The organism is Actinocatenispora rupis, assembly GCF_016861975.1.
GTDB lineage: Bacteria > Actinomycetota > Actinomycetes > Mycobacteriales > Micromonosporaceae > Actinocatenispora > Actinocatenispora rupis.
This window is the reverse complement of record NZ_BOMB01000010.1, coordinates 339,105-433,166: the sequence shown is the minus strand read 5'-3', so window position 1 is coordinate 433,166 and position 94,062 is coordinate 339,105. Positions and strand designations below refer to the sequence as shown.

Genomic DNA, 94,062 nt, shown 5'->3' with positions numbered 1-94,062 from the left:
CGACTTTGGCTGCTAAGCCAACCGCCTCCGGGGCAACTGCTCTAACTTACCCGCGTCATCTCGAAGTGTCAACCTGCGACCTTCGGGAAGGTTTTGGGTCTCCCCATGCTACGCAACCCGTAACCGGGCTTCGTACCTGGGGGTTGCAGACCGGCCTCGGGCCGCGCAGCAAGATCTTCGATCTCGCGCTGCGGCCGCCTTGTCCGGCGTCCTGCGGTGCTCCAGACTACCTGGTCGGTGTCGCGATGACAAATCCGGGTCAACTCTTCAGAGTCTCGCCTGCCTGTCTCGCACCGCCCTGACGATCTCCACGTCTCCGTGTCGATCCCCTACCTGCGAGCCGGCCACCGGGGCTTTCGCTCCCGGCCCTGTCCGGTTCCCCGCGGGCAAGGAGAAACTTACGCGATGATCATCGGGGGCGTCAAACCGGGGTGCCGTGTCCGCGCTCACAGCGTGAACGACACCGGCCCGCGGTACGCACCATCCTCAGTGGACGGAGCGCCCCACGGGCCGGGATCCGTTGGTACGTCAGGGAATCAGGTGGTGAGGGCGACGCCGGCGATGGTGCGCTTGCCGCGGCGGAGTACCAGGAATCGGTTGTGTAGCAGGAGATCCGGGCTCGGCGGAGCGTCGGCGTCGGTGACGCGCTCGTTGTTCACGTACGCGCCGCCCTCGGCGACGGCGCGGCGGGCCTCGGACAGGCTGGCGCAGAGCCCGCTCTCCTTGAAGAGCGTCGCCACGCTCGGCAGCTCCGGTACGGAGAGGAGACCGGCCTCGGACAGCGCGGCGTCCACAGTGGACGGATCGAGTTCGGTGAGGTCGCCACGGCCGAACAGGGCACGGCTGGCAGCCGTCACCTGCGCGGTCTCGCGTTCGCCGTGCACCAGGGTGGTCAGTTCCTCGGCGAGGGCGCGCTGGGCGGCACGGGCCGCGGGACGCTCGGCGGTGGCCTTCTCCAGCTCCTCGATCTCCTCGCGGGGACGGAAGCTGAAGTACCGGAGGTAGCGGCCGACGTCGGCGTCGCCGGAGTTGAACCAGAACTGGTAGAAGGCGTACGGACTGGTCATGTCGGGGTCGAGCCAGACGGACTGGCCGTCGGCGGTCTTGCCGAACTTCGTACCGTCGGCGCGGGTGACCAGGGGGGTGGTGAACGCCTGCACGTGCGCGCCGCGGCGGCGGCAGAAGTCCACCCCGGCGGTGATGTTGCCCCACTGGTCGGAGCCGCCGAACTGGACCGTGCAGCCGTACCGGCGGTGCAGCTCGTGGAAGTCGTTGGCCTGGAGTACCTGGTAGCTGAACTCGGTGAAGCTGATGCCGGCGCCGGAGAGCCGCGTCTTGACGATCTCGCGGTTGAGCATCTGGCTGACCGGGAAGTGCTTGCCGATGTCGCGGAGGAACTCGATCGCGCTCAGCGCACCCGTCCAGTCGAGGTTGTCGACCGCGGTGGCCGCCCGCTCCCCCTCGAACGACACGAACGGGGTGAGCTGCGACTGGAGCTTCTTGACCCAGCCGGCGACCACCTCGGGCGGGTTCAGCGTGCGTTCGCCGGTGTCCTTGGGGTCACCGATCAGGCCGGTGGCGCCGCCCACCAGGATCAACGGGCGCAGGCCGGCCCGTTGCAGCCGGCGCGCGGTGAGGATCTGGGTGAGGTGGCCGATGTGCAGGCTGGGGCCGCTCGCGTCGAAGCCGACATAGAACGTGACCGTCCCGTCGGCCAGGGTTCTGGCCAGTTCGTCCGGGTCGGTGCTGTCCTTGATGAGGCCTCGCCACTGGAGGTCCTGGAAGATGTCGGTCACGCCGGTGATTGTCCCGCACGTACGCGGGGCGTCGACACCCGATTCCCTCAGCGGCGGCGCGGTACGGCCGGGCGGTACCGGCTGACGGTGGGTTCGGCGCGACCGTCCGGGGTGGCCAGCCAGTACCGCCAGGTGGTGTCGGCGCCGCCGGTGACGCCGACGCGCGGGCCGGCCTGGACGGCGGACGGATCGGGCGGGGTGCCCGGGACGAGCCGGAGCGGGGCGTCCTCGGCGAGCAGATCCACGCCGTTCGCGGCCCGGTCGACGGCGAGGGCGCGGGTCAGCCGGGCGGGGCCACGGGCCAGGTCCCGGTCCGGTACGCCGGGGCGGCGACCGCGCGCGGCCGGGAGACCGGCGACCACCTCACCGGCGCGCAGGAGTACGGCGGAAGCGGTGTCGGGTGGGCCGCAGACGACGTTGAGGCACCAGTGCATGCCGTACGTGAAGTAGACGTACGCGTGGCCGGGTGGACCGAACATGACCGTGTTGCGGGCGGTACGTCCGCGGTGGGCGTGGGAGGCGGGATCGGCGCCGACCCCGGCGTACGCCTCGGTCTCGGTGAGGCGCAGCGTGACGGGGCCGGCGACCAGCTGGCAGCCCAGCAGACCGGCCGCGGCGCGGTCCACCGGCCCGGCGAGCAGGTCGGCCAGCTCGCCGGGATCCGTTGGGCCACAAGGGAACCCGCTCAGCGTGGGACCACCTGCGTGTCGGCCCACGCGCGCCAGCCGCCGATCTTCTCGGCCAACGCGGTGAGCTGGTCGGCGACCGGACCGGGGCCGGTCGAACCGGGCGTGGTGCGCGCGGCGAGGGCGCCCGACACCGACAGCACCTCGCGTACCTCGGGGGTCAGGTGCGGGCTGACCGCGGCGAGGTCGGCGTCCGACACGTCGTCCAGCGCACAGTCCCGCGACAGGCACAGCGCCACCAGCGAACCGGAGATCTCGTGCGCGTCGCGGAACGGGACGTTGCGGCGTACCAGCCAGTCGGCGACCTCGGTGGCCAGCGTGAAGCCCTTCGGCGCGGCGGCGGCGAGCACGTCCGCGCGTACCGTCATGGTGGCGACGAGGCCGGTGACGGCGGGCAGCAGGACCTCCAGGGTGTCGATCGCGTCGAACACCGGCTCCTTGTCCTCCTGCAGGTCCCGGTCGTACGCCAGGGGCAGGCCCTTGAGCATCGCGAGTACGCCGGTGAGGTTGCCGATCAGCCGGCCGGACTTGCCGCGGGCCAGCTCCCCCACGTCCGGGTTCTTCTTCTGCGGCATGATCGACGAGCCGGTCGCGAACGCGTCGTCCAGCTCCACCCAGCCGAACTCCTGGCTGGTCCAGAGCACGACTTCCTCGCCCAGCCGGGACAGGTGCACCCCGACCATCGCTGCCACGAACAGGAACTCCGCCGCGAAGTCGCGGTCGGACACCGCGTCGATCGAGTTCGCCACCGGGGCGTCGAAGCCCAGCTCGGTGGCGACCGCCGTCGGGTCCAGCGGCAGCGACGAGCCGGCGAGCGCACCCGCACCGAGCGGGCTGTACGCGGTGCGGCGGTCCCAGTCGGCCAGCCGGTCCAGGTCCCGGCCGAACGCGTGCACGTGCGCCAGCAGCTGGTGCCCGAACGAGATCGGCTGCGCGTGCTGCAGGTGCGTCATGCCCGGCGCCGGCGTGTCGATGTTGCGCTGCGCCTGCTCGGTCAGCGCCTCCACCAGGTCGACCAGCCGGCCGGCGAGCCCGCGGACGTGGTCCCGCAGGTACAGCCGGAGGTCGGTGGCGACCTGGTCGTTGCGGCTGCGGCCGGCGCGCAGCTTGCCGCCCAGCGCGCCGAGCCGCTCCAGCAGGCCGCGTTCGAGGGCGGTGTGCACGTCCTCGTCCTCGACCGTCGGGGTGAACTCGCCCGCGGCGCACGCGGCGGCCAGATCGTCCAGCGCGGCGAGCATCCGGCCCAGCTCGTCCGCGTCGAGCAGGCCGGCGCGCGCCAGTACGCGGGCGTGCGCGCGGGAGCCGGCGATGTCGTACGGCGCGAGGCGCCAGTCGAACTGGACGGAGAGGCTGAGCCGGGCCAGGGCCTCCGCGGGGCCACCGGCGAACCGGCCGCCCCACAACCGGGTCGGGGTCTGCTGCTGTTCGCTCACGCCGTCATTCTTCCTGCGTACGGGTGGTGGCCCGGAACGGGCCCGGTCGGGTCGGTGGCGACCACCGTCGCACACCGGGATCGTGCTGTGCCGCGCCGGTTCGCCGTCGGCCCCGGTGGCGCTCGTCCCGGGCCGGTCGCACCGGTCCGTCCGGAACGCCCGGGTCACGCCGGTCGGACCGGGACGGGCCCGGCTCACCGGAACGCCGATGGTCAGTCCGTGGGCTGGTCGGGACCGGACCAGCGCAGCAGCCGGGCCGCGAGTTCGCCGCCGGTCATCGGTTCGCGGGCGATCACCGCGATGGTGTCGTCGCCGGCGATCGTGCCCACCACCTCGGGCAGCCCGGACCGGTCCAGCGCGCTGGCCAGGAACTGCGCCGCGCCGGGCGGAGTACGCAGGACGGCCAGGTTGCCGCTGGCGTCCGCGCCGGTCAGCAGCTCGCGCAGGAGCCGCTGGAGCCGGGCGGGCGCCTGCTCGGCGGGGCGCATCGGCGGGCCGCCCTCCTCGGGCAGTACGTAGCTGCCGGCGCCGCCGTCGGTGCCGCGTACCTTGACCGCGCCGAGTTCCTCCAGGTCGCGGGAGAGCGTCGCCTGGGTGACGGTGGTACCGGCCTCGGCGAGCAGCTCGACCAGCTCGGTCTGCGACCGTACGGGACGGGTGCGGATGATCTCGGCGATCTGCGCGTGCCGGGCGGTCTTGCTCACCGGGCGCGGACCGGACTCGGTGTGGTGCGTACCGGTGGTCATCGGGACGCCTCCTGTCGTGCCGGGTCGAGCAGCCAGGCGAGCAGCGCCTTCTGCGCGTGCAGGCGGTTCTCGGCCTCATCGAACACCGCGCTGGCCGGTCCGTCCATCACCTCGTCGGTGATCTCCTCGCCGCGGTGCGCGGGCAGGCAGTGCAGCACCATCGCGTCGGTGGCGGCGCGCGCCAGCAGCGCCCCGTTCACCTGGTACGGGAGGAAGGGGGTGACGCGGTCGAGTCCGTCGCCCTCCTGGTCCATCGAGGTCCAGGTGTCGGTGACGAGGACGTCGGCGCCGTCGGCGGCCCGCGCCGGGTCGGTCAGGACGGCGACGGAGCCGCCGCTGTCCACGGCGATCGTCTCGGCCGCGGCGACGACGGCGGGTGACGGCTGGTGCGCCTCCGGCCCCGCGATCCGTACGTGCATGCCGGCGGTGGTGCCGGCGAGCAGGAACGACTGCGCCATGTTGTTCGCCCCGTCCCCCAGGTACGTGACGGTCGCGCCGCGCAGCGCGCCCCGGCGTTCCCGGATGGTCTGGAGGTCGGCGAGCAGTTGGCAGGGGTGGAAGCCGTCGGTCAGCGCGTTCACCACCGGTACCGAGGAGGTGCTGGCCAGTTCGGCGATCCGGTCGTCGCCGAAGGTACGGATGACGATGGCGTCGACGTACCGGGAGAGGACGCGGGCGGCGTCGGACAGCGTCTCGCCGCGGCCGAAGTGCGTACTGCGCGCGTCGATCAGCACCGGCTGGCCGCCGAGCTGCGCGATGCCCACCTCGAACGAGGTGCGCGTGCGCAATGACGGCTTCTCGAAGATGACCGCGACGGCCCGGTCGGCGAGCGGCCGGAACGCGTACCGGTCCTGCTTGTACCGGACGGCGAGGTCGAGCACGTCGGCCTGTTCGGTACCGGTGAGGTCGTCGTCGCGCAGGAAGTGGCGGGTCATTCGGCTGCTCCGGCGGTGTCGAGGGCGGCCGGCAGGGCGGCCAGGAAGCTGTCCGCCTGGTCGGCGGTGAGGATCAGCGGCGGGGCGAGCCGCAGGACGTCGGGCTGGCAGGGGTTGACCAGGAAACCGTTGTCGCGCAACGCAACCGCGGTGGCCGCCGCGACCGGCTGGTGGAGGGTGACGCCGAGCAGCAGCCCGGCCCCGCGTACGCCGGAGACGAGCGGGTGGTCGACGCCGGCGCGGATCCGCTCGCCGATCGACTTGACGTGGTCGAGCAGGTGCTCGTCGGCGATGGTGGTCAGTACGGCGAGGCCGGCGGCGCAGCACACCGGGTTGCCGCCGAACGTACTGCCGTGCGAGCCGGGGCCGAGCAGTGCGGCGACGTCGCCGTACGCGGTGTCGGTGAACGCGACGCACGCGCCGATCGGCAGCCCACCGCCGAGCCCCTTGGCCAGCGTCACCACGTCCGGGCGTACGCCGTCGGCCTGGTGGGCGAACCAGTGCCCGGTACGCCCGATGCCGGTCTGTACCTCGTCGAGGCAGAGCAGCGCGCCGTGCTCCGCGGTGATCGCGCGGGCCGCGGCCAGGTAGCCGGGCGGCGGGACGAGGACGCCGGCCTCGCCCTGGATCGGCTCCAGGATCACCATCGCGGTCTCGTCGGTGACCGCGGCGGCGAGCGCGTCGACGTCGCCGTACGGCACGTGGGTGACGTCGCCGGGCAGCGGCTCGAACGCCGCGGACTTCGCCGGCTGACCGGTCAGCGCGAGCGCGCCCATGGTACGGCCGTGGAAACCGTCCACAGTGGACACGATGTGCGTCCGCCCGGTACGCCGGGACAGCTTGAACGCCGCCTCGTTGGCCTCCGTACCGGAGTTGGCGAAGTAGACCTGGCCGGGTCGGTCGAACAGGGCGAGCAGCCGCTCCGCCAGCGCCACCTGCGGCGGGTTGGCGAAGAAGTTGCCGACGTGGCCCAGCGTGCCGATCTGCCCGGTCACCGCCGCCACCACCGCCGGGTGCGCGTGCCCGAGCGCGTTCACCGCCAGCCCCGTGAACAGATCCAGGTACTCGCGGCCCTGCTCGTCGACCACCACCGCGCCCGACCCGCGTACCAGCCCCAGCGCCGGCGTGCCGTAGTTGTGCAGGACCGACCGGTCCCAGCGCCCCACCAGATCGTCGGTCATCCGTCACTCCCACCGTCGGGCACGACCATCGTGCCGAACCCCTCCGAGGTGAACACTTCCAGCAGGATCGAGTGCGCGACCCGGCCGTCGATCACGTGCGCCTGCGGTACTCCACCGCGTACGGCGCGCAGGCACGCCTCCATCTTCGGCACCATCCCCGCCTCCAACGTCGGCAGCAGCTCGGCGAGTTCCGCGGCGGGCAGCCGGGACACCAGGCTGTCGCGCTCCGGCCAGTTCGCGTACAGCCCGGGCACGTCGGTGAGCACCACGAACTTCTGCGCGCCCAGCGCCACGGCCAGCGCCGAGGCGGCGGTGTCCGCGTTCAGGTTGTGCACCACGCCGTCGGCGTCCGGGGCGACCGTGGACACCACCGGGATCCGCCCGCCGTCCAGCAGGTCCGTGATGACGCCGGGGTCGACCGCGGCGACGTCGCCGACGAGTCCCACGTCGACCGGTTCGCCGTCCACGACCGCGTGCCGGCGTACGGCGGTGACCAGGTTGGCGTCCTCGCCGGACATCCCGACCGCGAGCGGACCGTGCTCGTTGATCAGCCCGACCAGCTCGCGCCCGACCTGACCGACCAGCACCATCCGTACGACGTCGATCGACTCGGGCGTGGTGACCCGCAGGCCGCCGCGGAACTCCGAGGCGATGTCCAGCCGGGACAGCATCGCCGAGATCTGCGGGCCGCCGCCGTGCACCACGACCGGCCGCAGCCCGGTCCGCCGCAGGAACACCATGTCCTCGGCGAACGCCTTGCGCAGCAACGGATCCGCCATCGCGTGCCCGCCGTACTTCACGACCACGATCGCGCCCTGGAACTCCGCCAGCCACGGCAGCGCCTCGGTCAGTACGGCCGCCTTCGCCGCCGCCTCCGCCAGATCCCGCCGTACGTGCGGCGCGTAGCCGGCGTCCGCCACCGCCGGCGGTACGGGGGTGCTCACGTCGAGTACGCCGAGTTCTCGTGCACGTACGCGTGGGACAGGTCGTTGGTCCACACGGTCGCGGACTCCGACCCGGCGTGCAGCTCGGCCGTGATCGTCACGGCCCGGCCGGACAGGTCCACGCCCGACCGGTCGGCCGCCGCGCAGCCGTTCCGGCAGATCCACACCCCGTTGACCGCCACGTCCAGGCGCTCCGGCGCGAACTCCGCCGACGTCGTACCGATGGCGGCGAGGATGCGGCCCCAGTTCGGGTCGTTGCCGAACAGCGCGGTCTTGACCAGGTTGTTGCGGGCGATGGCGCGCCCCACCTCGACCGCGTCGTCCTCGCTGGCCGCGCCGGTCACCTCGATCGCGACCTCCTTCGTCGCGCCCTCGGCGTCCGCGAGCAGCTGCCCGGCGAGATCCGCGCACGCGGCCGTGACCAGGTCGGTCAGGTCCTGCTCGGTGGCGCTGACCCCCGACGCGCCGGACGCCAGCAGCAGCACCGTGTCGTTCGTCGACAGGCAGCCGTCCGAGTCGATCCGCTCGAACGTGACCGCGACCGCCCTGCGCAGCGCGGTGTTCAGCAGGTCGGTGTCGGCGACCGCGTCGGTCGTCAGTACGCACAGCATCGTTGCGAGCGCCGGCGCGAGCATCCCCGCGCCCTTCGCCATGCCGCCCACCACGTACCCGTCGCCGTCCAGGCGTACCTGCTTGGCCCGGGTGTCCGTGGTACGGATCGCCTCGGCCGCGTCACCCCCACCCGTACGGCTCAGTGCCTTGGCGGCACCGTCCACACCGGACAGCAGCGCGTCGACCGGCAGCCGCTCGCCGATCAGACCGGTCGAGCAGACCGCCACGTCCGCCGGACCGATGCCCAGCCGTATGGCGACGCGTTCCGCGGTGGCGTGCGTGTCCCCGAACCCGTCCGGACCGGTGCAGGCGTTGGCGTTGCCCGCGTTCAGCACCACCGCCTTGACGATGCCCGCGGCGAGCACCCGCTCGCTCCACAGCACCGGCGCCGCCTTCACCCGGTTGCGGGTGAACACGCCCGCGGCGGTGGCGTCCGGGCCGTCGTTGACGACCAGCGCCACGTCCGGCGCGCCGGACTGCTTGATGCCCGCGGCGACCCCGGCGGCCCGGAACCCGGCCGGCGCGGTCACCCCTGTCTCCCCGGTACTCACGGCGCCACTCCGTTCGCGGTCAGGCCGGCGGTCTCCGGCAGTCCGAGCATGAGGTTGGCGCACTGCACGGCCTGGCCGGCGGCGCCCTTGCCCAGGTTGTCGATCGCGCTCGTGGCCACGATCCGGCCCGAGTCGCCGTCCACCGTCACCTGCAGGTGACAGGCGTTGCTGCCGTACGTCGCGCTGGTGTGCGGCCACGCGCCGGCCGGCAGCAGCGTCACGAACGGCTCCCCCGCGTACGCCTCGGCGAGGACCTGGCGCACCTCGTCCGCGCTCGTCGTACCGGTGGGGCGGGCGGTGACGGTGGCCAGGATGCCGCGTGGCATCGGCGCGAGCAGCGGCGTGAACGACAGCGTCCGCGCACCCGCGGCCTGCTTGATCTCCGGCGCGTGCCGGTGCGTCCCCACCTTGTACGCCGAGACGTCGTTCATCACCTCGCTGCCGAGCAGGTGCGGCGCCGCCGACCGACCGGCCCCGGACGTACCGGAGGCGGCGACGACGACCACGTCGTCGGGTGCCGCGACACCGGCGGCGATCAGCGGGGCGAGCGGCAGCGTACTGGCGACCACGTAGCAGCCGGTGGCGGCAACCCGGTCGGAGTCGGCGATCCTTGCGCGCTGCCCCGGCAGCTCGGGCAGCCCGTACGTCCACGCGCCCGGGTACGGCCCGCCGTAGTGCTTCGCCCACACCGCGGGGTCGGTGAGCCGGTGGTCGGCGCCGAGGTCGACGATCCGCGTACCGGCGGGCAGGCTCGCCGACAGTGCGGCGGACGCGCCGTGCGGCAGGGCCAGGAACACCAGCTCGGCGTCGGCCAGCTCGGCCACGTCGGTCGGCCGCAGCGTGACGTCCGCGTACGCCGGCAGGTGGGGGTGCACGTCGGTGACGGCCCGTCCGGCGCTGCTGTCCCCGGTGGCCGCGACGAGGTCGAGCCCGGGGTGCCCGGCGATCAGGCGCAGCAGCTCACCCCCGGCGTATCCGCTCGCTCCGGCCACGGCCACCCGTACGCCCACATCGACCTCCCGCATGTCTATGCATCGGACTGTATCACGATGCGCACGCACCTGCGGTTTCCCGCACCGCCGGGTCCGGTTGTCCGCACCACAGCCGGCGACCAGGCAAGGCACCCGTAAAGAGGTAGCCAAGATGTCCGCTACTCCGGCCTGCCGAACCGGAAGCTTGGCTACGATCAAACTCTGCGGCTGAGCACACAGAGTGCCGGGGAGATCACCTCACGGCGTGCAGGACGGCCGTTCGTGTCCGGCCGGACACCGCGCGGGGGGCGCGGACCGGCGAACCAACAGTTGGGGTGTGTTTCCAGTGCGCCTGTCGATCCTGATGCCCGTGTACAACGAAGAGGACCGGGTCATCACCGCGATCAAACAGACCCTTGAGGTCAGCTACCCGTGCGAGGTCGAACTCGTCGTCGTCGACGACGGCAGCCGCGACCGCACCGGCGAGCTGCTCGACCACCTCGACGACTCGCGCGTCCGCGTCGTCCGGCACCCGCGCAACCAGGGCAAGGGCGCCGCCATCCAGACCGGCGTACGCGAGGCCACCGGTGACTACATGGTCGTCCTCGACGCCGACCTGGAGTACGACCCGCGGGACATCCCGCGGCTGCTCAAGCCCGTACAGGACGGGCGCGGACAGGTCATCTACGGCAACCGCAGCTTCGGCGGACACGCCGCCTTCTCCTTCTGGTACGTGATGGGCAACAAGGCCATCACCACCGCCGCGAACATCCTCTACAACTGCTACCTGTCCGACCTGGAGACCTGCTTCAAGCTGATGCCCACCAAGCTGTACCGGGACCTGGACATCAAGTCCCGCGACTTCGGCATGGAGGCCGAGGTCACCGGCAAGCTGCTGCGCCGCCGCATCCGGCCGTACGAGGTGCCGATCAACTACTCGGCCCGCAGCCGCGAGGAGGGCAAGAAGATCACCTGGGTGGACGGGGTGAAGGCGCTCGGCATCCTGGCCCGGCAGCGTCTCGCACCGGCGCCGCGACCGAACTGATCCGGCGGCCATGACCCGCACCGACCCGCTGCCCGACACGACCGCCGAACCGGCCGAACCGGGCCGGAACCGGTGGCGGGCATGGCCGCACGTGCTGGTCCTGGCCTGCTACGTCGGGCTCGCGGTCTGGGTCACGTCCGGGCTGTGGGCCGCGCCCGACACCCGGGTCCTCACCGACAACCCGAACGACCAGCCGCTGATGGAGTGGATGCTGGCGTACGGGGCGCACGCGGTGACGCACCTGACCAACCCGTTCTTCACCACGCAGGTCAACGCCCCCGACGGCGCGAACCTGATGGCGAACTCGTCGGTCATCCTGCCCGCCGCCGTCCTCACCCCGGTCACGGTCACGTTCGGCCCCGCCGTGTCCTTCGTCGTACTGGAGGGCGTGGCGCTCGCCGGTACGGCGGCCGGCTGGTACCTGGTGTTCTGCCGGCGGCTGGTGTGGTCCCGGGCCGCGGCGGCGATCGGCGCCGGGTTCATCGGCTTCGCGCCCGGCATGATCTCCATGTCGAACGCGCACGTGCACATCACCGGCCAGTTCCTCGTACCGTTCGTGGTGCTGTGCGTCCTGCCGTCGCCGGGACGGCCGCGACCCGCCCGGCGCGGCGTCGTACTCGGGGCGCTGCTCGCCGCGCAGTTCCTGACCGGTACCGAGGTGCTGCTGTTCACGGTGCTCGGCGTCGCGGTGTTCGTCGTCGCGTGGGCGCTGCTGAACCGCGCCGCGGCGCGCCGCGAACTGCGCGGCTTCCTGATCCGGATCGGCGTCGCCGCACCGGTCTTCCTGGTCCTCGCCGGCTATCCACTGTGGATGCTGCTGGCCGGTCCGCAGAGCTACCACGGCAGTCCGTGGAACATCGGCAAGTACGGCACCGACGTCCTGTCCTGGGTCTGGTACGGCACCTACTCGCCGTTCGGCGGGCACCGGCAGGCCGCCCGGGTGTACGCGGGCAACGTCACCGAGGAGGCCACGTACCTCGGGGTCGGGCTGGTCGTGCTGGCCGTCGCGCTCGTGTGGTGGCTGCGGCGCAGCCGGACCGTCCTCGCACTGACCTGCACCGGCGTCCTGTTCGCCCTACTCAGCCTCGGTACCGAGGTGGTGTTCCTGCGGCGGCACACCGGCATCCCCGGGCCGTGGGCGCTGGTCGCCGGGCTTCCGCTGGTCGACCAGGCGATCCCGGACCGGCTCGCGCTCGTCACCACCACCACCCTCGGCGCGGTACTCGCGCTCGGCGCCGAGCGCGCCCTGCGTACCCGGGTGCCGCGGCCGGTGTGGATCGGCGTGTTCGTGGCGGCGCTGCTGCCACTCGTACCGCTGGCGCTGCCCACCACGTCGCGGCCCGCCGTACCGGCGTTCTTCACCGACGGGTACTGGCGGGCGCACGTCGCACCGGGCCGCACCGTACTGGCCGTGCCGCAGTTCAGCTACTCGTCCCGGCTCGGCATGCGGTTCGCCGCGTACACCCGGGCGGACATGGCGATCCCCGGCGGGCCGGTCATGCACCCCGGTCCCGACGGCAGGGCGCAGTGGGCGACACCGCGGTCCCCGTTCGCGGTCACCGTCGCGAACGTGTCGGTCACCGGCCGGATCCCGCCGGTCGACGCCGCGGACCGGGCCCGCGCCCGCCGCGACCTCGCCGCCGGGCACACCGACCTGGTCGTCCTCGACCCGTCCGCGCGGCACCAGACGCAGGTCCGTACCGCCGTCGACCGGCTCCTCGCCGTACCGGGACGGCACCAGGGCGGCGTCTGGTACTGGTCGGTCCCGGGCTGACACCCGGCGCGCCGGTCGTGGCACGCCGGGCGTCGGAATCTCAGGCGCCGCGCAGCGTCGCGCCGACCCGTCGGGCCGCCTCGGCGACCGCGGCGTCCCGGGCACCCACCGCGTCATCCGCGGTCAGCGTCCGGTCCGCGGCCCGGAAACTCAGCTTGTACGCCAGCGACTTGCGCCCCGCGCCGAGCTGCTCCCCGCGGAAGACGTCGAACAGCCGGATCGACTCCAGCAGCTCACCCGCGCCCGCGGCCAGCGCCGACTCCACGTCCCCGGCCGGGGTCGCGTCGTCCACCAGCAGCGCCACGTCGATCAACGCCGGCGGGTACGTCGAGATGACCGGTGCGGGGACCGGCTCGCGGTCCGGCAGCGCGGACAGCTCCATCTCCAGCGCCGCCGTACCGCGGGGCAGCTCCAGCGCCTGGCACACCTCGGGGTGCAGTTCCCCCGCGTGCCCGACGAGGACACCGTCGACGGTCAGCTCGGCGCAGCGGCCCGGATGCCACGGCGCGTGCCGGTCCGCCCGGACCGTCAGCGTCACGCCCGCGGTACGCGCGACCAGCCGCGCCGCCTCCAGCGCGTCGGTCCAGTCCGCGGCGCGGCCCGTACCCCACCAGCCGGCGCGCTCGGCCTCGCCGGTGATCACCGCGGCCACCCGGTACGGCTGGCGCGGGACGACGGCGAGCGCGGCGACCAGGTCGGCGTCGCTGGGGCGGTGGTCCACCGGCAGTACGGGCGGCGGCGCGACCGGCTCCGCCGACGGCCGGAACACCAGGCCCACCTCGAACAGCGCCACGTCGCGCTGCCCCCGCGCCAGGTTCCGCCGTACGGTCGCGAGCAGCGGCGGCAGCAGCGTCGTACGCAGCAGCGGCTCGCGCTCGGACAGCGGGTTCGCCAACCGCACCGCCGTACGCCGCGGGTCGTCCGCCGGCAGTCCCAGCGCGTCGAACGACTCCGGGCTGACGAACGGGTAGCTCAGCACCTCGACGTACCCGGCCTCGGCGAGCGCGCGGGCCACCGAACGCCGCCGCCGCTGCGCCACCGTCAGCCCGTTGCCGGCGACGACGGGCGGCAGCACCGACGGCACGTTGCCGTACCCGTCGAGGCGGACGACCTCCTCGACCACGTCGGCCGGGTCGGTGAGGTCCGGGCGCCACGACGGCGGGGTCACCGCGAGCACGTCGCCGTCCACGGCCACCGTCGCGCCGACCGCCTCGACCAGCTCCACCACGCGCGCCACCGGGTAGTCCACCCCCGCGACGCGCGACGGCAGGTCCGCCGGCAGCAGCACCGTCTCCGCCGGTACGACGTGGTCGACGTCGACGACCGCCGCGCCCGCCGTCCCCCCGCCGTACTCGACGAGCAGGTCGACGGCGCGCTGCAACGCCACGAGCGTCAGCGCCGGGTCGACACCGCGCTCGTACCGCTTGGACGCCTCGGACAGCATCCGGTGCCGGCGCGCGGTCCGGCTGATGCTGGCCGGATCCCAGTGCGCCGCCTCGAACAGCACGTCGGTCGTACCGTCGCCGACCTCGGTCGTCTCGCCGCCCATCACCGCGGCCAGCGACACCACGCCGGTGTCGTCGCAGATCACCAGGTCCTCTGTGGACAGTGCGCGCTCGACGTGGTCGATGGCGGTCAGCCGCTCACCCTCGCGCGCCCGCCGTACGACGAGGTCGCCGGTGAGCCGGGCCGCGTCGAACGCGTGCATCGGCTGCCCCAGCTCCAGCATCACGTAGTTGGTCACGTCCACCGGCAGCGAGATCGGCCGTACGCCGGCGTGCGTCAACCGCCGCACCATCCACTGTGGACTTGGCGCGGCCGGGTCGACGCCCGTCACCAGCCTGGCCGAGAACCGGTCGCAGCCGGCCGTGTCCTCCACCAGGATCCGGCGCCCCGCCGACGCGTCCGGCGTGCCCGCCGTCGCCGGCCGGTCCGCCGGATCGTGGTACGCCACGCCCAGCGCCCGCGCCAGCTCGCGCCCCAGCCCGCGTACGGACAGCTGGTAGCCGCGGTCCGGCGTCACGGACAGGTCGAACACCACGTCGTCCAGCCCGACCACCGGCCGCGCGTCGTCGCCCGGCGCCGCGGCCACGTCCGCCGGCAGCACGATGATCCCGCTGTGGTCCTCGCCCAGCCCCAGCTCGCGGGCCGAGCAGATCATCCCCGCCGACATCCGCCCGTACGTCTTGCGCGCGCCGATCGTGAACTCGCCCGGCAGTACGCCGCCCGGCAGGATCACCACGACCAGGTCGTCGACCGCGAAGTTGCGCGCGCCGCACACGATGCTCTGCGGCTCACCCGTACCGTTCGCGGCGCCCACGTCGACCGTGCAGTACCGGATGGGCTTCTTGAAGCCGGTCAGCTCCTCGATGGTGAGCACCCGGCCCACCACCAGCGGACCCCGGACCGACGCGGCCAGGTCGGTGACCGACTCGACCTCGACGCCGAGGTTCGTGAACGCCTCGTCCAGCTCGGCGGGCGAGATCCCGGCCGGCAGGTCCACGGCCTCGCGCAGCCATGACAGCGGAACCAGCACGGCTCAGACCTCCATCCCGTACGCGCGGCTGAACCGCACGTCGCCCTCGACGATGTCGTGAAAATCGCTGATCCCCTGCTGGAACATCAGGGACCGGTCGATGCCCATCCCGAACGCGAAGCCGGAGTAGCGCCGCGGATCGATGCCGCAGGCCGTCAACACCCGCGGGTTGACCATGCCGCAGCCGCCCCACTCCACCCAGCGCGCACCGTCCCGGTGCTCCGGGAACCAGATGTCGAACTCCGCGGACGGCTCCGTGAACGGGAAGTAGTGCGGCCGGAACCGCGTCTTCGCGTCCGGGCCGAAGATCGCCCGCGCGAAGTGGTCGAGCGTGCCGCGCAGGTGCGCCATCGTGATGCCCTCGGCCACCACCAGCCCCTCGACCTGGTGGAACACCGGGCTGTGCGTCGCGTCCAGCTCGTCGGTCCGGTACACGCGGCCCGGGCAGATGATCGCGATCGGCGGCGTACGGTTCAGCATCGTGCGCACCTGCCCCGGCGAGGTGTGCGTCCGCAGTACCAGATCCGGCGTCTCGGTGTAGAACGTGTCCATCTCGCCGCGCACCGGGTTGTCCGGCCCGATGTTGAGCGCGTCGAAGTTGAACCAGCTCGACTCCGCCTCCGGCCCGTCGACCACCTCGTACCCCATGCCGACGAACAGGTCGCAGATGCGCTCGATCAGCGCCGGCAACGGGTGCCGGGCACCGAGCGGCCGGCGGTCGGTCGGCAGCGTGACGTCGACGCTCTCCTCGTCCAGTACGCGCTGGCGCTCGGCCGCCTCCAACGCCACGTGCCGCGCGTCGTACGCGGACTGGATGGCGGTGCGGGCGGCGTTCACCCGCTTGCCGGCGTCGGACTTCGCGTGCGGCGGCAGGGCGCCGATCTCGCGCCGCGCCAGCAACACCGGGGCACGGTCACCCAGGTGCGCGACGCGCGCGGCAGCCAGCTCGTCCGGACTGCTCGCGGCGGTGAACGCCTTCTCGGCGGCCGTCACCGCCTCGTCGAGGGAGGCCGGGTCGAGCAGCGTGGCCTCCTTCGGATCGTACGGATCGTTGCGATACGACATGACTCTCCCGGTACTGCCCCATCCATGGGGTTGCGGTCACCCTGCGCCGACGGCCCGCACGTACGAAGGACGTGCGCCAGCGCAAGAGTCTACGGACAGTGCCGGAGCCGTGATCCGCATGGTGGCGCGGCGGCCACACCGACGGTGCGCCAGACCGCCGAACTGCGGTCACGGGCCCGGCCACGCGGCATCGCCGCAGCCCACCGGGGAGAGAACCGGCCTGGTATCAGCCGGACAGCCCGCCACCGGCGGGCCGGATAAACGAACGCACCGGGAGCCGGCCGTCGATGTCGATCATCGCCGCCTCCCCCGCTCGTCGGCGCCCCTGGACGGGCGCTGCGCACGAGCCGAAGTGTACAGGCAGACCGCGGCGGCAGCAGCCAGGTTCAGGCTCTCCGCACGGCCGTGGATCGGCACCTTCACCCGCGCGTCGGCCGCCGCGGACAGCTCCGCCGACAACCCGTGCGCCTCGCTGCCGAACAGCCATGCCGTCGGCCGGTCCAGCACCCCGTCGTCGGCGAGCGCGTCCAGATCGTCGGCGCCGCGCAGGTCCGTCGCCGCCACCCACAACCCCGCCGCGCGCAGCTCCTCGACCACCGCGGCCGGATCGCCACCGCGCACCACGTCCAGATGGAACAGGCTGCCCGCCGACGACCGGACACACTTGCCGTTGTAGACATCCACGCTGTTGTCGGTGAACACCACGGCCCCCGCACCGGCCGCGTCCGCGGTCCGCAGCACCGTGCCGGCATTACCCGGATCGGCGATGTTCGCCAACACCACGACCAGCCGCGGCCGCCGCGCCAACGCCGCCGCCAGCGGTACGTCGGAGTAGCGGCACACCGCCACCAACCCCTGCGGACGCTGCGTGTCGGCCAACCCGGCCAACGCCTTCTCCGTCACCACCGACACGCGCACACCGGCGTCCCGCGCCGCGTCGGCGATCTCCGGGTACCGCGCCAGCGCCTCGTCCGTACCGAACAGCTCGGTCGCGGCGGGCACGGCCTCGCGCACCGCCTGCGGCCCCTCCGCCAGGAACAGCCGCTCGTCGTCCCGGCGCGCCCGGCGCAACAGACCCCGGGCACGCACGACCCGGGGCGTCCGTTCAGTGAACACCCCGGGTCGGTCGAGCATCGTCAGTACGCGGTCAGGCGGCGTCGCTGGCCGGCACGTTCTTGTGCGCGATCGCGACGAGCGCGGCGAACGCCTTCGCGTCGCTCACGGCCAGCTCGGCCAGCACCTTGCGGTCCACCTCGACACCGGCGGCCTTCAGGCCCTGCACGAACCGGTTGTACGTCATGCCGTTCGCGCGGGCAGCCGCGTTGATGCGGGTGATCCACAGGCGACGGAAGTCGCCCTTACGCGCCCGGCGGTCCCGGTACGCGTAGTTCATCGAGTGGAGGACCTGCTCCTTGGCCTTGCGGTACAGCCGGGAACGCTGGCCGCGGTAGCCGCTGGCGGTCTCCAGGATGGTCCTGCGCTTCTTCTGGGCATTCACTGCCCGCTTGACGCGTGCCACGGGTCTTCTCTCCTGATCACGTGCTCTCGGGACCGCCGACGAACACAGCCGGCGGTACGGGGGCGTCCGGTCTCGTCAGCGCGCCAGCAGGCGCTTGACCCGGTTCACGTCGGCCTTCGCGACCTCCACGGTGCCGGCCAGGCGGCGGGTCAGCCTCGTGGACTTGCGCTCCATGAGGTGACGGCGGCCGGCGCGCTCCGTGACGAACTTTCCGGAGCCGGTCACCTTGACCCGCTTGCGGGTGCCCGAGTGGCTCTTCATCTTCGGCATCGAGGTATGTCTCCTTGACGTCGTCCCCGCCGGGGTTGGCGGGGACGGATTACTGATCGACCACAGCCGGGGCGTCGCCGGACTCGCCGTCCGGCCGGCCACCCTGACGTGCGGCCTCCTTGGTCGCCCGGTGCGGAGCGACCACCATGATCATGTTTCGGCCGTCCTGCTTGGGGGCGGACTCCACGTACCCCAGCTCACCGATCTCCTCGGCGAGCTTGCGGAGCAGTCGGAACCCGAGCTCGGGCCGGCTCTGCTCACGACCGCGGAACATGATCGTGATCTTGACCTTGTCCCCGGCCTTCAGGAACCGCACGACGTGACCCTTCTTGGTCTCGTAGTCGTGCGAGTCGATCTTCGGCCGGAGCTTCATCTCCTTGATGACGGTCTGCTGCTGGTTGCGCCGCGCCTCGCGCGCCTTCAGTGCGCTCTCATACTTGAACTTGCCGTAGTCCATGAGCTTGCACACCGGAGGGCGTGCCATCGGCGCGACCTCGACCAAGTCCATGTCCACGTCCTGGGCCAGCTTGATCGCCTGGTCGAGCGGGACGATTCCGACCTGCTCGCCCTCAGGGCCGACCAACCGGACCTCGCGCGCGCGGATCTGGTCGTTGATGCGTGGCTCGGCGCTGATGTGGCCTCCTCAAATCGGTGCCGTGCCGGGCCACCGGAGGGCTCCGGCGACCCGTGGTCCGCAATCTCCGGCGAACCCACCGAGTGGCACCCGACCACACGAAAAGGCCCCGGCGCACGCCGGGGCCCGCTCGAACCGATCCCTGTGCCGGCCAACGCCGACACGACCATCGCGTACGCCACCCACGGCGGGGTGGTCCGCGACGGTCCGACCGGACCCGGCCACCGGTACGGCGACTCGGGTGGGAGCGGGGCTCCACTTGGTGTCCATCCATCGTACTGCGACTCTGCGGCACCGCGTGGCGGCGGTGCGCAGAGAACCGCGGGCAAGTGTACAGGCGCGTGAGCCGGGCGCGGCGGGTGGGTCAGGCCCCTGGCTGCTGGCCCGTCGCGCCGCCGTGCGCGGCGAGCAACCGGCGCAACGCCCGCACCGCGTCCAGCGCGTACTCCTTGTCGGCGGCCTGGATCGCCATCAGCGTGACCTCGTCGTCGTCGGCCAACTCCAGGCTGGCCCACGGCGAGTGCCGGCTGAACCGCACCGCCCGGACCACCTCCCAGGGCAGCTCGTACCCGCCGATGATGTTGCGGACCCTGATGCCGTGCTCGTCGGCGCGCACCCGCGGCCGGGCGAACGCCATGATGCCCGCCGCGATCAGGGCGCCGAGAATGATCATCGCGACCTGGTCGCTGCGGTGGAACACCCCGCCGCCCTCGGTCTTGCCGGTCAGCGCGGTCGACACCGCCGCGAACACGACGAAGATCGCGGCCGCGGCGATCCCGCACACCCAGCGCACCTTCCGCGGGCGTACGTCCACCGTCGCCGATCGACCGTCCACGTCCTGCTCCGTCGTCACCGCGGTCCCCGCCTCCGAGGTTTCAGCGCTCACGACTACGAGTCTGCTCCCCCGGCCGGAGCCGTGCGGCGGCGGGGCCGACCACCGGTGGCCAGCCCGGACAGCAGCACCGCCGCGACCGTCAGCGCGGCGCCCACCACCACCGCCGGCGTCGGCCGGTGCTGCCCCGGTACGAACGTGTCGAGCAGCAACCCGCCCACCAGCTGGCCGGCGATCACGGCCAACCCGGTACGCAGCACGCCGAGCGTGCGTACCGCGGCGAGGTTGGCGCCGGTGACGACCAGGGACAGCACGCCGCCCAGGTACAGCCACCACGGGCCACCGGCGGCGTGCGGGTGCAGGTGCCCGGCGGCCGCGAACGCACCCGCCGCGAGGCTCAGGGCGGACGTGCCGACCAGCGCGTTCACCAGCGAGGCCGAGCCGACGTTGCGGGCCGTCTGGGTGACCCGGCCGTTCAGCGCGGACTGCACCGACAGCCCCAGCCCCAGCAGCAGCACGAACCCCAGCAGGCCCACCGCGACGTCGCCCACCGGCCGGCCCAGCTGGGCGATCCCGACCGCCACGACCGCCAGTACGGCGCTGCCGAGGCGTACCGGACTGATGGGCAGGCGGCCGGTCGGACCGAGACCGAGCCGGTCGGTGACCACGCCACCCACCGACGTGCCGCACACCTGGACAACCGTGACCAGCGCGACGCCCAGTACCGGCACCGTCAGCGCCGAACCCGCCACGAACAGCGCCCCGCAGACACCACCCAGGTACTGCCACCAGCGCAGGCCACTGCCGCGTAACCGCCCCAGACCCACCCGTACCGGGCGGAAGGCGAGCGCGGCGGCCAGCAACAGCACCGTGGCCAGGCCGTTCGAGACGAGGGCTGCGACCACCGGGGTGCCGACCCGTTCGGCCAGCCCACCGTTGACCACGCCCTGCACCGCCGAACACGCGCCGCCCACCAGAGCAACCGGTACCGCCACCGCGACGGGAAGCAGCCGGTCCGCCGCCGCCCCGGTACGCCCGGCGGTGGTGGCTCTGCCGGCCGTCACAGCCGGCAGGCGCTCAGCTCGGTGGCGAGGATCGCGCGGGCGCCCACCTCGTACAGCTCGTCCATGATGCGGTGCAGGTCGGCGCGGGCGATCATGGCCTGCACCGCGACCCACCCTTCCCGGTGCAGCGGCGACACCGTCGGCGCCTCGATGCCCGGGGTCAGCGCCGACGCCCGGTCCAGGTGCTCCACCCGCACGTCGTACGCCAGCATGACGTAGCGCTGGGCGACCAGGACGCCCTGCAGTCGGCGGGTGAGCTGGGTGACAGCGCCGTCGCCGTCCATCCCGGACCGGCGGATCAGCACCGCCTCCGACTCCAGCAACGGCTCACCGAACGGCTCCAGCCCCGCCTGCCGCAACGTCGCCCCGGTCGACACCACGTCCGCCACCACGTCGGCGACACCCAGCGCCACCGCGTTCTCCACCGCGCCGTCCAGCCGGATCACGTGCGCCGACACGCCCCGCTCGGCCAGCTGCCGGTGCACCACCCCCGGGTACGACGTGGCGATACGGCGGCCGGCCAGCTCGGCCACGTCGGCGACCGCACCCGGCCGCGCCGCGTACCGGAAGATGGAACCGCCGAAGCCGAGCGCCATCAGCTCCTCGGCCGGCGCGCCCGAATCGATCAGCAGGTCGCGGCCGGTGACGCCAAGGTCCAGGTCACCGGACCCGACGTACGTGGCGATGTCGCGCGGGCGCAGGTAGAAGAACTGCACCTGGTTCTGCTCGTCGGTGCAGGTCAGGTCCTTGTCGATGCGACGCTGCCGGTAGCCGGCCTCGCGCAGCATCTCGGTGGCGGGCCCGGACAGCGACCCCTTGTTCGGTACGGCGATGCGCAGCACGGTGTGACTCCTCGCTTCGTGGGGTGACGAGCTCTCGACGGACCGCTCAGAGATGTCGGTACACGTCGTCGAGCGTCAGACCCTTCGCGAGCATCAGCACCTGCGCGTGGTACAGCAGCTGGGAGATCTCCTCCGCGGCGCGGTCGGCGGACTCGTACTCCGCCGCCATCCACGACTCGGCCGCCTCCTCCACGACCTTCTTACCGATCGCATGGACGCCGGCCGACAGGGCCGCCACCGTGCCCGAACCGGGCTCGTTGGCCGCCGCCTTGGCCGACAGTTCCGCGAACAGCTCCTCGAAGGTCTTCACGGGGGCCCATTCTGGCAGCCCGGTACTCCGCCACGGTGGCCGGTCCCACGAAGCGGGCCGGTGGGCGACGCAGGTCACCCACCGGCCGCGCGGTCAGTTCCCCGGCAGGCCGGGCATCGTGCCGTCGCCCCCGCCGTTCGACCCGGTGCCGTTGCCGCCGTTGTTGTTGCCGTTGGTGCCGCTGCCGTTATTGCCGTTGTTGTTGTTGCCGTTGTTGTTGTTGCCGTTGGTGCCGTTGCCGGGTGCGCCGTTCGGCGCTCCGGACGTCGACGGGCTCGGCGCGCCGCCCGGACCGCCCGGAGCCTGGCTCCCGCACGGCCGCCCCTGCTGCCCGGCACCGTTCTGGTTACCGGTCCCGTTCTGGCCCGTGCCCTTCTGACCGCCGTTCTGGCCGCCGTTCTGGCCGGTGCCGTTCTGGTTGTCGGAACCGTTCTGGCCGCCGTTCAGGCCGTTGCCACCGTTCGAGCCGGTGCCACCGTTCGAACCGCCGTTCAGGCCGTTGCCGTTGGTGCCACCGCCGTTGGTGCCGCCGCCGTTGGTGCCGTTGCCGCTGGTGCCGTTGCCGCTGGTGCCGTTGCCCGTACCGTTGCGGTTGGTGCCGCCGTTGAGGCCGTTGCCGTTGTCGGTGCCGGACCCGCCGTTCATGCCGTTGCCACCGTTGGGCGCGTTGCCGTTCGCGCCGCCGTTCCGGCCGCCCGTGTCGGGGCCGCCGATGCCGTTGCCGCCGCCCGCCCGCGTACCGCCGGCGGGGTTGCCGCTCGCGCTCGGCGACGGCGCGCAGGTCTGCGCCGACGGGCTCGGCTTCGGCGCCTTCGCCTCGGACTTCTTGTCGTTGCAGCCGGCGAGCCCCACCACGCCGACCACACCAATGGCCACAGCGCCGACCAGTCGTACCTTAAGCACGGAAACCCTTCCAATCCCCCAAGAAAACATCGCCCCCGGGAGGGTAGGGTGCCGCCGCAAGGCGACCGTACGTACGCGCCACCGGCCACCGCGCCGCCGCACCGTACGGGTCGCCGCGGCGGGCGTACGGCTATCGGCGCAGGTCGCGCAGGGTGGCCGCGGCGTCGAGTACGGCGCGGGTCGCGTCCCAGCCCTTGTCCTCCGCCGAGTCCGGCAGGCCGGCGCGGGCGCGCGCGTGGGCCAGCTCGTACACGGTGAGGACGCCGTGGCCGACGGGGATCCCGGCGTCCAGCGCGACGCGGGTGAGGCCGTCGGTGACGGAGCGGCAGACGTAGTCGAAGTGCGCGGTCTCGCCGCGGATCACCACGCCCAACGCGACGACCGCGTCGCAGCGGTGCGCCAGCGCCTGGGCGACGACGGGCAGCTCGACCGATCCGGCGACGCGTACCGCGGTCACCTCGGTGACGCCGCTGGACTTGGCGGCCGCCTCGGCGCGGGCGAGCATCTGGTCGGTCAGCTCGTGGTGCCAGCGCGCGGCGACGATGCCCAGCCGCAGGCCGGCACCGTCCACAGTGGACATTTCCGGTACGGCGTGTCCGGCCATCAGGCGTGTCCCTCCGTCAGTTCGTCGAAGTCGGGCAGGTCGTCGAGCAGGTGGCCGAGCCGGTCCCGCTTGGTCTTCAGGTAACCGATGTTCTCCGGGTGGGCGCGGACCGGCAGCGGCACCCGGTCCACCACGCGCAGCCCGTACCCGGCGAGGCCGGCGCGCTTGTCCGGGTTGTTGGTCAGCAGCCGCATGCTGCGGACGCCCAGGTCGCAGAGGATCTGCGCGCCCGTGCCGTAGTCGCGGGCGTCGGCCGGGAGCCCCAGGTCGAGGTTGGCGTCGACGGTGTCCCGCCCACCGTCCTGCAACTGGTACGCCTGGAGCTTGTGCAGCAGGCCGATGCCGCGACCCTCGTGGCCCCGCACGTACAGCACGACGCCGCGGCCCTCGGCGGCCACCGCCCGCATCGCCGCGTGCAGCTGCGGCCCGCAGTCGCAGCGCACCGACCCGAACACGTCGCCCGTCAGGCACTCCGAATGCACCCGGACCAGCACGTCCTCGCCGTCGCCCAGATCGCCGGCGACCAGCGCGATCTGCTCCGAGTCGTCCACCAGCGACCGGTACCCGACCGCCTGGAACTCCCCGTACTCGGTGGGCACCCGAGCGGTCACCACCCGCTCCACCTGCCGCTCGTGCCGCCGCCGGTACGCGATGAGGTCGGCGATCGTGATCAGCGTCAGCTCGTGCTCGTCGGCGAAGACCTCCAGCTCGGGCAGCCGGGCCATGTCCTCGTCCTTCTGGCTGACGATCTCGCACAGCACCCCGGCCGGCGGCAACCCGGCCAGCCGCGCCAGATCCACCGCGGCCTCGGTGTGCCCCGGCCGGCGCAGTACGCCACCGTCCTTGGCGCGCAACGGAACCACGTGACCCGGCCGGCGGAAGTCGACCGCGCTCGACGACGGGTCGGCCAGCAGCCGCATCGTCGTCGCCCGGTCCGCCGCCGAGATCCCGGTCCCCACCCCGTCCGCCGCGTCCACCGTCACCGTGTACGCGGTGCCCCGCCGGTCCTGGTTCACGTGGTACATCGGCGGCAGGTTGAGCCGGTCGCAGTCCTCGCCGGTCAGCGGCACGCAGATGTACCCCGACGTGTACCGCACCATGAACGACACCAGCTCCGGCGTGGCCTTCGCCGCCGCGAAGATCAGGTCGCCCTCGTTCTCCCGGTCCGGGTCGTCCACCACGACCACCGGCCGGCCGGCCGCGATGTCCGCGATGGCCCGCTCGACCGTCCCGTACGCCGGGGCGGCGTCGGCGGCGACCGCACCGTCCGGCGCGCTCACGACGCACGCTCCGGCGCGCCCACCAGCTTCTCCAGGTGCTTGCCGATCACGTCGACCTCCAGGTTCACCAGGTCGCCGACCGGACGGTGGCCGAGCGTGGTGACCCGCATCGTCGTCGGGATCAGGCTCACCGAGAACGACGCCTCGTCGACCGCGGTGACGGTCAGCGAGACACCGTCGACGGCGATCGACCCCTTCTCCACCACGTACCGGTTGAGGTCCGGCGGCAGCGCGACCCGGACGTCCTCCCAGCGGTCCCCGGGATGCCGGGACAGGATCGTGCCGACCCCGTCGACGTGCCCCTGCACGAGATGCCCGCCGAGCCGGGTGGCGAGGGTCGCGGCACGCTCCAGGTTCACCGGGTCGCCCACGCGTACCGAGTCGACCGTGGAGCGCTCCAGCGTCTCGCGCATCACGTCGGCGACGAACGTGCCCGTCGCCGGATCCGTCGACACCACCGTCAGGCACACGCCGTTGACGGCGATCGAGTCACCGTCGCGGGCGTCGCCGGCCACCAGCGGCCCCCGTACGGTGATCAGGGCGGAATCGGCGGACCGCTCGATCGCGGTCACCTCGCCCAGCTCTTCGATGATCCCGGTGAACATCCTGCCCGCGCTCCTTCGTCTGAGGCGCGAGGCGGGCAGGGCACCACGCGGGTACGCGTCAGCGCACGCCGACGCTCACACCGGCGTACGGACACACCGGTGCACCCACGCGCTCGCTCCCTTCCGGACTGTCACCGTCGGCTCCGGACTCCCACCGGATCAACCGCCACCGCGACGTGAGTCGCCGTGTCGGGTCGCGGGCTTCACGGCTCGCACCGTGTCACCGCCGGTTCGGAATTGCACCGAACCCCGCCAGCGCGCGTGCTGGTTTCGCACCGCCCAGTCTGGCACGCCGGACGGCCCGCGCCGACGTCAACCTGCCCGCACGACCCGTCTGGTACGTCACGCACCGGGACGGTTGCGCCGCCGGTCGACCGCCACGTACGAACCCGGGTGGGACTTCGCGACACCCTTCATCTCGGTCGCCACGGCCACCACCTCGCGCGGGTCACCGAACCGCCGGTACCGGCTGCTCGCCACCCCCACCGACAGCGTGACCAACCCGTACGTGTGGACCTGGCCGCGGCGGTCCGGCAGCCGCAGATGCCCCTTCGCCGCGTCCGCCGGGTCGTACAACTCGGGCACCCGCGACTCGAACGCCGCGATCGTCCGCGCCGTGACCGGGTCGACCTGGTCCGGCTCGCACAGCACCAGGAAGTCGTCGCCACCCACGTGCCCGAGGAACGGCACCGGTGGCCCCGCCGCCGTGACCGCCTCGTACAGCACGTGGGCCAGCAGGCTGATGAACTCGTCCCCACGGACGAACCCGTACGCGTCGTTGACGCTCTTGAACCGGTCGATGTCCACGTAGCAGAGGGCGAACCGGCCGTCGTGGCGGACCCGCTCGCCGATCTCGCGGAGGATCCGCGCGTTGCCCGGCAGCCCCGTCAGCGGCGACGACTCGCGCATCTCCCGGTTGCGCCGCAACGTCGAACGGACCCGTGCCAACAGTTCGAGGGTGTCGAACGGCTTGATGATGTAGTCGTCGGCGCCCGCGGTCAGCCCCGCCACCCGGTCCGCGCCGAGCCCCTTCGCCGTCAACATGATCACCGGTACGCCCGCGGTCAGCGGATCGGCCCGGATCCGCCGCGTCACCTCGACCCCGTCCAGGTCCGGCATCATCACGTCGAGCAGCACCAGATCCGGCCGCTGCCGGGCGATCTCGGCCAGGGCCTCCGCCCCGTCGGCGGCGACCGCCACGTCGAACCCCTCGAACCGCAGGTTCATCTCGACGAACCGGACGATGTCGGGATCGTCGTCGACGACCAGCACGCGACCGGGGGCGTCGGGCCGGCGGTCGGTCACGACGCCGCCGCGCCCGCCCCGGCCAACCGGCGCAGCGCGCGGGCCGCCTCCGCCGGATCGTCCGCGCCGTAGATCGCCGTGCCCGCGACGAACGCGTCCGCGCCCGCCTCCGCGGCCCGCCCGATCGTGTCGGCGTTGATCCCGCCGTCCACCTCGATCCGCACCGCCAGGTCACCGCGCGCCCGCTTCACCGCACGTACCTTGTCCAGCAGCTCCGGCAGGAACGCCTGCCCGCCGAACCCGGCCTTGATCGTCATGATCAGCACGGTGTCGAACTCCGGCAACAGCTCCAGGTACGGCTCGACGGCGGTGTCCCGGTCGATCGCCAGCCCCGCCAGGCTGCCCGCCGCGCGCAGCCGCCGCGCCAGCGCCACCGGCTCGTCCGTCGCCTCGGCATGGAACGTCACGTTGTGCGCGCCGGCCTCCGCGTACCCGACGGCCCAGCGGTCCGGGTCGGTGATCATGAGGTGGCAGTCGAGCGGCACGTCGGTCGCCTTGCGCAGGCTCTGCACCACCGGCAACCCGATCGTCAGGTTGGGTACGAAATGGTTGTCCATCACGTCCACGTGCAGCCAGTCGACCGCGTCGGCCACGGCGGCGGCCTCGTCGGCCAGTCGGGCGAAGTCGGCGGACAGGATGCTCGGCGCGATCAGCAGTTCCCCCACGGTCGGCCATCCTAAGCCGTGCCGTCACCGTCACCGCCGGGACGCCCACCCCGCGTGAGACGGGCGTCGGCCCGAACTACAGCCCGGTACGGCCGTCGATGCGCTCGCGCAGCAGGTCGGCGTGCCCGAGATGCCGCGCGTACTCACCGATCACGTGGTGCAGCATCCAGCGCAGCGACATCGTCCCCACACCGTCCCACTCGAACGTGTCGGTCAGCACCGCGCCGTCCAGCGCCTTGCGGGACAGCTCCCACTCCGCCGTCAGCCGCTCCAGGTCACGTTCGGCATGCTCCGGGTCGGCAGCCTCGAAGCACTCGTCCCGCCCCGGGTACAGCTTGTCGACGTCCTCCCCCCGGTACCGCACGCGGAACCAGGTCCGCTCCATGTCGGTGATGTGCCGGACCAGGCCGAGCAGCGACAGGTTCGACGGGGGAACGGCCCACTGCGCCAGCTGCTCCCCGGTCAGCCCGGCGCACTTGTGCAGCAGGGCGGTCCGGTTCGTGTCGAGCCAGCCGACGAACATGTCCAACTCGCCGGCGACGGCCGGTTCATCGATGCGCTCGATCTCGGGTGCGGTCCACGACATCCGGCCATGATGCCCGAAGTCGGGCCCCGATGGGGGGCGGCAAAGGGATCGACACGCCGTGTCGGCGCGCCGACTGGGGGTACCGGACAGGCAACCCTTCACCGTACGATCCGGACATGTTGCGCGACGACATCGGGTCCGTCGCCAACGCCCTCCGGGACCTCGGTGCGGCGGAGACCTCCGCTGCCGCCACCGCCCGCGCCACCGCCGCGGCCCTCACCACCCTCGCCGTGGGCAGCAACCGCCCCGAACTACCCAAGGCCGGGAAAGCCGCCGCGGCGGCGTTCGACACCCACCGTCGTACCGGCGACCTGCTGGTCGGTACCGCGGACCTGCTGCACTGGTTCGCGGCGAGAGTGTGAGCCGATGGGCTGGCCGGAAATCCGCTCCGCGCTCGACGCCCAGCTCATCGCGTTGCGCCACGCCGGCCTCGACTGGACCGCCCGGCGTACCAAGCTGAGCGAGACCACCACCCGCGCCCACCACGTACTCGACGGGGCCGTCAGCGCGGCGCCCCGGGAGGCGCTCGCGCACCTCCACGCCGCGAAGGACACCGGCGCCCCGGCCGGCCCCAAGCTGGCGGAGGCCGCCACCGCCATCGAGAAGTACCTGAAGGCGGTCGACCCCGACAACGCCGCCGGCAGCGCCGCGGGCGTCCCCGCGCCGACGGAGATCGGCGACGAGCACGGCGGCCACGGCGGTCCGGGCGTACCAGGGGCGCGGAGGGCCCTGACCGGTGGCTGGCGGAAGCGGAGCCATGTCTTCACCGAGCAGGGCGGCCCGGGGGGATTCGCCGACTTCGTCGCACGCGGCGGCGCGCTGTTGGCGTTCCAACTCCAGTGGCTGCTCGCCGCCGGCCACGTCCTCGACCGGCACGGCCCCGCGTTGACCGACCACCAACTGCAGGCCCGGGCCCGCAACGGCATCGACCCGATCACGGGAACGAGAACCGACTGGGAGCGGGGCAGCAAGCACAAGTACGGCAGGCACGCGACCGCGTTCACGAGTGCCCAGTCCCTCGCGTACGCGGAGATGCGGGTGCACGACAGCCGGGCGAACCAGGAGCGTCGCAACAAGGCGGACGCCGACGACGAGCTGCAGTACCAGATCGCGGTGCCGGCGGAGTGGGTCTTCGGCGCGGACTTCCGCACCCACCTGCGTGGCTGGGGCCGCGTCGGTTCGAAGGAACACCCGCAGGGTACGCAGCCCACGATCTTCCCAGACTCCACGCACATTCTGGTCGTATACGCGCGAAGCGACACAGCCAGCGAATGGGTGGCGTACACGTGTTACCCGATGCTCTCGCCCCCCGGCGACGGGTGAAGGGGTTGGACTCAGTGGATCAGATCAGCCCACGGATTCGCACCACGCTTCAGGACTACGCCCTGGAAGGAGATCCGGCCGGCATCGCCCGGCTCGGCACGGTCGTCGCGGCCGGAAACAAGCCGTGGTTCGCGGACGAATTCGCGCAGACGTTGCGGGCCGGACTCTTCACCGCGCAATGGTGGGGCACCACGCTCTACGACGACGACTGGACCGAGGCTCAGGCCGACGACCTGGACGAGGACCTGCGGGAGATCTGGGGGGCGGTGGCGCCGGGGCGGGCGTACCCGTTGGACGCGCCGGGCGGCTGAGCGCCGCCCGGCGTCCCGGTCAGCCGACGGAGGTGTAGGCGACGACGCCGCGGCGCAGCGCGTCGACGGCCTGCCGGCAGGTGGAGCGCAGGTCGGCGTCGGCGGCGACGGCGATCTGTTCGAGCAGGTCGATGACCTGCCGGGTCCACCGTACGAAGTCGCCGGCGGGCATCTCGCCGTCGACGCCCTGCGCGCTGGCGAGCACCTTGGCGAGCGGTTCGCCGCGGGCCCACCGGTACGTGGGCCAGACGAAGCCGAGGTCGGGTTCGCGGGTGAGGCGCAGGCCGTGGCGCTGTTCCTCGGCGAACAGTTCGCCGAAGAGTTCGAGCCCGGCGGCGACGGCGGACGCGACGGGACCGCCCGGTACGGCGACGCGGTCCTCGACTTCGCGGCGCGCCTCGTACACGAGCATGGAGACGGCGGCGGCGAGTTCGGGGGCGGAGAGGCCGGCCCAGATGTTCTCGCGCAGGCATTCGGCGACGAGCAGGTCGGTCTCGGCCCAGATCCGCGACAGCGTACGCCCGGCGTCGGTCACCGCGTACCCGGTGTCCTCGCTGGCCAGGTAGCCGCGGGAGGCGAGCATCGCGCACACGTCGTCGAACGTGCGGACCAGCGAACCGGTCCGGCCGGCGACCTTGTCGCGCAGCGCCTGCGTCTCCTGTTCGAGTCGCGCCCAGCGGGCCGCCCAGCGGGCGTGGTCCTCCCGGTCGGCGCAGCCGTGGCAGGGGTGTGCCCGCATCCGGCGCCGCAGGTCGAGCAGTTGCTCGTCGTCGGCGGCGGCCGACCGGGACCGCCGGGTACGCCGGGTGTCGGGCGCGGCCGCCACTTCGGCACGGGACAGGGCGACGGCGAGGTCGCGGCGGGCCTGCGGGGAGCGGTGGTTGAAGTGCCGCGGCACGCGGATGCGGCCCAGCGACTCGCCGCCGCCGACCTCGGCTGCCTGGATCCGCCCGGCCCACCGGTCCTCGGTCAGTACGAGGGGGCGGGGGTCGTCGTGGCCGGTGTCGCCCGGGTCGAGTACCACGGCGAGGCCGGCGCGACGGCCGGCCGGGATCCGGATGATGTCGCCGATCTTCAGCCGGGACAACGCCTGCGCTGCCTGCGCCCGCCGGTTGACCGCCCCGGCGCGGCCGAGTTCCTTCTCCCGCTGGGAGATCGCGGTACGCAGCGACTGGTACTCGGCGAAGTCGCCGAGGTGGCAGGCCATCCGTTCGGCGAGCTGCTCGGCGTTGTGCTCGTTGCGGCGTACCTGGTGGGCGAGGCCGACGACGGACCGGTCCGCCTGGAACTGCGCGAAGCTGCGTTCGAGCAGTTCCCGCGAGCGCGCCGCGCCCAGCATGTCGATCACGTTGACCGCCATGTTGTACGAGGGCCGGAAGCTCGACCGCAGCGGGTACGTCCGGGTCGAGGCGAGGCCGGCGACGTGCCGCGGGTCGGTCTCCGGGGACCACAGCACGACGGCGTGCCCCTCGATGTCGATCCCGCGCCGCCCGGCCCGCCCGGTCAGCTGCGTGTACTCCCCCGGCGTGATGTCGACGTGCGCCTCGCCGTTGTACTTGACCAGCCGCTCCAGCACCACGCAGCGGGCCGGCATGTTGATGCCCAGCGCCAGCGTCTCGGTGGCGAACACCGCCTTCACCAGGCCGCGGACGAACAGCTCCTCCACGACCTCCTTGAACGCCGGCAGCATGCCAGCGTGGTGTGCGGCGAGCCCGCGCTCCAGCCCGTCCAGCCACTCCCAGTACCCGAGGACGGTGAGGTCCTCGCCGGCCAGCGCCGACGTACGGGTCTCGACGATGGCGCGGATCTCGTCCCGTTCGGCCGGGGTGGTCAGGCGCAGCCCGGCGCGCAGGCACTGGGCGACCGCCGCGTCGCAGCCCGCGCGGCTGAACACGAACAGGATCGCCGGCAGCAGTCCGGCGCCGTCCAGCCGGTCCACCACCTCGGGCCGGGCCGGCGGCTGCCAGCGCCGCGGCCGACCGCGCCGGCCACCGTTGAACTCCAGCCGCCGCAACTGCTCCCGGGAGTACCGGAGGAGCTCGGGGTGGACCTCGTGCTTCTCGGCGGCGGCCCGGTCGTGGAACAGGTCGAACATGCGGCGGCCGACGAGCATGTGCTGCCACAGCGGTACGGGTCGGTGCTCGCTGACGACGACCTCGGTGGTGCCGCGGACGGTGATCAGCCAGTCGGCGAACTCCTCCGCGTTCGACACCGTGGCGGACAACGACACCAGCGTCACCGATGCGGGCAGGTGGATGATGACCTCCTCCCACACCGCGCCGCGGAACCGGTCGGCGAGGTAGTGCACCTCGTCCATCACCACGTACCCCAGACCCTCCAATGTGGACGATCCGGCGTACAGCATGTTGCGGAGGACCTCGGTGGTCATCACCACGACCGGTGCCTCGGGGTTGATGGCGTTGTCGCCGGTGAGCAGCCCGACACGGTCGGCACCGTAGCGCGCGACGAGGTCGTTGAACTTCTGGTTGGACAGCGCCTTGATCGGCGTGGTGTAGAAGCACTTGCGCCCCAGCCGCAGCGCCAGGTGCACCGCGAACTCCCCGACCACCGTCTTGCCCGCCCCGGTCGGCGCGCAGACCAGCACGCCGCTGCCGCCCTCCAGCGCGCGGCAGGCGTCGATCTGGAACCGGTCGGGCTGGAAGCCGAGGTCCGCCGCGAACTCGGTGAAGGCGGGGAACCTCGTCCGGTCCTGCGCGGCGGCGTACCGCTCCGAAGGGGTGCTCATACCGCAAGGCTATGCGGCCGGCGCCGATCCGCGTCGCGGCCACGCTGTCCCACCCGGGCGAACCGGCGCAACCGGTCGTTCGGGGCGCAACCACCACCGGCGCGAACACCGGTGCGGGACGGTCAGGACCCCTCGGTATCGTGCACGCGTGCCGGATGCCACGAGTAGTGACCGTTCCGCCGCCACCCGCGGCCCGTCCGTTCCGACCGGGGGTACCGACGGGCGGCGCCGGCCCAGCGCCGTGCTGTTCGACTTCCACGGGACCATCGCGCAGGTCGAGCCCGCCGACCGGTGGGTACGGCTCGCCGCCCGCGCCTGCGGCACCGACCTCGACCCGGCCCGCTGCGCCGGGCTCGCCGACGCGCTCGTCACCGCCGGCCGGGCCGGTGGACCCCGACCCGGCCGCATCCCGCCCGAACTCGCCGAGGCGTACGCCGAGCGCGACCTGTCCGAGCACGCCCACCGCACCGCGTACGCCGGGCTCGCGGCCACCGTCGACGCCGGCATCCCCGGCTTCGCCGACGCGCTGTACGAGCGGCTCCTCGACCCGGACGGCTGGTCGCTCTACCCGGACACCGTGCCGACGCTGACCGCGCTGCGCGCCGCGGGCGTACCGGTGGCGGTGGTCAGCAACATCGGCTTCGACATCCTGCCGCTGGTCACCACGCTCGGCATCGCCGACCTCGTCGACAGCTGGCTGCTGTCGTACCAGCTCGGTACGTGCAAGCCGGACCCGGCGATCTTCCTCCGTGGCTGCGCCGCGGTCCGGCACGAACCCGAGCACACCCTGATGGTCGGCGACACCGCGGCCGACGCCGCCGCCGCGACCGTCGGCTGCCCGACGCTCATCCTGCCGATCTCCGAGCCCGGCGAGGTGCACGGCCTGTCCGCGGTCCTCGACCTGGTCGGCGCCCACCACTGACCCGACGCGCCGGATCCCTTGCGTACCAACGGATCCGGCGCGCACACGCGGGCGGCGCTCAGGCCAGCAGGGTCAGCGCCCCCGGTACGCACTCGACGGTGACCGGCAGCGCCAGGCCGCGCTCGCCGTCGGCGTACGTCGGGCGGGGCTCGCCGTGGATCTCCACGACCCGCGCCCGGTGGTGGCTGACCGCCGGATGGTCGAGGTGGCGCGCCTTGCGCATCAGCGACTTCATCCGCACCGCGGTGGCGCGGCCGATCGGGCTGATCACGGTCAGGTCGAGCAGCCCGTCGGTGGGGTCGGCGTTCGGGCAGACGGGCAGGCCGCCGCCGTACCGCGCGGTGTTGCCCAGCGCGATGATCATCGCGCTCAGTTCCCTCGTCTCCCCGTCGAGCACCAGCTTGTAGTCGTGCGGCGCGAGCTGGAGGATCTCGGCGAGGATCGACACGTCGTACCGGCGGGGGCCCTTGGGCCAGGTCAGCCGGTTGGCGCGCTCGTTGATCGAGGCGTCGAGCCCGGCGGACAGGACCGTGCCGTACCAGACGTCGTCGGCGCCCGGCTGGCTCGACCGGCCCAGGTCGATGACCCGCCGGTGCCCCTCGCGCAGCGCCGCGACCAGCGCCTTGATCGCCGGCTCCGGCGCCACCGGCATGCCCAGCGCCCCGACGAAGTCGTTTCCGGTACCGATCGGCACCACACCCAGCGGTACGCCGGTGCCGGCAACCGCCTGTACGGCCAGGTGCACCGTCCCGTCGCCGCCGACCGCGACCAGCGCGGCCGGCCGCTCCGCCACGGCCTCCCGGCACACCGCGAGCGCGGCGTCCCGGTCCGGCGCGGGCAGCAGCTTCGGCGTCAGCCGGGCCGCCCGCAGCCGGCCGATCACGTCGGCCACCACGCCGGCCCGCCGACCCCGGCCGGCGCTCGGGTTGACCAGGACGGCCACCTCAGACGCATCGATCACGGCATGACCGTACCGGTACCTCCGGGGCGTGATCCACGCCGGTCGATCAGGTGCTGTCGTCGAACCGCCGGCGGCGGTCCCGTGGCGACTCCTCGACCTCCGCGATGGGCTCCGGCGCGCCGATCGGCTCCAGATCGTCCACCGGATCCGCCGTGTACTCCAGCTCGGACGCCTCGTCGTCGTCGACCTCGCCGTACTCGGCGGCCAGCTTGCGGGCCTTGCGCCGGTCGTTGAGGAACGAGAACCCGACGGCCCCGAAGTACAGGATGACCATGGGGATCGCCAGCGCCGTCATGCCGAACGGGTCCGGCGTCGGGGTCACGACCGCGGAGATCACGAACATCAGGAAGACGGCGATGCGCCACCAGCCGAGCAGCCGCTTCGCGCTGAGGATCCCGGCCGCGTTGAGCAGCGCCAGGATGAGCGGGAACTCCAGCGCCAGCCCGAACACGACCATCAGCTTCGTCATGAAGTCGATGTAGCCCGACACGTCGAGCATCGCCTTGACCTGGCTGGCGATGCTCGGCAGCAGGAACTCCAGCCCCCGCGCGACCACCAGGTACGCCAGGGTGACGCCGCCGGCGAACAGCGGCACCGCCACACCGACGAACCCGTACGCCCAGCGGCGCTCGTTCGCGTGCAGGCCGGGCGCGATGAACGCCCACAGCTGGTACAGCCAGACCGGGCAGGCGAGCACCAGCCCGATGTACAGCGCGAGCTTCAGGCCGACCACGAAGTACGACGTCACGGCGGTGGTGACGATGTCGCAGCCCTGTTTGCCGCGGTTGGCGATCGCGAGATCGCAGTAGGGCTGGACGAGGAAGTCGAGAACCTTCGTGTGGACGGCGTAGCCGATGATGAAGCCGACCAGGATCGCCAGCGCAGCCTTGAACAGCCGGCTACGGAGCTCCCGCAGGTGCTCCATCAGTGGCATGGAGCCGTCGGCCGCCCGCTCGAACTGCTCGGCGCGGCGGCGGCGCAGGACCGGACTCACGTCGAGGCGGTTCTACAGATCCGTGGTGGACTTCTTGGCCGACCGGGTCTCCGAGATCGGCGACGCCTGGTCGTCCTCCAGCGGCTTCCGGCTGGTCTGTGCCTCGGCCTTCTCGGCGACGTCGCGCTCGTCGTCGTCGCGGAGGGTCTTGGTCTCGGCCTTGATGATGCGCAGCGACCGGCCCAGGCCACGCGCGGCGTCCGGGAGCTTCTTCGCCCCGAACAGCAGGATCAGCACCACCACGAGAATCGCGATGTGCCACGGCCTGATGGCGCCCATATCTGTTCCACCTCCGGGTGCGAAGACCCACCCATCCTACGTTCCGCGGCTGGGAACGTCTCCGACCGCCGGCCACTCGACATGCTCCGGCGGCGCAAGTCTTGCCGTCGGATGAGGCTACGTCAACCTCTTCCCACGGCAGATCGACCGCGCTGTCCGGTCGACGGTACCGTTCGCCGGATCGGTGCCCTACGGGCGGTTGGCGGTACTTCCGTCGCCGTGGCCCGGCGCCCCGCCGCGCCCCGTCGGCAGCCCGCGAGCAACCCAGCCGTCCGCGGTCTCCGTGGCCCGCTCGCGTACGACGGCCAGGTCGGCGTCCAGCGCCCGGACCCGCCGCGCGAGCGCCGTGAACTCGCCCTGCCGGGACCGGAACGCCGCGGCCGCCGCCAGCAGCGGACGACGCCGCCGCAGCAGCCCCACCGCCGACAACGCCAGCGCGAGCAGGCCGACCACGACGATCGCGAGTACCAGGATCCAGACGGGCCGCATGGCATCCGACCATACCGACCGGGCCGCCGGGCGGACGAACGGCGCGCGGTCAGTCGTCCGGCGCGATCCCGTACGCCGCGAGCGCCGCGCGGGCGTCCTCGGCCACCGCGGACACCAGCTCGGGCGGGCCGACGACCTCCACGTCCGGGCCGAGGCCGAGCACCAGCCGGCGGGCCCAGGACAGGTCCGAGGCGCGCAGGCTGACCCGCCACCGACCGTCCGGCTCGTGCCGTACGGCCTCGCACGGGTAGTACTCGGTGATCCAGCGGGCACCGCGGTCGATCCGCAGCGTCACCAGCGGTTGGTCCGGCGTCGGCCGGAACGGCCCCGAACGCAGGTCGGCCGGGCGGGCCTGGGGCGGCGGCGCGGCCGGTTCGGCCAGCTCGGTCAGCTCGTCGATGCGGTCCAGGCGGAACAGCCGCACCGCGTCGGCGTGCCGGCACCACGCCTCCAGGTACGTCCAGGCGCCGGCGGTCAACAGCCGCATCGGGTCGACGACCCGGTCGGTCGTGGCGTCCCGGCCGGCCGTGTAGTAGCGGATGCGCAGGGCACGGCCGCGGTCCAGGGCGCCGCGGATCTCCGCCGCCCGGTCCCCCGCGTACGGCCCGCGGACGGCGACGCGGCCCACGCTGTCGGCCGCCTCGCCCGTCGCCGCCTCGATCTTCGCCAGCGCCCGCTCCACCGCGTCGCGCTGCGCCAGGCCGGGCGTCTCCGCCAGCGTCCGCAGCGCCACCATCAGCGCCAGCCCCTCGTCCGGCGTCAGCCGCAGCGGTCGGTCGATGCCCGCGTCGTACGTGATGGTGACGGTGTCGCCGTCCAGCGACATGTCGATCAGGTCGCCCGGACCGTACCCGGGCAGGCCGCACACCCAGAGCAGTTGCAGGTCGTCGCGCAGTTCGGCGGGGCTGACACCCAGGTCGGCCGCGGCGTCGTCGATCCGGATGCCGGGCCGGGCCAGCAGGTACGGCACCAGGTTGAGGACGCGGCCCAGCCGGTCCGCCGCCGCGCTCACGTCGACGCCCCCGTCCGTTCCGGTGCGGCCGGCGCCGCGCGGTGCCGCGCCGCGATCGGGCGCAACCGCCGGACCACCGCGTCGCGTACCTCGGGCGGGTCGAGTACGAGGGCGCCGGGGCCGTATCCGACGAGGCGGGCGGCGAGCGACTCGGGGTCGGAGTACCGCAGGCGGACGATGTCGCCGTCGACGGCGAACGCCTGCCGGCGGATCCCGGTGCCGCAGCCGGGCCGCAACCGCACCGTCGCGGTACGCGTCGCCTCGGCCGGGCCGGACGTGCTCGCCACGTGACCGATCAGGTCGACGTGTTCGGGCGGCCGGTACGCGTCCGGCTCACCGACCGCGCGCACCGGGCCGACGAACCGGGACAGCCGGAAGCAGCGGGTGGCGTCGCGGTCCAGGTCGTGCCCCACCACGTACCACCGGCCGCGCCAGGACACCACGCCCCACGGCTGCAGCCGCCGCGTCGCCGGCTCGTCCGCCTCCGGGGTGCGGTAGTCGAACGTGACCGCGCGCCGCTCCCGGGACGCCCGGGTCAGCGGCTCGAACGCCGGCTCGGCGGTCACCACCGGCTCCACCCCGAGCGTCGCCTGCGGATCGACCTCGACCCCCGCCGCGCGCAGCTTGCGCAGCCCGGACGACGCCGCCTGGGCCAGCCCGGCGTGCCGCCACAGCCGCGCGGCGAGACCGACCGCCGCCGCCTCGTCCGGCGCCAGGCGTACCTCGGGGAGGGCGTAGTCGCGGCGGGCGATCCGGTAGCCGGGCTCGGCGTCGAAGATGCTGGCCGTCCCGGTCTCCAGCGGTACGCCCAGCTCACGCAGGTCGGCCTTGTCCCGCTCGAACTTGCGCTGGAACGCCTCGTGCTCGCGCGCGTCGGCCGGGTCGTGGGCGTATCCGGGCACGGTCGCGGCGATCTGCGCGGCGGTCAGGAACCGCCGCGTGGACAACAGACAGATGACCAGGTTGACCAGGCGTTCGGTCCGGATGCGCGACACTCTGGCCAGGCTATCCCATCGCGGTACGCCGACCGCCGCGTATCCGCCCCGGCGCGCCCGGCGTGCCGTCTACGACCCCCCGGGTCGGGTGTCCGCACCCCGGCGCACCACGTGGCGCCCCCGGTACGACGTCGGCTGCCGCTACCGTGTCCGCGTGGTGAGGTGGCGGAGCGGGCGGGTCCGGGCGGTACGGCGACGGTGGACCGGCGCGGTGGAGTACGAGGTGGTGCTGGACCGCCGCACACCGGACGATCCGGAGACGGTACGCGCGCTGGCGTACCCGGTGCTCGTCGGGGAGCCGGCGGTGGGCGACCGGGTCCTGCTCAACACCACGGCGCTCGCGCTCGGCCTCGGCACCGGCGGGTACGCGCTGGTCGTGGCGGTGCCGGACCGGTTGCCGCCGGACCCGACGGGCCCCGGCCACGTCGTCAAGGCGCGGTACACGCCCTTGCAGGCGGTCGTGCAGGCCGCCGACGAGGAGGGCGCGCCGTACCGGTCGGTGCTGGCGGACGCCGACGACCTGGGCGGCATGCCCGTCGTACTCGCCGATCTGCACTCGGCGCTGCCCGCGGTCCTCGCCGGCGTCCCCGCCGACGTGCCCGTGGCGTACCTGATGACCGACGGTGGGGCGCTGCCGGCGTGGTTCAGCCGCAGCCTCGCCGAGCTCGGCGGACGGCTGGCCGGCACGGTCACCGTGGGGCAGGCGTTCGGCGGGGACCTGGAGGCGACCAACACGCACGCCGGGCTGCTCGCCTGCCGGCACGCGCTCGGCGCCGCCGTCACCGTCGTCGCGCAGGGCCCCGGCAACCTCGGCACCGGCACCCGCTGGGGCTACTCCGGCGTCGCGGTCGGCGAGGCGGTCAACGCGGTCGCCGCGCTCGGCGGGCGCCCCGTCGGTTCACTGCGCATCTCCGACGCCGACCCGCGGCCGCGCCACCAGGGGGTCAGTCACCACTCCCTCACCGCGTACGGGCGGGTGGCACTGGCGCCGGCCGACCTCGTCGTACCGGCGGGGTTGGCCGCCGGGCTCGCCGCCCGCGTCGCCGCCGACCTTCGTACGTTGCCGGACCGGCACCGGGTGGTCACCGTCGCCACCGACGGCCTGCTCGACGCGCTCGCCGCCAGCCCGGTCCGGCTGTCCACGATGGGCCGCGGCCTCACCGAGGACACCGCGTACTTCCTCGCCGCGGCCGCGGCGGGCCGGCACGCCGCGGCCCTCGCCGCGACCTGACGGCTCAGCTGTGCGCGGCGACCGGCGCGGGGGCCGGGGTGGGCGCCGGGTTGGAGCGGGCCACCGTACGGCGGGCGGCGAAGACGGCCGCGGCGAGGAGTACGCCGGCGCCGGCCGCGACGAGGAACGCCAGCCGCGGGCCGGACAGCGTGACGAGCTGCCCGCTGACCGACTGCCCGCCGGCCATGCCCAGCGTGACCGCCGTGATCACCCAGCCGAACGCCTCGGTCGCCGCGCCCGCCGGCGCCACCTGGTCGATCGCCGCCGAGTGCGTCGTCGACTGCGGCGTGATCAGGCAGCCCACCACCAGCAGCGCGACGGCCAGCCCGGCCAGCCCGGACGGTACGGCCAGCAGCGCGGTGAGCACCGCGAACCCGCCGAGCAGCGCCGGCAGCCGCAGGTGCATCGGGCGCGGCCACGGACGCACCCCGTACAGGACGCCGAAGACGACCGAGGTGACCGAGAACAGGCTCAGCAGCAGGCCGCCGGCGGCGCTGTGCCCGGCCGCGGTGGCCGCCGCCGGTACCGCCACCTCGATGAACCCGACGACCACGCCGAACCCGAGCGCCGCGAGCGCGACCGTACGCAGGCCGGGGCTGGCCAGTGCGCCGAGCAGCCCGGGGCCGGACGCGCCGTCCCGGATCGGCCGGTGCCCGCGGATCGTCGGGTTGAGCACGAACGTCACCGTGCCGGTGATCATCAGTACCGCGCCGACGACGAGGCCGGTGCCGGCCCACGGCGCCGCGGCCAGTACGCCGGCGAGGCCCGGGCCGAGGATGAAGAACACCTCCAGGCTGATCGCCTCGTACGCCAGCGCGGCCTCGCGGCGCGGTCCGGCCGGCAGCAGCCGCGGCCACATCGCCCGCGACGCCGAACCGATCTGCGGCTCGCACATCCCGATCCCGACCGCGAGCAGTACGAGCAGCGGCACCGGCGCGTGCGCCTGGACGGCGGCGATGCCGGACGCCACGAACCCCGCGTACAGCGCGACGACGACCAGCATCGGCCGGGTCGCCCCGAACCTGTCCATCAGCCGGCCCTGCACGACCGAGCCCACCGCGACGCCCACCAGCGCACCCGCGGACACCAGCCCGGCCGGCCCGTACGACCCGGTCTCGCGCTGCACGTACAGCAGCAGGGCGAGGCCGATCATGGCGATCGGCAGGCGCGCGAACAGGGAGGCCACGACGGGGCCGCGGGCGCCGGGCGTACTCAACGCGCGACGGTACTCGGACAGGGACATGCCTTGAAGTCTGCGGCCCGCGGGCCGTCGACCGCCCCGGGTTTTCCGGTAAGTTTCGTCACCCCTCGCGGGCCGTTACATCCCGGCGCGGCCGGGTGACCGCCAGCAGTACCAGCGGGAGCACCGCGCCGAGGGCCAGCCAGGCCAGCAGTTCGGCGAACTCCGCGGCGCCCAGCGCCTCCCGGTGCGTCGCGTGCACCGCCAGATGCCCCACCGCGTACGTCAGGAACGCCAGCAGCGCCACCCGGACCAGCCGCCGCTGCCCGTACCCGGCGGCCAGTGCCAGCAGCAGCGCCATCGCCAGGCTGTACACGCCCACGTCGAGCAGCAGGTGCGGGTTGTACGTCTCGCCCAGCGACACGAACCGCAGCCCGAAGAACGAGCGCGGCGCCAGCACCGTCCAGGCGCCGACCGCCGCCTCCGCCAGGGCCAGCAGCCCCACCACCACCCGCACCCACCGCGCCACGGGCTCCGCGCCGCTGCGGCGTTCGACCACCGGTTCCACCGTCGTACCTCCTCGGCGGACGCGCCGTTCGCGCCCACCGCTACGAACCGGCGAGCCCCCCGGAACGTGACACCGCCGCGGCCTGCCGCCCCGGAAAGCCGAGCTTGTCCGGGTTGCCGATGATGCGCACCGCGGTGATCCGCTCCGGCTCCCCCGCGTACTCCGGGACCGCCGCGGTCACCAGCACCGGCGTACGCACCGGCGCCAGCGGAGTACCCAGCCACGGCAGCCGGCCCGGCGGCGTGGCGTCCACAGTGGACCGATCGGCGAACACCAGCAGCCCCGGTACACCGTTGAGCTGCGCCCGCCGCACCAGCAGCCCACCGCCGAACCGGGCGGTCGCCCCGAGCAGGTACCGCGCCACCTCGGCCCGGCCGTACACCGGTCGGCGGGCCAGACCCGCCCGACCGCCGCCGTCCGCCCAGGACGCGACGTCGTCGGCGAGCAGGCGCTCCAGCCCGGCCAGGTCACCGTCCCGCGCCGCGGCCAGGAACCGGTCCAGCAACGCACCCGGATCGGCCACCGGCCGGCGCGCCACGCCACCCGCCGCGCGCAGCCGGCGCCGGGCCCGCGCGTACACCTGGCGGCAGTTGGTCTCGGTGTATCCCAGCACCTCGGCGACGTCGCGGTGGCTGTAGCCGAACGCCTCGTGCAGCACCACCGCGGCCCGCTCCGCCGGGCTCAGCGCCTCCATCAGTACCAGCAGCGCCATCGACACCGAGTCGCGCTGCTCCACGGTCTCCACCGGGCCGAGCGCGCCGTCGGTGGTCAACACCGGCTCCGGCAGCCACGGCCCCACGTACCGCTCGCGGACGGCGCGGGCGGCGGTCAGCCGGTTCAGGCACAGGTTCGTCACCACCCGCACCAGCCACCCGCCGGCCTCCCGCACCGCGCCCGCCTCGGTACCGTGCCAGCGCAGGTACGCGTCCTGCACCACGTCCTCGGCCTCGCTCGCCGACCCCAGCATCCGGTACGCCAGCCCGAACAGCCGCCGCCGGTGCGTCTCGAACAGCGCGACGTCCGGCGTCACGCCAGCACGATCAGCAGCACCCAGCCGGTCACGAACGCCACCAGCACCGCCGCCAGCACCCACGTCGGCACCTTGAACTCGCCGCGCCTGTTCCGCTCGATCTCGGCCCGGATCTTCTCCCGGCGCCGCGCCGCCCACCGCCCGGCGATCCCGTACTGCGCGGCGGTGCGGATCTCGTCGCGCAACGACGGGATCTCGGCGTCCTCGTCCGGCTCCTCGGGCTTCTGCTGCTCGGTCATCGCCGCCACGTCACATGCTCGCGATCAGCTTGTCGACCCGCTCGTCGGAGAACCGGAACGGGTCCTTGCACAGCACCGTGCGCTGGGCCTGGTCGTTCAGCTTCAGGTGCACCCAGTCGACGGTGAAGTCGCGGCGCTTCTCCTGCGCCCGCTTGATGAACTCGCCGCGCAGCTTCGCCCGCGTGGTCTGCGGCGGGGTCTCCTTCGCCTCGAAGATCTCCACGTCGCTGGCCACCCGGTCCACCTCGCCGCGCCGCTCCATCAGCTGGTACAGCCCGCGACCCCGGCGCAGATCGTGGTACGCCAGGTCGAGCTGCGCGACCCGCGGATGCGACAGCGCCAGGTCGTGCCGCGACCGGTACCGCTCGATCAGGTCGAGCTTGCTGACCCAGTCGATCTCGCGCTTCACCTTCGACAGGTCGTCGGACTCGACCGCGCCCAGTACCCGGCCCCACAGCTCCAGGATCCGCTTGGTCGTCTCGTCCGAGCCGCGCTGCGCGACGAAGTCCACCGCCTTCGTGTAGTACTCCTGCTGGATGTCCAGCGCGCTCGCCTCGCGGCCGGACGCCAGCCGGATCTTGCGCCGCCCGGTCACGTCGTGACTGACCTCGCGGATCGCCCGGATCGGGTTCTCCAGGGTCAGGTCGCGCATCACGACCCCGGCCTCGATCATGCGCAGCACCAGGTCGGCGGTGCCCACCTTGAGCAGGGTGGTCACCTCGTTCATGTTCGAGTCGCCGACGATCACGTGCAGCCGCCGGTACCGCTCGGCGTCGGCGTGCGGCTCGTCGCGGGTGTTGATGATCGGCCGGGACCGGGTTGTCGCGCTCGACACGCCCTCCCAGATGTGCTCGGCGCGCTGGGACAGGCAGTAGACCGCGCCGCGCGGGGTCTGCAGCACCTTGCCCGCGCCGCAGATCAGCTGCCGCGTCACCAGGAACGGGATCAGGATGTCCGCCAGCCGCCCGAACTCGCCGTGCCGCGAGACCAGATAGTTCTCATGGCACCCGTACGAATTGCCGGCGGAGTCGGTGTTGTTCTTGAACAGGTAGATCTCGCCGGCGATGCCCTCGTCGTGCAGCCGCCGCTCGGCGTCGATCAGCAGCCCCTCCAGGGTCCGCTCACCGGCCCGGTCGTGCGCCACGAGATCACGCACCGAGTCGCACTCGGGCGTCGCATACTCCGGGTGGGAGCCGACGTCCAGGTAGAGCCGGGCACCGTTGCGCAGGAAGACGTTCGACGAACGGCCCCACGACACGACCCGACGGAACAGGTAGCGCGCCACCTCGTCCGGAGACAGCCGCCGCTGCCCGCGGAAGGTGCACGTCACGCCGTACTCGGTCTCAAGCCCGAAGATGCGCCGATCCATGCTCCGACATTAGCCGCACTTGATGCCTCCGCGCTGCCGTCGCGCGGTCACGATCCGGGTAGGCTCGCGAGCCTGATGCGCATCCTGGTCACCGGCGGCGCCGGGTTCATCGGATCCACCCTGGTCCGCATGCTGCTCACCGGGGCACTCCCCGACCATCCGGACACCCTGGTCACCGTCCTCGACGCCCTCACGTACGCCGGGCGCCGCGACAACCTGGACCCGGTCGCCGACTCGCCCCGGCTGCGGTTCGTGCACGGCGACGTCCGCGACGAGGCGCTCGTCGACTCGGTCGTACCGGGCCACGACGCGATCGTCCACCTCGCCGCCGAGAGCCACGTCGACCGGTCCATCGCCGCCGCCGCACCGTTCGTGTCCACCAACGTGCTCGGTACCCAGGTGATCCTCGACGCCGCGCTCCGGCACCGGATCCGCCGCGTCCTCTGCGTCTCCACCGACGAGGTGTACGGCAGCCTCGCGCACGGCGCGTGGACCGAGGACGCGCCGCTCGCCCCGCGCTCGCCGTACTCCGCCAGCAAGGCCGGCGCCGACCTCCTCGCCCTCGCGTACCACGCGACGCACGGGCTCCGGGTGACCGTCACCCGCGGCGCCAACACGTACGGGCCGCGGCAACACGGGGAGAAGATCGTCCCGCGGTTCACCACCCGGCTGCTCGCCGGCCGCACCGCCCCGCTGTACGGCGACGGCCACCACGTCCGCGACTGGTTCCACGTCACCGACCACTGCCGCGGCCTCGACCTCGCGCTGCGCCACGGCCGCCCCGGCCGCGTGTACCACCTCGCCGGCGGCACCGAACTCACCAACGCCGAGCTCGCCGCCCGACTGGTCCGCCTCACCGGCGCCGACCCCGCGCTCGTCACCCCCGTCGCCGACCGCAAGGGCCACGACCGGCGGTACGCCCTGGACACCACCCGCGCCCGCACCGAACTCGGCTTCACCCCGACCGTCGCGTTCGACGAGGGGTTGGCCGAGACCGTCGCCTGGTACCGCGCGCATCCCGACCGCGCCACCGACTAGGGCGGTCTGCGCAGGTTCGGTCGAGCGAGCCGGGCCCGGCGCAGCCGGCAAGCAACCTGTGCAGACACGCCTGGGGCCCGCCCCCATCCGGGAACGGGCCCCACGAGCCTGACGACAGAACTACTCGGTGCCCTCGTCGTCGCCGTCCGCCGGGGTTTCCTTCCCCTCCGCGGCCGGCTCCTCCTTCGGCTCGGCCGGCGCGTCCTTCGGCGTGGCCGGTGTGGCCGGCTCCGCCGGTGCGGCCGTCGCCAGCAGGTCCGACAGCGCCGCGCCGACGATCCGCCGGAACGTCCGCCCCGACCGCCGCCGGTCCAGTACGGCGACCTCCAGTTGCGCGGCGGTCAGCTCGCGGCGCTCGGCACCCGTACCGCTCAACGCGTCCACGGCCAGCCGCAGCGCGTCGGCCAGCGTCAGGTCGTCCCGGTGCCGCTCCTTGACCACCGCGGAGATCGCCTCCGCCTGGCCGCCCATCGCGACGTACCCCGGCTCGTCACCCACCGACCCGTCGTACGTCAGGCGGTAGAGCTGGTCGTGCGCCGGGCTGTCGCCGACCTCGGCGACGCACACCTCCACCTCGAACGGCTTCGGCTGCTCGGTGAACAGCGTGCCCAGCGCCTGCGCGTACACGTTCGCCAGGCCCAGACCGCGCACGTCGGTCCGGTTGTTCGCGTACCCCTGCACGTCGGCGTACCGCACGCCGGCCTTGCGCAGGTTCTCGAACTCGTTGTACCGACCGACCGCGGCGAACCCGATCCGGTCGTAGATCTCGGCCACCTTGTGCAGCGCGGTCGAGACGTTCTCCGCGACGAACAACACCCCGTCGGCGTACGTCATGACCACCACGCTGCGGCCCCGCGCGATGCCCTTCCGCGCGTACTCCGACTTGTCGCGCATCAACTGCTCGGGCGAGGCGTAGAACGGCATCGTCACGGCTGCGGCTCTCCGGTTCTCTCGTTGCGATCCTCGGCCGCCCGGTCCGGACGGCCGCCACGCTCCACGGACTCCAACACTGCTTCGACGCCCCGCTCAGCCGCCGGGCTGGTCGAGCCGCTCGTCCACGATCGACCGCACCACCGCGGCCACCTCGTCCTCCGGCAGCTGACGGAAGCCGTCGGCGTCCACCACCGACACGATCGGGAAGATGCCCCGGGCCAGGTCCGGCCCGCCGGTCGCGGTGTCGTCCTCGGCCGCGTCGTACAGCGCGGAGACGGCCAGGCGCACCGCGCCCGCCTCGTCCACGTCGCGCCGGTACCGCTTCTTCAGCGCCGACTTCGCGAACAGCGAACCCGAGCCGACCGCCTGGAAGTCCTGCTCCTCGTACGGCCCACCCGTCACGTCGTACGAGTAGAGCCGGCCTGCGGTCGCCGGGTCCGGAGCGGCCGGATCGTACCCGGCGAAGATCGGCACCACGGCAAGACCCTGGATCGCGGCGCCGAGGTTGTCGCGCACCATCGCGGCCAACCGGTTCGCCTTCGCCGGCAGCGACAGCGACGTGCCCTCGATCTTCTCGTAGTGCTCCAGCTCCACCCGGAACAGCCGCACCAGCTCAAGACCGATCCCGGCCGTGCCGGCGATGCCGATCACCGAGTACGTGTCCGCGGGGAACACCTTCTCCATGTCCCGCTGCGCGATCAGGTTGCCCATCGTCGCGCGCCGGTCACCGGCCAGCAGCACACCGCCCGCGTAGCTCATCGCGATGATCGTCGTACCGTGCGGGGCCACGTCACCGAGCGCGCCCGGCGGCAGCGGCCGGCGGCCCGGCAGCATCTCGGGCGCGGCCGCGCGCAGGTAGTCGGTGAACGACGAGCCGCCCGTGTAGGCGAACTCGACCGGCAGACGCCCGGGGAGATCTCGACCCACTTAAGTGGTTCCTCTCAGGTAGGTGATCGCCATCGTCAAACATCCGACGTTGTCGGAGGAAGTGCCCGAGCCCGCCGTTGCAGTCGAAGCACAGGATGCCACGGACGCAGACCACGCCCATGATCGCGGTACGCGTGCCCGCCGGGTACGCTCGCCCGACCGGCACGGTGCACCGCGGGCGACGCGGACCCGACCCGACGGACCAGGGCGCGAGCCCTATTCGCCGCCCTTCTGGACATAGCCCTTGACGAACTCCTCGGCGTTCTCCTCAAGGACACCGTCGATCTCGTCGAGGAGGTCGTCGACGTCCTCGGTGAGCTTCTCCTGGCGCTCGGCGGCCTCCGGGTCGACGGCAGGGGCGTCGTCGACGTCCTCGTCCTGACGGCTGCGGTTGGACTGGGACTGCCCGCCGGTGTCTCGCGTGGCCATCGGTCTCTCCCCTCGCTGGCAACCCACACACGCACCGGTCCGGCCTGGGCGACCGGACCGGACGGTTGCTTGAAACTTACCTCGATGATCGCGCGGAACGCGTCGGGAAAACGGACTTCGCGCGCCTAATCGGCGGTGAGTTCGGCGAGCAGGTCCTTGGCGCTGGCGCACCGGTCGAACAGCGCGCCCACGTGCCGCTGGGTACCGCGCAGCGGCTCCATCATCGGCACCCGTACGAGCGACTCGCGGCCCACGTCGAAGATCACCGAATCCCAGCTCGCCGCGACCACCTCGGCCGGGTAGCTGCGCAGGCACCGGCCCCGGAAGTACGCCCGGGTGTCGGTGGGCGGCTCGCCGACGGCGCGCACGATCTCCTCCGGCGTGAACAGCGTCTGCATCGCACCGCGCGCGACGAGCCGGTGGTACAGCCCCTTGCCGGGCCGCACGTCCGAGTACTGCAGGTCGACCAGGGCGAGCTTCGGCGACGACCAGTCCAGGTGCTCGCGCTCGCGGTATCCGTTGAGCAGCCGCAGTTTCGCCACCCAGTCGAGCTGGTCGGCGCAGCTCATCGGGTCGTCGCCGAGCTTCGTCAGCACCGACTCCCAGCGGTCCAACACGTCGGCGGTGATCTCGTCGAGATCGGCGCCGAACTCGCGCTCGCAGTACGCCCGCGCGCGCTCCAGGTACGCCCACTGGAGGTCCAGCGCGGTCATCCGGCGCCCGTCGCGCAGCCGGATCCGGTGCGTCAGGGTCGGGTCGTGGCTGACGTCGCGCAGCTCGGCGACCGGGTCGGCGATGCCCAGGTCCAGCGGCAGCACCTTCGCCTCGACCATCGCCAGCACGATCGCCGTCGTCCCGACCTTCAGGTACGTCGCGATCTCGGACAGGTTCGCATCCCCGATGATCACGTGCAGCCGCCGGTACTTGTCGGCGTCGGAGTGCGGTTCGTCCCGCGTGTTGATGATCGGGCGCTTCAGCGTGGTCTCCAGCCCGACCTCGACCTCGAAGAAGTCCGCGCGCTGGGTGATCTGGAAGCCGGTGCCCGAACCGTCCTGGCCGATGCCGACCCGGCCGGCGCCGCACACGATCTGCCGGCTCACGAAGAACGGGGTCAGATGCGCGACGATGTCCGCGAACGGCGTGTCCCGGCGCATCAGGTAGTTCTCGTGCGTGCCGTAGCTGGCGCCCTTGTTGTCCGTGTTGTTCTTGTACAGGTTGATCGGCTGGGCGCCGGGCACCGCCGACGCACGGCGCGCCGCCTCCGCCATCACCAGCTCGCCGGCCTTGTCCCACAGCACGATGTCGCGCGGGTTCGTGCACTCGGGCGTCGAGTACTCCGGGTGGGCGTGGTCCACGTACAGCCGGGCGCCGTTGGTGAGGATCACGTTGGCCAGGCCCAGGTCCTCGTCGGCGAGCGCCTCGGCCGGGTCGTACAGCGCGCCGGAGTACGTGAAGCCGCGGGCGTCGCGCAGCGGCGACTCCTCCTCGTAGTCCCACCGGGTACGTCCACCGCGATCCAGCTCGGGACGCGCCCCGTACGCGTTGACGATCTGGGACGAGGTGACCATCGGGTTGGCACCCGGCCGCCCCGGCACGGAGATCCCGTACTCCACCTCGGTGCCCATGACACGCCAGGCACTGCGCCCGGTACGGCCGTCGTCGGCGGGCCGCGGATCGGGGCGGGTGGGTACCGATTCGGTGCGGCGCTCGCCCACCGTCGCCCCCGGTGTGGTCCGCCGCCTCGGGTCCGCTGTCATGGGATTTCCTCGATTCGCTGGCCGGATGGTGCGCCCTGCCGTATCGGTGCGGCGTGCTCTGGTCGAGCCTATCCCGGTACGCCCCGCCGGGCGGCCGGCCCGGCCCCACCGGACCGGTATTCGGCGCGCCCATCCCGACACGCCGCGGAAAGCCCCGCGCAAGCACGGACCGCCCGACACGCCGCGGGGCGGCCCCCTGGTACGGAGGCCGCCCCACGGGCGGAACGAAAACCGGCGGCTACAGGTACTGGCCGGTGTTGCTGACCGTGTCGATCGAACGACCGGCCTCGGCGCCCTTGCCGGAGACGAGCGTGCGGATGTACACGATCCGCTCGCCCTTCTTGCCGGAGATGCGCGCCCAGTCGTCCGGGTTGGTGGTGTTGGGCAGGTCCTCGTTCTCCTGGAACTCGTCGACGGTGGCGTCGAGCAGGTGCGTGAGCCGGAGACCCTTCGTACCGGTGTTGAGGAAGTCCTTGATGGCCATCTTCTTCGCCCGGTCGACGATGTTCTGGATCATCGCGCCGGAGTTGAAGTCCTTGAAGTACAGGACTTCCTTGTCGCCGTTGGCGTACGTCACCTCAAGGAAGCGGTTCTCCTCCGTCTCCGCGTACATCCGCTCGACGGCGGCCTGCACCATGGCGGCGATGCAGGCGTCGCGCGAGCCACCGTGCTCGGCGAGGTCGTCCGGGTGCAACGGCAGACCGGACGTGACGTACTTGGTGAAGATGTCCTTCGCGGACTCGGCGTCCGGCCGCTCGATCTTGATCTTCACGTCGAGCCGGCCGGGGCGCAGGATCGCCGGGTCGATCATGTCCTCGCGGTTGGACGCCCCGATGACGATGACGTTCTCCAGGCCCTCGACGCCGTCGATCTCGCTGAGGAGCTGGGGAACGATCGTGTTCTCCACGTCGGAGGAGACCCCGGAACCGCGGGTGCGGAAGATGGAGTCCATCTCGTCGAAGAACACGATGACCGGCACACCCTCGCCGGCCTTCTCGCGGGCCCGCTGGAAGATCAGGCGGATGTGCCGCTCCGTCTCCCCCACGTACTTGTTCAGCAGCTCGGGGCCCTTGATGTTGAGGAAGAAGCTGCGCGCCTTCTCCCCCTCCCGGTGCTCCTTGACCTGCTTGGCCAGCGAGTTCGCCACCGCCTTGGCGATGAGCGTCTTGCCGCAGCCGGGCGGACCGTACAGCAGGACGCCCTTCGGTGGACGCAGCTCGTGCTCACGGAACAGGTCGGCATGCAGGAACGGCAGCTCCACGGCGTCGCGGATCAGCTCGATCTGCGAGTCGAGACCACCGATGTCGTGGTAGTTGATGTCGGGGACTTCTTCGAGGACGAGCTCCTCGACCTCGCTGCGCGGGATGCGCTCGAACGCGTACGCACTGCGGGGCTCGATCATGAGCGCGTCGCCGGCACGCAGCGGCTGGTCCGCCAGCGTCTCGGCGAGGTGCACCACGCGCTCCTCGTCGGCGTGCGAGATGACCAGCGCCCGGTCGACCACACCGTCGACGGACTCCAGCAGCTCCTTGATCATGACGACCTCGCCGGCCCGCTCGAAGCCGAGGCCCTCGACCACGTTGAGCGCGTCGTTGAGCAGGACCTCCTGGCCGCGGCTCAGGTCGTCGAGCTCGACGGTCGGCGAGACGGCGACACGCAGCTTGCGCCCGCCGGTGAACACGTCGACCGTGCCGTCCTCGTACCTGCCGAGGAAGACGCCGTAGCCGCTGGGCGGCTGGGCAAGTCGGTCGATCTCTTCCTTGAGGGTGACGATCTGCTCGCGAGCGTCCTTGAGCGTGGCGACCAGTCTTTCGTTCTGGTCGCCGAGTCGCTGCACCTGGGCCTGCGCGGCCGCGAGGCGCTCCTCCAACATCCGGACCTGTCGCGGACTCTCGGTCAGCTTCCGCCTGACCAGGGCCAGCTCCTCCTGCAGGAATGCCACCTGCGTGGAGAGGTCGTGGGCCTCCTTTTCCCAGCGCGCGGCGCGGCTCTCGGCATCTTCGCTGCGTGCCACGTCCCCACCTCCCCTGGCTCGAGGTTTCCGTCTTAAACCCTAACCGGTGATGCCCGGTTCGGGCTCGTCCCGACGCCCCCGGGTTGATGTGAAGATCACGTCCACCCTGGGTGCTCGTACGGTAGCGCGTCGGTGTGACATTCCCCCACACCCGGATGTTTCGGCTTCGGTATCCGAAGGATCGGTGGCCTGCTCGCGGCTGCGGCGCGCGCGGGTCAGGATCCGGTCGGCCCGGGCGTGTCGGCCTGCTTCCGGCGCGCCGCGTACGCCTCGGCGCCCTTGCTGGGCTTGCGCCGCCGCACCGGCGCCACCACGCCGTCCGCCAGCCGGCGGCTCGTCACCAGGAACGCGGTGTGCGCGATCATCCGGTGGTCCGGGCGTACCGCCAGGCCGTCGACGTGCCAGTCCCGGACCAGCGACTCCCACGAGTGCGGCTCGGTGAACGAACCCCGCTCGCGCAGCGCCTCGACCAGCTCCGACAGCTGCGGCGTGGTCGCCACGTACCCGACGAGGACGCCGCCGGGGATCAGCGCGCGCTCGACCGTGTCCAGCACCTCCCACGGCGCCAGCATGTCCAGCACGATCCGGTCCACGTCACCGTCCGTGGCGTCCGCGACGTCGCCGACCGTCAGCTCCCACGCCGGGTGCGGCCCACCGAAGAACGTCTCCACGTTGCGCCGCGCGATCTCCGCGAACTCCGGCCGCTGCTCGTACGAGTGGACGTGGCCGGTGGGGCCGACCGCGCGCAGCAGCGAACAGGTCAGCGCGCCGGAACCGGCGCCCGCCTCCACCACCCGCGCACCGGGGAACACGTCGCCCTGCGCGACGATCTGCGCCGCGTCCTTCGGGTAGATGACCTGCGCGCCGCGCGGCATCGACAGCACGTAGTCGGTGAGCAGCGGGCGCAGCGCCAGGTACGTGGTGCCGCCGGTGGAGGTGACCACGGAGCCCTCGGGCAGGCCGATCAGGTCGTCGTGCGGCAGCCCGCCGCGGTGCGTGTGGAACACCTTGCCCGCGACCAGCTCGATCGTGTGCATCCGCCCCTTCGGGTCGGTGAGCTGGACCCGGTCACCCGCCCGGAACGGGCCGCGGCGGGCGGCGCCGGGCACGGCGGGTGCGTCGGTGGTGGGGGCAGGCAGGGTCAACGGATCGTCCTCTTCGGGTCCAGCAGGTTGGCCAGGTCGTCGGCCACGAGTACACCGACGATATGTGCCGCGGCGGGACGCGCCCCGACGGGGCCGTCGACCACCAGGTACTCGCTGGCCGGGTGCGTCTGGACGGCGCGCATCACGTCCTCGCGGGCCAGCGCGGCGGGCAGTACCAGGTGCGGCACCAGCGTGCGCGCGACGGTGTCCACGGTCACCCACGGCGCCCGCTCCGCCGGTACGGCCGCGGCGGCGTGCTCGCTGACCAGCGCGACCGGCGTGCCGCCGCCGTCGAGGACGACGACCGCACCGGCGCCGGTCTCGGCGACCCGCCGGCCGACCTCGGCGAGCGGGGTACCGGAGGGGACCTGGAGGGCGGGGCGGGCCAGGCGGCCGGCGTGCACCAGGTCGAAGCGGGCGGCCAGCCGGCCACCGCGGATCGCCTGCCCGGCACCGGCCCACAGGAACACCGCCAGCACCGCGCCGACGATCACCACGATGAAGCCGCCCGCGCCGCCCGGGGACCGCACGTACAGCCAGAGGCAGCCGAGCAGGGTGGCCGCGGCGACGACACGCCCGGCGTACCCGGCGAGGCGGGTGCCGAGGTAGCGGTCGCCGGTGGCGGCCCAGATCAGCGCCCGCAGCGCCCGGCCACCGTCCAGCGGCAGGCCGGGCAGCACGTTGAACACGGCCACGATCAGGTTGCTCGCGGTGATCTGGAACGCCAGCTCGTGCGCCACCGAACCGGGCGGTACGACGAGCAGCACGCCCCAGCCGGCGAGCCCCAGCACCGCCGACACGGCCGGGCCGACCAGCGACACCGCCAGCTCCACCCGCGGCGTCGGCGACTCGCGCTCCATCTCGGTGAACCCGCCGAGCATCTCCAGGCTGATCGCCCGGACCCCGATGCCGTGCAGCCGGCTGGTCACCGCATGCCCCAACTCGTGCAGGAACACCGAGACCATCAGACACAGCACGAACCCGAAACCCACCGCGTACGCCGCGGGGACGGCCAGCTCGGGCAGGTTGCCCTGCACGACCTCGCCGTACCGGAAGGTGATGAGGGCGGCGAGCACCAGCCAGGACAGGGACACGTGCACCGGGATGCCCAGGACCCGACCGAGCCGGACGCCGGGTGGCCCACCGGCCGCGGAACGGGTGCTGTCGTCCATTGCACCCATGCTACTGAAGCGCCCGGCGCCGCCCGCGCCACGCGACCACCGTCCGGTGTACCGGGTACGGCGCGCCCGGGGGACGCGGCGCCGCGGAAGCGTCGTACCCCTCCCCTAGGCTTCCGGGCATGACGGTCGAGACCTCCCCCACCGGACGGACCGCGAGCGACCTGCCCACCGGCGGCGCCGGCGATGCGGCCAGCGACGGTGCCACCGGGTCCGCGGACGGCGACACCGCGGCCGGGCGCGGATCCGACCATCCGCTCCGCCGGCACCGCGAGACCAGCCTGACCGCCGAGGAGCTGGCCGCGGTGCGCGGTTCGCTGTCGCCGTCCCGGGCGTCGGACTTCAAGACCTGCCCCCTGCTCTACCGGTTCCGGACGATCGACCGGCTGCCGGAGACGCCGACCACCGACCAGGTTCGCGGCACGCTGGTGCACGCGGTGCTGGAGAAGCTGTTCGAGCTGCCGGCCGCGGAGCGCACCCGGCGGGCGGCGCTGGCGTTGCTGGAGCCGGAGTGGGCCCGGCTGACCGAGGCGGAGCCGGCGCTGGCGGAGCTGTTCACCGGGGACACGGCCGACCAGCTGGGCGGGTGGCTGGAGTCGGCGCGCGGCCTCGTCGACGGATACTTCACGGTCGAGGACCCGCAGCGGCTGGAGCCGGCCGAGCGGGAGAGCCTGATCGAGGTCGTACTCGACTCGGGGCTGCGGCTGCGCGGCTTCGTCGACCGGCTCGACGTGTCGCCGGCCGGCGACCTGCGGGTGGTGGACTACAAGACCGGCGGCGCGCCGCGCGAGGCGTTCGAGGCGCAGGCGCTGTTCCAGCTGAAGTTCTACGCGCTGGTGCTGTGGCGCACCCGCGGCGTCGTACCGCGCGCGCTTCGCCTGCTGTACCTGAAGGATCGGGAGGCGTGCGACTACAGTCCGGACGCCGACGAGCTGGCCCGGTTCGAGCGCAACGTGGTGGCGTTGTGGTCGGCGATCGAGCGGGCCACGCAGTCGGCGGAGTTCCCACCGAAGCGCAGCCGGCTGTGCGACTGGTGCGCGCACCAGTCGCGGTGCCCGGAGTTCGGTGGCACCCCGCCGCCGTTCCCGGAGCTGCCGTCTCCTCCGCGCGGAGGAGATCAGGATCGGCCTGCGTGAGGACCCGCGCCGCGGCGTACTGGATACGGTCGGAACGTGACGGCGTTCGGTGCGATGGTCCGGCGGCTGCGCGGGGACGTGCTCGCCGGCGACGCCGTGCTCGCGGCGGCGATCCTGCTGGCGTACGTGGCGCTGCTGGCGGCGGGTCCGGCCCGGTTCCGGCCGGTCGAGCCGTGGGTGGCGACGCTGTGGGCGGTCCTCGGCGTACTGCCGGTGCTGGCCCGGCGACAGTGGCTGTGGCCGGCGGTCGGCGCGACCGCGGCGCTGATCCTGGCGGCGCTGATCGACCCGGACTTCTGGCAGACGCAGGAGCTGACCGCGGTCGTGCTGGCGTACACGGCGGCGAGCCGGCACCGGTTGCCGCCCGCGCTGGCGGCGACGGCGGCGCTGTGGGTGCCGGCGTTCGTGGTGGGGTGGCTGCGCGCCGGGCACGACCCTCGCGACCAGACCCTGGTCATCCTGGTGGACGTCGTGGTGGCGGCGGTGTGCGTGGTGACCGGGCAGTTCAACCGCACGCGCCGGGCGTACACGGGGGCGTTGGAGGCGCGGGCGGTCGAGGCGGAGCGCAACCAGCAGGCGTTGGCGGGGCAGGCGGTGGCCGAGGAGCGCCGGCGGATCGCCCGGGAGCTGCACGACGTGGTCGCGCACCACGTCAGCGTGATGGGGGTGCTGGCGACCGGCGCCCGGCGCAGCCTGACCCGCGACCCAGACGCCGCGGCCGAGGCGCTGACCAGTATCGAGGCGACCGGACGGACGACGCTGCGGGAGCTGCGCCGGCTGCTGGACGTGCTGCGTACCGACGACGAGCCGGCGACGCCGCCCGAGGCGGGCCTGGCCCCGGCACCCGGCCTGACCGCCGTCGGTGACCTGGTCGCCCGGGTACGCCGGGCCGGGCTGCCGGTCGACGTCCGGGTCGAGGGCGAGCCGTACCCGGTGGACGCGGGGATCGGGCTGGCCGTGTACCGGCTGGTGCAGGAGGCGCTGACGAACGCGGTGAAGCATGCCGGTCCGGCGCGCGCGGTGGTCCGGTTGGGGTTCGGGCCGTCGGCGTTGACGGTGGAGGTGTTCGACACCGGCCGCGGCCCGTCCGGGGACGCGACCGGCGGGCACGGCCTGGTCGGTATGCGCGAGCGCGTCGCCCTGTACGGCGGGGAGATCACCACCGGACCCCGCCCCGGCGGGGGCTTCCGCGTGTACGCGAGGATTCCCATGGACAATCTGGAGGGACTGTCGCGCCTGCCGGCAGCCGAACCACGGGGGTACGTGTGAGCACGGCCGACGTCTTTCCCTCCGCGGAGGGCACGGGCACCGGGTCGACCGGGCCGGGGCCGCAGCGCCCGGTCCGGGTGCTGCTGGTCGACGACCAGCCGCTGCTGCGGACCGGGTTCCGCATGGTGCTCGGCGCCGAGGAGGACGTGGACGTCGTCGGCGAGGCCGGCGACGGCGTCGAGGGCGTGGAGCTGGCCCGCCGGCTGCTGCCGGACGTGGTGCTGATGGACATCCGGATGCCGCGGATGGACGGGGTCGCCGCCACGCGCGCCATCGTGCAGGCCCGGCTGCCGGTCCGGGTGCTCATCCTGACCACCTTCGACCTCGACGAGTACGTGGTGGGGGCGCTGCGCGCGGGGGCGAGCGGCTTCCTGGCCAAGGACGTACCGGCGGAGGATCTGGTGCAGGCGATCCGCACGGTGGCGGCCGGCGAGGCGGTGGTGGCGCCGCGGATCCTGCGCCGGCTGCTGGACCAGTTCGGCACGTTCCTGCCGGATCCGGATGCGCGCACCTCCGACCGCATCGACGTACTGACCGAGCGGGAACGCGAGGTGCTCGTCCTGGTGGCGCGCGGGCTGTCGAACGCGGAGATCGCCGCCGAGCTGTCGGTGTCCGAGACGACCGTCAAGACGCACGTCGGGCACCTGCTGACGAAACTGGACCTGCGCGACCGTGTCCAGGCCGTCGTCCTCGCGTACGAGACGGGTCTGGTCCGGCCGGGCGGCTGACCGGTCGGGCCGCGCGCCGGGGCCGATCCGGGCCGGCGGCGCCGGAAGCGCCACGCACCGGACGGCGCGCGCACCGCGGACCCCGGCGTACCGGTGGGAGACGGTCCTCCTGCTCAGGTCGGAGTCGGGGTCATCCCGGAGCATCGGCTGCGGGTCGATCCGGATGACCGGTTCCGGCCCGCTTCGCCCTCGCGGCGTACCCACCAACCCTCCCCGTGTACGACGCATCGCGCGGTCACGGCCCGTAGCGTCAGGGCACGACGACGTCGCGCGGGACCGCCCGCCGGCGGTACCGGATGGGGGAGGAACGTGGCCACATCGCTCACCACGGCGACGGGCATCGCGGCCCGCGCGGTGGACGTGTGGAAGGTGTACGGCACGGGGGAGGCGCAGCTCGCCGCGCTGCGCACCGTGAACGTCGAGTTCGAGCGGGGCAGGTTCACGGCGATCATGGGCCCGTCGGGGTCCGGCAAGTCGACGCTGATGCACTGCCTGGCGGGGCTGGACACGACGAGCCGCGGCGAGGTGTACATCGGCGAGACCAGGGTGACGGGGCTCGGCGACAAGGGGCTGACGGAGCTGCGCCGCGACAAGGTGGGCTTCATCTTCCAGCAGTTCAACCTGCTGCCGACGTTGACCGCGCAGGAGAACATCCTGCTGCCGCTGTCGATCGCGGGCCGCAAACCGGACCGGGACTGGTTCGACACGGTGGTCGACACGGTCGGGCTGCGGGACCGGCTGGGGCACCGGCCGACGCAGCTGTCCGGCGGTCAGCAGCAGCGGGTGGCGTGCGCCCGCGCGCTGGTGTCGCGGCCCGAGGTGGTCTTCGCCGACGAGCCGACCGGCAACCTGGACTCCCGCTCCGGCCAGGAGGTACTGGGTTTCCTGCGCGACTCGGTGCGCCAGTTCGGGCAGACGATCGTGATGGTCACCCACGACCCCAACGCCGCCTCGTACGCGGACCGGGTGGTGTTCCTGGCGGACGGCGCGATCGTCGACGAGCTGCACGACCCGACTGCCGACGCCGTACTGGAGAAGATGAAGACGCTGGACAAGGTCGGCGAGCACCCCCGGGGTGAGGGCTGATGTTCCGAGCGGTACTCAAGAACCTGCTCGCCCGCAAGCTGCGGCTGGTGCTGTCCGGCCTGGCCGTCGTCCTGGGCGTCATGTTCGTCGCCGGCGCGCTGGTGCTCACCACGTCGCTGGGCAACTCGTTCCAGGGCCTGTTCGCCACCGTGTACCAGAACGTGGACGTGCAGGTGTCGCCGAAACCGGCGCCCGGCCAGGGTCGGCAGACCGGACCGGCGGAGGCGGGCGCGACGCTGCCGGCGAGCCTGGTCGACAAGGTGGCGCGCGTCGACGGCGTCAGGACCGCGCACGGCGAGGTGATGACCAACGGCGTCATCCCGCTGGACAAGCGCGGCAAGGCGATCCCGTCGACCACCGGCCAGCAGTACGGGACGAACTGGCGCGGCACCAACGACGTCGTGCAGCTGCGTACCGGGCACGGCCCGACGTCGGCCGGCGAGGTGGTCGTCAACGGCGGCCTGGCGAAGACCGGGGGGTTCAAGGCCGGCGACCCGATCACGGTGATCATCGACGGCAAGACCCGACACTTCACCGTGGCCGGCACGTACGGCTACTCGGGCAACCGGGACTCGCTCGGCGGCGAGACCAGCGTCGCGTTCACCACGCCCGTGGCGCAGCACCTCCTGCTCGGCCGCACCGGCGTGTACTCGACGGTCTCGGTGACCGCCGACAAGGGCGTGTCGCAGTCGACGCTCAAGGACCGGGTGTCGGCCGCGACCGGCGGCTCGTACCAGGTGCAGACCGGGGCGGCGCTGGCCAAGAAGTCGACCGACTCGATCAAGGAGGGGCTGAAGTTCCTCAACTACGTGCTGCTCGGCTTCGCCGGGGTGGCACTGTTCGTCGGGGCGTTCCTGATCCTGAACACGTTCTCGATCATCGTGGCGCAGCGGACCCGGGAACTCGCCCTGATGCGCGCCATCGGCGCCAGCCGCAGGCAGATGATCGGCTCCGTACTCCTGGAGGCGGTGGTGATCGGCGTCTTCGCCGGCGCCCTCGGCCTGCTCGCCGGCATCGGCGTCGGCGCCCTCCTCGGGTACGTGTTCACGCACGTCGGCGGCGGCAACCTGGAACTGTCCATCGGCGTACCGGCAAGCGCGGTGATCGCGTCGTTCGCGGTCGGCATCGTCATCACGGTGGTGGCGGCGCTGTTCCCGTCGCTGCGCGCCTCGCGGATCCCGCCGGTGGCGGCGATGCGCGACGCGGCCACCCCGGACCGGCCGCTGACCCGGGTCACCGTACTCGGCGCGGTCGTGTTCGTCCTCGGCGGCGGCGTACTCGGGCTGGGCCTGTTCGGGTCGCTGTCCGGTACGGCGACGCTCTGGGCGATCCTCGGCGGCGTCCTGGTCGCCTTCATCGGCGTGGCACTGCTGACGCCGGTGATCTCCCGGCCGGTGGTCGGCGTCATCGGCCGCCTGCTGTCGTTCAGTACGGCCGGGAAGCTGGGGCGGCGCAACTCGGCGCGCAACCCGCGGCGTACCGCGATCACGGCGGCGGCGCTGATGGTCGGCATCGCGCTGATCACCGGCGTGTCCACCGTGCTGTCGTCGGTGCAGACCAGCATCGACAAGGTCGCCAACCAGCAGATCAAGGCCGACCTCATCGTCTCCGGTACGCAGACCTCGGCGGTGCCGCCCACGTTCGACCCGGCGCTGCTGCCGAAGATGCGGTCGGTGTCCGGGGTGTCGTCGGTGGCCGGGGTGTTCTACGACCGCGGCCAGGTCGACGGCAGGACCGTCGGCGTCACCGCCACCGACGACGTACCGGCGCTGGCGACCGCGGTCAGCATGACCCGCTCCGCCGGTACGGTCACCGCGCTGTCCAGGCACCAGGCGCTGCTCGACGCCAAGACGGCGAAGGCCGACCACCTGTCGGTCGGCGACACCGTCCGCGTCCGGCTCACGCACGGCTCCGGCACGTACACGCTGTCCGGGATCTACACGTCCGGCGAGGGCGGCATGTCCGGCTGGGTCCTGCCCCACTCGGCCGTGTCGGACTTCGCGCTGACGAGCCCGACCTCGGCGTTCGTCACGGTGTCGGACGGCGCGTCGACCGGCGCGGCGAAGAGGCAGATCGACGACCTGCTGGCGAGCAACCCGCTGGTCACCGTCGCCGACCGCAGCGACTTCGTCCACCAGCAGACGTCCACGTTCGACACCGTGCAGACCATGATCCAGGTACTGCTGACGCTGGCGATCATCATCGCCGCGCTCGGCGTGGTCAACACGCTGGCCCTGTCGGTCATCGAACGCACCCGCGAACTGGGACTGCTGCGCGCCATCGGCATGAAGCGCCGGCAGGTGATGAGCATGATCACCGTCGAGTCCGTGACCATCTCGGTGTTCGGCGCCGTACTCGGCCTCGCGGTCGGTGCCGGCCTCGGCGCCGCGGTCGTCCGGGCCCTCCACGACCAGGGCATCAAGTACCTGAGCTTCTCGTGGGGGCTGATGATCGCGTACCTGGTGCTGGCGGCGGTGATCGGCGTCGTCGCGGCGATCCTGCCCTCGGTACGCGCCGCCCGGCTCAACGTGCTCGGCGCCATCGCGTACGAGTGAGCGGGCACCGAACGCCGGGCCGGGTCTCCCCCGACCCGGCGTTCGCCCGCCCCTGGCCCGTTCGCCGTCAGGCGACCAGGCTGCGCAGGTACGACACGTCGACGGCGGTGAGGCTGTCGACGAGCGTGACGCCCGGCGTACCGGTGAGGTCGACCTCGCTGGGGATGCCGACGACGACGCAGCCGGCGGCGCGGGCGCTGGCCAGCCCGGTCGGCGAGTCCTCGATGGCGACGCAGCGCGCCGGCGGGACGCCCAGCAGCGTCGCCGCCGTCCGGTACGGAGCCGGGTGCGGCTTGGTCTCGTCCAGGTCGTCGCCGCACACCACGGCGGCGAAGTAGCGCCGGCCGATGGTCTCCAGCGCGGTCTCGACCAGCCGGCGGCGGGTGGCGGTGACCAGCGCGGCGGGGATGTCCGCGGCGGCGACCGCGGCGAGCAGTTCCTGCGCGCCCGGCTTCCAGACCAGACCGTCGGCGAACAGCTCGCCCATCCGGTCCTCCAGCCAGGCCACGCTGTCGGCGGTGTCCCGGTCGGCCGGCAGCCCCAGGTCGTCGTGCAGGATCGCCATCGACCGCGACATGTTGGTACCGACCATTGCGGCACGCGCCGCGTCGGAGAGCCGGCCGCCGAGCTTCTCGGCCAGCTCGTACAGCGCGACGGTCCAGACCTTCTCGCTGTCCACGAGGGTTCCGTCCATGTCGAACAGTACGGCGGCGAGGCCGGTGGTGGTCTGCATGCCCCGATCCTGCCGGTGCCGCGGCCGGCCCACCGCGTACCGGGAGCGTCTCGTGGCCCAGGTCACCGCGCCGCCGCCATGATCCATCAGCGCGTGACCGTACCGGCGGTGCCGGGTGACGATCCGGACGTGTCGTCGACGTACAGGCAGAACGGGTGGCCGGCCGGGTCGAGCAGGACCCGTACCGACTCCTGGGGTTGGAGGGTGGCGGGCCGAGCACCCAGCCGGCGGGCGTGGGCGAGCGCCGCGGCCAGGTCCGACACCTCGAAGTCGAGGTGCATCATCATCTGCTGCGCGGCCCCGCCGTCGGCCGGCCACACCGGCGGCCGGTACTCCCGCGACGTCTGGAACCCGAGGTACGCCACCCCGTCCGGCGGGCCGACCGTCGCGAAACCCGGCTCCGCGGAAGCGATCCGCCACCCCAGCAGCTCGGCGTAGAACCGGGCGAGCGCCGGGGCGTCCGGCGCCTCCAGGACCACACCCCAGTAGTCGTGCCGCGACCCGCGCGGCCCGGTGCCCTCGATCCGACCGTCCATGCCGACCATCGTGCCCGCCGCGCTCCCGGCGGGCCGGGCCGAACGGGTCACGCCGGGTACGCGGCCGGCCCGGCCGCATCACGCGGGCCGGGCCGGACGGTCCGGATCCGGGTCAGCGGGCGTTGAAGTAGCTCGCCTCCGGGTGGTGCACGACCAGCGCGTCGGTCGACTGCTCCGGCGTCAGCTGGAACTCCTCCGACAGCGACACGTTGATCCGCTCCGAGTCGAGCAGCGACACCACCTTCGCGCGCTCCTCCAGGTCCGGGCAGGCCGAGTAGCCGAACGCGTAGCGGCAACCGCGGTAGTCGACCTTGAGCATGCCGGCCAGGTCGCCCGGGTCGGAGTCGGCCACGCTGGTCCCGCCCGGCAGCACCAGCTCGGTACGGATCCGGCGGTGCCAGTACTCCGCGAGCGCCTCGGCCAGCTGCACCGACAGCCCGTGCACCTCCAGGTAGTCCCGGTAGGCGTTGTCCGCGAACAGCTTCGCCGTGTACTCGCTGATCGCCGAACCCACCGTGACCAGCTGGAACGCCACCACGTCCAGCTCACCCGACTCCTTCGGACGGAAGAAGTCGGAGATGCACAGCCGCCGCTCGCGACGCTGCCGCGGCAGGGTGAACCGGGCCCGCTCGGCGTGCGCGTTCTCGTCGAGGACGACCAGGTCGTTGCCCTCCGAGTAGCACGGGAAGTAGCCGTAGACGACGGCCGCCTCCAGCACCTTCTCCGCCGCCAACCGGTCCAGCCAGTACCGCAGGCGCGGGCGGCCCTCGGTCTCCGCCAGCTCCTCGTACGACGGGCCGCCGCCACCGCGGGTCGGCTTCAGCCCCCACTGCCCGAGGAACGTGGCCCGCTCGTCCAGCATCGCCGCGTACTCCGCGAGCTGGATGCCCTTCGCCACCCGCGTCCCGAAGAACGGCGGGCGCGGCACGTCCACGTCGGTCGCCACGTCGGACCGGACGGACGCGTCGTACAGGTCGGGGGCGGTGTCGGCGACCAGGGTGCGCTGCCGCTCCCGGCGGGCCCGCCGCTCCGCCAGCTTCGCCTCCCGCTCCGCGTCGACGACCGGCGCGCCGCCGCGGCGGGCGGCCATCACCCGGTCCATCAACGCCAGGCCCTCGAACGCGTCCTTCGCGTAGTGCACCTCGCCGTCGAACTGCCCGCGCAGGTCGTCCTCCACGTACGCCCGGGTCAGCGCGGCGCCGCCGAGCATCACCGGGAACCGGGAGTGCATCCCGCGGGCCATCATCTCGGCCAGGTTGTCCTTCATCACCACGGTCGACTTGACCAGCAGCCCGGACATGCCGATCACGTCGGCGTTGTGCTCCTCGGCCGCGTCCAGGATCGCCGCGATCGGCTGCTTGATGCCGATGTTCACGACCGTGTACCCGTTGTTCGACAGGATGATGTCGACCAGGTTCTTGCCGATGTCGTGCACGTCGCCCTTGACCGTGGCCAGCACGATCGTGCCCTTGCCCGAGTCGTCGGTCGCCTCCATGTGCGGCTCCAGGTACGCCACGGCCGCCTTCATCACCTCGGCCGACTGGAGTACGAACGGCAGCTGCATCTGGCCCGACCCGAACAGGTCGCCGACCACCTTCATCCCGTCCAGCAGGATGTCGTTGACGATCTCCAGCGCCTTGCGGCCGCTCGCCAGCGCCGCCGCCAGGTCCTCGTCGAGACCGTTGCGCTCGCCGTCGACGATGCGTTGCTTGAGCCGCTCCTCCAGCGGCAGCGCCGCCAGCTCCTCGGCCCGGCTCGCCCGCGCGCTCGCCGCGTCCACACCCTCGAACAGCTCGATCAGCCGCTGCAACGGGTCGTACCCCTCGCGGCGCCGGTCGTACACCAGGTCGAGGGCGACCTCGCGGTGCTCGTCGGGGATCTTCGACATCGGCAGGATCTTGCTGGCGTGCACGATCGCCGAGGTCAGCCCCGCCTGTACGCACTCGTGCAGGAACACCGAGTTCAGCACCTGGCGGGCCGCCGCGTTCAACCCGAACGACACGTTCGACACGCCGAGGGTGAAGTTGACCTCCGGGTACCGCTCGTGGATGCGGCGGATCGCCTCGATCGTCTCCAGCGCGTCGCGCCGCGTCTCCTCCTGCCCCGTCGACACCGGGAACGTCAGGCAGTCGAGCAGGATGTCCGACTGTGCCATGCCCCAGTTGCCGGTCAGGTCCTCGACCAGCCGGACCGCGACCCGTTCCTTCCAGTCCGCCGTACGGGCCTGGCCGTCCTCGTCGATGCACAGCGCCACGACCGCCGCGCCGTGCTCCTTGATCAACGGCATCGCCCGCTGGAACCGGGAACCCGGGCCGTCGCCGTCCTCGTAGTTCACCGAGTTGATCACGCAGCGGCCGCCGAGCATCTCCAGGCCCGCTTCCAGCACCTGCGGCTCGGTCGAGTCCAGCATGATCGGCAGCGTGCTCGCCGTGGCGAACCGGCCGGCGATCTCCCGCATGTCCGCGGTGCCGTCCCGGCCCACGTAGTCGACGCACAGGTCCAGCAGGTGCGAGCCGGACCGCGTCTGGTCCCGCGCGATCTCCACACAGCCGGCGAAGTCACCGGCCAGCATCTTCTCCCGGAACGCCTTCGACCCGTTCGCGTTCGTCCGCTCCGCCACCATCAGTACGCCGGCGTCCTGCCGGAACGGCACGTGGTGGTACACGGAGGCGACGCCCGCCTCGCTCTCCGGCGCGCGTGTGGCCGGAGTGACGCCGGCGACGCGCTCGGCGACCTTCGCGATGTGCTCCGGCGTCGAGCCGCAGCACCCGCCCACCAGACCCGCCCCGTACGAGGTGACGAACTCGTGCAGCGCGTCGGCCAGCTCGTCCGGCGTCAGTGGGTAGCGGGCGCCGTCCGGGGTCAGCTCCGGCAGGCCGGCGTTCGGCATCACCGACAGCCGGGTACGCGCGTGCTGCGACAGGTACCGCAGGTGCTCGGCCATCTCGGCCGGGCCGGTCGCGCAGTTGAGCCCGATGAAGTCGACGCCCAGCGGCTCCAGCGCCGTCAGCGCCGCGCCGATCTCGCTGCCGACCAGCATCGTGCCGGTCGTCTCCACGGTGACGTGGCAGATCAGCGGCAGTTTCCGGCCGGCGGCGGACATCGCGCGGTGCGCGCCGACGATCGCCGACTTGGCCTGCAACAGGTCCTGGCAGGTCTCCACGATCAGCGCGTCCGCACCGCCCGTGATCAACCCCGCCGCACAACTCTGGTACGCGTCGCGCAACGTCGCGTACGGCGCGTGGCCGAGCGTCGGCAGCTTGGTACCGGGGCCGATCGAGCCCAGGACGAACCGCGGCCGGTCCGGCGTGGACCAGCCGTCGGCCACCTCCCGGGCCAGCCGGGCGCCCGCCGCGGCGAGCTCCTCGGTGCGCTCGACGATCCCGTACTCACCCAGATTGGCGAAATTGGCGCCGAACGTGTTCGTCTCCACGCAGTCCGACCCGGCCGCGAAATAGGCCTCGTGGATGCCGCGGACGACGTCCGGCCGGGTGACGTTGAGGATCTCGTTGCAGCCCTCATGGCCCTCGAAGTCGTCCAGTGACGGGTCGGCCGCCTGCAGCATGGTGCCCATGCCGCCGTCGGCGATCAGGACGCGGTCACGGACGATGTCCAGTAGGTTCGCGAAGCTTGCCACGGGCTAAGGCTATCCGTGCGGCTCCGGGACCGCTCGCCGGCCGTCGGTCGACCGTACCGGACACCACCAACGTACGAGGTCGAACAGGTGAACAACCCGACGTTCGGCAGATGCCGCGGTAGCCGGGCGCCGGGGTTGTCGGTGGCTCGACGTAGGCTTGCGCGGTGACCGAGTTCGACGGACTTCCGGTGCTCCGCTCCCCCGTGCTCGTCGCCTCCTTCGAGGGGTGGAACGATGCGGCCGACGCTGCCACCGCGGCGGTGGACCACCTGCGCAGCGCCTGGAACGCCAGCCCGGTCGAGGAGCTCGACCCGGAGACGTACTACGACTTCCAGGTCACCCGGCCGACCGTGTCCATGGGCGACGGCGGCCCCGACGAGATCGAGTGGCCCACCAGCCGGTTCTACCGCTGCGACGTGCCCGGCGCCGAGCGTGACGTCGTCCTGCTCCGCGGCATCGAGCCCAACATGCGGTGGAAGAGCTTCTGCGACGAGATCCTCGACGTCTGCCACCGGCTGGAGATCGACCAGGTGGTGCTGCTCGGCGCGCTGCTCGCCGACGTGCCGTTCAGCCAGCCGCTGCCGATCACCGGCACCGCCACCGACTCGGCGCTGCTGTCCCGCCTCGCCCTCGCCCCCACCAAGTACGAGGGGCCGACCGGGGTGGTCGGGGTGCTGCACGAGGCCGCCGCGCGCGCCGAGCTGGACGTGGTGTCGTTCTGGGCGCACGTGCCGCACTACGCCAGCCAGCCGCCCTGCCCGAAGGCCACCCTCGGCCTGCTGCACCGGGTCGAGGAGGTGCTCGACCTGCCCGTCCCGACCGGTGACCTGGAGGTCGACACCGCCGACTGGGAGGAGCAGGTCCGCGAGCTGATCGAGGCCGACTCCGAGATCGCCGACTACGTGCGGTCGCTGGAGCAGCGCGACGGCGAGCCGGGGCTGGAGGCGCTGTCCGGCGACGAGATCGCCAAGGAGTTCGAGAAGTACCTGCGGCGGCGCGGCGGCGGCCCCGCCCCGCGCTGACCGTGACCCCGGAGGCGGCACCCGCCGTCGCCGCGGCGTTCGGGCTGGGCCGGCCGACCGGGCCACTCGTGCCCGTCGTGTACACGAGCCAGCCGACGTGGCGGCTCGACACCACCGCCGGTCGGGTCTTCGTCAAGCGCGTCGACCACACCGGCTGGCGCGACGAGCTGGCCGCCGCGATGGACCTCGAACGCCGGGCCCGCGCCGCCGGCATCGCCCTTCCCCGCCCCGTCCCGCCCGTCACCCCCACCTTCGGGTACGTCACCGACGTGGCCGGGTGGGGCACCGCGCGGGCGTACGAGTGGGTCGACGGGCGCGCGGCGACCGCGGACGACGACCTCGCCGGATGGCTCGGCAGCACCCTCGCCCGGCTGCACGCCGTCGCCCGCTGCACCACCGTCCCCGCCCCCTACTGGTACGGCCTCCACGACGAGCGCGAGTGGCGCGGCTGGCTCACCGCCGGCCACGACCGGGGCCTGCCCTGGGCGCCCGCGCTGCGCCGGCACCTCCCCCACCTCCTGCACGCGTCCGTACGGATCCGCGCCGCGTTCCGCGACGCCGCCGACCACGTACTCACCCACCGCGACGTCGAACCGTGGAACGTGCTCGTCACGCCGTCCGGGCCGCTGCTCGTCGACTGGGACACCGCCGGCCCCGACAGCGCCGGCCTCGAACTCGCGCACGCCGCGTACGACCTCGCCCGGCACCAGCGCACGACACCCGACGCCACCACCTTCCACGCCGTACTCGCCGCGTACCGGGAGGCGGGTGGTGGACCGGTGCCGACCGGACGCGACGCGCTCGCCCGACGGCTCGGCCTGCATCTCGGCCGGATCGCCGAACGCCTCCGCAGCAGCCTCGGCCAGCAGCCGCCCGGCTCCACCGACCCGGCCGCCGCGGCCACCCGCGCCACCGAGCAGCTCGCCCGGCTGCCGTCGTTCACCGCCACCCTCACCGCCTGGGCCAGCCGGATCCACTGACCCCGCGGCCTGACCCCTCGGGTACCGGACGAGCCGTTGACGGGCCGGCGTTCGCGCGCATCCGGCCGTTCGCCCTCGGCGTGCCCGCCGACGCGTCCGCACCGACCGATTCCGGCAGGGGTGGTGTGCGGCGCGGCGGGCAGATCATCCTAGGTAGCTGGGGTACGGTAGGGCGGTCCGAGGCCGAGGAGGCTGCCGTGGAGATCAATCCGGGTGTCGCCGAGTCACCGAGCCGGCAGATCGCCGACCAGCTGCGGTCCGCGATCCGCGCCGGGACGTACCCGCCGGGCGAGCGGCTGCCGTCGATCCCGTCCCTGGCCGAGGGGTACGGGGTGGCGCGGCAGACGGTGCAGCGCGCGATCGACCAGTTGCGGGTGGAGGGGCTGGTGTTGACGCGACCGGGGTCGGGCACGTTCGTGCGCGGCAGCCGGCGGCAGATGCACCGGCTGTCCCGCGCCCGGTACGGCCGGGCCCGCGGGTACCACCGGGACATGCCGGTGCGGTACCGCCAGCACGTGATCTCGGTGGGGCGGCAGGGGGCGCCGGAGGACGTGGCGCACGCGTTCGGGGTGGAGGCGGGCACGGAACTGGTCGTGCGGCGGCACGTGCTCCACCTCGGCGACCAGCCCGCGGAGGTCGGTACGACGTGGCTGCTGCCCACCGAGGTCGCCGGCAGCGGGCTGGAGACGCTCGACACCGTGCGCGGCCCGCTGTACCTGGCGGTCGAGGAGGCCACCGGCCGGCGGTACGCCCGCGCCCGCGACCACATCACCGCCCGCCAACCCACCCGGCAGGAGGCCGAACTCCTGCGCGTCCGCCCAGACACGCCGGTACTGGTGCTGCTGCACGTGGCGAGCGACCAGAAGGGCGACCCGATCGAGGTCACGCAGGCGACGTGGCCGGGGCCGGGCACGATGCTCGTCGACGAGTACCCGGTGCCGCAGGGGCCGGAGCGGCCGGACCCGCGCGAGGACGACGGCGGCTTCGACATCGTGCTGGCATGACGGCGCACCGGTGGATCCAGACGTGCCTGAACGGGGCACGTACCAGCGCGGACGGCGTGCCGGTCACCCCGGCGGAACTCGCGGCCGCGGCGGCCGGCGCGGTCGCCGCCGGCGCCACGGACATCCACCTGCATCCGAAGGACGACGCCGGCCGCGACACGCTGGACCCGACCGCCGTCGCCGGCTGCGTCACGGCGGTGCGTGCCGCTGCCCCGGGCGTACCGGTGGGGGTGACGACCGGTGCGTGGACGGAGCAGGATCCGAACCGGCGCGCCGCACTCGTCCGCGCCTGGCCCGTACTCCCCGACCACGCCTCGGTCAACTGGCACGAGGACGGCGCGGACGACGTCGCGGACGCGCTGACCGAACGGGGTGTCGGCATCGAGGCCGGGCTGTGGTCCGGCACCGACGGCGCACGCCGGTTCCGGCGGTGGCCCGGACACGCCTCGGTACTGCGGATCCTCGCCGAGGTCACCGACACCGACCCGGCCACCGCCCCGGACACCGCGGTACGCCTGCTCGACGAGCTCGCCGACGTGGCCGTACCGGTGCTGCTGCACGGGGAGGACGGCGGGGCGTGGCCGGTCCTGCGACTCGCCGTCGCCCGCGGCCTCGCCACCCGCGTCGGCCTGGAAGACACCCTGACCTGCCCGGACGGTACGCCCGCGGCCGACAACGCCACCCTCGTCCGCGCCGCCCTGACCTACCCCTGGCCCGCCTGACCGACCGACCCGGTCTGCCCTGACCGTGCCCGACCTGACGCGGCCATGACCCGCCCAACCCGACCTTGCCCGCCCGCCTCTCCTGGCCCGACGTGGCTTGTCGCAGCGGTACGGGCGGGTGCGGTGGGGTGGGTGGGCACGGTGGACCTCCGGCGGAGACGATACGGAGTGGGCACTCCGATTCCCTTCCAGGAAGATACGGAGTGCCCACTCCGGATGTCAACGCGGCCCGGGACCGTCAGAGGCGGACGCCGAGGAGGGCGTCGACGGCGTCGGCCACCGTATGGCCGGCGGTCGGGTCGGCGCCCTCGCCCGTACACCAGGCGTCGACGACGGCGAGCGCGCCCGGGGTGTCCAGGTCGTCGGCGAGCCGGGCGCGCAGTGACGCCAGCAGCTCCGCACCGTCCGGCCCGGCCGGCCGGGCCACCGCGGTACGCCAGCGGGCGAGCCGCTCGCGGGCCTCGTCGAGCTGCGCCTCGGTCCACTCGCGGTCGGCGCGGTAGTGGCCGGCGAGCAGGCTGAGCCGTACGGCGGCCGGGTCCTCGCCGCGCTCCCGGAGCGCCGACACGAGCACGAGGTTGCCCTTGGACTTGGACATCTTCTCGCCCTGCCAGCCGATCATGCCGGCGTGCACGTAGTGCTCGGCGAACGGCCACTCGCCGGTCAGCGTCTCGGCGTGCGCGGCGGACATCTCGTGGTGCGGGAAGATCAGGTCGTTGCCGCCGCCCTGCACGTCGATGCGTCGGCCGAGGGTGCCCATCGCGATCGCGGCGCACTCGATGTGCCAGCCCGGTCGCCCGTCCCCGAGCGGCGACGGCCAGCTCGGCTCGCCCTCCCGCGCCGTACGCCACAGCAGCGGGTCGAGCGGGTCGCGCTTGCCGGGCCGCTCGGGGTCACCGCCGCGCTCGGCGGACAGCGCGGTCATCGTGGCCCGGTCGTAGTTCGACTCGTACCCGAAGCGCTTGGCGGCGGCGACGTCGAAGTAGACGTCACCGGTCCCGTCGGCCACCCGGTACGCCGCGTCGACCGCGAGCAGCCGCTCCACCAGCGACGCGATCTGCGGGATCGTCTCCACCGCGCCGACGTAGTGCTCCGGCGGGAGTACCCCGAGCGCGGCCATGTCCGTACGGAAGAGCTCCGTCTCGCGCTCGGCCAGCGTCACCCAGTCGATGCCGTCCCGTTCGGCCCGCTCCAGCAGCGGATCGTCCACGTCCGTCACGTTCTGCGCGTACCGCACGGCGTGGCCGGCGTCCCGCCACATGCGGTTGATCAGGTCGAACGTGATCATCGTGGCGGCGTGCCCGAGGTGGGTCGCGTCGTACGGCGTGATGCCGCAGACGTAGAGCAGGGCGGTGTCGCCGGGGGTCGCCGGGCGCACCGAACCGCTTGCCGTGTCGTACAGGGCGAGGGGGGTTCCGGCGCCGGGGAGGGTGGGGAGCGCAGGCGCCGACCAGGTATCCATGACCGCCAGCGTAACGAGGAGGTGGGACGGTCGGCCCCTACCGCCGGTCCGTGAGGGCGGGCACACCCGCATGGCCCCCGCCGGCCCGGTAGGACAGAATCTCCCCCGGCGTCGATCTTTCGAGGAGTACGGATGTCGCAACCCGTCGGTGAGCTGGCCCGGCGACTCGGTCTGGGCGCGGACGCGGAGCCCTGGCTGGCCGAGCTGGCCGCGGTGACCGGCCCGGACGTACCGCTGCCGGACGAGGCCGAGGCGACCCGGCTGATGAAGATCATGGGCATCCCGGCGGCCGACGCCGCCGAGGCGCTGACCGCGGCGCCCGACCCGGACCGCCAGCCCGAACTGTGGTGGCTGCTGCAACGCAGCCGGCTGCTGCTGGCGTCCCGGCTCGGCGACCAGACGCCGCTCGCGTCGTGGCCCGACCTCCCCCGCGAACTCGACCGGTACGCGCGCTACTTCTACCTGTGGGTGTTCCTCGCCGCGTCGCCCGCGCTCGTCGCGTACCACGAGGGGCACGGGGTGCCGGCGGACATCACCGCGGACACCTTCGCCGACCTGGGGTCGAAGGCCGCGCTGCACCGGCGTACCCACGGCACCGGCGGGCTCGACAAGCAGGCGTGGTTCACCCTGCACTTCCGCGGCCTGCTGTACGCGCTGGGACGGCTGCAGTTCAACGTGGACACCGCCCGGGACCGCGCCGGCGGACCCCCGCCCGAGACGCCGACGCTCGACGCGCACATCCCGGAGAGCGGCCCGATGACGCCGGCCGCCTGCGACGCGTCGTTCGCCGCCGCCCCCGGGTTCTTCCTCCGTCACTTCGGCACCCGGTACGACGTGGCCGCGTGCACGTCGTGGCTGATGGACGACCAGCTCACCGAGTACCTGCCGGCGGAGTCGAACATCGTGCGGTTCCAGCGCCGGTTCCGGCTCGCGCCCGGCGGGTACGAGGGAGACCGGAACATCATCGAGTTCGTGTTCCGGCGGATCGACCCGGACCTCGACGACCTGCCGCAGGACACGTCGCTGCAACGCGCGGTCGTCTCCCACCTGCGGGCCGGCCGGCACTGGCAGGTCCGTACCGGCTGGGTCGACCTGGCCTGACGCCGCGCCGCGGTGATGCGGCGCCACCGCGGCTCACCCAGGGCTAGATCGGCGGCCAGGGCAGGGCGGGCCAGTCCTCGCCGGGCATCGGGTAGCGGCCGGCCGCCAACAGCCGGTCGGTACGGGCCAGCGTGGCGCGGACCTCGGTCAGCGTCAGGTGCTCGGCCAGCTCCTCGCCGAGGCCACCGGCGAGGTCGGCGCGCAGCGCGCGCAACGTCTCCGCGGTCTCGGCGGGCAGCTCGTCGCCGGCCCAGCCCCACAGCACGGTACGCAGCTTGTCCTCGGCGTGGAACGAGATGCCGTGGTCCACCCCGTACAGCCTGCCGTCGGCGCCGGGCAGCACGTGGCCGCCCTTCCGGTCGGCGTTGTTGAGTACGGCGTCGAGGGCGGCCATCCGGGCGAGCCGCTCGTCCGGCGCGTGGGCCAGCACGTACGGTTCGCCGTGCTCGCCGCGGGCCGCGGCCACCGGATGCCAGCCCGCCGGCACGTCGTCGGCCGGGACGAAGCCGACGAGTTCGGTGTCGTCGGTGTCGATCCAGAGCTGGCAGGCGCCCGGCCCGACCGGACCGTCCCGCAGTACGGTCGGCGGCACCAGGTCCCAGCCCGTCGCCGCCGACACCAGGAACGCCGACACCTCACGGCCGGCGAGCGTACCGTCCGGGAAGTCCCACAGCGGACGCTCGCCCCGCACCGGCTTGTACACGCAGCGGGCGCGCAGGCCGTCCAGCGTGATGACGGCGCGCAGGGTCGCATTGGACGACTCGGCGAGCAGCCCCTCCGGCTCGATCGTCCCGTGCCGCAACAGGTCCAGAGCCACCTCGGCCGGTACCTGCGGGGTACCGACGGGCTCCGCCACCGGCTCGGTCATGGCGCCGCCTCGGGGTCGGTCACGCGTCGGGGGTCATGCGGTGGTAGCCGTTCTGCCGGGGGCAGAGGTGGCCGTCGGGGTCGAGCGGGAGGCCGCAGAGCGGGCACGGCGGGCGGCCGGCGGACACGACCCGCCGGGCGCGCTCGATGAACGCCCGGGTCTCGCGCGGCCCCAGCCGGACCCGCAGCAGGTCGAGGTCGGGGTTGTCCAGCTCGGGGATGCCGTCCGGATCGGGGTCCGGCTCGGGGTCGTCGTCCTCGTCCTCGTCGGTGGTCAGCGCCTCGGCGCCGTCGCCCGCGGCGACCGCCTCGATCAGGACGGTGTTGTTCTCCGAATCCCAGGCGAGGCCGAGGGTGCCGACCCGGAACTCCTCGTCCAGCGGCGTGTCCAGCGGCTCGTTGTCGGCGGGCAGCGGCTCGGCCGTGTCCGGGATGTCGGCCCCGAACCGGCGAACGGCCTCCGCCAGCAACTCCTCCAGCTTGTCCGCGAGCAGCGTCACCTGCACCTTCTCCAGCGCGACGCTGACGACCCGGCCGCCACCGCGGGCCTGGAGGAAGAAGGTGCGGTCGCCGGGCTCACCGACCGTCCCGGCGACGAACCGGTCCGGCGGCTCGAAGTCATAGACCTGGCGTGGCATGCCTCGACCCTATCCTCACCGGCCGCCGCGCCGCCCCGCGCCCGGCCGCGTTCATCCCGTACTCCCGCCGACCGTGGCGTCCGAGTCGGCCCGCTTCGCCCGGCGGCGCCGCCGCTTCGGCGGTGGTACCAGACCGGACAGGTCGCTGCCGAGGTCGTTGAGCCGCATCACGAACGGCCGCAGCGGCGTGTAGCGGATCACGGTGACCGAGCAGGGCTCGACCACGATCCGCTGGAACTGGTCCAGGTGCATGCCGAGCGCATCGGCCACGATGGCCTTGATCACGTCGCCGTGGCTGCACGCCAGCCACAGCGCGTCCGGCCCGTGTTCGGCGCCGACCCGACCGTCCCACTCGCGTACGGCGGCGACGGCGCGGGCGGAGGTGGCGGCGAGCGGCTCACCGCCGGGGAACACCGCGGCGGACGGGTGGCTCTGCACCACCTTCCACATGGGTTCCTTGGCGAGTTCCTTGAGCGGGCGGCCCTCCCAGTCGCCGTACCGGCACTCGCCGAGTCGGTCGTCGACCACCGGGCCGGCGCCGTCGGCCGGCTCGCCGAGCACCGCGGTCACCGTCTCCCGGCAGCGCTGCAACGGCGAGGTCACGACCGTACGCCAGGGCAGGGCGCGCAGCCGGGTCGCGGCGGCCTCGGCCTGGGCGCGCCCGGTGTCGTCCAGTCCGACCCCGGGCGTCCATCCGGCGAGCACGCCCTCGGCGTTCGCGGTGGTCCGTCCGTGCCGCAGCAGTACCAGGGTGGCCATCCGGCAACCCTAGCCGCCGGTCAGGTCGCGTCGATGGTGCCGGTCAGCAGCAGAACGGCGAGCAGGATGCCGAGCGGCACGCGGTACCAGATGAAGGTGGTGAGGCTGTGCTTCGTGACGAACCGCAGGAACCACGCGACCGCCGCGTACGCGACGAGGAAGCTCACCACGGTGCCGACCAGGGTGGGCAGCCAGCCGATGCCGCCGGTGGCGACCGCGTCCTTCAGCTCGTACACGCCGGCGGCGGCGAGGGCAGGGATGCCGAGGAAGAACGACAGCCGGGTCGCGGTGACCCGGTCCAGCCCGCGTACCAGTCCGGCGGAGATGGTCGCGCCGGACCGGGACACACCCGGTACCAGGGCGATGACCTGGGCGACCCCGACGAACAGCGCGTCCCGCCAGCCCACGTCCAGCTCGGTACGGCGCTGGCTGGCGTACTTCTCGGCGAGCCAGATGACGACGCTCCACAGCAGCAGCCCGGCGACGACGAACCACAGGCTGCGCAGCACCGACTCGATCAGGCTCTTGCCGACGACACCGGCGACACCGATCGGGATCGACCCGAGGATCACGTACCAGCCGAACTTGTAGTCGAAGTCGCCGCGGTGCGCGGGGCGGAACAGGCCGCGCACCCAGCCGACGACGATGCGCACGATGTCGGTGCGGAAGTAGAGCACCGCGGCCAGGATCGCGCCGACCTGGATCACCGCGGTGAACGCGGTCAGCGACGCCGAGTCGGTCTTCATGCCCATCAGCCGCTCGACGATCGTCAGGTGACCGGTCGAGGACACGGGCAGGAACTCGGTCAGGCCCTCGACGACGCCCAGCACGGCGGCCTGCCAGAGGTCCATCAGACACCCGCCTTCGCCGCGGCGTCCACGACGGTACGCAGTGTGCCGAGCGCGTGCGCGAGGATGTCCGCCGGCTCGGCCACCCCGGGCGGCGGGTAGGGCGCGATCGTCAGCGTCGTGACGCCGGCGTCGGCGTACGCGGTGAGGCGGTCGGCGATCCGGTCGGCCGGGCCGAGCAGCGACGTCCGGTCGATGAACTCGAACGGCACCGCGGCCATCGCGTCCCGGTGCCGCTTCGCCAGGAACAGGTCCTGCACCTCGGCGGCGGCGTCCGCGTAGCCCATGCGTACGGCGAGCTGGTTGTAGAAGTTCTGCTCGCGGGAGCCCATGCCCCCGACGTACAGCGCGGCGTACCCGCGGATCGGCTCGGCGCACACCTGCGGGTCGTCGCCCAGCACCACCGGTACGGTCGGCACCACGTCGAAGCCGTCCAGCGGTTTGTCCACCTTCGCCCGGCCGGCGGCGACGTGCCGCAACTGCTCCCCCGCGTACTCCGGGGCGAGGAAGACGGCGAGCCAGCCGTCGGCGATCTCGCCGGCCAGTTCGAGGTTGCGGGGGCCGACGGCGGCCAGGTAGAGCGGGATCTCGCGGGTCGGGTGCACGGTCAGCCGCAGCGCCTTGCCCGGCCCGTCCGGCAGCGGCAGCTGGTAGAACTCCCCGTCGTACTCGACCTTCTTGCGGCCGAGCGCCAGCCGCACCACGTCCACGTACTCCCGGGTGCGCTTGAGGGGCTTGGCGAAGCGGACCCCGTGCCAGCCCTCGGAGACCTGCGGCCCGGACACGCCCAGGCCGAGCCGGAACCGGCCGCCGGAGATGCCGTCGATCGTCGCCGCGGTCATCGCGGTCATCGCCGGGCTGCGCGCCGGGATCTGCATGACCGCGCTGCCGAGCCCGATCCGTTCGGTCTGGCCGGCGAGCCAGGCGAGCATCGTCGGCGAGTCCGACCCGTACGCCTCGGCGGCCCAGACCACGTCGTAGCCGAGCCGGTCCGCCTCGCGGGCGAGGGTGAGGTGGGCGCGCGGGTCGTTGCCGGCGCCCCAGTAGCCGAGGTTGAGTCCGAGCCGCATACGGCACTCCCTTGACGCCAAATGCCCGAAAGATCCGCCATCGGTGGACGCGCGGCGCCCGCCCGCCCGTGCAGGGTAACCGTGCTCCCGGCGGGTCGCTGCCGGACACTCCGCCCACCGCCGGTACCGTCCGATCGTATGGAGCAGCGCGCGCTCGGCCGTACCGGCCTGCGGGTGTCGAGAATCGCCCTGGGGACGATGACGTGGGGCCGCGACACCGACCCCGACGACGCCGCCGCGCAGCTCAAGACGTTCGTCGACGCGGGCGGCACGCTCATCGACACCGCCGACGTGTACGCCGACGGCGACGCCGAGCAGATCATCGGCGGCCTCATGGGCTCGCTCGTACCCCGGTCCGAGCTGGTCATCGCCACCAAGGCCGGGCTGCGGCCGGACCAGCCGCGCCGCCGCGACGCCAGCCGGGTACACCTGCTGCGCGCGCTCGACGCGTCGCTCGACCGGCTCGGCACCGACTACGTCGACCTGTGGCAGCTGCACGGGTACGACCCGCTCACGCCGCTCGACGAGACCCTCGCGACGCTCGACCTCGCCGTCTCCTCCGGCCGCACCCGGTACGTCGGGATCTCCAACTACTCGGCCTGGCAGACGGCGAAGGCCGCGACCTGGCAGACCGCCTGGCCCGGCCGCGCCCCGCTGGTCTCCGCGCAGGTCGAGTACTCGCTGGTCGAGCGCGGCGCGGAACGCGAACTCGTACCCGCCTGCCAGGACCTCGGCCTGGGCATCCTGCCGTGGTCGCCGCTCGGCCGCGGCGTGCTGACCGGCAAGTACCGGCACGGCACGCCGGCCGACTCGCGCGCCGCGTCACCGCACTTCGAGCGCTTCATCGAGCGGTACCTGGACGACACGTCCGCCGGCATCGTGGAGGCCGTCGCCACCGCCGCGGACGGCCTCGGCGTCTCCCCGCTGGCCGTCTCCCTCGCCTGGGTACGCGACCAGCCCGGGGTGGTCGCCCCCGTCGTCGGCGCCCGTACCGTCGGGCAGTTGCTCGGGTCGTTGCAGGCCGAGGACCTCACCCTGCCGCCCGAGATCCAGTACGCGCTGGACGACGTGTCCTCCCCCGCGCTCGGCGGCATCGGGCCCGGCTGAAAGTCCGGACGGATCAGGTTTTTTTGCCCGCCGTACTGGTCCCGGCCACCCCGTGTTGGGCAGGATTCAGTATGTGCCACCCGACTACGAGTACGTCCCGCTCCGGATTCCGCCGGACGTCGACCGGTTGACCGCACAGGCTCGGCTCGCCATCCAGGCCGAGTTCGCCGGCTGGGAGCTGGCCACCGTGCGCCTCTACCGGGACGGCAGCCGCCAGGTCACGCTGCGTCGGCGCCTGGGCGCCGAACCGCCGCTGCCCGGCCTGTCGTACTGACGGCGCCGGAGCGGGACGTCTTCCGGCCGCGAGGCAGGCGCCCGCCACGGGCACCCGCCACGCTCCCCCGTGGCCGCGGGGAAGCTGGGGAGCGCCCGCGACTCAGCGCTCCTCGACGTGCTCGTCGAAGCGGTACAGCACCTTCTCGTCTGCGGCGAGCACGAACGGACCGCTGTCGTCGGAGTCGTCCAGCGTGTCCGGGTCGAGCGGCCGGGCCACCTCGGTGACCGTGACGACCCCGCCGAGCGGCTCCAACTCCGGTACGTCCAGCGAGCCGAGCGACCCGTCGCCGGCCTGCATCAGCTCCGCCACCGCCGCCCCCACCGTACGGACCGGGCCGTCGGCGTCGGGGGCGTGCACGGTGGCGCGCCGGATCGCCTCGGCGGCCCGCAGCAGCGACGCGCTGTTCGGCACCGTGTAGTCGCGGCGCTGCCGCACCGACACCGTCACCTGGCGCTCGTCGGCGCCGTCCACGGCCTCGTCGGCGGCGTCCCACCGCTGGTCGGCCTCGGCCGGGTCGATCGGCTCCACGTCCCACGGCGTCACCTCGCCGAACTCGTCCAGCAGCGCCTCGTCGTACGCGAAGGAGGCGTTGTTCAGCTCGACGTAGCTCTGCCAGACGCCGTCGTCCTCGGTGCGCCCGCCGGCGGCGCGGACCGCGGCGAGATGCGCGCGGGCCGCCTCCACCACACGGTTCAGGGCGGCGTCGAGGTCGCTGCGGTCGGTCATCGTGGGTCTCCCAGACTCCTCAGACACGGGACAGGAACCGGTCCAGCACACGGACACCGAACCGCAGCGCGTCCACCGGTACGCGCTCGTCAACGCCGTGGAACAGCCCGGAAAAGTCTAGATCGGCCGGCAGCTGCAGCGGCGCGAAGCCGAAGTGCCGCATGCCCAGCCGACCGAACGCCTTCCCGTCGGTACCGCCGGACAGCATGTACGGCACCGGAAGCGCGCCGCTGTCGTGGTACCGCAGGGACTCGGCCATCGCGTCCACCAGCGGGCCGGCGAACTCGGTCTCCAGCGCGGGCTGGTGCTGCTCGTACGTGATGTCGATGCCGGGGCCGGCGAGGCGCTGGATCTCCGCGAGGAAGCTGTCCTCGTGGCCGGGCAGCGCGCGCCCGTCGACCGTCGCGTACGCCTCGCCGGGCACCACGTTCGTCTTGTAACCGGCGGACAGCATCGTCGGGTTGGCGGTGTTGCGGATGGTCGCGCCCACCAGCCGGGCCATCGGGCCCAGCTTGGCGATGACCTCCTCCGGCTTCTCCGGGTCCAGCTCCATCCCGAACGCCTCGGACACCTGCTCCAGGAACGTCCGCACCGTCGGCGTCAACACCACCGGGAACTCGTGCGCGCCGATCCGCGCGACCGCCCGGCACAACGCGCTGACCGCGTTGTCGTGGTGGATCATCGAGCCGTGGCCGGCGGTGCCGCGGGCCGCCAGGCGCATCCAGTTCAGGCCCTTCTCGGCCGTCTCGATGCAGTACAGCCGGAGGTCGTCGGAGACGGAGACGGAGAAGCCGCCGACCTCGCCGACCGCCTCGGTGCAGCCCTCGAACAGGTCCGGGTGCTTGTCGACCAGGTGATGCGCCCCGTACGTCGAGCCGGCCTCCTCGTCGGCCACGAACGCCACCACGATGTCGCGCGGCGGCACCCAGCCGGTGCGGTGCCACTGCCGCACCAGCGCCAGCACCATCGCGTCGAAGTCCTTCATGTCGATCGCGCCGCGACCCCACAGGTACCCGTCGGACAGCTCACCGGCGAACGGCGGCAGCGTCCAGTCCGCGGCGTCCGCGGGCACCACGTCGAGGTGCCCGTGCAGCAGCAGCGCCGGCCGCGACCGGTCCGCGCCCGGGATGCGCGCCACCACGCTCGCCCGCCGCGGCGCGCTCTCCGTGACGAACGGCTCCAGACCCACCTCCGCGAGCTTCCCCGCCACGTACTCCGCGGCGACGCGCTCGCCGACGCTCGTGTCGGTGTCGCCGGTGTTCGTGGTGTCGATGCGCAGCAGGTCCCGACAGATGTCGACCACCTCGTCGGTCGCGTCGATCACGCCGGTCGGGCGGTCTGGCTCCGTCTCGCTCATGCGCCCTTCATACCAGCCCGGGCGGACATGCCGGGGCACGCGGTCCACCCGGTCCACTGTGGAGGGTCGCGGCGCCGGGGCCCCGCCGGCACCGGTACGCCCGGAACGTCGCGACCGCCGTTTCCGCCCCGATCCGCCTGGCGACATCTAGCGTGGTGATCGTCACCCTGGGCACCCCCCGGGACGGAGATGCCTGACATGCAACCGGACACCCTGCCCGAACCGGTACGTCTCACCGGCCGACTCGACGGGACGCCGAGCCGCTGGCTGTGGCTGGTCAAGTGGCTGCTCGCGATCCCCCACTACATCGTGCTGTTCTTCCTGTGGATCGCCGTCTGGGTGGTCACGATCATCGCGTTCTTCGCCGTACTGATCACCGCCCGGTACCCGCGGTCGCTGTTCGACTTCACCGTCGGCGTGCTGCGCTGGAGCTGGCGCGTCGGCTACTACTCGTACTCCGTGCTCGGCACCGACCGGTACCCGCCGTTCACGCTCGCCGAGCGGGACGACTACCCGGCCACGCTCACCGTCGTGTACCCGGAGCGGCTGTCGCGCGGGCTCGTCCTGGTCAAGTGGTGGCTGCTGGTCATCCCGCACTACCTGCTCGCCGGGGCCATCGCCGGCGGCGCGTACGGCGGGTACCGGGCCATGGACGGCAACGCCTCCCACTACTCCACCGGTGCCAGCCTCGCCGGCCTGCTCGTCCTGTACGTCGCGGTCACGCTGCTGTTCGCCGGCCGCTACCCGCGCGGCATCTACGACCTGCTCATGGGCATCCACCGCTGGGGCTACCGCGTCGCCGCGTACGTGTCGCTGCTGACCGACCGGTACCCGCCGTTCCGGCTCGACCAGGGCGGCGCCGAACCCGGCCTCCCGACCCCCGGCTACGGCGGCCCCACCCCCGACGCCCCGGGTACCGGTGGCCCCGCGCCCGGCGGCCAGCCTTACGGCGGTCCTGCTGCCGGCGGGCAGGCTTCGGGATGGCCCGGCGCCGGCGATCCCGGCCCCGGCTCGGGTGGACCGACTCCCGGCTGGCCCGGACCGGGTGAGCCGCGCCCGGGTACGGGTGGGCCGGCGTCCGGTGGGCCGACCTCCGGTTGACCCGGCTTCGCCGGCATCCCACCCGGGCGCCGGCGGACCACCATCCGGGCCGGTCCGGGCGAGCCGGGCGGGGTCGGAGCCAAGGCCTGACCCACACCCGGGGTCAGGCCTGGTAGCCGAGGCCTGATCCCACGGGGTCAGGCCCCGTTGCCGAAGTCTGACCCACAGACCGGGTCAGACTTTGTAGCCGAGCTCGCGGAGGAGGGTACGGCGGTCGGCGACGTCGGCGTCGGTCTCCACCCCGACCGGCGGGAGGCCGTCGACGACGCCGACCACGCCGCGACCGCCGCCGACCTCGGCGACGAGTACCTGGACGGGGTTGGCGGTGGCGCAGAAGATCCCGCACACCTCCGGTACGGCGCGGACCGCGGGCAGCACGTTGACCGGGAACCCTTCGCGGAGCAGTACGAGGAAGACGTGGCCGGCGCCGATGGCCTGCGCGTTCGCGACGGCCAGCTCGGTCAGCGCCGCGTCGTTGCCGGACCGGCGGACCAGCCGCGGACCGGACGCCTCGTTGAACGCCAGCCCGAACCGCAGCCCCGGTACCGCGCCGGCCAGCGCCTCGTGCAGGTCCTCGACCGTCTTGATGAAGTGCGACTGGCCGATGATGACGTTGACGTCGTCCGGCTTGCGGAGCGGAACGGCGCTCAGGGACACACTGTCGGTCATGGCGCCGACGCTAGCGGTTCCGGCGGCGTCCCGGGCGCGTTCCCGCGGGCGTCAGGTGGACCCGACGACGGGGTTCCACTCGCGTACCGCGGTGACCGTCACGCCCGGCGTGCGGTAGTAGGGATCGGCGGCGATGATCTCGGCCACCTCGGGGCCGTCCGCGGTGAACAGCAACAACGCACCCGAGTCGTCCGAGTACGGGCCGGCCGCGGCGAGCAGCCCGCGCGCGTGCAGATCGGCGAGCAGGGCGCGGTGCGCGGGACGGGCGGCGAGCCGCTCCGGCTCGGCGGTGAAGGAGAGTTCGACGACGACCATGCCCCGACCGTACGGTGTGCCGCGTGTCCCGGTCTGTATCACGCGATACGTCAGCCCTCCGGGCCGTACCGCTGTTCGCGGCGGTACCGGCGGAACGCCTCGCGGCGCTGCACCCGACGGCGGTGACGTACCCGGCGGGCGGGGTGCTGTGCCGGGCCGGGGAACCCGCCACCGACCTGCCCGTCCTGCTCGCCGGCCGGGTCGCCGCCAGCGCTGCCACCGCGTCCGGGCGGGTGCTCCGGTTCGGGGAGTACGCGGCGCCGTGCGCGCTGGACAAGGTGGCCGTCACCGACGGCGGCGGGCACACCGCGACACTCACCGCCGTCGGCCCCTGCCGGGTGTACCGGCTGCCCCGTGCCCGGTTCCTCGACCTCGTCGACGACCACGCCCCGCTCCGGCGGCACCTGCTGCGGAAGCTCGCCGACACGGCCCGGGACGAGCGGCGGCGCTGGCTGACCGCGGGAGTACCGGCGCAGGCCCGGCTCGCCGGCTGGCTGCTCGACCGCGCCGCCGACGACGACGTGGTACGCCTGCCCGGTGGCCGGCAGGACCTCGCCGACCTGCTCGGCGTCACCCGCGTGACCGTCAGCCGCGAACTGTCCCGGCTCCGCCGCGCCGGGCTGATCGCCGTCGACGGCCGCACCGTCCACCTCCTCGCCCCCGAACTCCTCGCCCTGCGCGCGGTCAGCGCGGGGTGAGGTGGAGGGGCAGGGTGCGTACGCCGGTGATGAAGGTGGAGGGGATGCGGGTGACGGGGCCGGCGACGTCGATCGACGCGACCGTACGGCACAGCTCGGCGAGTACGGCGCGGATCTCGGCCCGGGCTAGCTGGGCGCCGAGGCAGAAGTGCGTGCCGTACCCGAAGGTGAGGTGGCGGTTGGGGGTGCGTGCCGGCTCGAACGTGTCGGGGTCGGGAAAGGCGCGCTCGTCGCGGTTGGCGGAGGCGATCCAGAGGGTGACGACGTCGCCGGGGGCGAGGTGCCGGCCGTGCAGGTCGGTGTCGGCGGTGACGGTACGGCCGACGTGCGCGGCGGGTGCGGTCCAGCGCAGGATCTCCTCGGTGGCGGGCGCGAGCAGGTCGGGGTCGGCGCGCAGCCGGGCCCACGCGTCGGGCCGTTCGGCGAGCGCGAGGACGCCGCCGGCGAGGGCGAGCCGGGCGGTCTCGTCCCCGCCGATGATGAGGTTGTAGCAGTTGAGCAGGATCTCGGCGTCGGTGAGCGGGCGGCCGTCGACGGTGCCGGTGACGAGCCGGCTGACGATGTCCGCGCCGGGTACGTCGCGGCGTTGCGTGGCGAGGTGCGTGTAGTACAGGAGGATCTCGCTGCGGGCGATGCGGGCCTCGACGCCGACGTCGGTGGCCTGGTCGCCGAGCATGGCGGTGTTGGTGAGGTCGAGGACGCGGTCCCGGTCGCCGGCGGGGACGCCGAGCAGGTCGCAGATGGCGCGCAGCGGGATCTGCGCGGCCACCTCGGCGACGAGGTCCCCGCCGCCGCGGGCGACGAGTCGGCCGACGAGTTCCGTTGCGGCGCGGGCGATCGAGCCGGTGACGGGGCCGAGCGTACGCGGGCCGAAGCCGTCGGCGAGCAGCCGCCGCAGCCCGGCGTGGAACGGCCCGTCGGTGACGACGAGCATCCGGCCGGCGCCGGCGTCGTGGCCGCGCAGCAGCGTGTCGAGCATGTTGCCGCGCAGCGAGGTGAAGTGCTCGGTGTCGCGGGCGATGCGCAGCACGTCGGCGTGCCGGGTGACCGCCCAGAACCCGTCGTACCGGCGGACGGGGTCGTGCGCGCGCAGCCACCGCCAGACCTCGGTCAGGTCGTACCGGGCGTGCAGGTCGGGGTCGAGGAGGTCGGCGTCCGGGCCGGCGGGGTGCACCGGCCGCGGACGGGCGGCGGTGGTCACGGTTGCGACTCGATCTCGTCGAGCAGCGCGGCGAGCGCGTCGTCCTCGTCGGCGGCGGTGCCGACGATCCGGTCGGCGAGCTCGCGGATGGTCAGCTGCTCCAGGAACAGTTCCACCGGTACGTCGAGGCCCTGCTCGTCGTGCAGCCGGCCGGCGAGCAGGATCGCGGTGAGCGAGTCGCCGCCGACGGCGAAGTACGTGCGGTCGAGGTCGTCGGGGGTGAGCGCGAGGGTCGAGGTGAGCAGGGCGAGTACCGCGGCGGTGGGGTCGCCGGCCGGCTCGGGCGTCCCGTCGTCGCCGGCCGGCTCGGGCGCTGCACTCTCCGCGGGGGTGGCGGTGGGTGTGCCGGGCAGGGTGAGGGCGCCGCGGTGGTCGCCGGCGAACGGGTACGCGGGCAGGTGCACGCGACGCGCGCCCGCGGCCGGCGGCGGCCAGTCCACGTCGTCGCCGTTCAGCCACGCGGTGGTGAGGGGCGCGGATTCCGTTGTGCCGTCGGCGATCGCGTCCGCGGCGCGGCCGGGGTCGGCGGCGATCGCGTCGAGCGCGTCGGCCGCCCGGCCGGGGTCGTCGGCCACGACGACGGCACGGACCGACAGCGCGGCGCGTCCGGTACGCAGGGTGTGCCCGACGTCGGCGAGACGCGGCGCGTCGGGTGCCCGGAGTACGGCGGCGAGGGCGCGGGCGATCGTGCCCAGTTGGCCGGGCGTACGGGCCGAGATCGGCAGCACCTCGGTGGTTGTGTCCACAGTGGACGGTGCAGGTACCGGGGGCTCGGCGAGGACCAGGTGCACGTTGGTGCCGCCGATCGCGACACCGGTGACCCCGGCGAGCCGCGGCCCGTCCGCCGGTGCCGGCCACTCGGCCGTACCGGTGGGCAGGGTGAACGGGGTGCCGGCCAGGTCCGGGTGCGGCCGGGACGCGCCCGGGGAGGCGACGACGGTGCGGTGCCGCAGCATCAGCGCCACCTTGACGAGGGCGGCGACCCCGGCCGCCGCGTCCAGGTGGCCGATCGCGGCCTTCACCGAGCCGAGCCCGATCCGTTTCGTACCAAGGGAATCCGGGGTCGTGCCGAGGGCGGCGGTGAGGGCGGAGAGTTCGACGCGGTCACCGAGGCGGGTGGCGGTGCCGTGCGCCTCGACGTACTGCGCGGCGGACGGGGGCAGGCCGGCGGCCGACCACGCCTCGACGATCGCGGCGGTCTGGCGCGCCACCCCGGGTGCGGTGAAGCCGAGCTTCGCGGCGCCGTCGTTGGTGACGGCCGAGCCGAGGAGCACCGCGTACACGGGGTCGCCGGCGTCGAGCGCGTCGGCCAGCCGGCGCAGCACCACCACCCCGACCCCGCTGCCCGGTACGGTGCCGTCGGCGTCGGCGGTGAACGGGCGGCAGCGGCCGTCCCGGGACAGGATCCCGCCGTCCTGGTGGACGTAGCCGCGGGGGCGGACGGACTCGACGGAGACGCCACCGGCGAGCGCGGTGTCGCACTCCCCCAGCAGCAGCGCCTGCGCCGCCACGTGCACGGCGGCGAGCGAGGTGGCGCACGCGGCCTGCACCGTCAGGCTCGGCCCGGTCAGCCCGAACCGGTACGACAGCCACGGCGCCAGGAACTCCCGGTCGGTCAGCGTACGCACCTGCATCGTCCCGAACTCGGCGGCCAGCGTCGGGTCCGCGGCGGCGGCGACCATGTGCCCGGTGGGGCTGCCGCCGACGTACACGCCGGTGTCGGGCGGGGCGTTGCGCGGGTCGTACCCGGCGTCCTCGAACGCCTGCCACGCGGTCTCCAGCAGCAGCCGGTGCTGCGGGTCGAGGATGGCCGCCTCGCGCGCGTTGACGCCGAACAGCTCCGCCTCGAACCGGTCCGCGTCCGCCAGGTACCCGCCGGAGCGGACCAGGTCGGGGTGCGCGTCGCCGTCGTCGGCGGGCAGGTCGGTGATCGCGCAGACGCCCGCGCGCAGGTTCGCCCAGTACGTGCGGAGGTCGGGCGCGCCGGGGAAACGGCCGGCCATGCCCACGATCGCCACGGCGGTGTCGGTCATCTCCTCACGATCCCTTCGCGGTACGGGCCGCGGCCAGTCGGGCGCGGCGGTCACGGCCCCGGCGGGCCGCGTCGTCGGCGTCCGGCGGGGTGCCGGTCGCCGTGTCGAGCCGGCTGGCGAGCGCGGCGACGGTCGGGTGGCGGAACAGGTCGACGAGGCCGAGGTCGGCGGCGAGGCCGTCCTCGCGCAGCGCGGTGAGCACCGCGAGCAGGCGTACCGAGTTGCCGCCGAGGTCGAAGAACGTGTCGTGCACGCCGACCTCGGCCAGGCCGAGTACCCGGCGCCAGATGGCCGCGATCCGTTGCTGCGTCGGCGTTTCCGGCGCCGCGTACGGCTGGGCGAGCGCGGGCCGGCCGGTCGGTGGGGCGGGCAGCGCGGCCCGGTCCAGCTTGCCGGAGCGGCCGGTGGGCAGCGCGTCGAGCCGGACCACCGCGTCCGGTACGAGGTAGCCGGGCAGGCGTTCGGCGAGCCAGCCGCGGAGTTCGGCCTGCGACGGCACGTCGTCGCCCACCACGTACGCGGCGAGGCGGCGGTCGATCGGGTCGCCGAGCACGGTGGCCGCCGCGGCGGTGACGGCGGGATGCCCGGCCAGTACGGTCTCGATCTCGCCCAGCTCGACCCGGAAGCCGCGCACCTTGACCTGCGTGTCGCTGCGCCCCAGGTACGACAGGGCGCCGCTGTCGTCGTACCGGCCGAGGTCGCCGGTGCGGTACATGCGGGTGCCGGGCGGGCCGAACGGGTCGGCGACGAACCGTTCGGCGGTCAGCCCGGGCCGGTGCGCGTACCCGCGGGCGAGGCTGTCGCCGGCCAGGTAGATCTCGCCGACCACGCCGACCGGCACCGGCCGCAGCAACTCGTCCAGCAGGTACGCCCGGACGTTGGGCACCGGCCGCCCGATCCGCACCGGTACGCCGGGGCGCAGCACCTCGGTCGTGGCGTACACGGTGTTCTCGCTGGGGCCGTACGCGTCGATGACGCGGCGGCCGTCGGTGGCCCAGCGGTCGACGAACTCCGGCGGGCACGGCTCGCCGCCGACCGCGACCGTACGCAGGTCGGGCAGGGGCCGGGTGGGCAGCGACATGCCGGCCGCGGGCGGCAGGAACACGTACGTGATGCGGTCGGTGCGCAGCCGGTCGTGCAGCGCGTCGCCGAGCCGTTCGTCCTCGGTCGCGACGTGCAGCGCGGCACCGGCCGTCCAGGCGAAGAACAGGTCGGAGACGGCCACGTCGAACCCGAACGACACGTACTGCAGGACCCGGTCGTCGGCGGTGACGCCGAAGCCGGGGCGTACCGCGACGGTCAGGTTGGTGAGGGCCCGGTGGCAGACCGCGACGGCCTTCGGCGTACCGGTCGAGCCGGACGTGAACAGCAGGTACGCCAGCGTGTCCGGGCCGACCGCACCACCCGGTCCGGGCGCGACGTCCGGCACGTCGAGCGTGTCGCCGGCCAGCACCCCGGTCGGTACGCCCAGGTCGTCGGTGCGGCCGGGCGCGGTGAGCACCAGGTGGGCGCGGGCGTCGGCGAGCAGCGCGCGCAGCCGTACGGTGGGCTGCTCGGGGTCGAGCGGCAGGTACGCCCCGCCGGCCCGCAGCACGGCGAGCGCCGCGAGAGCCATGTCCGCCGAGCGGGGCAGGCACACGCCGACGGGTACCTCCGGGCCGACGCCCGCCGCGCGCAGCCGCTCGGCGATCCGGTCCGCCCGCCCCATCAGCTCCCGGTACGTCAGCGTCGTGTCGCCGCACACCAGCGCGACCGCGTCCGGCCGGGCCGCGGCACGCTCCGCCACCAGGTCGGGTACCAGCCCGGACGCGGTGGCGGCGGTGCGGTTCCAGTCCCCGACGACCCGGTCGTACTCGGCGGCGTCCAGCAGCGGCGGCGCGGTGACCGGCGCGGCCGGGTCGGCGAGCAGTCCCGCCAGCAGCACCCGGAACGCGTCCGCCCAGCGCCGTACGGTCGCCGGGTCGAACAGGTCGGTGCGGTGGATCAGCCGCGCCACGAGGTCGCCACCGGCGCGCTCCACGTACAGCAGGAGGTCGAACTTGGCGGCGTCGAGCGGCACGTCCAGCCGGGTGACGGTGGCGCCGGGCAGCTCCAGCCGCGGCTCGGTGTCGTCGTCGTACGCGAAGGCGACCTGAACCAGCGGGTCGTGGCTGAGCGCCCGGCACGGCGCGACCGCGTCCACCACCGCACCGAACGGCGCGTCCTGGTACGGCCGGGCCGCGGCCAGCTCGGCGCCCAGCCGCCCCACCAGGTCGGCGAACGGGGGCGCGCCGCCGGCGTCGACTCGGACGGCGAGGGTGTTGGCGAGCATGCCGACCAGCTCCTGCACGTCCGCCCGGTCCCGCCCCGCCACCGGTACGCCGACGACGAGGTCCCGCTGCCCCGACACCCGCCGCAGGAACACCGCGTACGCGGCGAGCAGCACGGTGAACGACGTCGTCCGGTGCGCCCGCGCGACCGCGGCGATCCGCGCGCCGTCCAGGACGAACCGGGTCGAGTCCGCGGCGGTCGACTGCACCGCCGGGCGCGGCCGGTCGGTCGGCAGCGCCAGCGTGTCCGGCGCGCCGCGCAGCCGGTCCCGCCAGTACCGGACGGCGTCGTCGTAGTCGCCGGCGGCGAGCCGTTCCTGTTGCCACGCCGCATAATCCGGGTACTGGAGGGCCAGCGGCGCGAGCCCGTCCGCGTCGGCGTACGCGGTGCCGAGGTCGGCGAGGAGGACGGCGAGCGACCAGCCGTCGCAGACGATGTGGTGCGCGACGAGCAGCACCGCGTGCCCGCCGTCGGTGGTGCCGACCACGGTGCAGCGCAGCAGCGGCCCGCGCGCCAGGTCGAACGGCCGCCGCGCCTGCCCGGCGAGCACCGCGTCCAGCCCCTCCGGCGGTACGTCGCGCACGACGGTCACGTCCGGCTCCGCCGCCGCGGCCACGACCTGCACGTACCCGCCGTCCGGGGCGGGCCGGAACGTGGTGCGCAGCGCCTCGTGCCGCGCCACCACGGCGCCCAGCGCGCGCACGAACGCCGCCACGTCGAACGGCCCGACCACCCGGAACGCCGCCGGCACGTGGTACTGCGTGCTGCCCGGGTGCAGCCGGTCGAGTACCAGCAGCCGTTGCTGCTCCGCGGACACCGCGAACGCGTACTCGTCCACTAGACCTCCTCCGAGTCGAGGACGGCGGCCACCCGCGGCGCCTGGTCGGGCCGCAGCATCGCGCCGTGCGTACACGCCAGTTCGGACACCCGGACGTCGGCCGCGACCCGCCGCCAGGCCCGCTCCTTCGCCGGCGTACCGGGGCCGTCGGCGGTGGCGGACACCAGCGCCACCGCCCCGTCGTACCGGGTGGGGCGGTAGGTGTGCGCGAGCGTGATGTGCCGGGCGCACAGGTCGGCGGCGCGGGCGAGCGTCCGGCGGGGCCAGCCGTACAGCGGGCCGTCGGCGGCGCGGACCGCGTCGAGCACGGCGTCCCGGGACAGCGGACCGGCGGGCACCGGCACCAGGCCGCTGCGCAGCAGGATCCGCAGCGTCTCGTCCGCCACCAGGTCCGGGTCCGGCTCGGCCACCGGGCCGTGCTGCGGCGCCGCGTCGAGTACCGCGACCAGCTCGACGCGCTCGCCGGCCGCCCGCAGCCGCACCGCCAGCTCGTACGCCAGCAGACCGCCGAACGACCGCCCCGCCAACCGGTACGGCCCGGTCGGGCGCGCCGCGGCGATCCGCGCCAGGTACTCGTCGGCCATCGCGGTGACCGACCCGGGCAGCGGGCCGCCGGACAGCGCGGGCGCCTGGAGCGCGTACACCGGGCGGTCCGGGGACAGGTGCGGCAGCAGCGCCGCGTACGTCCACCCCACCCCCATGCCCGGATGTACGCAGAACAGCGGGGTCGCGGCGCCCTCGGCGCGCAGCGTCAGCAGCGGCGCCAGGCCCAGGTCGGGCACCGACCGCTCCAGCCGCTCGGCGAGCAGCGCCGGGATCGGCGCGGCGAACACCGCACTCACCGGCACCCGTACGGACAGGTCGGTGGCGAGAGCCGCGACGAGCCGCATCGCCGCCAGCGAGTGCCCGCCCAGCTCGAAGAAGCCGTCGTCCGGGCCGACCTCGTCGCGTCCGAGTACGGCGGCGAACAGGCGGCACAGCGCGGCGACCCGGCCGACCGCCACCCGCGTCGCCGGGCGGGGCGCCGGGTCCGGCGGGTCGGGCAGCGCGGCCCGGTCCAGCTTGCCGTGCGGGGTCAGCGGCAGCGCCGCCAGCGGCACGTACACCGCGGGCAGCAGGTGGCGCGGCAGCCGCTCGGCGAGCTGCCGCCGGACGGCGGGCACGTCCACGTCGGCGGGCACCACGTACCCGACGAGGCGGCGACCGCCGGCCGGGTCGGGCCGCGCCGCGACCGCCGCCCCGCGTACGCCAGGGACGGCCAGCAGCGCGGCCTCGACCTCGGCCGGCTCCACCCGGTGCCCGCGCACCTTCACCTGCGCGTCGGCCCGGCCCACGAACTCCAGGTCCCCGGTCGTGGTGCGGCGCACCAGATCCCCGGTCCGGTACAGCCGGCCCGGTGCGTACGGGTCGGCGACGAAACGTTCGGCGGTGAGCGCCGGGCGCCCCACGTACCCGCGGGCCAGCCCGGCGCCGCCCAGGTACAGCTCGCCGACCGCACCGACCGGCGTCGGCCGCAGCCGCGCGTCCAGCACGTACGCCCGGACGCCGGCGAGCGGCCGCCCGATCGGCACGGCACCCGCCGGCACCCCGTCCACCCGGTACGCGGTGGCGAACGTCGTCGCCTCCGTCGGCCCGTACCCGTCGACGATGGTGAGGCGGGGGCACGCGGCGCGGACCCGGCGTACCGCGGCGGGGTCGAGCACGTCGCCGCCCGCCCACACCTCGGTCAGCCCGGCCAGCGCGCCCGGCGCCACCTCGGCCACCGTGCGGAACAGTTCCGCGGTCAGCCACAGCGCGCCGACCCCGGCCGTCAGCTCCGCCAGCCGGTCCACCGCGAGCGGCCCCGGCGGCGCGACGACCACGGTGCCCCCGGTCAGCAACGGCACCCACATCTCGTACGTGGCCGCGTCGAACGTGTGCGGGCTGTGCAGCAGTACGCGACGGTGTGCCGGGCCGGCGAACAGCGGGTCCGCCGCCAGCGCCGCCACCGCCGCGTGCGTCGTGACGACGCCCTTCGGCTCCCCCGTCGACCCGGACGTGAACATCACGTACGCCGCCGACTCCGGCCGCACGCAACCCTTCGGCGGTACGCCGGGCGACGGCGCCGCCGGGTCCAGCCAGCGCACGCCGGGCGGCAGCCAGTCCGGCGGCGCGGGGGCCAGCACGTACCGGACGTCGGCGGCGGCGAGCAGGCCGCGGAGGCGGTCCGCCGGCTGCGCCGGATCCAGCGGTACGTAGCAGCCGCCGGCGAGGAGCGTGCCGAGCTGCGCGACGACGAGGTCGGTCGACCGCGGCAGCGCGACACCCACCGCAGTCTCGGCCGCGATGCCTTGCGCCGCAAGCGATCCAGCCAACCGACCGGCCGCCTCCGCCAGCTGCCGGTAGGTGGTCGTGCGCGCGCCGTCGACCACCGCCACCGCGTCCGGCGTACGCCGCGCCCAGGTGTCGAAGCGCCCGGTCACCGTCTCCTCCGGTACGCCGGGGACGGCGGGGAGCAGCGCGGCGCGCTCGGCCGGCGGGAGTACGTCGACGTCGGCGACCGGGCGGTCCGGACCGGCGAGCACGGTCAGGGTGTGCCGCAGCCGCTCGACGAGCAGCGCCGCCTCGGCCGCCGGGACCAGATCCGGCCGGTACGACACGCGCACCCGCAGCTCGTCGCCGGCCACCACGGCCACCGTCACCGGGTAGTGCGTCGCGTCGCGTACGTCGACCAGCCGGGGTCCGGTCGGCGGCGGCTCCGGCCGCGGAAAGCTCTCGTACGCCAGCACCGTGTCGAACAGGTGACCGCCCAGCTCCGCCAGCGGCACGTGATGGTACGGCGCGAGCGCGGCCTGCTCCGCCTGTACCGCGCGCAGCAGCGTGTCGACGGTGCCCGCCAGCCGGACCCGGACCGGCACCGTGTTGATGAGCAGCCCGACCATCGACTCGACGCCCGGCACCTCCGCCGGCCGGCCGGACACCACCGCGCCGAACACCACGTCGTCGCGGCCCACGTCGTCGCGGCCCACGTCGTCGCTGCCCGCGCACCGCGCCAGTACCAGCGCCCACGCCACCTGTACCAGGGTGTTGACGGTGACGCCGGCGGTCCGGCCGCGCCGCCGTACCGCCTCCGCGGGGAGCGTCACCTCCACCGTCTCCGGAAGTACGCCGGGGGCGGTGGTGCGGTGGTCGGGGCGCAGCAGGGTCGGGCGAGCGCCGGCCAGCGCGGCACGCCAGGCACTCCCGGCCGCCGCCGTGTCCTGCCGCCCCACCCACCCCAGATACTCCCGGTACGCGGGGGCCGGCGGGAGCGTGCCGCCGGCGTACAGGGTGGCGAGGTCGGCGGCGAGAACGGGCATGGACCAGCCGTCCACGAGGATGTGGTGCAGGGTCAGGACCAGGTCGCCGGAGCCGTCCGGGTGGCGCAGCAGCAGCGCGCGCACCAGCGGCGGCCGCGCCGGGTCGAACCGCCGGGCCCGGTCCGCGGCGAGCAGCGGCTCCACCTCGTCCGGCGCGACGGCCAGTTCCCGCCACGGCACCGACACCCGCTCCGGTACGGCCTGGACGAGGCGGTCCGGTGCGACGTGCCGGAAGCAGGCGCGCAGGGTGGGATGCCGGACGAGCAGCCCGTCGACCGCGGCGCGCAGCGCGTCCGCGTCGACCGGTGCGTCGACCGCGAACCGGGCCTGCACCTGGTAGAAGTCCGGGCCGGTGCCGCCGAGCAGCGCGTGGAACAGCAGCCCCTGCTGCGCCGGGGAGACCGGCAGGACGTCGCTCAGCCGGGCCATCGGGCCCCCGCGTCGGCCGAGCCGTCCGGGCCCCGGGGATCGTCGGGGTCGTCGGGGTCGTCGTCGAGGTCGTCCTCCAGCGCGTCGATCTGGTCCTGGTCCAGGCCGACCAGCGGGAAGTCCGACGCGGTACCGCCACCGTCCTGTGTGGACAGTCGGGTCAGCGCGGCGGCCCAGTACTCCGCCAGCGCCGTCACCGCGGCCCCGTCCAGCCGGCCCGGATCGTACGACCAGGTCGCGACGAGGGTGTCGCCGTCCGCGTACACGTCGAGCTCGACGGGGTGGGTGAGCGGCAGGCCGGCGGTGTCGAGCAGGTCGAGACCCCCGGCCGGGCCGTCGCCGGTCGCCAGCCGGCCCAGGTTGTTGAACCGCACGTCCGGCGCCGGGCGGCCGGCGAGCGCGGCGCCGTCCGGATGCAGGTACCGCAGCAGGCCGTAGCCGACGCCACCGCCCGGCACCGCCCGCAGCTGCTCCTTGAGGAGCTTCAACGCCCGCCCCGGCGCACCGTCGTCCGTCCAGTACGCCGGGCCGGCGGCCTCGGCGCCCAGCCACACCGGGTACTGGGTGGTGAACCAGCCGACGGTGCCGGACACGTCCAGCCCGTCGAGTACGTCGCGGCCGTGGCCCTCGCGGTCCACGACCAGCCCGGTGCCGTGGCCGCGCCAGCGGGCCGCCGCCGCGAGCAGCGCGGTCAGCAGTACGTCGTCGGCGCCGCACCGGAAGTCGGCGAGGATCCGGGGCAGCCAGGCCACGTCGACCGTGCCGCGTACCGTCTGCCGGGCGCCCGCCGGAGCCGGGCCGGGCGGCAGCAACGGCGCGGCCGGCAGGTCCCGCCAGTACGCCGGGTCGGGCGGCTGCTGCGCCGCGAGCGCCCGCGCCCAGGTCCGGAACGACACCGGCGGCGCCGGATCGACGCGGCCGGACACCAGCGCGGCGAGGTCGTCGGCGAGGATCCGCCAGGACACCCCGTCCACGGCGAGGTGGTGCACGGTCAGCAGCACCTGACCGCCGCCCTCGTACCAGACGGCGCGCAGCGGTACGCCGGTCGTCGGGTCGATGCGGGTCTCGGCGGCGGTCTCCGCGGCCACCCGCCGGATCTCCTCGGCGGTCCAGCCGGCGGCGGGCACCCGGCGCAACGCCAGCGCCGTACCGGGTGGGCCGACGACCAGGTGGTCGCCGTCGAGCCGGAGCCGCAGCGCGCCGTGCCGGGCGACGAGCGCGTCCAGCGCGGCGGCGACCCGGGCGCCCGGTGCGCGCGGTGGCACCGGCAGCAGCGCCGACATCGTGAACTCGTCGGCCGCGCCGCCGGCCTCCCGCCACCACCGCATCACCGGCGTCAGCGGTACGGCACCGACGCCGTCGTCCGGTGCGGTGTCGGCGCGGGTGACCGGCACCGCGCGTGCGGCGAGCGCGGCCGGAGTACGGGCGGTGAACACGTCGCGCGGACCGATCGTCAACCCGGCGGTACGGGCGCGCGCGGCGAGCTGGATCGCCATGATGCTGTCGCCGCCGAGCGCGAAGAAGTCGTCGTCGACCCCCACCCCCGGTACCCCGAGCACGTCGGCGACCAGCGCGCACAGCGTCTCCTCGGCCGGGCCGGCCGGCGCGCGGGTGGCCGGCCGCGGCCCGCTGTCGGGCGCCGGCAGCGCGGCCCGGTCGAGCTTGCCGTTCGCGGTCACCGGCAGCTCCGCCAGCGGTACGAACACCGCCGGGACGAGCTGCGCCGGCAGGGTCGCGAGCGCGTGCGCGCGGACCTCGGCCGGGTCGGCGTCGCCGGTCAGGTACGCGACGAGGCGGCGCTCGGCGGGCGTGTCCCCGCGCGCCACGACCACGGCCCGCCGTACGCCGGGGTGCCGGGCCAGGACCGCCTCGACCTCACCCGGCTCGATCCGTACGCCGCGGAGCTTGAGCTGGTCGTCGGCGCGGCCGAGGAAGTCGAGCTGCCCGTCCGGGCGCCACCGGGCCAGGTCGCCGGTCCGGTACATCCGACCGCCTGGTACGTGCGGGTCGGCGACGAACCGTTCGGCGCTCAGCCCCGGCCGCCCCAGGTACCCGCGGGCCAGCGCCGGGCCGGCCAGGTACAGCTCGCCGACGACGCCGACGGGCACCGCCGCCAGCCGCCGGTCCAGCACGTACGCCCGGGTGCCGGGCAGCGGGCGGCCGATCGGTGGCGTGCTGCCGTCGGCGGTCAGCGGATCGGTGACCGTGGCGCCGACGGTCGCCTCGGTCGGCCCGTACGCGTTGCGCACCGTGCGGCCGGTGGACCAGGCCGCGACGACCTCGGGCGGGCACACGTCGGCACCGGCGCAGACCGTACGCAGGGCCGGGTAGGAGCCCGCCGGTACGCCGGACAGGACGGTCGGGGGCGCGAGCGTCGCGGTGATCCGCCGGTCGGCGAGGACCGCGCCCAGCTCGGCGCCGACCAGCGGCCCCGCCGGCGGTACGACCAGGGTGCCGCCGGCGCCGAACGCCAGGCACAGCTCCCCGACGGAGATGTCGAAACCGGGCGCCCCGAGCAGCAGGACCCGGCTGTCCGGCCCCACCCCGAACGCCCGGACGAGGCCGTCCGCCAGCCCGGCGATCCCGGCGTGCGTCACGACCACGCCCTTCGGCCACCCCGTCGACCCGGACGTGTACATCACCCATGCCGCGTCGCCGGGGCGTACCGGAACGGGTGGGACGGGGTCGGGGGCGGGGTCGGTGGCGTCGACGAGGACGCGCGGCAGGTCGGTGTGGGGCAGGGTCC

The 94,062-nt window shown here is 73.6% G+C and carries 85 protein-coding genes and 1 riboswitch (1 of these 86 cut by a window edge); of the genes, 22 read left to right on the top strand and 63 right to left on the bottom strand.

The window, feature by feature from the left end:
- Positions 1–536: 536 nt before the first annotated feature.
- From tyrS to argC, 9 genes are all read right to left on the bottom strand, one after another.
- Positions 537–1,796, bottom strand: coding sequence for a tyrosine--tRNA ligase (gene tyrS, locus Aru02nite_RS10145; RefSeq protein ID WP_203656949.1), 1,260 nt, complete (start codon positions 1,794–1,796; stop codon positions 537–539).
- A gap of 47 nt (positions 1,797–1,843) precedes the next feature.
- Entirely contained in the window at positions 1,844–2,485 is a 642-nt protein-coding gene (locus Aru02nite_RS10140) for a DNA-3-methyladenine glycosylase (protein WP_203657037.1), read from the bottom strand.
- A complete protein-coding gene (argH, locus tag Aru02nite_RS10135) occupies positions 2,482–3,915 on the bottom strand; it encodes an argininosuccinate lyase (RefSeq protein WP_203656947.1) in 1,434 nt (477 codons plus the stop codon). The genes Aru02nite_RS10140 and argH overlap by 4 nt, the downstream gene beginning before the upstream one ends.
- A gap of 212 nt (positions 3,916–4,127) precedes the next feature.
- A complete protein-coding gene (locus Aru02nite_RS10130; RefSeq protein WP_203656945.1) occupies positions 4,128–4,661 on the bottom strand; it encodes an arginine repressor in 534 nt (177 codons plus the stop codon).
- The gene (argF, locus tag Aru02nite_RS10125) at positions 4,658–5,596 is read right to left on the bottom strand and encodes an ornithine carbamoyltransferase (RefSeq protein ID WP_203656943.1); all 939 of its coding nucleotides are present in this window, start codon (positions 5,594–5,596) and stop codon (positions 4,658–4,660) included. Before argF ends, Aru02nite_RS10130 begins: the two co-directional genes overlap by 4 nt.
- The gene (locus Aru02nite_RS10120; protein ID WP_203656941.1) at positions 5,593–6,777 is read right to left on the bottom strand and encodes an acetylornithine transaminase; all 1,185 of its coding nucleotides are present in this window, start codon (positions 6,775–6,777) and stop codon (positions 5,593–5,595) included. The genes argF and Aru02nite_RS10120 overlap by 4 nt, the downstream gene beginning before the upstream one ends.
- Positions 6,774–7,721 (bottom strand): acetylglutamate kinase, encoded by a 948-nt coding sequence (gene argB / locus Aru02nite_RS10115; protein ID WP_239076577.1) that lies wholly within the window; start codon positions 7,719–7,721, stop codon positions 6,774–6,776. The genes Aru02nite_RS10120 and argB overlap by 4 nt, the downstream gene beginning before the upstream one ends.
- Positions 7,718–8,884, bottom strand: a complete 1,167-nt coding sequence (gene argJ / locus Aru02nite_RS10110) for a bifunctional glutamate N-acetyltransferase/amino-acid acetyltransferase ArgJ (protein ID WP_239076576.1) — start codon at positions 8,882–8,884, stop codon at positions 7,718–7,720. The genes argB and argJ overlap by 4 nt, the downstream gene beginning before the upstream one ends.
- On the bottom strand, positions 8,881–9,894 hold the full coding sequence (argC, locus tag Aru02nite_RS10105; RefSeq protein WP_203657034.1) for an N-acetyl-gamma-glutamyl-phosphate reductase: 1,014 nt from the start codon (positions 9,892–9,894) through the stop codon (positions 8,881–8,883). The genes argJ and argC overlap by 4 nt, the downstream gene beginning before the upstream one ends.
- 307 nt (positions 9,895–10,201) lie before the next feature.
- Between argC and Aru02nite_RS10100 the strand changes: the two genes are divergently transcribed.
- Together Aru02nite_RS10100 and Aru02nite_RS10095 are read left to right on the top strand one after the other, a co-directional pair.
- A complete protein-coding gene (locus tag Aru02nite_RS10100) occupies positions 10,202–10,900 on the top strand; it encodes a glycosyltransferase family 2 protein (RefSeq protein ID WP_203657033.1) in 699 nt (232 codons plus the stop codon).
- Between the two features lie 10 nt (positions 10,901–10,910).
- The gene (locus tag Aru02nite_RS10095; RefSeq protein WP_203656939.1) at positions 10,911–12,674 is read left to right on the top strand and encodes a hypothetical protein; all 1,764 of its coding nucleotides are present in this window, start codon (positions 10,911–10,913) and stop codon (positions 12,672–12,674) included.
- A 40-nt stretch (positions 12,675–12,714) separates the two neighbouring features.
- On the opposite strand, the gene pheT is transcribed toward Aru02nite_RS10095, so the two are convergent.
- From pheT to Aru02nite_RS10010, 17 genes are all read right to left on the bottom strand, one after another.
- Positions 12,715–15,210, bottom strand: coding sequence for a phenylalanine--tRNA ligase subunit beta (gene pheT / locus Aru02nite_RS10090; protein ID WP_203656937.1), 2,496 nt, complete (start codon positions 15,208–15,210; stop codon positions 12,715–12,717).
- Positions 15,211–15,213: 3 nt separating this feature from the next.
- Complete coding sequence (pheS, locus tag Aru02nite_RS10085) at positions 15,214–16,275, bottom strand: phenylalanine--tRNA ligase subunit alpha (RefSeq protein WP_203656934.1); 1,062 nt, start codon at positions 16,273–16,275, stop codon at positions 15,214–15,216.
- Between the two features lie 294 nt (positions 16,276–16,569).
- Positions 16,570–17,409, bottom strand: a complete 840-nt coding sequence (locus Aru02nite_RS10080; protein WP_203656933.1) for a TrmH family RNA methyltransferase — start codon at positions 17,407–17,409, stop codon at positions 16,570–16,572.
- A gap of 13 nt (positions 17,410–17,422) precedes the next feature.
- A complete protein-coding gene (gene rplT, locus Aru02nite_RS10075) occupies positions 17,423–17,794 on the bottom strand; it encodes a 50S ribosomal protein L20 (protein WP_203656932.1) in 372 nt (123 codons plus the stop codon).
- Between the two features lie 75 nt (positions 17,795–17,869).
- On the bottom strand, positions 17,870–18,064 hold the full coding sequence (gene rpmI / locus Aru02nite_RS10070) for a 50S ribosomal protein L35 (RefSeq protein ID WP_203656931.1): 195 nt from the start codon (positions 18,062–18,064) through the stop codon (positions 17,870–17,872).
- A 49-nt stretch (positions 18,065–18,113) separates the two neighbouring features.
- Positions 18,114–18,680 (bottom strand): translation initiation factor IF-3, encoded by a 567-nt coding sequence (gene infC / locus Aru02nite_RS10065; protein ID WP_203657032.1) that lies wholly within the window; start codon positions 18,678–18,680, stop codon positions 18,114–18,116.
- Between the two features lie 382 nt (positions 18,681–19,062).
- The gene (locus Aru02nite_RS10060) at positions 19,063–19,533 is read right to left on the bottom strand and encodes a PH domain-containing protein (RefSeq protein ID WP_203657030.1); all 471 of its coding nucleotides are present in this window, start codon (positions 19,531–19,533) and stop codon (positions 19,063–19,065) included.
- Between the two features lie 53 nt (positions 19,534–19,586).
- Entirely contained in the window at positions 19,587–20,594 is a 1,008-nt protein-coding gene (locus tag Aru02nite_RS10055) for a DMT family transporter (RefSeq protein WP_203656930.1), read from the bottom strand.
- Positions 20,591–21,436, bottom strand: a complete 846-nt coding sequence (gene hisG / locus Aru02nite_RS10050) for an ATP phosphoribosyltransferase (RefSeq protein ID WP_203656929.1) — start codon at positions 21,434–21,436, stop codon at positions 20,591–20,593. The genes Aru02nite_RS10055 and hisG overlap by 4 nt, the downstream gene beginning before the upstream one ends.
- Positions 21,437–21,482: 46 nt before the next feature.
- Positions 21,483–21,746, bottom strand: a complete 264-nt coding sequence (locus Aru02nite_RS10045) for a phosphoribosyl-ATP diphosphatase (protein WP_203656928.1) — start codon at positions 21,744–21,746, stop codon at positions 21,483–21,485.
- 93 nt (positions 21,747–21,839) lie between these two features.
- Positions 21,840–22,709: a hypothetical protein gene (locus Aru02nite_RS10040; protein WP_203656926.1), complete on the bottom strand. Its 870-nt coding sequence runs from the start codon at positions 22,707–22,709 to the stop codon at positions 21,840–21,842.
- A gap of 70 nt (positions 22,710–22,779) precedes the next feature.
- Complete coding sequence (gene ribH / locus Aru02nite_RS10035) at positions 22,780–23,253, bottom strand: 6,7-dimethyl-8-ribityllumazine synthase (protein ID WP_203656925.1); 474 nt, start codon at positions 23,251–23,253, stop codon at positions 22,780–22,782.
- Positions 23,253–24,533 carry a bifunctional 3,4-dihydroxy-2-butanone-4-phosphate synthase/GTP cyclohydrolase II gene (locus tag Aru02nite_RS10030; RefSeq protein WP_203656924.1) on the bottom strand — a complete coding sequence of 427 codons (1,281 nt, stop codon included), beginning with the start codon at positions 24,531–24,533 and terminating at the stop codon, positions 23,253–23,255. The genes ribH and Aru02nite_RS10030 overlap by 1 nt, the downstream gene beginning before the upstream one ends.
- On the bottom strand, positions 24,530–25,138 hold the full coding sequence (locus tag Aru02nite_RS10025) for a riboflavin synthase (RefSeq protein WP_203656923.1): 609 nt from the start codon (positions 25,136–25,138) through the stop codon (positions 24,530–24,532). The genes Aru02nite_RS10030 and Aru02nite_RS10025 overlap by 4 nt, the downstream gene beginning before the upstream one ends.
- Positions 25,139–25,245: 107 nt before the next feature.
- Positions 25,246–25,399, bottom strand: a riboswitch (FMN riboswitch).
- 81 nt (positions 25,400–25,480) lie between these two features.
- Positions 25,481–26,443 carry a response regulator gene (locus tag Aru02nite_RS10020; RefSeq protein WP_239076575.1) on the bottom strand — a complete coding sequence of 321 codons (963 nt, stop codon included), beginning with the start codon at positions 26,441–26,443 and terminating at the stop codon, positions 25,481–25,483.
- On the bottom strand, positions 26,440–27,108 hold the full coding sequence (gene rpe, locus Aru02nite_RS10015) for a ribulose-phosphate 3-epimerase (RefSeq protein WP_203656922.1): 669 nt from the start codon (positions 27,106–27,108) through the stop codon (positions 26,440–26,442). Before rpe ends, Aru02nite_RS10020 begins: the two co-directional genes overlap by 4 nt.
- Before the next feature lie 76 nt (positions 27,109–27,184).
- Positions 27,185–27,694, bottom strand: a complete 510-nt coding sequence (locus tag Aru02nite_RS10010) for a DinB family protein (protein ID WP_203656921.1) — start codon at positions 27,692–27,694, stop codon at positions 27,185–27,187.
- 116 nt (positions 27,695–27,810) lie between these two features.
- On the opposite strand from Aru02nite_RS10010, the gene Aru02nite_RS10005 reads away from it, so the two are divergent.
- The 3 genes from Aru02nite_RS10005 to Aru02nite_RS09995 are packed head-to-tail and all read left to right on the top strand — an operon-like array spanning position 27,811 to position 29,328.
- Positions 27,811–28,056, top strand: a complete 246-nt coding sequence (locus tag Aru02nite_RS10005; protein WP_203656920.1) for a hypothetical protein — start codon at positions 27,811–27,813, stop codon at positions 28,054–28,056.
- Between the two features lie 4 nt (positions 28,057–28,060).
- Entirely contained in the window at positions 28,061–29,017 is a 957-nt protein-coding gene (locus Aru02nite_RS10000; RefSeq protein WP_203656918.1) for a hypothetical protein, read from the top strand.
- Between the two features lie 5 nt (positions 29,018–29,022).
- Entirely contained in the window at positions 29,023–29,328 is a 306-nt protein-coding gene (locus Aru02nite_RS09995) for a hypothetical protein (protein WP_203656917.1), read from the top strand.
- A gap of 19 nt (positions 29,329–29,347) precedes the next feature.
- On the opposite strand, the gene Aru02nite_RS09990 is transcribed toward Aru02nite_RS09995, so the two are convergent.
- Entirely contained in the window at positions 29,348–32,074 is a 2,727-nt protein-coding gene (locus Aru02nite_RS09990) for a DEAD/DEAH box helicase (RefSeq protein WP_203656916.1), read from the bottom strand.
- Positions 32,075–32,222: 148 nt separating this feature from the next.
- Here Aru02nite_RS09990 and Aru02nite_RS09985 point away from each other — a divergent pair, with 148 nt between their 5' ends.
- Complete coding sequence (locus Aru02nite_RS09985) at positions 32,223–32,996, top strand: HAD family hydrolase (protein ID WP_203656915.1); 774 nt, start codon at positions 32,223–32,225, stop codon at positions 32,994–32,996.
- Between the two features lie 58 nt (positions 32,997–33,054).
- Here the strand turns inward: Aru02nite_RS09985 and Aru02nite_RS09980 are convergent, their stop codons facing one another.
- The 6 genes from Aru02nite_RS09980 to Aru02nite_RS09955 form a co-directional block, all read right to left on the bottom strand.
- Positions 33,055–33,957, bottom strand: coding sequence for a diacylglycerol/lipid kinase family protein (locus Aru02nite_RS09980; protein ID WP_203656914.1), 903 nt, complete (start codon positions 33,955–33,957; stop codon positions 33,055–33,057).
- Positions 33,958–34,003: 46 nt separating this feature from the next.
- Positions 34,004–34,951 (bottom strand): twin-arginine translocase subunit TatC, encoded by a 948-nt coding sequence (tatC, locus tag Aru02nite_RS09975; protein ID WP_203656913.1) that lies wholly within the window; start codon positions 34,949–34,951, stop codon positions 34,004–34,006.
- Between the two features lie 12 nt (positions 34,952–34,963).
- Positions 34,964–35,230: a Sec-independent protein translocase subunit TatA gene (gene tatA / locus Aru02nite_RS09970; protein ID WP_203656912.1), complete on the bottom strand. Its 267-nt coding sequence runs from the start codon at positions 35,228–35,230 to the stop codon at positions 34,964–34,966.
- A gap of 189 nt (positions 35,231–35,419) precedes the next feature.
- Positions 35,420–35,719 (bottom strand): hypothetical protein, encoded by a 300-nt coding sequence (locus tag Aru02nite_RS09965; protein ID WP_203656911.1) that lies wholly within the window; start codon positions 35,717–35,719, stop codon positions 35,420–35,422.
- A gap of 49 nt (positions 35,720–35,768) precedes the next feature.
- A complete protein-coding gene (locus tag Aru02nite_RS09960) occupies positions 35,769–36,731 on the bottom strand; it encodes a helix-turn-helix transcriptional regulator (RefSeq protein WP_203656909.1) in 963 nt (320 codons plus the stop codon).
- Entirely contained in the window at positions 36,728–37,726 is a 999-nt protein-coding gene (locus Aru02nite_RS09955) for a helix-turn-helix transcriptional regulator (RefSeq protein ID WP_203656900.1), read from the bottom strand. The genes Aru02nite_RS09960 and Aru02nite_RS09955 overlap by 4 nt, the downstream gene beginning before the upstream one ends.
- 154 nt (positions 37,727–37,880) lie before the next feature.
- Between Aru02nite_RS09955 and Aru02nite_RS09950 the strand changes: the two genes are divergently transcribed.
- Positions 37,881–38,957 carry a DUF3866 family protein gene (locus Aru02nite_RS09950; RefSeq protein WP_203656898.1) on the top strand — a complete coding sequence of 359 codons (1,077 nt, stop codon included), beginning with the start codon at positions 37,881–37,883 and terminating at the stop codon, positions 38,955–38,957.
- 4 nt (positions 38,958–38,961) lie between these two features.
- Here the strand turns inward: Aru02nite_RS09950 and Aru02nite_RS09945 are convergent, their stop codons facing one another.
- Genes Aru02nite_RS09945 through pafA form a run of 5 tightly spaced genes read right to left on the bottom strand, consistent with a single transcriptional unit; the run spans position 38,962 to position 43,343 of the window.
- On the bottom strand, positions 38,962–40,200 hold the full coding sequence (locus Aru02nite_RS09945; protein ID WP_203656896.1) for an MFS transporter: 1,239 nt from the start codon (positions 40,198–40,200) through the stop codon (positions 38,962–38,964).
- A gap of 58 nt (positions 40,201–40,258) precedes the next feature.
- Entirely contained in the window at positions 40,259–40,705 is a 447-nt protein-coding gene (locus tag Aru02nite_RS09940) for a hypothetical protein (protein ID WP_203656894.1), read from the bottom strand.
- Between the two features lie 40 nt (positions 40,706–40,745).
- Positions 40,746–41,735 (bottom strand): RNA polymerase sigma factor SigJ, encoded by a 990-nt coding sequence (gene sigJ / locus Aru02nite_RS09935; protein ID WP_203656893.1) that lies wholly within the window; start codon positions 41,733–41,735, stop codon positions 40,746–40,748.
- Entirely contained in the window at positions 41,732–41,974 is a 243-nt protein-coding gene (locus Aru02nite_RS09930) for a hypothetical protein (protein WP_203657040.1), read from the bottom strand. Before Aru02nite_RS09930 ends, sigJ begins: the two co-directional genes overlap by 4 nt.
- Positions 41,975–41,984: 10 nt before the next feature.
- Positions 41,985–43,343 (bottom strand): Pup--protein ligase, encoded by a 1,359-nt coding sequence (gene pafA, locus Aru02nite_RS09925; RefSeq protein WP_203656892.1) that lies wholly within the window; start codon positions 43,341–43,343, stop codon positions 41,985–41,987.
- Positions 43,344–43,418: 75 nt separating this feature from the next.
- Here pafA and rfbB point away from each other — a divergent pair, with 75 nt between their 5' ends.
- Positions 43,419–44,381 (top strand): dTDP-glucose 4,6-dehydratase, encoded by a 963-nt coding sequence (gene rfbB / locus Aru02nite_RS09920; protein WP_203656890.1) that lies wholly within the window; start codon positions 43,419–43,421, stop codon positions 44,379–44,381.
- Between the two features lie 120 nt (positions 44,382–44,501).
- On the opposite strand, the gene prcA is transcribed toward rfbB, so the two are convergent.
- The 7 genes from prcA to Aru02nite_RS09885 all read right to left on the bottom strand — a co-directional run bounded on the left by prcA (position 44,502) and on the right by Aru02nite_RS09885 (position 52,758).
- Positions 44,502–45,311 carry a proteasome subunit alpha gene (gene prcA, locus Aru02nite_RS09915; protein WP_203656889.1) on the bottom strand — a complete coding sequence of 270 codons (810 nt, stop codon included), beginning with the start codon at positions 45,309–45,311 and terminating at the stop codon, positions 44,502–44,504.
- A gap of 96 nt (positions 45,312–45,407) precedes the next feature.
- Positions 45,408–46,148, bottom strand: coding sequence for a proteasome subunit beta (gene prcB / locus Aru02nite_RS09910; protein WP_203657026.1), 741 nt, complete (start codon positions 46,146–46,148; stop codon positions 45,408–45,410).
- Between the two features lie 309 nt (positions 46,149–46,457).
- Complete coding sequence (locus Aru02nite_RS09905; protein WP_203656887.1) at positions 46,458–46,670, bottom strand: ubiquitin-like protein Pup; 213 nt, start codon at positions 46,668–46,670, stop codon at positions 46,458–46,460.
- Positions 46,671–46,795: 125 nt separating this feature from the next.
- Positions 46,796–48,427, bottom strand: coding sequence for a depupylase/deamidase Dop (gene dop / locus Aru02nite_RS09900; RefSeq protein WP_345710175.1), 1,632 nt, complete (start codon positions 48,425–48,427; stop codon positions 46,796–46,798).
- 238 nt (positions 48,428–48,665) lie between these two features.
- A complete protein-coding gene (gene arc, locus Aru02nite_RS09895) occupies positions 48,666–50,441 on the bottom strand; it encodes a proteasome ATPase (RefSeq protein ID WP_203656886.1) in 1,776 nt (591 codons plus the stop codon).
- Between the two features lie 215 nt (positions 50,442–50,656).
- On the bottom strand, positions 50,657–51,580 hold the full coding sequence (locus Aru02nite_RS09890) for a tRNA (adenine-N1)-methyltransferase (RefSeq protein WP_203657016.1): 924 nt from the start codon (positions 51,578–51,580) through the stop codon (positions 50,657–50,659).
- Positions 51,581–51,582: 2 nt separating this feature from the next.
- A complete protein-coding gene (locus Aru02nite_RS09885; protein WP_203656881.1) occupies positions 51,583–52,758 on the bottom strand; it encodes a site-2 protease family protein in 1,176 nt (391 codons plus the stop codon).
- Positions 52,759–52,886: 128 nt separating this feature from the next.
- On the opposite strand from Aru02nite_RS09885, the gene Aru02nite_RS09880 reads away from it, so the two are divergent.
- From Aru02nite_RS09880 to Aru02nite_RS09860, 5 genes are all read left to right on the top strand, one after another.
- Complete coding sequence (locus Aru02nite_RS09880; protein WP_203656879.1) at positions 52,887–53,900, top strand: RecB family exonuclease; 1,014 nt, start codon at positions 52,887–52,889, stop codon at positions 53,898–53,900.
- Positions 53,901–53,936: 36 nt separating this feature from the next.
- Entirely contained in the window at positions 53,937–55,169 is a 1,233-nt protein-coding gene (locus tag Aru02nite_RS09875) for a sensor histidine kinase (protein WP_239076574.1), read from the top strand.
- Between the two features lie 77 nt (positions 55,170–55,246).
- Positions 55,247–55,897 (top strand): response regulator, encoded by a 651-nt coding sequence (locus Aru02nite_RS09870; RefSeq protein WP_203657014.1) that lies wholly within the window; start codon positions 55,247–55,249, stop codon positions 55,895–55,897.
- Between the two features lie 309 nt (positions 55,898–56,206).
- Complete coding sequence (locus Aru02nite_RS09865) at positions 56,207–56,983, top strand: ABC transporter ATP-binding protein (RefSeq protein ID WP_203656878.1); 777 nt, start codon at positions 56,207–56,209, stop codon at positions 56,981–56,983.
- Positions 56,983–59,538 carry an ABC transporter permease gene (locus Aru02nite_RS09860; protein WP_203656877.1) on the top strand — a complete coding sequence of 852 codons (2,556 nt, stop codon included), beginning with the start codon at positions 56,983–56,985 and terminating at the stop codon, positions 59,536–59,538. The genes Aru02nite_RS09865 and Aru02nite_RS09860 overlap by 1 nt, the downstream gene beginning before the upstream one ends.
- A gap of 67 nt (positions 59,539–59,605) precedes the next feature.
- On the opposite strand, the gene Aru02nite_RS09855 is transcribed toward Aru02nite_RS09860, so the two are convergent.
- The 3 genes from Aru02nite_RS09855 to metH all read right to left on the bottom strand — a co-directional run bounded on the left by Aru02nite_RS09855 (position 59,606) and on the right by metH (position 64,444).
- Entirely contained in the window at positions 59,606–60,271 is a 666-nt protein-coding gene (locus Aru02nite_RS09855; RefSeq protein ID WP_203656876.1) for an HAD family hydrolase, read from the bottom strand.
- A gap of 86 nt (positions 60,272–60,357) precedes the next feature.
- Entirely contained in the window at positions 60,358–60,807 is a 450-nt protein-coding gene (locus Aru02nite_RS09850) for a VOC family protein (RefSeq protein ID WP_203656875.1), read from the bottom strand.
- Between the two features lie 112 nt (positions 60,808–60,919).
- The gene (gene metH / locus Aru02nite_RS09845; protein WP_275408611.1) at positions 60,920–64,444 is read right to left on the bottom strand and encodes a methionine synthase; all 3,525 of its coding nucleotides are present in this window, start codon (positions 64,442–64,444) and stop codon (positions 60,920–60,922) included.
- 164 nt (positions 64,445–64,608) lie between these two features.
- Here metH and Aru02nite_RS09840 point away from each other — a divergent pair, with 164 nt between their 5' ends.
- From Aru02nite_RS09840 to Aru02nite_RS09825, 4 genes are all read left to right on the top strand, one after another.
- Positions 64,609–65,466, top strand: a complete 858-nt coding sequence (locus tag Aru02nite_RS09840; protein WP_203656874.1) for a PAC2 family protein — start codon at positions 64,609–64,611, stop codon at positions 65,464–65,466.
- Positions 65,467–65,468: 2 nt separating this feature from the next.
- Positions 65,469–66,446: an aminoglycoside phosphotransferase family protein gene (locus Aru02nite_RS09835; protein ID WP_203656873.1), complete on the top strand. Its 978-nt coding sequence runs from the start codon at positions 65,469–65,471 to the stop codon at positions 66,444–66,446.
- A gap of 197 nt (positions 66,447–66,643) precedes the next feature.
- Positions 66,644–67,450 (top strand): GntR family transcriptional regulator, encoded by an 807-nt coding sequence (locus Aru02nite_RS09830; protein WP_203656871.1) that lies wholly within the window; start codon positions 66,644–66,646, stop codon positions 67,448–67,450.
- A complete protein-coding gene (locus Aru02nite_RS09825) occupies positions 67,447–68,172 on the top strand; it encodes a 3-keto-5-aminohexanoate cleavage protein (RefSeq protein WP_203656870.1) in 726 nt (241 codons plus the stop codon). The genes Aru02nite_RS09830 and Aru02nite_RS09825 overlap by 4 nt, the downstream gene beginning before the upstream one ends.
- 238 nt (positions 68,173–68,410) lie before the next feature.
- On the opposite strand, the gene mshC is transcribed toward Aru02nite_RS09825, so the two are convergent.
- Positions 68,411–69,634 (bottom strand): cysteine--1-D-myo-inosityl 2-amino-2-deoxy-alpha-D-glucopyranoside ligase, encoded by a 1,224-nt coding sequence (gene mshC / locus Aru02nite_RS09820; RefSeq protein WP_203656865.1) that lies wholly within the window; start codon positions 69,632–69,634, stop codon positions 68,411–68,413.
- 132 nt (positions 69,635–69,766) lie between these two features.
- Between mshC and Aru02nite_RS09815 the strand changes: the two genes are divergently transcribed.
- A complete protein-coding gene (locus Aru02nite_RS09815; protein ID WP_203656863.1) occupies positions 69,767–70,735 on the top strand; it encodes an acyltransferase domain-containing protein in 969 nt (322 codons plus the stop codon).
- 43 nt (positions 70,736–70,778) lie between these two features.
- Here the strand turns inward: Aru02nite_RS09815 and Aru02nite_RS09810 are convergent, their stop codons facing one another.
- From Aru02nite_RS09810 to Aru02nite_RS09790, 5 genes are read right to left on the bottom strand one after another with little or no spacing between them, the layout of a single operon-like run.
- Entirely contained in the window at positions 70,779–71,603 is an 825-nt protein-coding gene (locus Aru02nite_RS09810; RefSeq protein ID WP_203656858.1) for an SCO1664 family protein, read from the bottom strand.
- Positions 71,604–71,622: 19 nt separating this feature from the next.
- The gene (locus Aru02nite_RS09805) at positions 71,623–72,240 is read right to left on the bottom strand and encodes a DUF3090 domain-containing protein (protein ID WP_203656857.1); all 618 of its coding nucleotides are present in this window, start codon (positions 72,238–72,240) and stop codon (positions 71,623–71,625) included.
- Positions 72,241–72,291: 51 nt separating this feature from the next.
- A complete protein-coding gene (locus tag Aru02nite_RS09800) occupies positions 72,292–72,999 on the bottom strand; it encodes a histidine phosphatase family protein (RefSeq protein WP_203656856.1) in 708 nt (235 codons plus the stop codon).
- A gap of 20 nt (positions 73,000–73,019) precedes the next feature.
- The gene (locus Aru02nite_RS09795; RefSeq protein WP_203656855.1) at positions 73,020–73,850 is read right to left on the bottom strand and encodes an undecaprenyl-diphosphate phosphatase; all 831 of its coding nucleotides are present in this window, start codon (positions 73,848–73,850) and stop codon (positions 73,020–73,022) included.
- Positions 73,850–74,917 carry an LLM class F420-dependent oxidoreductase gene (locus Aru02nite_RS09790; RefSeq protein WP_203656853.1) on the bottom strand — a complete coding sequence of 356 codons (1,068 nt, stop codon included), beginning with the start codon at positions 74,915–74,917 and terminating at the stop codon, positions 73,850–73,852. The genes Aru02nite_RS09795 and Aru02nite_RS09790 overlap by 1 nt, the downstream gene beginning before the upstream one ends.
- 138 nt (positions 74,918–75,055) lie before the next feature.
- Here Aru02nite_RS09790 and Aru02nite_RS09785 point away from each other — a divergent pair, with 138 nt between their 5' ends.
- Positions 75,056–76,024, top strand: coding sequence for an aldo/keto reductase (locus tag Aru02nite_RS09785; protein ID WP_203656848.1), 969 nt, complete (start codon positions 75,056–75,058; stop codon positions 76,022–76,024).
- Between the two features lie 73 nt (positions 76,025–76,097).
- Complete coding sequence (locus Aru02nite_RS09780) at positions 76,098–76,298, top strand: DUF5703 family protein (protein WP_239076573.1); 201 nt, start codon at positions 76,098–76,100, stop codon at positions 76,296–76,298.
- Between the two features lie 102 nt (positions 76,299–76,400).
- Here the strand turns inward: Aru02nite_RS09780 and Aru02nite_RS09775 are convergent, their stop codons facing one another.
- Positions 76,401–77,027: a hypothetical protein gene (locus Aru02nite_RS09775; RefSeq protein ID WP_203656846.1), complete on the bottom strand. Its 627-nt coding sequence runs from the start codon at positions 77,025–77,027 to the stop codon at positions 76,401–76,403.
- 19 nt (positions 77,028–77,046) lie between these two features.
- The gene (locus tag Aru02nite_RS09770) at positions 77,047–78,384 is read right to left on the bottom strand and encodes a M20/M25/M40 family metallo-hydrolase (RefSeq protein ID WP_203656844.1); all 1,338 of its coding nucleotides are present in this window, start codon (positions 78,382–78,384) and stop codon (positions 77,047–77,049) included.
- 198 nt (positions 78,385–78,582) lie between these two features.
- On the opposite strand from Aru02nite_RS09770, the gene Aru02nite_RS37175 reads away from it, so the two are divergent.
- Positions 78,583–79,485, top strand: a complete 903-nt coding sequence (locus Aru02nite_RS37175; protein WP_275408608.1) for a DUF4389 domain-containing protein — start codon at positions 78,583–78,585, stop codon at positions 79,483–79,485.
- A 174-nt stretch (positions 79,486–79,659) separates the two neighbouring features.
- Here the strand turns inward: Aru02nite_RS37175 and Aru02nite_RS09760 are convergent, their stop codons facing one another.
- Positions 79,660–80,154 carry an adenosine-specific kinase gene (locus tag Aru02nite_RS09760; RefSeq protein WP_203656840.1) on the bottom strand — a complete coding sequence of 165 codons (495 nt, stop codon included), beginning with the start codon at positions 80,152–80,154 and terminating at the stop codon, positions 79,660–79,662.
- Between the two features lie 51 nt (positions 80,155–80,205).
- A complete protein-coding gene (locus Aru02nite_RS09755) occupies positions 80,206–80,469 on the bottom strand; it encodes a YciI family protein (RefSeq protein ID WP_203656838.1) in 264 nt (87 codons plus the stop codon).
- A gap of 23 nt (positions 80,470–80,492) precedes the next feature.
- On the opposite strand from Aru02nite_RS09755, the gene Aru02nite_RS09750 reads away from it, so the two are divergent.
- Complete coding sequence (locus tag Aru02nite_RS09750; RefSeq protein ID WP_203656836.1) at positions 80,493–81,167, top strand: Crp/Fnr family transcriptional regulator; 675 nt, start codon at positions 80,493–80,495, stop codon at positions 81,165–81,167.
- On the opposite strand, the gene Aru02nite_RS09745 is transcribed toward Aru02nite_RS09750, so the two are convergent.
- The 5 genes in view from Aru02nite_RS09745 to Aru02nite_RS09725 are tightly spaced (at most 4 nt apart) and all read right to left on the bottom strand, a layout consistent with a single transcriptional unit that may run on beyond the window.
- Positions 81,154–82,368 carry a cytochrome P450 gene (locus tag Aru02nite_RS09745; RefSeq protein WP_203656834.1) on the bottom strand — a complete coding sequence of 405 codons (1,215 nt, stop codon included), beginning with the start codon at positions 82,366–82,368 and terminating at the stop codon, positions 81,154–81,156. The two genes, Aru02nite_RS09750 and Aru02nite_RS09745, sit on opposite strands and share 14 nt — an antisense overlap.
- Complete coding sequence (locus Aru02nite_RS09740; RefSeq protein WP_203656832.1) at positions 82,365–84,401, bottom strand: type I polyketide synthase; 2,037 nt, start codon at positions 84,399–84,401, stop codon at positions 82,365–82,367. The genes Aru02nite_RS09745 and Aru02nite_RS09740 overlap by 4 nt, the downstream gene beginning before the upstream one ends.
- Positions 84,402–84,405: 4 nt before the next feature.
- Positions 84,406–87,549, bottom strand: coding sequence for a non-ribosomal peptide synthetase (locus Aru02nite_RS09735; protein WP_203656830.1), 3,144 nt, complete (start codon positions 87,547–87,549; stop codon positions 84,406–84,408).
- Complete coding sequence (locus Aru02nite_RS09730; RefSeq protein WP_203656828.1) at positions 87,549–91,316, bottom strand: non-ribosomal peptide synthetase; 3,768 nt, start codon at positions 91,314–91,316, stop codon at positions 87,549–87,551. Before Aru02nite_RS09730 ends, Aru02nite_RS09735 begins: the two co-directional genes overlap by 1 nt.
- Positions 91,304–94,062, bottom strand: the 3' portion of a protein-coding gene (locus Aru02nite_RS09725; RefSeq protein ID WP_203656826.1) for a non-ribosomal peptide synthetase. It continues 1,801 nt past the right edge of the window; only the last 2,759 of its 4,560 coding nucleotides appear in the window; the start codon falls outside the window, past its right edge; the stop codon is at positions 91,304–91,306. Before Aru02nite_RS09725 ends, Aru02nite_RS09730 begins: the two co-directional genes overlap by 13 nt.

Coding starts and splice junctions, on each gene's coding strand:
- Aru02nite_RS09825 (WP_203656870.1), top strand. CDS start 67,447: ATGACGGCGCACCGGTGGATCCAGACGTGCCTGAACGGGGCACGTACC.
- Aru02nite_RS10120 (WP_203656941.1), bottom strand. CDS start 6,777: ATGACCGACGATCTGGTGGGGCGCTGGGACCGGTCGGTCCTGCACAAC.
- Aru02nite_RS09930 (WP_203657040.1), bottom strand. CDS start 41,974: ATGACCGAGCAGCAGAAGCCCGAGGAGCCGGACGAGGACGCCGAGATC.
- Aru02nite_RS09885 (WP_203656881.1), bottom strand. CDS start 52,758: ATGGACGACAGCACCCGTTCCGCGGCCGGTGGGCCACCCGGCGTCCGG.
- Aru02nite_RS09905 (WP_203656887.1), bottom strand. CDS start 46,670: ATGGCCACGCGAGACACCGGCGGGCAGTCCCAGTCCAACCGCAGCCGT.
- Aru02nite_RS09730 (WP_203656828.1), bottom strand. CDS start 91,316: ATGGCCCGGCTGAGCGACGTCCTGCCGGTCTCCCCGGCGCAGCAGGGG.
- Aru02nite_RS10000 (WP_203656918.1), top strand. CDS start 28,061: ATGGGCTGGCCGGAAATCCGCTCCGCGCTCGACGCCCAGCTCATCGCG.
- Aru02nite_RS09740 (WP_203656832.1), bottom strand. CDS start 84,401: ATGACCGACACCGCCGTGGCGATCGTGGGCATGGCCGGCCGTTTCCCC.
- Aru02nite_RS10005 (WP_203656920.1), top strand. CDS start 27,811: ATGTTGCGCGACGACATCGGGTCCGTCGCCAACGCCCTCCGGGACCTC.
- Aru02nite_RS09790 (WP_203656853.1), bottom strand. CDS start 74,917: ATGCGGCTCGGACTCAACCTCGGCTACTGGGGCGCCGGCAACGACCCG.
- rfbB (WP_203656890.1), top strand. CDS start 43,419: ATGCGCATCCTGGTCACCGGCGGCGCCGGGTTCATCGGATCCACCCTG.
- Aru02nite_RS09810 (WP_203656858.1), bottom strand. CDS start 71,603: ATGACCGAGCCGGTGGCGGAGCCCGTCGGTACCCCGCAGGTACCGGCC.
- Aru02nite_RS09755 (WP_203656838.1), bottom strand. CDS start 80,469: ATGGTCGTCGTCGAACTCTCCTTCACCGCCGAGCCGGAGCGGCTCGCC.
- Aru02nite_RS09965 (WP_203656911.1), bottom strand. CDS start 35,719: ATGCGGCCCGTCTGGATCCTGGTACTCGCGATCGTCGTGGTCGGCCTG.
- pheS (WP_203656934.1), bottom strand. CDS start 16,275: ATGTCGTATCGCAACGATCCGTACGATCCGAAGGAGGCCACGCTGCTC.
- Aru02nite_RS09800 (WP_203656856.1), bottom strand. CDS start 72,999: ATGGCCACCCTGGTACTGCTGCGGCACGGACGGACCACCGCGAACGCC.
- ribH (WP_203656925.1), bottom strand. CDS start 23,253: ATGGCCGGACACGCCGTACCGGAAATGTCCACTGTGGACGGTGCCGGC.
- Aru02nite_RS09850 (WP_203656875.1), bottom strand. CDS start 60,807: ATGGACGGTCGGATCGAGGGCACCGGGCCGCGCGGGTCGCGGCACGAC.
- Aru02nite_RS10095 (WP_203656939.1), top strand. CDS start 10,911: ATGACCCGCACCGACCCGCTGCCCGACACGACCGCCGAACCGGCCGAA.
- rpmI (WP_203656931.1), bottom strand. CDS start 18,064: ATGCCGAAGATGAAGAGCCACTCGGGCACCCGCAAGCGGGTCAAGGTG.
- Aru02nite_RS09805 (WP_203656857.1), bottom strand. CDS start 72,240: ATGCCACGCCAGGTCTATGACTTCGAGCCGCCGGACCGGTTCGTCGCC.
- pafA (WP_203656892.1), bottom strand. CDS start 43,343: ATGGATCGGCGCATCTTCGGGCTTGAGACCGAGTACGGCGTGACGTGC.
- Aru02nite_RS09855 (WP_203656876.1), bottom strand. CDS start 60,271: ATGCAGACCACCACCGGCCTCGCCGCCGTACTGTTCGACATGGACGGA.
- Aru02nite_RS10130 (WP_203656945.1), bottom strand. CDS start 4,661: ATGACCACCGGTACGCACCACACCGAGTCCGGTCCGCGCCCGGTGAGC.
- dop (WP_345710175.1), bottom strand. CDS start 48,427: ATGACAGCGGACCCGAGGCGGCGGACCACACCGGGGGCGACGGTGGGC.
- Aru02nite_RS09945 (WP_203656896.1), bottom strand. CDS start 40,200: ATGTCCCTGTCCGAGTACCGTCGCGCGTTGAGTACGCCCGGCGCCCGC.
- Aru02nite_RS10010 (WP_203656921.1), bottom strand. CDS start 27,694: ATGTCGTGGACCGCACCCGAGATCGAGCGCATCGATGAACCGGCCGTC.
- Aru02nite_RS09880 (WP_203656879.1), top strand. CDS start 52,887: ATGACGGTCGAGACCTCCCCCACCGGACGGACCGCGAGCGACCTGCCC.
- Aru02nite_RS09785 (WP_203656848.1), top strand. CDS start 75,056: ATGGAGCAGCGCGCGCTCGGCCGTACCGGCCTGCGGGTGTCGAGAATC.
- Aru02nite_RS10025 (WP_203656923.1), bottom strand. CDS start 25,138: ATGTTCACCGGGATCATCGAAGAGCTGGGCGAGGTGACCGCGATCGAG.
- Aru02nite_RS09990 (WP_203656916.1), bottom strand. CDS start 32,074: ATGAGCACCCCTTCGGAGCGGTACGCCGCCGCGCAGGACCGGACGAGG.
- tatA (WP_203656912.1), bottom strand. CDS start 35,230: ATGGGCGCCATCAGGCCGTGGCACATCGCGATTCTCGTGGTGGTGCTG.
- argF (WP_203656943.1), bottom strand. CDS start 5,596: ATGACCCGCCACTTCCTGCGCGACGACGACCTCACCGGTACCGAACAG.
- Aru02nite_RS09775 (WP_203656846.1), bottom strand. CDS start 77,027: ATGACCGACCGCAGCGACCTCGACGCCGCCCTGAACCGTGTGGTGGAG.
- prcB (WP_203657026.1), bottom strand. CDS start 46,148: ATGCTGCCGGGCCGCCGGCCGCTGCCGCCGGGCGCGCTCGGTGACGTG.
- Aru02nite_RS09795 (WP_203656855.1), bottom strand. CDS start 73,850: ATGGACCTCTGGCAGGCCGCCGTGCTGGGCGTCGTCGAGGGCCTGACC.
- Aru02nite_RS09815 (WP_203656863.1), top strand. CDS start 69,767: ATGTCGCAACCCGTCGGTGAGCTGGCCCGGCGACTCGGTCTGGGCGCG.
- Aru02nite_RS09760 (WP_203656840.1), bottom strand. CDS start 80,154: ATGACCGACAGTGTGTCCCTGAGCGCCGTTCCGCTCCGCAAGCCGGAC.
- Aru02nite_RS09770 (WP_203656844.1), bottom strand. CDS start 78,384: ATGAGCGAGACGGAGCCAGACCGCCCGACCGGCGTGATCGACGCGACC.
- Aru02nite_RS37175 (WP_275408608.1), top strand. CDS start 78,583: ATGCAACCGGACACCCTGCCCGAACCGGTACGTCTCACCGGCCGACTC.
- mshC (WP_203656865.1), bottom strand. CDS start 69,634: ATGGATACCTGGTCGGCGCCTGCGCTCCCCACCCTCCCCGGCGCCGGA.
- Aru02nite_RS09860 (WP_203656877.1), top strand. CDS start 56,983: ATGTTCCGAGCGGTACTCAAGAACCTGCTCGCCCGCAAGCTGCGGCTG.
- Aru02nite_RS10080 (WP_203656933.1), bottom strand. CDS start 17,409: ATGCTCGACCGACCCGGGGTGTTCACTGAACGGACGCCCCGGGTCGTG.